General features: G+C 55.0%; 98 protein-coding genes, 1 tRNA gene and 1 pseudogene (1 of these 100 running past the window's edge). 30 read left to right on the top strand and 70 right to left on the bottom strand.

Annotation, left to right across the window (positions count from 1 at the left end; all coding sequences use genetic code 11):
- Nucleotides 1-852 carry the 5' portion of a discoidin domain-containing protein gene (locus tag ACZF99_RS14010; RefSeq protein WP_483605681.1) on the bottom strand. Its footprint begins 4122 nt before the window's first position, so 852 of the gene's 4974 nt are visible here — the first part of the coding sequence; its start codon is at nt 850-852; its stop codon lies off the left edge, out of view.
- A 372-nt stretch (nt 853-1224) separates the two neighbouring features.
- Between ACZF99_RS14010 and ACZF99_RS14015 the strand changes: the two genes are divergently transcribed.
- Nucleotides 1225-2106 carry an ATP-binding cassette domain-containing protein gene (locus ACZF99_RS14015; protein WP_483605683.1) on the top strand — a complete coding sequence of 294 codons (882 nt, stop codon included), beginning with the start codon at nt 1225-1227 and terminating at the stop codon, nt 2104-2106.
- Nucleotides 2103-2891, top strand: coding sequence for an ABC transporter permease (locus ACZF99_RS14020; RefSeq protein ID WP_483605684.1), 789 nt, complete (start codon nt 2103-2105; stop codon nt 2889-2891). The genes ACZF99_RS14015 and ACZF99_RS14020 overlap by 4 nt, the downstream gene beginning before the upstream one ends.
- 65 nt (nt 2892-2956) lie before the next feature.
- On the opposite strand, the gene ACZF99_RS14025 is transcribed toward ACZF99_RS14020, so the two are convergent.
- Nucleotides 2957-3751 carry a TetR/AcrR family transcriptional regulator gene (locus tag ACZF99_RS14025; protein WP_483605685.1) on the bottom strand — a complete coding sequence of 265 codons (795 nt, stop codon included), beginning with the start codon at nt 3749-3751 and terminating at the stop codon, nt 2957-2959.
- A gap of 209 nt (nt 3752-3960) precedes the next feature.
- The gene (locus tag ACZF99_RS14030) at nt 3961-4278 is read right to left on the bottom strand and encodes a thioredoxin family protein (protein ID WP_483605686.1); all 318 of its coding nucleotides are present in this window, start codon (nt 4276-4278) and stop codon (nt 3961-3963) included.
- 169 nt (nt 4279-4447) lie between these two features.
- Here ACZF99_RS14030 and ACZF99_RS14035 point away from each other — a divergent pair, with 169 nt between their 5' ends.
- Nucleotides 4448-4774 (top strand): YnfA family protein, encoded by a 327-nt coding sequence (locus ACZF99_RS14035; RefSeq protein WP_483605687.1) that lies wholly within the window; start codon nt 4448-4450, stop codon nt 4772-4774.
- Nucleotides 4775-4790: 16 nt separating this feature from the next.
- The gene (locus ACZF99_RS14040; protein ID WP_483605688.1) at nt 4791-5717 is read left to right on the top strand and encodes a serine hydrolase domain-containing protein; all 927 of its coding nucleotides are present in this window, start codon (nt 4791-4793) and stop codon (nt 5715-5717) included.
- Between the two features lie 59 nt (nt 5718-5776).
- Here the strand turns inward: ACZF99_RS14040 and ACZF99_RS14045 are convergent, their stop codons facing one another.
- From ACZF99_RS14045 to ACZF99_RS14075, 7 genes are all read right to left on the bottom strand, one after another.
- Complete coding sequence (locus ACZF99_RS14045) at nt 5777-6406, bottom strand: YfbR-like 5'-deoxynucleotidase (protein WP_483612725.1); 630 nt, start codon at nt 6404-6406, stop codon at nt 5777-5779.
- A 146-nt stretch (nt 6407-6552) separates the two neighbouring features.
- Nucleotides 6553-9795: an S-layer homology domain-containing protein gene (locus tag ACZF99_RS14050; protein WP_483605689.1), complete on the bottom strand. Its 3243-nt coding sequence runs from the start codon at nt 9793-9795 to the stop codon at nt 6553-6555.
- Between the two features lie 127 nt (nt 9796-9922).
- Entirely contained in the window at nt 9923-11257 is a 1335-nt protein-coding gene (locus ACZF99_RS14055) for an ABC transporter substrate-binding protein (RefSeq protein ID WP_483605690.1), read from the bottom strand.
- A gap of 6 nt (nt 11258-11263) precedes the next feature.
- Nucleotides 11264-11386 carry a hypothetical protein gene (locus ACZF99_RS14060; RefSeq protein ID WP_483605691.1) on the bottom strand — a complete coding sequence of 41 codons (123 nt, stop codon included), beginning with the start codon at nt 11384-11386 and terminating at the stop codon, nt 11264-11266.
- Nucleotides 11387-11400: 14 nt separating this feature from the next.
- On the bottom strand, nt 11401-12384 hold the full coding sequence (locus ACZF99_RS14065; RefSeq protein WP_483605692.1) for an efflux RND transporter periplasmic adaptor subunit: 984 nt from the start codon (nt 12382-12384) through the stop codon (nt 11401-11403).
- Nucleotides 12385-12471: 87 nt separating this feature from the next.
- Nucleotides 12472-13332 carry a carbohydrate ABC transporter permease gene (locus ACZF99_RS14070; RefSeq protein WP_483605693.1) on the bottom strand — a complete coding sequence of 287 codons (861 nt, stop codon included), beginning with the start codon at nt 13330-13332 and terminating at the stop codon, nt 12472-12474.
- 72 nt (nt 13333-13404) lie between these two features.
- Nucleotides 13405-14277, bottom strand: a complete 873-nt coding sequence (locus tag ACZF99_RS14075) for a carbohydrate ABC transporter permease (RefSeq protein ID WP_483605695.1) — start codon at nt 14275-14277, stop codon at nt 13405-13407.
- Between the two features lie 181 nt (nt 14278-14458).
- Here ACZF99_RS14075 and ACZF99_RS14080 point away from each other — a divergent pair, with 181 nt between their 5' ends.
- From ACZF99_RS14080 to ACZF99_RS14090, 3 genes and pseudogenes are all read left to right on the top strand, one after another.
- On the top strand, nt 14459-15175 hold the full coding sequence (locus ACZF99_RS14080) for a response regulator transcription factor (protein WP_483605696.1): 717 nt from the start codon (nt 14459-14461) through the stop codon (nt 15173-15175).
- The gene (locus ACZF99_RS14085) at nt 15172-16542 is read left to right on the top strand and encodes a sensor histidine kinase (protein ID WP_483605697.1); all 1371 of its coding nucleotides are present in this window, start codon (nt 15172-15174) and stop codon (nt 16540-16542) included. Before ACZF99_RS14080 ends, ACZF99_RS14085 begins: the two co-directional genes overlap by 4 nt.
- 1001 nt (nt 16543-17543) lie before the next feature.
- Nucleotides 17544-17741 (top strand): annotated as a pseudogene (locus ACZF99_RS14090) (hypothetical protein); the annotation flags it as partial.
- Here ACZF99_RS14090 and ybaK read toward each other — a convergent pair.
- The gene (gene ybaK, locus ACZF99_RS14095) at nt 17701-18204 is read right to left on the bottom strand and encodes a Cys-tRNA(Pro) deacylase (protein ID WP_483605698.1); all 504 of its coding nucleotides are present in this window, start codon (nt 18202-18204) and stop codon (nt 17701-17703) included. The pseudogene ACZF99_RS14090 and the gene ybaK overlap by 41 nt on opposite strands.
- Nucleotides 18205-18451: 247 nt before the next feature.
- Between ybaK and ACZF99_RS14100 the strand changes: the two genes are divergently transcribed.
- The 4 genes from ACZF99_RS14100 (at nt 18452) to ACZF99_RS14115 (ending at nt 21876) form a co-directional block, all read left to right on the top strand.
- Nucleotides 18452-18892, top strand: a complete 441-nt coding sequence (locus ACZF99_RS14100) for an Lrp/AsnC family transcriptional regulator (RefSeq protein WP_483605699.1) — start codon at nt 18452-18454, stop codon at nt 18890-18892.
- Between the two features lie 15 nt (nt 18893-18907).
- On the top strand, nt 18908-19522 hold the full coding sequence (locus ACZF99_RS14105) for a LysE family translocator (RefSeq protein WP_483605700.1): 615 nt from the start codon (nt 18908-18910) through the stop codon (nt 19520-19522).
- Nucleotides 19523-19629: 107 nt separating this feature from the next.
- Nucleotides 19630-20622 (top strand): zinc dependent phospholipase C family protein, encoded by a 993-nt coding sequence (locus tag ACZF99_RS14110; protein ID WP_483605701.1) that lies wholly within the window; start codon nt 19630-19632, stop codon nt 20620-20622.
- Nucleotides 20623-20763: 141 nt separating this feature from the next.
- Nucleotides 20764-21876, top strand: coding sequence for a DNA alkylation repair protein (locus tag ACZF99_RS14115; protein WP_483612727.1), 1113 nt, complete (start codon nt 20764-20766; stop codon nt 21874-21876).
- 502 nt (nt 21877-22378) lie between these two features.
- On the opposite strand, the gene ACZF99_RS14120 is transcribed toward ACZF99_RS14115, so the two are convergent.
- A complete protein-coding gene (locus ACZF99_RS14120) occupies nt 22379-23080 on the bottom strand; it encodes a FadR/GntR family transcriptional regulator (RefSeq protein ID WP_483605703.1) in 702 nt (233 codons plus the stop codon).
- 157 nt (nt 23081-23237) lie between these two features.
- On the opposite strand from ACZF99_RS14120, the gene ACZF99_RS14125 reads away from it, so the two are divergent.
- The 3 genes from ACZF99_RS14125 (at nt 23238) to ACZF99_RS14135 (ending at nt 28090) form a co-directional block, all read left to right on the top strand.
- A complete protein-coding gene (locus ACZF99_RS14125) occupies nt 23238-24650 on the top strand; it encodes an FAD-binding oxidoreductase (RefSeq protein WP_483605705.1) in 1413 nt (470 codons plus the stop codon).
- Nucleotides 24651-24769: 119 nt separating this feature from the next.
- Nucleotides 24770-26011: a (Fe-S)-binding protein gene (locus tag ACZF99_RS14130; RefSeq protein ID WP_483612729.1), complete on the top strand. Its 1242-nt coding sequence runs from the start codon at nt 24770-24772 to the stop codon at nt 26009-26011.
- A 918-nt stretch (nt 26012-26929) separates the two neighbouring features.
- Complete coding sequence (locus tag ACZF99_RS14135) at nt 26930-28090, top strand: IS4 family transposase (protein ID WP_483605706.1); 1161 nt, start codon at nt 26930-26932, stop codon at nt 28088-28090.
- Between the two features lie 1231 nt (nt 28091-29321).
- On the opposite strand, the gene ACZF99_RS14140 is transcribed toward ACZF99_RS14135, so the two are convergent.
- From ACZF99_RS14140 to ACZF99_RS14175, 8 genes are all read right to left on the bottom strand, one after another.
- Nucleotides 29322-30245 (bottom strand): N-acetylglucosamine kinase, encoded by a 924-nt coding sequence (locus tag ACZF99_RS14140; protein WP_483605707.1) that lies wholly within the window; start codon nt 30243-30245, stop codon nt 29322-29324.
- A 112-nt stretch (nt 30246-30357) separates the two neighbouring features.
- Entirely contained in the window at nt 30358-31500 is a 1143-nt protein-coding gene (locus ACZF99_RS14145) for an exo-beta-N-acetylmuramidase NamZ family protein (RefSeq protein ID WP_483612731.1), read from the bottom strand.
- Between the two features lie 7 nt (nt 31501-31507).
- Nucleotides 31508-32779 (bottom strand): anhydro-N-acetylmuramic acid kinase, encoded by a 1272-nt coding sequence (locus ACZF99_RS14150; RefSeq protein WP_483605709.1) that lies wholly within the window; start codon nt 32777-32779, stop codon nt 31508-31510.
- Nucleotides 32779-33639: a carbohydrate ABC transporter permease gene (locus tag ACZF99_RS14155; RefSeq protein WP_483605710.1), complete on the bottom strand. Its 861-nt coding sequence runs from the start codon at nt 33637-33639 to the stop codon at nt 32779-32781. The genes ACZF99_RS14150 and ACZF99_RS14155 overlap by 1 nt, the downstream gene beginning before the upstream one ends.
- Before the next feature lie 22 nt (nt 33640-33661).
- The gene (locus ACZF99_RS14160; protein ID WP_483612733.1) at nt 33662-34567 is read right to left on the bottom strand and encodes a carbohydrate ABC transporter permease; all 906 of its coding nucleotides are present in this window, start codon (nt 34565-34567) and stop codon (nt 33662-33664) included.
- Between the two features lie 102 nt (nt 34568-34669).
- Complete coding sequence (locus tag ACZF99_RS14165; RefSeq protein ID WP_483605711.1) at nt 34670-36124, bottom strand: ABC transporter substrate-binding protein; 1455 nt, start codon at nt 36122-36124, stop codon at nt 34670-34672.
- A gap of 27 nt (nt 36125-36151) precedes the next feature.
- On the bottom strand, nt 36152-37066 hold the full coding sequence (gene murQ / locus ACZF99_RS14170) for an N-acetylmuramic acid 6-phosphate etherase (protein WP_483605712.1): 915 nt from the start codon (nt 37064-37066) through the stop codon (nt 36152-36154).
- A gap of 202 nt (nt 37067-37268) precedes the next feature.
- Nucleotides 37269-38132, bottom strand: coding sequence for a MurR/RpiR family transcriptional regulator (locus tag ACZF99_RS14175; RefSeq protein WP_483605713.1), 864 nt, complete (start codon nt 38130-38132; stop codon nt 37269-37271).
- 410 nt (nt 38133-38542) lie between these two features.
- Between ACZF99_RS14175 and ACZF99_RS14180 the strand changes: the two genes are divergently transcribed.
- Complete coding sequence (locus tag ACZF99_RS14180; RefSeq protein ID WP_483605715.1) at nt 38543-38974, top strand: VOC family protein; 432 nt, start codon at nt 38543-38545, stop codon at nt 38972-38974.
- On the opposite strand, the gene ACZF99_RS14185 is transcribed toward ACZF99_RS14180, so the two are convergent.
- The 6 genes from ACZF99_RS14185 to ACZF99_RS14210 all read right to left on the bottom strand — a co-directional run bounded on the left by ACZF99_RS14185 (nt 38975) and on the right by ACZF99_RS14210 (nt 44791).
- Nucleotides 38975-39994: a nitroreductase family protein gene (locus ACZF99_RS14185; RefSeq protein WP_483605716.1), complete on the bottom strand. Its 1020-nt coding sequence runs from the start codon at nt 39992-39994 to the stop codon at nt 38975-38977.
- A gap of 54 nt (nt 39995-40048) precedes the next feature.
- Nucleotides 40049-40537, bottom strand: coding sequence for a MarR family transcriptional regulator (locus ACZF99_RS14190; protein ID WP_483605717.1), 489 nt, complete (start codon nt 40535-40537; stop codon nt 40049-40051).
- A gap of 84 nt (nt 40538-40621) precedes the next feature.
- Nucleotides 40622-41323, bottom strand: a complete 702-nt coding sequence (locus ACZF99_RS14195; protein ID WP_483605718.1) for an N-acetylmuramoyl-L-alanine amidase family protein — start codon at nt 41321-41323, stop codon at nt 40622-40624.
- Nucleotides 41324-41473: 150 nt separating this feature from the next.
- Entirely contained in the window at nt 41474-42625 is a 1152-nt protein-coding gene (locus tag ACZF99_RS14200; RefSeq protein WP_483605720.1) for a WD40 repeat domain-containing protein, read from the bottom strand.
- Nucleotides 42622-44088: a sensor histidine kinase gene (locus ACZF99_RS14205; protein ID WP_483605721.1), complete on the bottom strand. Its 1467-nt coding sequence runs from the start codon at nt 44086-44088 to the stop codon at nt 42622-42624. Before ACZF99_RS14205 ends, ACZF99_RS14200 begins: the two co-directional genes overlap by 4 nt.
- A 4-nt stretch (nt 44089-44092) precedes the next feature.
- Complete coding sequence (locus ACZF99_RS14210) at nt 44093-44791, bottom strand: response regulator transcription factor (RefSeq protein ID WP_483605722.1); 699 nt, start codon at nt 44789-44791, stop codon at nt 44093-44095.
- Nucleotides 44792-44962: 171 nt separating this feature from the next.
- Between ACZF99_RS14210 and ACZF99_RS14215 the strand changes: the two genes are divergently transcribed.
- Nucleotides 44963-45673: a L,D-transpeptidase family protein gene (locus tag ACZF99_RS14215; RefSeq protein ID WP_483605723.1), complete on the top strand. Its 711-nt coding sequence runs from the start codon at nt 44963-44965 to the stop codon at nt 45671-45673.
- A 71-nt stretch (nt 45674-45744) separates the two neighbouring features.
- Here the strand turns inward: ACZF99_RS14215 and ACZF99_RS14220 are convergent, their stop codons facing one another.
- The 4 genes from ACZF99_RS14220 to ACZF99_RS14235 form a co-directional block, all read right to left on the bottom strand.
- A complete protein-coding gene (locus ACZF99_RS14220; RefSeq protein WP_483605724.1) occupies nt 45745-46791 on the bottom strand; it encodes an HD-GYP domain-containing protein in 1047 nt (348 codons plus the stop codon).
- A gap of 319 nt (nt 46792-47110) precedes the next feature.
- Nucleotides 47111-48280, bottom strand: coding sequence for a Ger(x)C family spore germination protein (locus ACZF99_RS14225; RefSeq protein ID WP_483605725.1), 1170 nt, complete (start codon nt 48278-48280; stop codon nt 47111-47113).
- Entirely contained in the window at nt 48273-49379 is a 1107-nt protein-coding gene (locus tag ACZF99_RS14230; protein ID WP_483605726.1) for a GerAB/ArcD/ProY family transporter, read from the bottom strand. Before ACZF99_RS14230 ends, ACZF99_RS14225 begins: the two co-directional genes overlap by 8 nt.
- Nucleotides 49376-50956 carry a spore germination protein gene (locus ACZF99_RS14235; protein WP_483605727.1) on the bottom strand — a complete coding sequence of 527 codons (1581 nt, stop codon included), beginning with the start codon at nt 50954-50956 and terminating at the stop codon, nt 49376-49378. Before ACZF99_RS14235 ends, ACZF99_RS14230 begins: the two co-directional genes overlap by 4 nt.
- A gap of 180 nt (nt 50957-51136) precedes the next feature.
- Between ACZF99_RS14235 and ACZF99_RS14240 the strand changes: the two genes are divergently transcribed.
- From ACZF99_RS14240 to ACZF99_RS14255, 4 genes are read left to right on the top strand one after another with little or no spacing between them, the layout of a single operon-like run.
- Entirely contained in the window at nt 51137-52732 is a 1596-nt protein-coding gene (locus ACZF99_RS14240; protein WP_483605728.1) for a spore germination protein, read from the top strand.
- A gap of 5 nt (nt 52733-52737) precedes the next feature.
- Entirely contained in the window at nt 52738-53922 is a 1185-nt protein-coding gene (locus ACZF99_RS14245; RefSeq protein WP_483605729.1) for a Ger(x)C family spore germination protein, read from the top strand.
- Nucleotides 53923-53934: 12 nt separating this feature from the next.
- Entirely contained in the window at nt 53935-54141 is a 207-nt protein-coding gene (locus ACZF99_RS14250) for a hypothetical protein (RefSeq protein ID WP_483605730.1), read from the top strand.
- Between the two features lie 32 nt (nt 54142-54173).
- Entirely contained in the window at nt 54174-55277 is a 1104-nt protein-coding gene (locus ACZF99_RS14255) for a GerAB/ArcD/ProY family transporter (protein WP_483605731.1), read from the top strand.
- A 2-nt stretch (nt 55278-55279) separates the two neighbouring features.
- Here ACZF99_RS14255 and ACZF99_RS14260 read toward each other — a convergent pair whose 3' ends face one another.
- Nucleotides 55280-56056 carry an ABC transporter ATP-binding protein gene (locus tag ACZF99_RS14260; protein ID WP_483605732.1) on the bottom strand — a complete coding sequence of 259 codons (777 nt, stop codon included), beginning with the start codon at nt 56054-56056 and terminating at the stop codon, nt 55280-55282.
- A gap of 149 nt (nt 56057-56205) precedes the next feature.
- Between ACZF99_RS14260 and ACZF99_RS14265 the strand changes: the two genes are divergently transcribed.
- A complete protein-coding gene (locus ACZF99_RS14265; protein WP_483605733.1) occupies nt 56206-57045 on the top strand; it encodes a GNAT family N-acetyltransferase in 840 nt (279 codons plus the stop codon).
- Between the two features lie 68 nt (nt 57046-57113).
- Here ACZF99_RS14265 and ACZF99_RS14270 read toward each other — a convergent pair whose 3' ends face one another.
- Nucleotides 57114-58838 carry an ABC transporter ATP-binding protein gene (locus ACZF99_RS14270; protein ID WP_483605735.1) on the bottom strand — a complete coding sequence of 575 codons (1725 nt, stop codon included), beginning with the start codon at nt 58836-58838 and terminating at the stop codon, nt 57114-57116.
- A 210-nt stretch (nt 58839-59048) separates the two neighbouring features.
- On the opposite strand from ACZF99_RS14270, the gene ACZF99_RS14275 reads away from it, so the two are divergent.
- Together ACZF99_RS14275 and ACZF99_RS14280 are read left to right on the top strand one after the other, a co-directional pair.
- A complete protein-coding gene (locus ACZF99_RS14275) occupies nt 59049-59912 on the top strand; it encodes a class I SAM-dependent methyltransferase (RefSeq protein WP_483605736.1) in 864 nt (287 codons plus the stop codon).
- Nucleotides 59913-59915: 3 nt separating this feature from the next.
- The gene (locus ACZF99_RS14280; protein ID WP_483605737.1) at nt 59916-60686 is read left to right on the top strand and encodes an RluA family pseudouridine synthase; all 771 of its coding nucleotides are present in this window, start codon (nt 59916-59918) and stop codon (nt 60684-60686) included.
- Nucleotides 60687-60750: 64 nt separating this feature from the next.
- Here the strand turns inward: ACZF99_RS14280 and ACZF99_RS14285 are convergent, their stop codons facing one another.
- Together ACZF99_RS14285 and ACZF99_RS14290 are read right to left on the bottom strand one after the other, a co-directional pair.
- A complete protein-coding gene (locus ACZF99_RS14285; protein WP_483605738.1) occupies nt 60751-61161 on the bottom strand; it encodes a MarR family winged helix-turn-helix transcriptional regulator in 411 nt (136 codons plus the stop codon).
- A gap of 119 nt (nt 61162-61280) precedes the next feature.
- Nucleotides 61281-62348, bottom strand: a complete 1068-nt coding sequence (locus ACZF99_RS14290) for a branched-chain amino acid aminotransferase (protein WP_483605739.1) — start codon at nt 62346-62348, stop codon at nt 61281-61283.
- Between the two features lie 156 nt (nt 62349-62504).
- Between ACZF99_RS14290 and ACZF99_RS14295 the strand changes: the two genes are divergently transcribed.
- Nucleotides 62505-63380 carry a LysR family transcriptional regulator gene (locus ACZF99_RS14295; RefSeq protein WP_483605740.1) on the top strand — a complete coding sequence of 292 codons (876 nt, stop codon included), beginning with the start codon at nt 62505-62507 and terminating at the stop codon, nt 63378-63380.
- A 16-nt stretch (nt 63381-63396) separates the two neighbouring features.
- Here the strand turns inward: ACZF99_RS14295 and ACZF99_RS14300 are convergent, their stop codons facing one another.
- The 3 genes from ACZF99_RS14300 to ACZF99_RS14310 are packed head-to-tail and all read right to left on the bottom strand — an operon-like array spanning nt 63397 to nt 65707.
- Nucleotides 63397-64161, bottom strand: coding sequence for an ABC transporter permease (locus ACZF99_RS14300; protein WP_483605741.1), 765 nt, complete (start codon nt 64159-64161; stop codon nt 63397-63399).
- Nucleotides 64162-64172: 11 nt separating this feature from the next.
- Nucleotides 64173-64898: an ABC transporter permease gene (locus ACZF99_RS14305; RefSeq protein WP_483605742.1), complete on the bottom strand. Its 726-nt coding sequence runs from the start codon at nt 64896-64898 to the stop codon at nt 64173-64175.
- Nucleotides 64895-65707, bottom strand: a complete 813-nt coding sequence (locus ACZF99_RS14310) for an ABC transporter ATP-binding protein (RefSeq protein ID WP_483605743.1) — start codon at nt 65705-65707, stop codon at nt 64895-64897. Before ACZF99_RS14310 ends, ACZF99_RS14305 begins: the two co-directional genes overlap by 4 nt.
- 171 nt (nt 65708-65878) lie before the next feature.
- Between ACZF99_RS14310 and ACZF99_RS14315 the strand changes: the two genes are divergently transcribed.
- A complete protein-coding gene (locus ACZF99_RS14315; protein ID WP_483612735.1) occupies nt 65879-66514 on the top strand; it encodes a response regulator transcription factor in 636 nt (211 codons plus the stop codon).
- A 4-nt stretch (nt 66515-66518) separates the two neighbouring features.
- Nucleotides 66519-67883, top strand: coding sequence for a sensor histidine kinase (locus tag ACZF99_RS14320; RefSeq protein WP_483605744.1), 1365 nt, complete (start codon nt 66519-66521; stop codon nt 67881-67883).
- On the opposite strand, the gene ACZF99_RS14325 is transcribed toward ACZF99_RS14320, so the two are convergent.
- From ACZF99_RS14325 to ACZF99_RS14350, 6 genes are all read right to left on the bottom strand, one after another.
- On the bottom strand, nt 67880-68173 hold the full coding sequence (locus tag ACZF99_RS14325; RefSeq protein ID WP_483605745.1) for an RNA polymerase alpha subunit C-terminal domain-containing protein: 294 nt from the start codon (nt 68171-68173) through the stop codon (nt 67880-67882). The two genes, ACZF99_RS14320 and ACZF99_RS14325, sit on opposite strands and share 4 nt — an antisense overlap.
- 439 nt (nt 68174-68612) lie before the next feature.
- On the bottom strand, nt 68613-71051 hold the full coding sequence (gyrA, locus tag ACZF99_RS14330; protein ID WP_483605746.1) for a DNA gyrase subunit A: 2439 nt from the start codon (nt 71049-71051) through the stop codon (nt 68613-68615).
- 13 nt (nt 71052-71064) lie between these two features.
- Nucleotides 71065-73050 (bottom strand): DNA topoisomerase IV subunit B, encoded by a 1986-nt coding sequence (gene parE / locus ACZF99_RS14335; RefSeq protein WP_483605747.1) that lies wholly within the window; start codon nt 73048-73050, stop codon nt 71065-71067.
- Between the two features lie 74 nt (nt 73051-73124).
- Complete coding sequence (locus ACZF99_RS14340) at nt 73125-74114, bottom strand: ABC transporter permease (RefSeq protein WP_483612737.1); 990 nt, start codon at nt 74112-74114, stop codon at nt 73125-73127.
- Complete coding sequence (locus ACZF99_RS14345) at nt 74107-75093, bottom strand: ABC transporter ATP-binding protein (RefSeq protein WP_483605748.1); 987 nt, start codon at nt 75091-75093, stop codon at nt 74107-74109. The genes ACZF99_RS14340 and ACZF99_RS14345 overlap by 8 nt, the downstream gene beginning before the upstream one ends.
- A 45-nt stretch (nt 75094-75138) precedes the next feature.
- Complete coding sequence (locus ACZF99_RS14350; protein ID WP_483605750.1) at nt 75139-75945, bottom strand: GDSL-type esterase/lipase family protein; 807 nt, start codon at nt 75943-75945, stop codon at nt 75139-75141.
- A gap of 179 nt (nt 75946-76124) precedes the next feature.
- Between ACZF99_RS14350 and ACZF99_RS14355 the strand changes: the two genes are divergently transcribed.
- Nucleotides 76125-76197, top strand: a tRNA-Lys gene (locus ACZF99_RS14355).
- Between the two features lie 137 nt (nt 76198-76334).
- Here the strand turns inward: ACZF99_RS14355 and ACZF99_RS14360 are convergent.
- The 9 genes from ACZF99_RS14360 to ACZF99_RS14400 form a co-directional block, all read right to left on the bottom strand.
- Nucleotides 76335-76841 carry a DUF4178 domain-containing protein gene (locus tag ACZF99_RS14360; protein WP_483605752.1) on the bottom strand — a complete coding sequence of 169 codons (507 nt, stop codon included), beginning with the start codon at nt 76839-76841 and terminating at the stop codon, nt 76335-76337.
- 33 nt (nt 76842-76874) lie between these two features.
- The gene (locus ACZF99_RS14365) at nt 76875-77546 is read right to left on the bottom strand and encodes a PspA/IM30 family protein (protein WP_483605753.1); all 672 of its coding nucleotides are present in this window, start codon (nt 77544-77546) and stop codon (nt 76875-76877) included.
- Nucleotides 77547-78261: 715 nt separating this feature from the next.
- Nucleotides 78262-78867: a CAP domain-containing protein gene (locus tag ACZF99_RS14370; protein WP_483605754.1), complete on the bottom strand. Its 606-nt coding sequence runs from the start codon at nt 78865-78867 to the stop codon at nt 78262-78264.
- A 135-nt stretch (nt 78868-79002) separates the two neighbouring features.
- Complete coding sequence (mglC, locus tag ACZF99_RS14375; protein ID WP_483605755.1) at nt 79003-80013, bottom strand: galactose/methyl galactoside ABC transporter permease MglC; 1011 nt, start codon at nt 80011-80013, stop codon at nt 79003-79005.
- A 23-nt stretch (nt 80014-80036) separates the two neighbouring features.
- A complete protein-coding gene (locus tag ACZF99_RS14380; RefSeq protein WP_483605757.1) occupies nt 80037-81542 on the bottom strand; it encodes a sugar ABC transporter ATP-binding protein in 1506 nt (501 codons plus the stop codon).
- 169 nt (nt 81543-81711) lie between these two features.
- Entirely contained in the window at nt 81712-82746 is a 1035-nt protein-coding gene (locus ACZF99_RS14385; RefSeq protein WP_483605758.1) for a galactose ABC transporter substrate-binding protein, read from the bottom strand.
- 261 nt (nt 82747-83007) lie between these two features.
- Nucleotides 83008-83997, bottom strand: a complete 990-nt coding sequence (locus ACZF99_RS14390) for a substrate-binding domain-containing protein (protein WP_483605759.1) — start codon at nt 83995-83997, stop codon at nt 83008-83010.
- Nucleotides 83994-85784, bottom strand: coding sequence for a sensor histidine kinase (locus tag ACZF99_RS14395; RefSeq protein ID WP_483605760.1), 1791 nt, complete (start codon nt 85782-85784; stop codon nt 83994-83996). The genes ACZF99_RS14390 and ACZF99_RS14395 overlap by 4 nt, the downstream gene beginning before the upstream one ends.
- Nucleotides 85781-87448, bottom strand: coding sequence for a response regulator (locus ACZF99_RS14400; protein ID WP_483605761.1), 1668 nt, complete (start codon nt 87446-87448; stop codon nt 85781-85783). The genes ACZF99_RS14395 and ACZF99_RS14400 overlap by 4 nt, the downstream gene beginning before the upstream one ends.
- A 213-nt stretch (nt 87449-87661) precedes the next feature.
- Between ACZF99_RS14400 and ACZF99_RS14405 the strand changes: the two genes are divergently transcribed.
- On the top strand, nt 87662-88252 hold the full coding sequence (locus ACZF99_RS14405; protein ID WP_483605762.1) for a hypothetical protein: 591 nt from the start codon (nt 87662-87664) through the stop codon (nt 88250-88252).
- Between the two features lie 246 nt (nt 88253-88498).
- Here the strand turns inward: ACZF99_RS14405 and ACZF99_RS14410 are convergent, their stop codons facing one another.
- From ACZF99_RS14410 to ACZF99_RS14460, 11 genes are all read right to left on the bottom strand, one after another.
- Nucleotides 88499-89440: an alpha/beta hydrolase family protein gene (locus tag ACZF99_RS14410; RefSeq protein ID WP_483605763.1), complete on the bottom strand. Its 942-nt coding sequence runs from the start codon at nt 89438-89440 to the stop codon at nt 88499-88501.
- A 402-nt stretch (nt 89441-89842) separates the two neighbouring features.
- Nucleotides 89843-90547, bottom strand: coding sequence for an ABC transporter ATP-binding protein (locus tag ACZF99_RS14415; protein ID WP_483605764.1), 705 nt, complete (start codon nt 90545-90547; stop codon nt 89843-89845).
- Nucleotides 90544-91347: an ABC transporter ATP-binding protein gene (locus ACZF99_RS14420; protein WP_483605765.1), complete on the bottom strand. Its 804-nt coding sequence runs from the start codon at nt 91345-91347 to the stop codon at nt 90544-90546. Before ACZF99_RS14420 ends, ACZF99_RS14415 begins: the two co-directional genes overlap by 4 nt.
- A 4-nt stretch (nt 91348-91351) precedes the next feature.
- On the bottom strand, nt 91352-92647 hold the full coding sequence (locus ACZF99_RS14425) for a branched-chain amino acid ABC transporter permease (protein WP_483605766.1): 1296 nt from the start codon (nt 92645-92647) through the stop codon (nt 91352-91354).
- A gap of 10 nt (nt 92648-92657) precedes the next feature.
- Complete coding sequence (locus tag ACZF99_RS14430; RefSeq protein ID WP_483605768.1) at nt 92658-93641, bottom strand: branched-chain amino acid ABC transporter permease; 984 nt, start codon at nt 93639-93641, stop codon at nt 92658-92660.
- Nucleotides 93642-93680: 39 nt separating this feature from the next.
- Complete coding sequence (locus ACZF99_RS14435; RefSeq protein ID WP_483605769.1) at nt 93681-94898, bottom strand: branched-chain amino acid ABC transporter substrate-binding protein; 1218 nt, start codon at nt 94896-94898, stop codon at nt 93681-93683.
- A 286-nt stretch (nt 94899-95184) separates the two neighbouring features.
- Nucleotides 95185-95646 carry an N-acetyltransferase family protein gene (locus ACZF99_RS14440; RefSeq protein WP_483605770.1) on the bottom strand — a complete coding sequence of 154 codons (462 nt, stop codon included), beginning with the start codon at nt 95644-95646 and terminating at the stop codon, nt 95185-95187.
- Nucleotides 95647-95761: 115 nt separating this feature from the next.
- A complete protein-coding gene (locus ACZF99_RS14445) occupies nt 95762-97618 on the bottom strand; it encodes an ABC transporter ATP-binding protein (protein WP_483605771.1) in 1857 nt (618 codons plus the stop codon).
- The gene (locus tag ACZF99_RS14450) at nt 97615-99384 is read right to left on the bottom strand and encodes an ABC transporter ATP-binding protein (protein WP_483605772.1); all 1770 of its coding nucleotides are present in this window, start codon (nt 99382-99384) and stop codon (nt 97615-97617) included. Before ACZF99_RS14450 ends, ACZF99_RS14445 begins: the two co-directional genes overlap by 4 nt.
- 250 nt (nt 99385-99634) lie before the next feature.
- A complete protein-coding gene (locus ACZF99_RS14455; protein ID WP_483605773.1) occupies nt 99635-103312 on the bottom strand; it encodes a dynamin family protein in 3678 nt (1225 codons plus the stop codon).
- Nucleotides 103313-103914: 602 nt separating this feature from the next.
- Nucleotides 103915-104901: a substrate-binding domain-containing protein gene (locus ACZF99_RS14460; protein WP_483612739.1), complete on the bottom strand. Its 987-nt coding sequence runs from the start codon at nt 104899-104901 to the stop codon at nt 103915-103917.
- A gap of 157 nt (nt 104902-105058) precedes the next feature.
- Between ACZF99_RS14460 and modA the strand changes: the two genes are divergently transcribed.
- Together modA and modB are read left to right on the top strand one after the other, a co-directional pair.
- The gene (modA, locus tag ACZF99_RS14465; RefSeq protein ID WP_483605775.1) at nt 105059-105886 is read left to right on the top strand and encodes a molybdate ABC transporter substrate-binding protein; all 828 of its coding nucleotides are present in this window, start codon (nt 105059-105061) and stop codon (nt 105884-105886) included.
- Nucleotides 105887-105893: 7 nt separating this feature from the next.
- Nucleotides 105894-106568, top strand: coding sequence for a molybdate ABC transporter permease subunit (modB, locus tag ACZF99_RS14470; RefSeq protein ID WP_483605776.1), 675 nt, complete (start codon nt 105894-105896; stop codon nt 106566-106568).
- Between the two features lie 140 nt (nt 106569-106708).
- Here the strand turns inward: modB and ACZF99_RS14475 are convergent, their stop codons facing one another.
- The 7 genes from ACZF99_RS14475 to ACZF99_RS14505 all read right to left on the bottom strand — a co-directional run bounded on the left by ACZF99_RS14475 (nt 106709) and on the right by ACZF99_RS14505 (nt 115343).
- The gene (locus tag ACZF99_RS14475) at nt 106709-106984 is read right to left on the bottom strand and encodes an NAD/NADP transhydrogenase alpha subunit (RefSeq protein ID WP_483605777.1); all 276 of its coding nucleotides are present in this window, start codon (nt 106982-106984) and stop codon (nt 106709-106711) included.
- Between the two features lie 18 nt (nt 106985-107002).
- On the bottom strand, nt 107003-107692 hold the full coding sequence (gene nth, locus ACZF99_RS14480) for an endonuclease III (protein WP_483605778.1): 690 nt from the start codon (nt 107690-107692) through the stop codon (nt 107003-107005).
- Nucleotides 107693-107791: 99 nt separating this feature from the next.
- Nucleotides 107792-110515 (bottom strand): S-layer homology domain-containing protein, encoded by a 2724-nt coding sequence (locus ACZF99_RS14485; protein ID WP_483605779.1) that lies wholly within the window; start codon nt 110513-110515, stop codon nt 107792-107794.
- A gap of 76 nt (nt 110516-110591) precedes the next feature.
- On the bottom strand, nt 110592-111185 hold the full coding sequence (locus ACZF99_RS14490; protein WP_483605780.1) for a GerMN domain-containing protein: 594 nt from the start codon (nt 111183-111185) through the stop codon (nt 110592-110594).
- Nucleotides 111186-111210: 25 nt separating this feature from the next.
- The gene (locus ACZF99_RS14495; protein ID WP_483605781.1) at nt 111211-112665 is read right to left on the bottom strand and encodes an N-acetylmuramoyl-L-alanine amidase family protein; all 1455 of its coding nucleotides are present in this window, start codon (nt 112663-112665) and stop codon (nt 111211-111213) included.
- Between the two features lie 571 nt (nt 112666-113236).
- A complete protein-coding gene (locus ACZF99_RS14500; RefSeq protein ID WP_483605783.1) occupies nt 113237-113782 on the bottom strand; it encodes a GerMN domain-containing protein in 546 nt (181 codons plus the stop codon).
- Nucleotides 113783-113816: 34 nt separating this feature from the next.
- Nucleotides 113817-115343, bottom strand: a complete 1527-nt coding sequence (locus ACZF99_RS14505) for an N-acetylmuramoyl-L-alanine amidase family protein (RefSeq protein WP_483605784.1) — start codon at nt 115341-115343, stop codon at nt 113817-113819.

The following is a 115343-nucleotide window of genomic DNA, read 5'->3' on the forward strand; positions in this document are numbered from 1 at the left end:
GTTAAACTGGCGATAAACGGTCGTCCAATGGCCGGCATCCTCGGACACTTGAATATCATAGGCGCGTCCATAAGCCGCTTCCCAGTTGAAGGATACACTGCCGATTTCCCGAGTTTCGCCCAAGTCGACGTAAATCCACTCGTTATCCTTATAAACTGAAGACCAGCGGGTATCGTTGCTGCCATCGGTCGCGTTGATCGCCAAATAGTTCTTTTCTTCCATCTTGGCTTTATCTTCGGCCGATTTGCTGGGCTCGTCGATTTCCAGCGAAGAGGCCGTTACCGGCTTGCCAAGCGCCAAATTTACTGCTGCCGGCTTGGGAGGCTGGCTGGCACCACCGGTACCGTATACGTTAAACTCGTAAATCGACACGCCATAGGCTTCCTGTGCCCGCTTCGTGCTAATCACACGAACATATCGAGCATTGGCGGCTACCTCAACTTCGGTCCATCCGCCTTTACCTTCCGTCGTGGAGTATACGGGTTCCCAGTGAACTTCGTCGTCGGACACCTCAAACGCAAAAGCGCTGGCATAAGCGTTTTCCCATTTAACCGAAACCTTCGAGATGTTGGCGTTGGCGCCCAAATCGACGTACATCCATTGCGGATCCTTTTTCCATACGCTTTCCCAGCGGGTGTTCTCGTTACCGTCAACCGCCATATCCGGCGTATTGCCGCCCAACGAGGAAGAACTGTAGACCGGTCTATATAGAGATAGCAAATAATCACCCTCAGCCGCTCTGGCCGCCGGGGCAGGTAATACTTGCACACTGTTGATCATTAAAATGATAGCGGTCAATAAATGCGCCCATACGACACGGGACTTTCGCTTGCTCACGAACGCTCTCTTCATGATCTCTCTCCTTTATTCACTTGCATTTGTGAAGCGTCCAACCAGTCTCTTAACTTTGTTTTTATCTCTTTCTCCTGTCCATCGCATGTCTCCTCACTGTTCGAGATTTCCCTGCCGAGCGGCCCATATATGGTAAAATGTACCACCCCACCATGAATTATCGTCCGATCCCTCACCATTATGTAGAGACAACTCCCTCGATCTCAAAAAACAGGAAAATAGCACTATACCCAAGCAACACAGTATTTCGAAAGTCGCACAACCAAAAAACGAAGCAACGCATTTAATATTTCGGATTGACTTATCATATGTTTACGACATATACTGTTTATTATATATACAGTTATTAATGAAATGGAGGGAGCTAATAAAATGAATCATGCCATCGAAGTCAGCGGATTGCGCAAAAGCATCGGCAGCCAAACGATACTGAACGGGGTTGATCTCGTTGTGCCTTCAGGCACGGTCTATGCCCTGCTTGGGCCCAATGGCGCCGGTAAAACTACACTGATCCGCATCCTTTCTACGCTTTCCGCGCCTGATGCGGGGACGGTACGGGTGGCCGGGTACGATGTTGTCGCCCAGAAATACGAGGTCAAACGCTCCATCAGTTTAACCGGACAATTTACCGCCGTCGACGAGGTGCTAACCGGCGAGGAAAATTTGGTGATGATGGGCCGCCTCTCAGGCCTATCCTCCAAGGCAGCCCGTTTGCGCGCCGCGGAGCTGTTGGAACAATTCGACTTGACCGATGCGGCGCGCAAGCGGGTAAAGACGTATTCCGGCGGCATGCGCCGACGCCTCGATCTTGCGATCAGCCTGATCGTCAAGCGCCCGGTGTTGTTCTTGGACGAACCGACAACCGGTCTTGACACTCTGAGCCGCCGCGTACTGTGGGACGGCATCACGGAACTGGCCCGTCAGGGCCATACGATATTTCTGACCACGCAATATTTGGAGGAAGCCGATCAATTGGCCGATAAAGTTGCGGTCCTCAAGGACGGACACATCGTTGCGACCGGCACCGCGGAACAGCTAAAGGCACAAGTCCGCAGCGATCGGGTTGAGCTCCGTGACGCGGAAGACCGTCTCGTTTCCCGGGTGCCGACGGACGGCACGATCCTTGATTTGCTTGGCATCCTAAATAGTCTAAACTCCCAGGTGCCGGCAGATGCACGAGTCAGCATCCAGCGTCCGACGATGGATGATGTCTTTATAGCCCTGACCTCCGGCGAAAGGGAGGTTTCGGCATGATGCAAGCCCACAGCCCGGCAAAACAGCCCTCGTCGTGGACCACGAATTGGGTTTTTATCGGTCGAGGGATTCGCCATAGTCTGAGAGATGTGGACGCCATGGTCATGGCCATCGTGCTTCCGGTTATGCTCATGCTGCTGTTCACCTACGTATTCGGCGGTGCCCTTGACCCCTCCGGGAATTACGTCAAATACGTGGTTCCCGGGATCATCCTGCTTTGCGCCGGGTTTGGCGCCTCGGGGACAGCGGTGAAAGTCGCCGAGGATATTTCAAACGGCGTGATCGAGCGATTCCGCACCCTGCCGATCCAAAGCCTTGGCGTGATTACCGGACACGTCGTCGCCAGCCTGGCCCGGAACCTTGTCGCCACCGCGGTCGTCATTGGCGTTGCCATGCTCGTCGGCTTCCGTCCTGCCGCCGGCATCGGCGAGTGGCTTGGGGCTGCAGGCGTCATCGTCCTGTTCATCCTCGCCATCACCTGGTTATTCGCCGCGATCGGCCTGGTTGCCGGGAGCCCCTCCGCCGCGAGCGGTTACGGGTTCATCCTGCTGTTCCTGCCCTACCTGTCCAGCGCCTTCGTCCCCACGCAGTCGATGCCGCAGTGGCTCCAGGGCTTCGCGGCCCATCAGCCGATCACTCCGGCGATCGAAACGATCCGCGGTTTACTGACCGGCACCGCCATCGGCGACAACGCCTGGTGGGCCGCAGGCTGGTGCCTGCTCCTCATCGGCGGGGCATTCATATGGTGCCGCGTGGTCTTTCATCGCCGGTCGGGACAACGTTAGAACCTATAAAAACAGGGAAATCGAATCGCTTCGATTTCCCTGTTTTACATTTCTCGCCTAACATTTCACTTTGCCTTCGCGGTGCTAATCAAGTAATGCTCCACCCCGTCCAAAATCCGCTCCAGACCAAATTCGATGTCATTCCCTACATCGTTGTCGGCCTCATTTTCCCCGGTGTATTCTCCCGACATCACAAGCGGATGCAGATACGGAAACCGCTCCGCAGTAACGAGCTCCTTCAGCGCCGCACTGTAGCTGAACCCGCTAAATTCGCCCGGGCTGGTGCCCGAACTTATGGCCCGGTCCATGTCCCGTTGCAGGATCCCGCATGCCCGCGCATAGCTGCTTAAGAGCAGGATGATCGACATTTTCGCGTAGCCGCTGATGGGGAAGTTTTGCAATCCCCGCAACGCCCAATCGACGAACCGCAAACTGTTCGGCGTGATCGGCGCGCCGTAAATCGGGAGATCGGCAAACCAGGGATGTTCCTTATATACTTTCACCGTGCTCCAAACGAAGGTCCGCATCATGCCCCGCCAGTCGTCCGGATCCTGTTCCTCAGGGAGGGGGATGTCACAGATCGCCTCCTGCATGAGCAGCAGCAAATCGTCCTTGCTAGGAATATATCGATACAGCGACATGGCCGTATATCCCAGCGCTCCGGCGACCCGGCTCATGGAAACGGCAGCCAACCCGTCCTGATCCGCAAGCGCAACCGCGGCGTTAACAATCTCCGAGATGCTCATCTCCCGCTTGGGTCCCCGTTTCGGTTCCGGGATCAATCCCCAGGTTAATGCCACCCCATGAGGAAGGCCCTTGGTATAGTTGTGATCTTCCGCCTTGTTTCCATGTTCGTTCATATCTCTTGTCTCCTCGATTTGTATATGGTCATGATATAAACTGCTTATTATATAAGCAATATACCATAATTCCAGGAGCAACATCCATGAACGAGTGCACTAAGAATACCGCCCCCCGTCCGAGGGACTTCCGAAAAAAAGGCCTGCGCTCGAAACTTCAAATGTCCGATGCCGGCTGCGGTCAGTTCCACCGGGTAGAAACGCGCAAATTAAGCCAAGCTCTCCAGGTATTCACGGATTTGGCCCGGGGTTTTGGCGAATTTGCTGTGCAGATGGGCGATTTTCTCCCCGTTTTTAAAGACGAGCAGGCTCGGGATCCCCCGCACTTCGTTGGCTTCGGCCAGTGGCTGGAATTCCTCGGCATCCATCGCGTAGAACTCTTTGTCCTTGTGCTCCGCAATAATATCTCCAATGAATCGGTCCAGGTTTTTGCAATCCGGGCACCAGGTCGTATCGAATTTGATGACCGTATACCGGTCTCTTTGAATCAATTGTTCGAATTGCGTTTCCGCTTGGACTCTTTCCATCCGGATCCACTCCTTTTTAATTGTAGAATTGATAGTTTAAATTTGAATATTTGCCTTAGCTAGATTATAGCGCATCTGCGCGAAGACGCCATAGTCTTCATCAAGGTTTCATCTTCATGGATTCATGGTACAATCTTTGGTAAAAATAACGTGAAAGGAATCCCTCATCATGCTCTTCGCGATCCTCTTGTTTCTCGTTGCCGGACTTGCCGAAATTGGCGGAGGTTATTTAATCTGGCTTTGGCTCCGCGAATCCAGGCCGTTGTGGTACGGGATCACGGGCGGACTGATCCTGATCGTCTACGGCATCGTCCCAACCTTGCAGAACTTTCCTTCCTTCGGCCGCGTATATGCCGCCTACGGCGGCGTGTTCATCGCCTTGGCCGTGTTATGGGGCTGGTGGGTAGACAAAAAAACGCCCGACGTCTACGATTGGCTTGGCGCCGCCATCTGTCTGGTCGGCGTCTCGATCATGCTGTGGGCGCCACGACACTAGAAAGGACACCTAAGCGATGAATCTCTCTTCCATCACCGCGGCCATTGCACCGCTTGATTTGCGAAGCTGTTTAATCCACCGGGAAGGCCGGCTTGTTCTCGAGCATTACCGGAACGGGCAAATTGCGGATCGGATCGCCAAAACCAACTCCTGTACGAAAAGCTTCCTGTCGGCCTTGATCTGCATCGCGTTCGATCACGGCTTGCTGCCGCCTCCGGATACGCCGATCCGCACGTTTTTCCCGATGTTGGACGAAGACCCCGACGAACGGAAACGGGAGATTACTTTGCGGCATCTGCTTACCATGTCCGGCGGTTGGAATTGGACGGAATTCGGCGGGCACAACTCGTTTCCGCGGATGACCCGCTCGCAGGATTGGGTGCGCTTCGCGCTGGAGCAGCCGATGGCCGATCGGCCCGGCGACCGAATGGAATATAACTCCGGCGGCTCGCAGCTGTTATCGGCAATCTTGGTTCAAGCTGCCGGAATGCCGGCGGCACGTTTTGCCGAGGAGCAGTTGTTCGGCTCGCTCGGCATCGATACCTACCGTTGGGAGCAAGACCCGCAGGGGATTCACACCGGCGGGTTTGGCCTGTGGCTGCGGCCGGCCGACATGCTGAAGTTCGGGTTGCTTTATTTGCGGCATGGCGTTTGGAACGGCCGACAGCTGATTAGCCGGGAACGCCTGGCGGAATCCGTCCGGCCTGCGGTCGGCGTCGAAGCGCCGAGGCGCGGCTGCTATGCCTGGCATTGGTGGACGGACGTTTACCAAGAGGAAGGGGCCCCGTCCTTTGATTTCTTCTACGCCCGCGGCTATGGAGGGCAATTCATTTACGTCATCCCAAGCCTCGAGACCGTCTGTGTCCTGACCGATGATAAGCGCAAACGAGACCGCCCTCCGGCCGAAGTATTCCGCTTATGCATCGCGCCTTTTTTGCGATGAATTCTTGTCGCTCAAAAAAAAGGATCTCACTCCGCCGCAAAGGGGAATGAGGTCCTCTTCTAATGCTCCAACGCTTCCTGCGTGATCCGCTTGATGTCGATCGGCGACGTCGTTCCTTCATTGACCATGTCCGTCAAGATTTCGCGGAGGAAATAATCGACGCAATGAAGGTCGATGTTTTTGATTTTCACGAGGGCGTCGCGGTACATTTTGACGAACTCCTTCTCCGTGTTGCCCCGCTGCAGTTCGGCAAACGCTTCATAGACCTGGTCCAGCTTGTCGGCAACCTCCAGGATCAGGCCCTCGACGGTGTGGTCCTTCCCTTCGCGCAGTTGGTTGCGAAAGATCGCTTTGAACTCCTCGGGGATATGTTCATCGATGAAATTGTGAACCATGCCCTCTTCAACCTGCTGAATCAAATTCCGCAGCTCGATCGAAGCGTGTTTGACCGGCGTTTTGATGTCCCCGATAAAAATTTCGCCGTAATCGTGGCTGCTCGTAATCTCGTATAATTTCTTCCAGTCGATGGCGACGCCATGCTGTTCTTCGATATCGGCCAAGGTTTTGGCGTACTGCACGACCTTCCAGGAGTGCGCCGCCACGCTATGTTCTTCGAATTTGAACCTTCCGGGACAGCGATAGATGCGTTCTAACTCGTTTAAGGAGCGAAAGTAAGCATGAATGCCCATCGGATCAGCCATCTTTCTGTATGGTTTTTTAACCCCAGTATAAACGGCGATTGTTAACGAGGCGTCAAAACCGGCGTTTTCACCGAAAAGGGCTATTCCCCGAAATGCAAACATGCCGGGAAATAACCCCTTGTTCGTTTATTCGATTAAGGTTCCTGCCAGCGCAAAATCGGATAGCTGCCATCGGAAAGCGCCCAGACTCCGGTACTCCAGCCAGCGAAGGTGCCCGCCTGCTTCATCTCCGCCGTTGTTTTCGGCATGCCGTTGCCGGTGTCGGATTGCTTTGTAGCGGTCGAGTCGTAATAGGCATCCGTGACCGTGCCGACATTCTGGCCGATGAGGCCGCCGCGGATCAAGGAACTCGTATCCATCGGTCCCGCCGCGTAGGAATGGACGACTTGCCCGGAGGAGTAACCCGCAAGTCCTCCGACTTCCGTGCTGCCGCCGAGGACGTAAACCATCGCATACGAGTCTTCAATGGTTCCGTAGTTCGATCCAACTAACCCGCCTAAAGCGGAGGCGTTGTTGCTAACGAAGCCTTTGGCGTAAGATTCCGAGATTTTGGCGCTGGCCCCCAGCGAACCGACCAAACCTCCAACGCTGCGGTTCCCTTCGACAATAATGTCGAACGACGCCTGCCCCGCCGACGACTGGCGAACCTCCCCGGCATCCAGTCGGCCGAGCAATCCGCCTGCATTAAACACATTTGCGCCCGTGACCTTCACCTGACCGGAAACCGTCACCCGCGAGATTTCGGCCGAGACGGCAGACCCGGCCAGAGCCCCGACGTTCATTTCTCCGATCACCGAAACCTCGGGCAGCACCAGGTTGCTGATCCGTCCGCCGTCCAGAAATCCGAACAGCCCGATTCCGTTCCCGTGTTCATGCCGGGATGTCAAGTGGAGGATCGAATGGCCTTGCCCATCCAGTTCGCCCGTAAACGGGCGAGCGAAAACATCGCCGATCGGGGTCCAGTTATAGCCGGCCAAATCGATATCTCCGCCCAAAACAAAATGGCCGTCGAGATGATTCCGCATATTGTCCAATTGCGCCGCCGAGGTAATGACGTAAGGCGCGCCGGACGTCCCGTCACCTGAGGCAAACGGGTTCAAGGAGACAGTCCGGCTGATCGCGGGCGGCAGCGAATCCGCGCTGAAGCGCAGCGTGACATCGGAGCCGCTTCCGCTTAACGCGAGGTCGGTAAAGACGGCCACCCCGTTCATCGCCGCAACGGTCGTCGTTCCCGATACCGATGCCGAGCCGCTGCCCAAATCGGCCGTTACGGACAACGTCGACGCCGTCAAGTTGCCATAGGCGTCCAGCACGTGGATTACGGGCTGCACCGCGAGCGTCTCCCCGCTGATGACCGAAGCGGAGGGCTCCGTCGCAACGACGAGTTTTGTAGCCGTTGAGGCAGCCGGAATCAGCGTCAGATGTGCCTCAGGCTGAACTAAGCCCTCTACGGCAAAGGTCAGCGACTGCATATCCGCCTTATTGAGGGAGAGGGACACGGTCGCTTTACCGCCGACAAACGGCACGTCGGCTTCCCCCGATGGGCCGGTCAGACCGCTGCCGCCCAACCGGCCAACCGTTCCGTCCGGCGCACTTTCCAGGCCTTCAACCATGAGCTTCTTCGACCCGGAAAAACCGGTGTCGAGGGTCCCGTCCGATTTTTCCACGCGGATGTCAAGTTCGACGGATTCCCCTGCAGCCGGATGCGAATTTTCGACGTTCAGCGTTACCCGATAGGCCGGGATCGCTTCGGGGACCACCGTCACTTTCACCGGGATACGCACCGTCCGTCCGCCGTAGGCCGCTCCGATCCAGGTTTCGCCTTCGCCCTGCGAAGTGACGACGCCGCCGGCGACGATGGCGACCTTCTCATCCTCGGAGGACCATGCGGCTTCCGCGGTGACGTTCGCGGTTTTCCCGTCGCTCCAGGCCGCCGTCAACGTGATGTTCGAAGCGACGCGCAGGGCCGCGAATTCCAACTCATCCGGACTGTAAGTCAGGCTCGTGACGGTAGGGGGATTGGCTGGCGGGGAGGCCGGCGGACTCGAACCGCCGCCGCCATTCGAAGGGGCATTGCTGTTGGCCGGCACCGCGTAATTCAGTTGCTTTTGCAGAACCGTTCCCTGTCCTTCCATCGTGACCGGGCCGTAAAGAATAGCTGTTCTCACGGTCGTGCCCGGGGCCAGATAAACGGTATTGCCCACAGCGTCACGGCTGATTTCCAACTGCCCGATTTCACCGGACAGCAGCTCGAAACGAACGCCCGATGCGGCGATCCGTACGCGATGGACTTGACCGCGCAGTTGAACGAGCGATGCCTTTGGGGTCCCGGAAGCGATGTCGATCTCTTCGAAACCGTTCCCGCCATTCGCCAATTCTCGCTCCTCAAGGATCGCGCCCGACAGTAAGCTCGTCTCCCCAATCGTCGTGGAGCCGGAAGCAACGATCCGGACTCTACCGTCCGGTCTTCCAACGATCAACTTCTTGGCGTGCGTATTCGTCAAATATACGCTGTGTTCGCCTCCGCCATTGACGCGGAGTTCGCCTTGAATCGTGACGCCCGATAAATGAACGTCGCCGGAATCGATGGCCTCCGATAGCGTCAAATTCCCCTGGATCACCAGGTTTTGCAGCATAACCCCATCCGCCGAGATCACCGCATCGCCGGCGATATCCGCCGATTTACCGGACGGGCCGTAAATGCCGGAACGGTCAAACGAGCCCTTCTGCCATTCGGTTTCCCTTGCGTTTTGCAGTGCTTCAAACGCCCGATCCAGCGCCACGATCGCCTCCGCCCGGGTGAGTGCGCCCGACCCGCGAAACGTACCGTCTGGATAACCGTTCATCCATCCGGCGGCCACGACCGCGGCAACGGCCCCCTTGCTCCAAGCGGGGACCGCGTCCGTAAAAGAAGGCTCCTGCGCCGCAGGACCAAGCTGGCCCAAACGGCCAAGCATCACGGCGGCTTCCGCCCGGGTCACCGCCTGATTCGGCCGGAGCGTCCCATCGGCGTAACCTGCGATGTACCCTTGCCGGACGGCGGCAGCGGCGTCAGCGGCATACCATGTCTCCCGATTTACATCGGTGAAGGACACCGATTCTCCGGTTGCGGCATAACCGAACCGCCCGTTCGCCATCGCCATCCATTCGGCCCGCGTAACCGGTCGATCGGGCAGGAGTTTCCCGTTTTCATCGCCGACAAGGAGCCCTTGATCCAGCCAACGGGACAACGCCTCCCCGGCCCAGTGCCCTTCGGCATCCGCCGAAACTCCGGAGGCGGGAACGGCCGATGCCGATAAGTCCGGTGTACTTGCCGGCAGGATGAACGACAGGGCGAGCAAGGCCAGCCCTGCCTTTTGCTTTAAGCCACTTCTCATCATGTCTCTCCTCTAAGAAAATTAAATAAATTCAAAGTATACAGAAGAGAGTATAAGAAAAAGAGGTCGGTCATGTAAACCAACCTCTTAAAAATTGAAACATTTTTGAATCAATCGCCCCAAGGTCTTACTCGTTCAAATACGTCGTCACCCGGTTCTGGATCAGCTTGCTGATTTCATCCGCGTTTTTTTGGCCGCTCATGAACGCATCAAACTCTTCTTCAATGATCGATATGACTTTGATGTCGCCGTTACTTTTGCTTCTCGCTTGCTCCAGAAAGGAATTCAACGTTTGTTTATGCTTCTCGAAAACTTCCGGTTCGGGGACGTCCCCCGGGAGGTCGCCCCTCTCCAGGCTCGCCAGGGCATCGGCAAGCTTGTTGTCCACCGCTTTTTTCTGGATTGGATAAGCTTGCAGCTCCGGGGACGACTGCATTTCTTCCGACAGCATCAACTTCAGGAACTCCCACGCTTCGGATTGAACCTGTGATTTGCTGTTGATTCCGAACGAGCTGTAAGCCATAAAGGACACCCCACCCGTTTGTCCGTCTACCGTAGGCTTCATCATAAATTGTACGTTCGGCTTCGCCATCTCCATTACGGCCGACTGCGGGCTCGCCAGCGCATAGGGAGTAAACAGCGTTTTGCTGAAATCCTGTGTCGGCGAGGAGCTTAACAAGCCTTCATCGTACAGTGATTTGATCTGACGCATCATATCCCGAAATAGATCCGAATCGAAGTTCGCCGTTTTTCCTTGCACAAGTTGATCGTAATTTGCTTCGATGACTTCATACATCAACTGGAATGACATCATATTGGCAAATGCCAAATAATCGCTGCCGACCTGCTCTTTCAGCTCTTTGGAAATCTCCTTGAACTCATCCCAAGTCCAGTGCCGGTCGTCGATCGATAGATTGGCCTGCTGCAGCAAGTCGGTGTTCGCGGAGATGACCCCCTCCAAATAAAATCCGAGCGGCAAATGATACAATCCATCCCCGCTACTCATGGAATTCAGGATGCCTTCATAGTACTGGCTTGGATCAAAGGATACATCCTTGTCCATCCATTCCCGCAAATCGACCAGCACGTTTTTTTCCACGAATTGCTCCAAGGGCAAGCCGTTCATGGAGATGATATCCGTACCTTTGCCGGACAGGGCCTGCGTCGTAATGGTCTGCACATACTTTTCGAAATCCGCCTGCGAGGGCGCTACCTGTCCCTGTCCCTCCCCCGCTTTCGGCAATGACATGTATTCCTGGATCACGATATCCACATCGGGGTGTTTCGCTTCAAATTGCCGCTCCGCCTCTTCCAAAAACCGGTTGCTGCTAATCACGGCGACGACGACGCTTTTGGGCCCTCCTTCGGCATCCCCGCCGTTATCCGTTCCCGCGCCTCCGCCGGAACAGGCCGTGACCGCAACCATCATACCCAGCATCAGAATCAAATTCTTTATTTTCATCCCAACTCATCCTTTCCTATCCATTTCTCCATTCCAAGCCACCCGATCTCCTTCCTGGAGCGGGGCGCTCGATTCGGCGACGACTTCCTCCGCCTCCGATAAACCTCGGAGGATAACGATTTCATCCAACACCTCTTCCCCTGTCACGACATAGGCCTTTCGCACCGTGTAAGTGTTCCCCAGGGCGCTCCGCCGCTCAAGAATGACCAGCACGTAACTCCCGTTCGCATCCTGCCGAAGCCATTTCTTGCTGATGACCAGGCCTTGCTCCAAAGCCGGCCTTTCGATATCGACCGAGACCTTCTCCCCCCTTCGAGGCCGAGGTCCGATACGGTTACGATCACGGTTCGCTGTTCCGGGGCCGGTTCGTTTCCCTCTGTACCCGAACCTTGGCCGGAGGGGCCGTTTCCCCCGAAAGCGTTTTTGATCTCGGCAATGGTTCCGTTCAGCTTCTTCTCCTGTTCTCCGTGCAGAATGACGGGGATTTCTTCGTTCATGCCAAGCCGTTCCGCCGATCCCGCGGGAATGGTGAAGGAAAACTCGAAACCCTCGCTGCTTTTGATTAAGGTAAGCAGCCTTTGGCCCGGCGGCGCGGACAGGCCTTCTTCGGCCTCGATCTTCCCGATTTGTCCCTCGTAGGGGGCAGTTAACGTGCGTTTTGTCGCGATATCCTTACGCAACTGTTCCAATTTCCGCCGCGCCGCTTCCAACTCCAAACGTCCGGTTTTCAAGTCGCGGTTCGCCTTGCGGATCGCCTCGTCATCCCCGTTATGCTGCGCCGATATGTACGTTTCCTGCAGCACCTCCATATTCAACTCCAGACGGCTTACGTTCAATTCCGCATCCTGCCGTTGTTCCTCGCCTTCCGATGTGTCAAACGTCACCAGAATCTGGCCCTTCTTGACGCGATCCTTTTCTTTTACATGAAGCTTGCGGATGTTCCAGCCGCTGTCGCTGGTCAGGTCGATTTGCCGCTTCGGGACGAGGAAGCCGCTTTCTTTTATGGAATACACCAGGTTTTTCCTCCACGGCATTTCCGTCGTCACTTTCGGCAGCATAACCGTTTGGATCGTATTGCTGAATAAGGTCAGTAGGGCAATGACGATCAAGAACAAAGCTAAAGCCATTCGAATCCAACGTTGATTTCCCAGTGTGCTCCCCCTCCCCAATAAGTGTCTTTGCTCGCGTTCGGTCGGCCAAGATTTTCCGCAAGCTCAGCCCTTGATGCCGGATAACTCGATTCCTTCGATGAAATACGGTTCCGCGCTGAGGAATAACAGGACCATCGGCACCATATAAACCATCGAAGCCGCAAAGGATACGCCCAGCATTTCCTGCTGGATTCTGGACAAAAAAATCGACAACGGCTGCAGCTCCGCATCCTGCAAGAAAATCAGCGGTTGTTCCACCATGTTCCAGTAATCGGTAAACAACAGCACGATCAAGGCGGCGATCCCCGGCTTGACCATCGGCAGCGCGACAGACAGGAATATCCTCCCGTAGCCTGCTCCGTCCATCTTTGCGGCCTCGATGTAGGCCGAGGGAATATGCAGCATATATTGACGGAGCAAAAATACGCCGAACACGCCAAAAATGCCGGGCAAGATGATGGAACTATGAGTGTTCAACAAACCGAGCCGATCGGCCATGAGGTAGTTGGGGACGAGCGTGACTTGATACGGCAGCAGCATCGTAAGCAAATAGACAAGAAATCCTGCTTCTCTGCCGCGAAAACGCAGTTTCCCCAGCGCAAACGAAGCCGGGAGCGCCACGGCCGTTTGCCCGGCAACGATCGGCACCACCAGCCAAACCGAGTTCCAAAACAGCCGTAAATACATCGAGGTGGCCACCAGCACCTTTTCGTACTGTTCAAAGCTCACCCGATCCGGAATCCATTTCATGTTGACCGGGATACTGACGTCCTGTTTTCCCAGCATGCCGTAATTCGCCGCAATTTCACGTTCCGTCATCAATGAATTGACCCCTGTCAACACGACGGGCAGCAGGAACAACGCGACGATCGACAGCAGCGTTCCCGTGCGCAAGATGGACTGCAGCCCATGTTTGCTTACCAAACGCGTTCCCCCCTTTCCTCTTGGACCTGCGGCTCCGTGCATCCGTTGCCCTTCTCTCGCTTGCGTACCGGGCTACTCCATAAAGGAACGGAACTTCCGCTCCGTCCGCTGGAACGCAATGACCAGGCCGAAAATGCCGGTCGCCGTCAACACCGCAGCGGCGGACAGCTTCTGATCATCCAGTGCCAGAAACATGTTGTTCATGTAATGCTGCATCATATAAATGGAATCGTGCGGATACGCCCCGGCAAGCAAATACGTTTCGCGAAAAGCTTTGAACGAATTGAGGATCGACATCAGCGTGACCAGGAAGGTCGTAGGCGTCAAATAAGTCAGTGTGACGGTAAACCCTTTGCGGATCGGCCCGGCCCCTTCCAATTCGGCGATTTCGTAATATGATGCGGGGATATTTTGCAGCCCGGCCAGATAAAGAACCACATTATACCCAACGTATTTCCATACATAGATGGAAAGAATGACAAGCCTCGCCCACTCCGATTTGAACCAGTCCGTATGCGGGTAGCCCCACCCCGCCAAAACCGCATTGATCGTCCCGTTCCAATCGAACAGAATCTGCCAGACCAGCCCGATCGATGCGGCCGGGATGACCAGCGGCAGGACGAACCCGGCGCGCAGCCACTTGCGGAGTACGACTTGCCGGTTGAGCAGCAGCGCCAGCCCCAACGAAACGAACACCAGAAGCGGCACGCTGATCGCGGTGAACCAAAACGTATTGACTGCGGCATTTTGAAAAGAAGGGCTGCCCAGCACCTCGGCGTAATACTTTAGCGTCAGACCTCCGAAATTCGGCGTATTGCGGAGCGAAATGCCGATGCTTTGCATGAACGGAATGAGATAAAAGATTGAAAACCCTGCCGCACTGGGAAAAAGAAAGCAGCAAGCGGCAATCCACTCCCTTCTGGCTGTGAGCGACCTCAATTTCATGAATAAGCCTCCAGGTGGCTGCCGGCTCTCGGCGCCTCTCATTTTGCCCCCCGGTTTCCCAGTATAGGGACCGCCCTTGGCAAAACTTCGGAAGAAGTGTGGAAAAAGTATGGAATGGCCCGGTTTCGGGCGTTTCTTTGCTACAATAAGGTCAGATCAATCGGTTGGAGGAATTAGCGGCATGAAGTCTTATCAGATCGCCATCGTCGATGACGACGTACAAATACGCAACATCGTGGAAGCCTATTTGCAAAAAGAAGGTTACCGGACTCTCCCGCTGGCCTCGGCGGAAGAAGCATGGGATTTGTGGAAAAACGATCCCCCCGATATGTGGATTCTCGACATCATGCTTCCGGGGATGAGCGGATTCGAATTATGCCGGAAGATCCGCAAGGAGGCCGAGGTGCCGATTATCATGATCTCGGCCCGCGATGAGGAAGTGGACAAAATCCTGGGCCTGGAGCTCGGCAGTGATGATTACCTGACCAAACCGTTCAGCCCCCGGGAATTAGTGGCGCGGGTAAACCGCTTATTTCAGCGATCCAGCTCGATTCGGCAGCGGATGGAGGCGCACCCCTTCCCGGCGATGCAGCCGGCGCATACCGAAATCGGCGATCTCAAGCTCGCTCTCGAGGAAAGAAGGGTGTTTTGGCGCGAGGCGGAAATCGAAATGACGCTGAAGGAATTTCAACTATTGAAGACGTTGGCGGACCAGCCGAACCGGGCATTTACGCGAAACGAACTGCTGACTTTGGTCTGGGGGGAAGATTACTTCGGGAGCGACAGGGCCATCGACGATCTGGTCAAACGCCTGCGGCGAAAAATAAAAGAGCTGCCGATTGAAACCGTCTGGGGTTACGGTTACCGGTTGCGGCTGGAAAGGGAGGAGACGCCATGAAATTGATCTACCGGTTAAACCTGTCATTCGGGCTGCTGCTGCTCTGCGTGTTGGGCATCACCGCCGCCGTCATGTATCCGTTGCTGCTGAATTCCCTGATCGACAATGAACGCAAAGAACTGCGGGATACGGGCAGTCAACTGATCAGCGTAGCCGAGCGCGGCATGCCGGTCGGCGGCAACCCTTACCCCGGCCTGAGAACAAAGGCGATTCCGGCCACCCCCGTCATACCTGCCTCCGAAGTGACCTTAATCGCTTACCAGGACCAAATCGTATACAGCACGCTACCGGAAGATACGGCAGGCGAATGGATGGAGTTATCGAAGACGCCGGGATTCCGCAACGGGGTCTGGGAGAAACCAAGCGGCGCGTACATCGTCGAAACGCTCACCGGCACGACCGGCACGCTCAGTTCGGCGGGGTCGCAGGTGTCCGCCATTGTCGCCACCCCTTTAAATAAAATCAAGGAGATACAAAGCGCGTTGTTTCTCCGCATGCTGATCGTTTTGGCCGGCGGCGGAATCCTGGCTTTTTTGCTCAGCTTGTACATTACCAAACGGCTGGTAACGCCCCTGTCCCAACTGCGGCAGGAGCTAAAAAAAGTGGAAACCCGCCGTTTTTCCGAAGTCCGGCCGGTTGAATCGGGCGGAGAGATTGGCGAAGTTTCGCAAAGCGTCTGCCAATTGGCTTCCGAACTGGAGAGGTTCCAGCGCACGCAACGGGAATTTTTCCAAAATGCCTCCCATGAGCTGAAGACACCGCTGATGTCGATCCAAGGTTATGCGGAAGGCATCAAAGACGGTGTTTTCGCCGGGCATCAAGCGGATCATGGCCTGCAAGTCATCATCAGCGAATGCTCCCGGTTAAAGAAAATCGTATCGGAGCTGGTGCTCCTGGCAAAACTCGAAAGCGAGGAAGGCATTTTCCATCCGGACAAGGTCCCCGTTCGCGAGTTGATCGAAAGCACCGTCGAACGGATCAATCCGCTTCTTCTGAAAAACCGGCTCCAGCTCAAGCTTGACGACGCCCTGCCTGCGGCGGACCTCCAAATTTATGCCGACCGGGAAAAATTGCTGCAAGCCCTGATTAACGTAGCCGGCAACGCAGCCCGTTATGCCAAGCGGGAAATTCTCATCCGAACGGCTCTTCAGGGAGACGACCTGGTCATCGAAATCGCCGACGACGGCGAAGGCATCCCCGAGCAGTTGCTGCCCCGCTTGTTTCAACGCTTTACCAAAGGCAAGGACGGCGAAACCGGGCTGGGCCTGGCGATCACTCGGGCGATCGTGGAGCGGTGCAAGGGCCGAATCACAGCGAGCAACCGGCAAGAAGGCGGTGCGCGGTTTACGATGGCTTTTCCGTTATAAGAGGGAACTCCGGCAGGCGGTAGCCCCTGCCCACACGCGCTCCCTCTTCCGCCCGAAATATGTTCGACTAAAACAACAAGTCCCCCCTCCTGCTGAGGCAACAGGAACAACACGACATTTGAGTAACGCCTGCTGCAGGAACACAGGCTCTAAACGCTTTTGAGTAACTCCGGCTACAAGAAACAACACGGGTTCTAAATGCTTGCGAGTAACGCTATGTGAGCTGAAACGGGGGCCTTCAAGATGTAACGTTTACGGGAGAGCTTATTTCCCAATTTCTCCTGACAAAAGGGGCGGCTTAGCCCCTTTAAGCACGCTGGTGGAGTAACCCCGGAGTTTGGGCGAAATGCGGGCACTTGGAGTCACATAAGGTGATAGATTCACTCTATTTCGCTCAAATAGGGGCGAAGGTGAGGAAATAAGGTGAAAAAGTAACGCTATTGCTCGGTGTTTAGGCGAAATGCGGGCAGTTGGAGTAACATAAGGTGATAGATTCACTCTATTTCGCTCAAATCCGGCGAAGGTGAGGAAATAGGGTGAAAATGTAACGCTATTGCTCGGTGTTTGGGCGAAATGCGGGCAGTTGGAGTAACATAAGGTGATAGATTCACTCTATTTCGCTCAAATCCGGCGAAGGTGAGGAAATAGGGTGAAAATGTAACGCTATTGCTCGGTGTTTGGGCGAAATGCGGGCAGTTGGAGTCGCTTAAGGTGATAGAATCACTCTATTTCGCTCAAATTGGGCGATGGTGAGGAAATAAGGTGAAAATGTAATGCTATTGCTCGGAGTTTTGGGCGAAATGCGGGCAGTTGGAGTAACATAAGGTGATACATTCACTCTATTTCGCTCAAATCCGGCGAAGGTGAGGAAATAAGGTGAAAAAGTAACGCTATTGCTCGGTGTTTGGGCGAAATGCGGGCAGTTGGAGTAACATAAGGTGATAGATTCACTCTATTTCGCTCAAATCCGGCGAAGTTGAGGAAATAGGGTGAAAATGTAACGCTATTGCTCGGTGTTTGGGCGAAATGCGGGCTGCGGAAGCAGCAACTCGGCGATCGAGCTGACCTGCGAGGAAAATTACCGTTACGCCGGGGCCCAAGGTTGGGTCGACGTCTGCAAAGGTTGGGTGCCGAATACGGAAGGGGAAGAGGAAAACGTCAGCTCCCCCCTTCCCCCTCAGCCCCGTCTTCGCGGATGAGCGGCGCAAATTTCCCCTTGACCTGCTCCGCCAGCCGCTGCGGCACGATCTCCATCTGCATGCCGATTTTGCCGGCGGAGACGAGGATGGCGTCCATGCTCTCCGCACGGCTGTCGATAAAAGTGGGAAACAGCTTCTTCATCCCGACCGGCGAGCAGCCGCCACGGATGTATCCCGTCTGCTGCTGCAAATCCTTCATCGGCAGCATTTCGATCTTTTTGACGCCGGCGGCTTTGGCCGCCTTCTTCAGGTCCAGCTCCTCGGCGACCGGGATGATGAACACGAAGTTCGCCGCCCCCTGATGCGCTACCAACGTTTTGTATACCTTCTCCGCCGGTTTGCCGATTTTCTCCGCCACCGCGGTTCCGTGAATTTGCCCGTCCTCCGCATCGTACGCATAAATCCGGTATTCCGTCTTGGACTTGTCCAGCATCCGCATGGCATTCGTTTTGACCTCCGCCATTGCTGCCACTCCTTTTCCATCCCTTAATTTCTTCTAGGATTATCCTAGCACTTCCGTCAAACGGAGGACAGACCGGGTTTGGTTAAAATCATTTTGCCTGGCCCCCGAACGGGGATTTCATCCGTAATATAATTTAGTCTATTTCATCATATGACCTAAATTAATTTTGCATTTTCGATATAGGATTTACATTATTTAAACTATTTTCTATGATATATTTAAAACATACCAATAAGAAGGTGTTCCCTTGGACGTTACCGATCAGCGGATCTTGAACGCTCTTAAACAAAACAGCCGCATAACCGCTTCCGACATTGGCAGGCGGGTTGGCCTCTCCGTTCCCGCCGTTTCCGAACGCATCCGCAAGTTGGAAGAAGCCGGCGTCATCGAAGCCTACACGGTCAAAATCAACCGGGCGAAAACGGGGCATAAGCTGCTGGCCTTTATTTTCGTCGGCATCGAGCACACCAAACACGTCGAACCGTTCCGCGAAGCGATCGTGGCCTGCGAACCGGTCCTCGAGTGCCACCATATCGCCGGCGAATACGATTATTTGCTGAAGGTGCTGGTCGAAGATACGGTGCAGCTGGAAGCTTTTTTAACCGGAACCTTGAAGAAAATCCCGGGCGTGCAGAAAAGCAACACGATGATCTCCCTCTCCTCGCTTAAAGAAAACATGAACCTTTGAGAGGAGGCTTAAAAGATGCTGATTCGCGGGTTCAAGTTCGGGATGCTGCTGCAATTGGCCGTTGGCCCGGTCTGCTTGTTTATATTTCAAACCGCCTCCATCCACGGCTTTTTTGCAGCGGAAGCCGGCGTACTTGGGGTCACGCTCGTCGACGGGCTGTATATGCTGGCGGCGATGCTGGGCCTTACCTCCCTACTGAACCGCAAACGGATCCGTCCCCTGCTCCATGGGCTCGGCGCGGCCGTGCTGGGGCTGTTCGGCGTAGGCGCGATACTGGGCGTTTTTCAGATTGCGATTCTGCCGAGCTTACCCCTGTCGGCCTGGGGCGGCGGAGAGAACGTCTGGGCGTACGCTACGCTGTTGACAGCCTCCAACCCGCTCACGATCCTGTTCTGGGCGGGCGTGTTTACCTCCAAAATCACCGAGGGGGGCGTTGGGCGCACCGATTTGCCCCGTTTTGCGCTGGGGGCTTTGCTGGCGACCTTCGCTTTCCTCACCTTGATCGCGCTGCTTGGCAGCTTGGCGAACACGTACCTTCCGCCGCGGCTGTCGCAGGTTTTGAACATTCTCGTCGGCCTCGCCCTGCTCGTTTTCGCACTACGCATGGCCGGAAAGGGGCGCAAATCTTAACAGGAAGCCCGAACGCTTTTCACGCTCCCTTAACATCCGTTCCTTATGCTGAACGTAAGAACTTCGCCCTCCGTCCGGCGGGCGAACCACCAGCAGGAGGGAATCCCATGCCGGCTTTATGGATGCATTTGGAGTACGGTCAACGGCTTGCGGCCGAATTTCGGGACCGTTTGCCCTTTTTAAGCGAGCTTCCGGCAAAACGCAATCTCTACCACGTCGGTTGCCAGGGACCGGATGTTTTGCTTTTTCACGGATTTTTATCTTTGCGCGGCCCCAGTCCGGCGGTACAACTCGGTAATCTGCTGCACAGCCGCAGTTGCGGACCGGTATTGGTCGATGTTTTTGCCCGAAGCCTCACGCACCCCATGCCCGGTCGCTCGGATGCCTTGTTGTATTTCCTCGGCTTTCTCACCCACCACCTGCTTGATCGCAATCTGCACCCCTATATCAACTGGAACGCCGGCTATAAAAGGCTGGACCACCAGCGCTTCGAAATCGCCTTGGACGCCGTATTCCTGCAACGGATAAAACAAGTTGACGTTTCGCGCCTGCCCGGATGGAAAGAAATCGACCTGAGAGCGGGGCTGCCGCTGCCCATCCGTCGGATTCTCCATGAGACGTCTATGGTTCATTACCCGGAAATGGACGGCTTTCCTTTGGCAAGCTGGCAAGCGGCTTACCGCGACATGCGGTTGGCTTTTCGCCTGTTGTTCGATCCCAAGGGTTGGAAGAAGTCGCTGGCGGTAGGCCCGGTTCGCGGATTGTTTTATCCGTCCGTCCCTTCCCTCACCGGCACCGGGACCGGCTTCCCGGACTACCTGAACGAACGGCAAGCCGAATGGCGGCATTCGGCCCTCCTTTCCGAAGTCCGAACGGAAAGCGTATGGGAGCTTTGGGAGCAGGCGCTCGCGGACGGCAGACGAGTACTTGAAACGCTGGCAGATTGGCTGAATGAAGAAAATCCCGAAGCGTTCACGCGGAAACGGGAACAGTTCCGGCAGACGTTAGGGGATCGCTCGTACGATACGGGAAAAGAATGCGTCAGCAATCTAGTTAATCTTTACGCGGAGCCGATTTGGAGCCGCAGGCAAACCGGTTAGTCGTCGACTTGAAAGCCGCCAGCGGGTCAGCGGATCAACACGGCTTGCGTGGGGGGTTGGGGTTTGCGCCGGATCAAACCTCCATAGTAAAATGGAACTCTGAATCAACAATCCCAGTTTGGCATGAAACGGAGAATGGACATGGCTGATACGTTAAAATCGATGTATAACGAGGCATTTCTGCGCGACTTCGGCGGCAAAGTGAATGGCGCCTACGCGCGCTTTGACGCGGAACGGTTCGTTGCCGACACGATGGACGATACGTGGGACGGACTGGAACTGAAGGCACGGATGCGGCAAATTACGCTAAAGCTGGGGGCGCAGTTGCCGGAGGCATTTTCGGAGGCGGTGGCCGTTCTGTTCACCATCGACGAATCCTGCGTCGGGTTTCCGTACCTGTTCTTTCCCGACTTCGTCGAGGTGTTCGGCAGCGCCGAAGCCGACTGGCCGCTCGCCATGCGGGCGCTGGAGCGGTTTACGTCGAAGTCGTCCGCCGAGTTTGCCGTCCGTTCGTTTATCGAGCGCGATCCCGCGCGGATGATGCGGCAGATGGCGGCATGGGCGGAACACGAGAACGAGCACGTGCGCCGCTTGGCGAGCGAGGGCTGCCGGCCGCGCCTTCCCTGGGGCCAAGCGCTGCCGATGTTCAAGCGAGACCCGGCGCCGATTCTGCCGATCCTTGAACGGTTGAAGGCCGATCCCAGCTTGTATGTCCGCAAGAGCGTAGCCAACAATTTGAACGACATCGCCAAGGACCATCCAGCGCTGGTGCTTGAGCTTGCGCGCCGTTGGAAAGACGCGCATCCGCACACCGACTGGATCGTGCGCCACGGCTGCCGCACCTTGATTCGCAAGGGCGGGCCGGAAGCGCTGGAGCTGTTCGGCTACGCCGCGGCCGGCGAAGGCGAGCCGTTGGTTACGTCGGCGGCGCTCTCGACCGAAGCGGCCGTGCTGCGCATCGGCGACAGCGGCGAGCTCCGCTACGAGCTGACGATTCGCGAGGGCGAACCGGCCAAGGTGCGCGTCGAATACGGCATCGACTTCGTCAAAGCGGGCGGCCGCACCTCGCGCAAGCTGTTCCTGCTGACGGACAAAACCGTTCCCGGGGGCGCCCGGATCGGCGGAACGCGCCGGCACGCTTGGGCCGATCTCACGACCCGCCGGCACTACCCCGGCGAGCACCGCATCGTGCTGCTGGTCAACGGCGTGGAAGCGGCCGAAACCGTATTAACGCTGCAAGCCGGCGGCGAATAGAGAAAAACCTGGCTCGTTGGCCAGGTCTTTCTGTTTTTTTTCGCGACTACTGGGTTCAAGTGCAAAAGTGCAGGCGATTTCGACCAAATCGCCCGTTGCGGACCCATTCAAGTGCGAAAGCGCATCTCATTTGCGCTCAAAAGCCCGTAACCCGCCTAACCTTCGTCAAACAGATGCACTTTTGCACTTCATCGCTTGAATATGGGGTTACACATCGCTACGAAATGCACATTTGCAGTTGAAGACTAGACATAGAGCGAGAAGGGGGCACCGTTTACCGTGAACTTGCCGGTTCCGAGTATCGATTAGCTGTTACTGACTACTGTTACCGAATGCTGCTACCGACTGCCGTGACCGATTATGTGACTGACTACTGCTACCGACTGCCATGACTGACTACTGTGACTGACTACGGTTACCGACTGCCGTGACCGACTAATGCTACTGACTACTGTGGATCGGTCACAGCTCCCGATGGCCGTCCCCGGAGCCGCCGCCTCACTCAATCGGCTTCAAGTTGTTCGTTTGTCCCCATCAAGGCTTTCCCCACCTTTGCCAGGTGCGATTTCATGGTTTCGGCCGCCCTGCGCGGATTCCGATCGCGAATCGCCTCCAGCATTTGCCGATGCTCCTGGAACAGGCGATGGGCCGATTCCTGCTCGCTGAACAGCCACAGGCTGCGGCTGTCCCGGATCGTGCGCATCATCATCGCCGAGATGCTCTCCATCATTTGCCGGAGCAGCGGGTTTTGCGTCGCTTTGGCGACGGCAAGATGGAAATTGACGTCGTGCACCTGACTGATTTCCTCGTTGCCGATCGCTTCCTCCATGAGGCTGACGATCCCCGCCAGCTCGTCCAAATCGGCTTCGCTCCGGTGGGCCGCCGCCAGCTCGATGCTCCCCACCTCCAGGATGCCCCGCACCTCCAGCAGCCGCCGCAAATCCTCACGATCCTTGATCTGCCGGGAAGCCATCGATTCCAGCGCCTGCGCCCGGACGTACGTTCCTCCGCCCTGCTTCGTCTCCAGCAATCCCCGCGCTTTCAAATGGCTGATCGCCTCACGGACGGTAGAGCGGCCGACGCGATAGCGCTTGGCCATGTTCTCGATCGTGTCGAGCTTTTCGCCCGGCTTGACCTTCCCCGTCTCGATGATCCGCTGCAGCTCTTCGGTGATGATCTCGTAGTTTTTTTTGCCCAAATCCATGATTGATCCCTCTTCCGACCGTAACGCTTCCGTAATAATAATTCCTAAATTACAGTCTATACAATCCCAGATCGTTATGGTAGATTTATTTCAAATTCAAAATTCATCTGATGACCTGACTAATTCAGATTATACCATGGGAACGGAGGAATGTGGATTGATCAGCCCCGAATTGAAAGAACAATTGAAAGACATCGTCGGCGACAAATGGGTTTTGGACCGTCCCGCCGAGCTGTACGCTTATTCCTACGACGCCACCCCGATGTATCAAGCCTTGCCCGACGCCGTCGTGTTGCCCGCATCGGCCCGCGAGGTATCTGCCGTTTTGCGGTTGGCCGATGCACACCGGATTCCGGTCATCCCCCGAGGCTCCGGCACCAATCTGGCAGCCAGCACGATTCCCGTGCACGGCGGGATCGTGCTGAACCTGAACCGGATGAATCAAATCCATGAAATCGATCCGCGTAACATGACGACCACGGTAGGTCCCGGCGTCGTGACCGCGAGCCTGCATCAAGCCGTGGAAACGCTGGGGTTGTTCTACCCGCCGGACCCCGGAAGCATGCGAATCTCCACGATCGGCGGCAATGTATCACAAGGAGCCGGCGGCATGCGCGGGCTCAAATACGGTGTGACCAAGGATTACGTCATGGGGCTCGAGTACGTGTTGCCCTCGGGCGACATCCTGCGATGTGGCGGCAAAAATGTGAAGGACGTCGCCGGATACGACATGACCCGGCTGCTCGTCGGTTCCGAGGGAACGCTGGCGATCATCACGGAGATTACGCTCAAGCTGCTCCCGCTGCCGGAGTCGAAGCGGACGCTGGTCGCTTTTTATCGCAATCTGGTCGATGCGGCCAGAACCGTGGAAGCCATCATCGCGGCCAAAATCATCCCCGCCACCATCGAATTCATGGACCAGGGCACGATGAAGGTCGTCGACGCGTTCGCGCATCTTGGCCTCCCGCTGGAAATGAAATCGATGCTGCTGATCGAGCAGGACGGTCCCGCGCCGGTCGTCGCTTCCGATATCGAGCGCATCGCGCAGATCGCCAAGGCCAACGGCGCCGCCGGCGTCGAAGTTGCCGGATCCCCGGAAGAGGGAGCCAAATTGCTGACCGCACGCAGGGCGGCCTTGTCCGCTCTATCCCGGTTAAAGCCGACCACGATCATGGAGGATGCCACGGTCCCCCGCTCCCGCCTGGCGGAAATGGTCGAAGAAATCGAACGGATCGCCGAGCGATATGAGCTGCAAATCTGCACGTTTGGCCATGCCGGCGACGGAAACCTTCACCCGACCTGCATGACGGACGAACGGAACCGGGAGGAAATCGAACGTGTCGAGCGGGCGTTTGAGGATATTTTTCATACAGCTATCCGCTTAGGCGGGACGATCACCGGTGAACACGGCGTCGGCTTGGCCAAGAAAGATTTCCTGCACCTGAAGGTCGGCGAATCCGGCCTGGAGCTGATGCGGCATATCAAAGCGGCATTTGATCCGCACGGAATCCTGAATCCGGGCAAAATATTCGCGGCCTCCGAGCGCCGGAGATGGGTGGTGCAGCAATGAGCGGAAACGGGCAAGCGCCGAAGGAAGATTTCAATCCGGCACCATGCGCCGCCGACGTCCCCGGTTCGGGACACCGCAGCAAGACCGGCTTACTGCAGCCGTTCGATCTGGATGAAATTATGAATTGCATGCACTGCGGTTTTTGCTTGCCGACCTGTCCAACCTACGTGCAAACGGGGCTGGAAACGTACAGCCCGAGAGGCCGGATCGCGCTGATGAAAGGCGTCGCCACGGGACAGCTCCCGGTGGATGCCGAGTTCGAGCACCATATGAACGCCTGCCTCGGTTGCCGCGCTTGCGAAACAGCTTGTCCGGCCGGCGTGCCGTACGGCGGGTTGCTGGAGACGGCGCGAGAGGTCGTGCAGGAAACGAAAAAGATCGCGGAACGCCCCTCCGCTGTACGCCATTTGATTTTCAAGCGGATTTTTCCGCATCCCAAACGGGTCCGGCGGCTGGGCCACCTCCTCTGGGCAGTCCAAACACTGGGTCTGCAATCATTGGCCAACCGAACCGGCCTTGTCCGGATCCTGCCTAAAGCGTTGGCCGAGATGCAAAAGTCGGTTGGCACCGTCGCTTCCCCCCGCAAACGCCGCACGCGGGTATCGCGGATGAAGGCGGAAGGCGAAACGCGACTGACGGTTGGAATGTTCACCGGCTGCATTATGGATGTGATGTTCTTCGAGACGAACCAGGCAACGGCGCGGCTGTTGACGAAAGCCGGTTGCGACGTGGTTTTTGTGGAAGCGCAAAACTGCTGCGGGGCGATGCACGCCCACTCCGGGGAGATGAGCGGGGCGAAGGAACTGGCCCAACGGAATATCGAGGCGTTTGAGCGGGCCGGCGTCGACTTCGTCGTCAACAATGCCGGCGGATGCGGAGCGGCGCTGAAGGAGTACGGGCATTGGTTCAAGGACGACCCCGTCTGGGAGGAACGCGCCCGGCGGTTTGCTTCCCGGAACCGCGACGCGAATGAACTTTTGGCGGAGCTCCCTCCCCTGCGGTTCAGCAAGCCGCTGCCGTATACTGTCACGTATCAGGACTCCTGCCACCTTGCGCACGGCCAAGGGGTCCGAAACCAGCCCCGCGAGCTGCTTCGCCGCATCCCTGGCCTGAAGCTCGTCGAAATGCGCCAGCCCGACGGCTGCTGCGGCTCTGCCGGCACGTACAATCTCACGCAGTTCGACATGTCGATGCAGATCCTGGATGGCAAGATGGAGCAGGTAGGGGATACGCAAGCCCGCCTGATTGTCACCTCCAACCCCGGCTGCCTGCTGCAAATGAAGCAAGGCATTCGGCGCGCTGGCCTGGAGGGGCAAATGGAAGCCGTCCACATTATCGATTTGCTGGACCGGGCCCTGTAAGGGGTCCGGTTTTCGCTTCTGGTTTTGGCTTCCGGTTTTGCTGCATCGGCAGGGGGAATCGCGCCATGCCAGGGTTCCGCGTTTTACGCCCCCCCCACTTGCCTAGCCTCCATCATGCTAAGATTTCCACCTAGTTGTCAAAAAAGCGGCAATACCGCTCGAAAGAAGTGGAGGTATTCACCTTATTTCCTCAACTTCGCCGGATTTGAGCGAAATAGAGTGATTCTATCACCTTAAGTGACTCCAACTGCCCGCATTGCGCCCAAACTCCGAGCAATAGCGTTACATTTTCACCCTATTTCCTCACTATCGTCCAATTTGAGCAAAATAGAGTGAATCTATCACCTTATGTTACTCCAAGTGCCTGCATTTCGCCCAATCGCCAAGCAATAGCGTTACATTTTCACCCTATTTCCTCACTATCGCCGAATTTGAGCGAAATAGAGTGATTCTATCACCTTATGTTACTCCAAGTGCCTGCATTTCGCCCAATCACCAAGCAATAGCGTTACTTTTTCACCCTATTCCCTCACCTTCGCTGAATTTGAGCAAAATAGAGTGAATCTATCACCTTATGTTACTCCAAGTGCCTGCATTTCGCCCAATCACCAAGCAATAGCGTTACTTTTTCACCTTATTTCCTCTCCATCGCCCGAATTGAGCGAAATAGAGTGATTCTATCACCTTATGTGACTCCAACTGCCCGCATTTCGCACTAGCCTTGCACCAAACCTGACATAAGAAAAATAATATTCTCACAAATTCCTAAATATTGAAGAAATTGATGGAATCACTCTGGAAATCCATAAAAAAACTCCTAATGTTGAAGGATAGGCATGTTACCCATTCCTCTCACAAAAGGAGCTCACCATGGGTAATGTACCAGATCAGACCGTCATTTGTAAATGCCTAGATTACATGGATTTATCCGACGATCATTTTCCGTTGTTTAATTATCGTCGCAAGTTCACTTTCGTCAAAGCGGTTAAGCTGTTGATCGAAGCCCAATTAAGCCAACGTAGCGATTTGGAGGCCATTAGCCTTCATCTCGATGCGAATCCGCAGTTACAACAAGATATTGGTCTTGTCCGCATCAGCGCTTCTCAGATTGACCGGACCTTAAACGCACTTCCATTAGTGGAACTGCAAGAGCTTTGGTTCCAATTGATCTCTAAGCAAAATCAGGTTTGTTCAGCGCAAAAAGGGGCTCATCTCGGAAAGCTGCGCATCATCGATTCGACGGTGTTGTCTCTTCCAGAGATGGCGGGTAAATGGGCTTATAATTCACAGACAAGCAATGGCATTAAGATTCATACGAGTGTCGTATTAGCCCGCCCAGGCCTCTGCTATTGCGATCAGATGGTCTGTTCCACTCGAGGCGTCGCAGACTCGGAAGTCGCGCTGGATCTCGTCGTCGATCCCAAGGCGATTCATGTGATGGACCGCGGTTACATTGTGTATAGCCAATTCAAGCATTGGTTAGAAAACAATATTCGCTTCGTCGCACGTATCCAGAAAAACAGCCGAACCGTTGTGAAGGAAGAACGCGATGTTTCCGAGTTCCCTTCGATCCTTCGCGATGCCGATGTCACCGTATCCTACACGGATAAAGAAACGAAAGAACAAGTGGAGGTTTCTTTGCGATTGGTGGAATACATCGATGACAAAGAACGTCTGTACCGGGTTCTGACAAACGTATGGGATCGAGCAGCTGTACAGATCAGTGACATCTATCGTGGGCGCTGGGCCATCGAGCTGTTTTTCAAATGGATGAAACAACATGTAAGTCTTGTTCATCTATACAGCTACAAGCCAGAGGCGGTGTGGAACCAAATCTATTTGGCGATGATTGCTCATGCCTTACTGCAGTTGATTCATCAAGAGTCCGCACCCCCTCAGCGCTTGTGGTCCTTTTTGAAGATGCTGCGAGCGTATATAACATCCTCATGGACTGCATTTGTGGAGCGATTGAACCGCAAGCCGACCAAGCATTCACTTGGTAGGCGTAAGAAAAAGAAGCTCGGTCGCCCTCGAAAGCATCCTAAGGTGCACAAGACCGTAAAATTGATCAAGAAATAGTTACACAAGGGCATATATACAATAATTGGTAACATGATCCTATGCTTACAGGGAGATCGACTTTTTGGCGATGAGCCTGGATAACTAACTGCAAAATATTTGATCTAGATACATTTCATGTATACTTTTGATTCTTAATCCAATCCATGTCAGCTTCTATGCAAGGCTAGTGCGCATTTCGCCCAATCACCAAGCAATAGCGTTACTTTTTCACCTTATTTCCTCACTATCGCCTAATTTGAGCAAAATAGAGTGAATTTATCACCTTAAGTGACTCCAACTGCCCGCATTTCGCCCAATCACCGAGCAATAGCGTTACCTTTTCACCTTATTTCCTCACCTTCGCCCAATTTGAGCGTAATAGAGTGAATCTATCACCTTAAGTGACTCCAACTGTCCGCATTTCCCCCAACCCCCGAGCAATAGCGTTACTTTTTCACCCTATTTCCTCACTATCGCCCGATTTGAGCGAAATAGAGTGATTCTATCACCTTATGTGACTCCAACTGCCCGCATTGCGCCCAATCTCCGAGCAATAGCGTTACTTTTTCACCCTATTTCCTCACCTTCGCCGGATTTGAGCGAAATAGAGTGATTCTATCACCTTAAGTGACTCCAACTGCCCGCATTGCGCCCAAACTCCGAGCAATAGCGTTACATTTTCACCCTATTTCCTCACTATCGTCCAATTTGAGCAAAATAGAGTGAATGTATCACCTTATGTTACTCCAACTGCCTGCATTTCGCCCAATCACCGAGCAATAGCGTTACTTTTTCACCCTATTTCCTCACCTTCGCCGGATTTGAGCAAAATAGAGTGAATCTATCACCTTATGTTACTCCAAGTGCCTGCATTTCACCCAATCACCAAGCAATAGCGTTACTTTTTCACCTTATTTCCTCTCCATCGCCCGAATTGAGCGAAATAGAGTGATTCTATCACCTTAAGTGACTCCAACTGTCCGCATTTCGCCCAATCACCGAGCAATAGCGTTACTTTTTCACCCTATTTCCTCACTATCGCCTAATTTGAGCGAAATAGAGTGAATTTTTCACCTTAAGTGACTCCAACTGTCCGCATTTCTCCCAATCTCCGAGCAATAGCGTTACTTTTTCACTTCCGCTTCGCTCCGGAAAGAGAACATCCGATATCAGCGGCTTAGCCACGCTATTTCGACAAAAAAACGGCGTTTTCCAAAGCGGGAAACGCCGTCGTTTTCGGCCGGGCGGCTTAGCCGCGCCCGGCCTCCAGCGCGCGCAGCGCCAGCATGACCGCGCCGTAGGCCGCGTCATGCTGGCGCTGCGCGCAGGTGAGCGCCGGGAAGCGCTGGTTCAGCGCCTCCCGGAAGCCCGCCTGCACGTGCGCGCTGCGGAGCAGCACGCTCCCGGCCATGGCCAGCTCGCCCGCTTGCAGGGCGAGCCGTTCGGCCACGGGAGCGGCCAGATCCGCCAAGGCGATCGCGCTGCGCCGCGCGATCGCCAGCGCCGCCGCATCGCCAAGCTCGCAGGCGTGCGACAATAACGGGGCCAATGCGGCGATGTCCTTCTTGTTCGTGCGTTTGTCGTACACGAACCCGATCAATTGCCGCACCGAGCCCAGCTGCAGCTGCGCGAAGACCAGCTCCGTGATCGCGGTGGGGGCGATCCGGCCGTCCGCCGCCCGGACGACCGCGCCGAGCAGCTCACGGCCGATGGAGTAGCCGCTGCCTTCGTCATCGATCAGGTGGCCGCAGCCCCCCGTCCGATGCGTATCGCCGCGCGCATTCCGGCCGAAGCAGATCGACCCGGTGCCGGCGATCAGGACGATCCCGTACGGGCGCTCCAAAGCGCCGCACAGCGCGGTTTCGTGATCGCCGACCAGCGTCAAACCGCCGGCATGCCCGTTCGTGCGGACGAGCGACGTCAGCCGCTCCGACACCGCCGGGTTGCTGATCCCGGCGGCGCCGAGACTAATATGTTCCAACCGCTTCGGATCGCCGACAATCCTTACCGCGTTCTCCAGAATGTCCTTCATCGTGCGTTCCACCGCATCCGCATCCTGGCCGTTAAGATTCAAGGGGCCCGCCTCGAAGCTTTGCACCACTTTTCCGTTCTCGTCGGCCACCGTCACGGCCGTCTTGGTGCCGCCGCCGTCGATGCCTGCCACATACCTCATCCTCATCTTCCTTCCTTCAGCAAGATGGCAATCCGCCCGCCCGGCACCGCTTAGCGTTTGAACCAGCGACGCCAACGCCGTCGGCGTAGATCAAACGATCCCTGCGTTCCCCTCATGAATAAAGATGATACTGCCGTTTCATCTCTGCGAACGCGGCGCTTTCCGCCCGGAACTGCTCCAGCAAGTCCGGCAGCGGCACCGCAGCTTCCCGGTACAGCTTGTCGCCGCTCAGCAAATCGATGAACGGCTTGCCGTTCTCCTGACCCGGCGGCAGGAAAGCGAATGCCTCATAGTTCCGCCGAATCGTCTCCAGCAGCGTAAAGCCGGTTTCCACCGCCTTCAGCGCCCGCGGATCCGTCACGTACAGCTGAACGCCGCCGCAAAGCTCGCCGACATGCTTGGACGTCGTCGGCTTGAAATAGACCGGCCGGAACCGCACGCCCGGCAGGCGTTTGCCGTTCATTTCCGCGGCCAGCGCCTCCGGCTCGATGTACGGCGCGCCGATCATTTCGAACGGAAAACTGGTCCCCCGTCCCTCCGACAGGTTCGTCCCTTCGAACAGGCAGGTGCCGCCGTACAAGAGCGCGGTTTCGAACCGCGGCATGTTCAGCGACGGGTGCACCCAAATCCGCCTCGTTTCCGGAAACAGCATGCTCCGTTCCCAGCCTTGGCACGGAACGACATGCAGCTCCGCATGCCAGCCCATCTGATCGTTCGCCATCGTTGCCACTTCCCCGGCGGTCAGACCGTACCGGACGCATAACGGGTAATTGCCGACGAACGATTCGAACCCCGGCTTCAGCACATTGCCTTCCACCGTGATGCCGTCCAGCGGATTGACCCGGTCCAGCACGATAAACGGTTTGCCCGCCTTGGCGCAATCCTCCAGGGCGTACAGCATCGTATAGATGTACGTATAATAACGAATGCCTACGTCCTGAATGTCGTACACGACCGCATCGACCGCATCCAGCATTTCCGGCGTCATCCGCTTGGAATCCCGGCGGTACAAACTGTGCACCGGCACGCCCGTCAACGGGTCGACATAAGCGTCGACCCGGGCGCCGGCCGCCGCATCCCCGCGAACGCCGTGCTCCGGCGAAAACAAAGCCGCAAGATGGAACCGTTCATGCAGCAGTTGAATCGTAGAGACGAAGTCGGAGGTCAGTCCCGTCGGCGACGTAATCAACCCGAGCCTTTGGCCTTGCAGCAGTTTGGTATGCGCAGCAAGCTGATCAATCCCGTTTTTCACCACAATGCACTCATCCCCTCTCTTCAATTGACGCCGGCCAACGTTCGCACTCGCACCCCTGAAACGGATAACTGATCTTTCCCATCACCACGGGACGGGACGCCCCGGTCACGCCCGGGAGATTGTTCGGACGCCCGGCCAGCGTGCAGCCGGCCAGCAGCGCAAACGCCACCGCTTCCTTGGCGTCGCTGCTGTGCCCGAGATCCTCCTGCGTCAGCACGGCGACGCCCATCGCATTCATCTCGTCCCGAAGCATGTTCATCAGCACGGGGTTATAGCTCCCGCCTCCCCCAACGATCAAGGCGTCGGCAGCGTGCCGGTCCCGGACAAACCGCCGGTAACCTTCGCCGATCGTCCACGCGGTCAGCCGTGTCACCGTCGCCGCGAGGTCCTCGGCCGTCAGGCCGTGCCGCGCCCGGTAGTCCAGCAACCGGTCGACGTAAGACGCGCCGAAGAGCTCCCTGCCGGTCGACTTGGGAAGCGGCTGGCGGTAATAGGGCTCGCCCTTCAATTCCTCGAGCAGCCCGGCATGAACCCGGCCGCGTCCGGCCAGCCTTCCGCCGGCGTCCATCCTCTCTTTGCCTCCCGTCAACCGGGCGACTACGCCGTCGATCAGCAAATTTCCGGGACCGGTGTCGAACGCGTACACCTCATACGCCCGGCAGCCTTTGGGAAGGACCGTCATATTGCCGATGCCTCCGATGTTCTGCAACAGCAGGGTTCGCTTCTCCTCCCGATACAGCATATATTCCGTGAAAGGAACGAGCGGCGCGCCCTGACCGCCTACGGCCAGATCGGCGACGCGGAAATCGGAAACGCAAGGGATGCCGGTCCGTACCGCAATGACCGCTCCTTCACCGATCTGCACCGTAAATCGCAAATCCAAACCGTCCGCCGCCTGCCTCTCCGGCGCATGATAAATCGTCTGCCCGTGCGAGCCGATCCAGGCGATGTCGCCGGGGGTTAAGCCCGCTTGGCGAATCACGGTAAGCGCCGCTTGCGCGAACAGCTCGCCGAGCCATACGTTGAGCCGTCCGACCCGATCGACCGTCGCTTGCCGGGGATCGAACATCGCAAAGATTTCCGCCCTCGCGCCATCCGGATAAGGCAGATTCTCGAACGCCACCAGTCGCGCTTCCGGTTTGCCGATACCGCTAAGATCCCCCCGAATCTCCACCACGGCCGCATCGATGCCGTCGACGGAAGTCCCGGACATCAGCCCTACCGCAAAACGACGGGTTTCGGCTACCGCCCCCATTCCCTCCAAACCCACCTTCGCCATCAACCCTTCACCGCCCCCACGGTCACGCCTTCCAGGAAGTATTTCTGCAGGCTAAAGAACAAGACGAACATCGGCAGCGCCGAAATCGTCGCACCCGCCATCATTGGCGCGAAATACGTCGTGTTGGCGAACCGGAAATTTTTGAGGCCGACCTGAATCGTTTGCATGTCCATCGTGTTCGTCACCAGAAACGGCCAGAAGAACGTATTCCAACTGTCCATGAAAGTCAATATCGCCATTACCGCCATCACGGTTTTGGACAGCGGCAGGACGACCTTAGTGAAGATTTGGAATTGATTGCAGCCCTCCACTTTGGCGCACTCCAGAATTTCCGAAGGGATCGAAGTCATGAACTGCTTGGCGAGAAAAATATTAAAGACGGTGACCAGCCCCGGCAAAATCAAGGCTCCGTACGTATTTTCAATCTGAAACACATTGACGATCAAAATGTAAAGCGGCACCTGCGTCACTTGATACGGGATCATCATCGCGCACAGCAAAATCGAAAACAACACCGATCTGCCGCGGAAGCGGATTTTGGAGAAGGCGTAACCCGCCAAAGTGGCAAAAGCGACGTTAAACACCATGACGCTGGTCGCCACGATCAACGAGTTGAGCAGCCAGCGGTATGAATGCTCGCTATAATCGAAGAAAAAACGGTAGGACTCCAAAGAGACCTTGCCCGGCCATAAGGAATAGCTGAGCGCCCCCGCTTCCACGGGATCGCCGAAGGACGAGATGATCATGAAATAAATCGGGAAAAGCGTCGCGAGCGCGAAAAGCAAAAGAACGAGCATCAGCCCCGCGTTCCGGATCAGCTTGACTTGTTTGTGCCCTGTGTGGGTGCTGTATAACGCCATGGGGTCCTCCTCCTCTCACGCGCTAATATTCGACGTCGCCAGCCATAGACTTGAATTGGATCAGCGAGATGCCGGCGATAATCACCGTCAGGACCAGGGATTGCGCCGCCGCTTCGCCGAATTCGAAATATTTGAACGCATTGTTGAAAATCAGCAGCCCCACCATCGTGGTCGCGTTGTCCGGCCCGCCGCCGGTCATCAGGTAGGCGTTCTGGAACACCTGGAACGAACCGATGACCCCGGTCACAAGCAAAAACAACGTCGTCGGCTTGAGGCAAGGGATCACGATATGCCACAGCTTCTGAGTGAACGAAGCCCCATCCAGCTCCGCCGCTTCATAATAACTGTTGTCGATTCCGAGCAACGCCGCCAAATAAATGATGATGCTCGTGCCGTGGCTGGACAACCAGGCCATGAGCACCAGCGAAAACATCGCCGTCGTGCTGGACCCCAGCCAGTTCTGGTTCGCAATACCGAACAGGCTAAGCAGCCGGTTCAAAATCCCGCTCGTCATCGGGTCGAAGATCCACAGCCAGACAACCGATAAGGCCACGCCGGAAGCGACCGCCGGCAAATAATATATCGCTTTGAACGTCGTTTGCAGCCCTTTCCGCAGCGGAAGGATCATGATCGCGACGGCGAAGGACAGGAATAAGGACACCGGAACGGTGAGAATCGTGTAGACGACCGTATTTTTGATCGATTTCCAAAACAGGGAATCCGTGAAGGTGTTTGCGTAATTTTCGAACCCGACGAAACTGGAACCCAGCGGTTTATATTCCTGAAAACTGATGATCAAGGCGCTGACAACCGGGTAGGCCGTAAAAATCGCGTAGACGACCAGCGCCACGGCGATAAAGGCATACGCCCAGGCAGCGTCTCCCTTAAGCCGCAAGATCTTCGTTGTCGTCGTCTTTGCCGTTTGCATTTTTGCAGGCTGGGCCATAACGTCCAAACTCCTTTGCGTTAGAGTAACGAACGGTTCGGATCACCGCGCAATCTCTCGCGCGATGATCCGTTAGCCTTGAGGCTAGTCGATCACGACGCCGTCTTCGCCGAACAGCTTGATCGCTTCGCTTTTCACCGCTTCATACATGTCCTCCGGCGTAATTTCATCGGCCAGCAAGGCTTGCAGCTTCGGGATGATGACCTCGTCCTCCAGCTTGATCGCTTGCGCCCCAAGCTCCACCGGGATGTCCGGACGGGCCGGGTTGGCATGCGACAGCAGCGTTTCGACCGCAGCCACGTTATCCGGATTCCGGTTTACCGTCATGTCTTTGGCGGCTTCTCTCGCGCTCTTCGTGATATGGGCCGCAAACAAGTCGTTGTTCGTCGTGGCCGCCACCTTGCCGCTGGCCAGGAAATAGGCGGCCTTCACAACGTTCGCTTTATGCTCGGCGGTCGGCTCCTTCTTGCCGCGGAAGGTGACGTAACCGTCCACGACCGTGCTGGAGATCGGCGCTTGCCCGAGGAACGTCGGCACCGGAAGCACGATGTACTCGACCGGAATGCTGCCGGCTACGGCGCTGCCGTCGTTGGCCTTCAGCTTCTCGTTGTTCTGGTTTGCCGAATTTTCGAAGGTCGCCAGACCTTTCCCGGTGATCATCGTTTGCCCGGTGAGGAACATGTTCCAGCGTTTGCCGGCATCCACGGAGCTCAGTTCCTTCGGCATCGAGCCGTCGTCGATCAGTTGGCGGACCGCCTTCAGCACCTCCAGATAATTTTTGCTCGTATAGGCAAATTTCAAATCCTTCGTAAACGCCGCCGGCATGCCCGCATTTTTGATCAGAATGTTCAAATAGTCCTTCGCCGTCACGCCGGAAGTCGCAAATACGAATCCGTAGCGTTTGGTCGTATCGCCTTCCTTGACGACTCCCTTTTTGATCGCTTCGCGGAACTCTTCGTACGTCCAGCCGTTTTGCTGCACGTCTTTCCAGTCGATCCCCGCTTCCTCGAGAAATTGCTTGTTCCCGCCGAGCGCGTGAACTTCCATGTAGGCCGGGAATCCGTAAAGTCCCTCGCCTTTCTTCATGTATTCGAGCGGGGTCGGATCATAGTCCGCGATCATCTCCGGCGTGACCGTGTCCGTGATGTCCATGAGCATGCCCTGCTGCACGTATTTGGAAATGCCGTCCGAGCCGATGAAGGCGATGTCCGGAGGACTGCCGGCATTCACTTGCGTATCCAGCTTTTGCGTCATGTCCTCCCAACTGGCCGGTTCGATTTTCAAGGTTAAATGGGGGTAAAGAGCGCTGAAGTCTTGTTCCATTTGCTCAAAATGACTTTGAAAATTGCCGGAAACCGGCGGAAGCAGCGCGGTGATCGTGTCTTTGGCCTCGGCCGGCGCGTTTGCGGACCCACCGGAATTGTTCGGGGCCGCGGTATTGCCGCCATTTGCGGCATTGTTCCCGGAGCCGCATGCCGTCAATAAGGCGATGGATAGGGTAAAAGCCAATACGGATATCAGTACATGCCTTTTTCTCATGGATAATCCTCCCCCTGGATGATCGTGCTAGACGATTTCATTATGCGTGCGGATGGCCCGCTTCAGATTGCCTTCGCACTCGTTCAGTACGCGCTCGGCCTGCCCGGTATCCATTCCCGTCTTGATCATGAGAATGGCCAGCTTGCAGTTGAGCGACGCTTTCTTCAGGACCTCGGCTGCGGTCTCGCCGTCTACCCCGGTGGCGATTTTGATGATGCGGATGGAACGGTCGTACAGCTTCTTGTTGCTGGCTTTCAAGTCGACCATCAGGTTGTTGTACGTTTTCCCCAGCTTCACCATCGTGCAGGTCGTGAGCATGTTGAGCACCAGTTTTTGCGCCGTTCCCGCCTTAAGCCGGGTAGAGCCCATAATGACTTCCGGTCCGACGACGGGTGCGATGCAAATGTCGCAAATCTCCTCAAGCTTCGAGCGTTTGTTGTTCACGATGCCGATGGTAGTTGCCCGAAGCTCGGCGGCTTTCTTCAGTCCGGCGATGACGAAGCTGGCGCTGCCGCTGGCGGAAATGCCGATGACGGCATCCTTGTCCGACACCCCCAGCCGTTCGATTAACGCGATCCCCTCCTCTTCACTGTCCTCATACCCTTCGACGGCCACTCTTAAAGCGAGATCTCCTCCGGCGATATGACCTTGCACCATTGCAGGATCGATGCCGAAGGTGGGCGGACATTCCGAAGCGTCGAGCACTCCCAGTCTTCCGGAGGTCCCCGCCCCTATATAAAACATTCTTCCACCCTGCTTGAGCAGATGGTGCAGAATATCCACCGCCTTGGTGATCTGCGGAATTTCCGCGGCTACGGAGGCGGGCACCGTGGCATCCTCCCGATTGAGCAGACGCAGCATTTCTTCGGTCGAGCATTCATCAATCATTTGCGTGTTCCGGTTGATGGCCTCCGTCGTCAGCCCGGCAAAATATTGTTCCATGGCGCTCTCCTTCTCCTCACTGATGATCTGGTCTGATTCATGCGTTTCTTGAGTCATATATTAAAGTGGAAAACTTTGTATCGTCAATAGATTCTGAAATAAAATTTTATAATGCAATTTAATTTTGATTTTTTATTCTATTTTTCAACAAAAAAAGACATCGGATCGCAGGACCCCATGTCTTCGGACGTTTCGTTGATGGTTATCTCTTGTGCTTGCCGGCTAATATATTGTGCGTTTTGGACAAATATTTCTTCACGTTCTGGTATTCCGCGCTGGCCACCCCGGCGAACAGCATATCGATCACCGTCAGCATCGCGATGCGCGAACCCATCGCTCCGCTGCGCATCGTTACCTCGGGCGTGGAAATACCAAGCAGGATATCCGCTTTATCGGCGAGCTCGCTCTTGTTGTATTTCGTAATGGCGATGGTTGTAGCGCTGCTCTTCTTGGCGATATCGAGCGTTTCCAGAATCTCCACCGTATCGCCGGAATTGGAGACGAAGATCGCGACGTCCCCTTTGCCGAGCAGCGTCACCGCTGTCAGTTGACTGTGGCCGTCGGTGTACGCATGGCACATCTTGTTGATTCTTGAAAATTTCTGCTCCCCGTCCCGGCACACCAACCCGGATGCGCCAATCCCGAAGAAGACGATACGGTTCGATGCTCGCAGCGCTTTGACGGCTCGGGCAACCTCGACGCGGTCCAGCACGCTGAGCGTGTCCTCGATGGACTTCATGTTGTTGCGCGAGATGTTGGCGATAATCGTGTTCAGATCATCGCCCGGCTGGATATCGGTATATTGGTCCTTGCGCTCATCCTCCATCGAACCGAGTGCCGCCGATATGCTGACGATAAAGCTGCGGTAGCCGCTATACCCCATCGTTTTGCAGAAGCGGAGTACGGAAGCGTCACTCGTCTTGCTGAGCTTGGCCAAGCTCTTGATCGACAGGTGGGGGATCTCCTCCATATTGGCCAGAATATATTCCGCCACCATTCGCTCTACCGGCGTCAGGCTCTCCTTCATATCGCGGATTTTAATCAGAATATTATCGTTAATCGCCATATACATTACCTACTCACTCTGGTTATGATGACTAGACTCGCATTCATATATTAAGCGCAAACCTGACAAAAAACAAGCAAACGATGTGAATTTTTTTGGAAATTCGTTTGCAAGGTTTGGCAATTTATTTTAAAGTTAATATGACTTTATGAGTTTAATTTGCGAATATTATTATCGCAATTTAAAAGACAAACCCAGATTCTTCCCAGTGTTGGCTTGAAATCATACAGACGGATATCCTACCGGGTGTCGGTTTGAATGTTTAAGGTAATTATTCCCATGTTTGGATGATGCGCTAACGTATCATGTCTGGACTTTCAGACTTGCAAGGGAAGGGGTTGGGGGCGAACCATTCTGGAAATGATGGAGTAGGAATCGCAAAAATAAAGAATATGAGGAGGAAAAGAACCATGCCTATTGACGCTTATTTGTACTTCGACGGCAACTGCCGCGAAGCGGTCGAGTTTTATGCCAAAGCGTTTGGCGTCGAGCAACCGCAGATCATGACCTTCGGCGAAGCGCATTCCGCCGAGCCGAATCATACGCTTCCCGAAGAAGCGAAAGACCGGGTCATGCACGCCAACCTGAAGGTCAGCGGCAGCAACCTGATGTTCTCCGACGTGTTCCCGGGTTCACCCTATACCGTCGGAACCAATATCAGTTTGGCGCTCGTCAGCCAAAACCGCGAAGAAATCACTTCCGCCTTCGAACGGCTGAAAGAAGGCGGCTCGGTCCGCATGGAGCTGCAGGAAACGTTCTGGAGCCCCTGCTACGGCAACGTTACGGACCGATACGGCATCGAATGGCAGCTTAGTTACGACGACGGAAGAAACGTCATGTGATTAAAATTCGAACCAGTTCACGCGGGGAGCGGCTAATTTTGCTGTCGGATGGGCTTTCCGGGCTCCCAGTTCCAGCACCGCCGCGATCCGCTCTCCCGGTTCGACGCCATAAAGCCGACACGACTTGGGATCGTAAATCCATTCGGGTCTGGTCCGGCGCACGCCCCAAGGCTTGGATTTGGCCAATAGCTCAACGTTCTGGATCAGGCAGCATACCGCCGCGAAATCCTCCTCCCGCTTGTGCGGATCCGACTCTTCCTTCGCCACGACGAGGAGACGTGCCTTCGCACCTTCCGGAATGGCCTCTTGAACATTACCGCCCGTTTCCCCGCCGGTCGCGAAAATAAATCGCCACGGTTCCCTCATCCCGTCATTCGGTGCCCAAACGGCGGCGTTCAGCATATCGAGAATGCTGCGCTCGGATAGCGCCCCGGCATCGGACGGCATTCCCGGAAGCTCTCCGCTCCCATGTAGGACCGTCCATTTTTGCTCCGCCGGCGTTCTTTTCCGCCCTTTCGGCGCTTTATCGAAATAACCCATATGCAAAATGCCGACAAATCTCTCACCCTCCCGCACACCGATTCTCGTAAAAAACGACTCGCTCTGCAGGAAAGGCTCCGTATCCCATAACGCGCCCAAGCCACGCTCCCAAGCCAGCAATTGCAACGTCTGCATGATGCTGCAGGCAGCGGCGTAATTTTCATCGCTTTGGCGCGGGTCGGCGCCGGATTCCGCCACGACGATCAGGTGCGCAGGAATATCCGTTACCCTCTTGGCGATCAGTTTGGCGGGGATCAGTTTGCCCAGCTTGCTGTCCAGCATCTTGGCCATCATGTAGTCCGCGAGCCGCTCTCTCGATTCCGGCGTACCGGCATAGATGCAGCGCCACCGCGGCGTTCCTTCGCATTCATATAATTCCGCCGCCTCGTTGATAAGAGCCGCGACCAGTTCCCGAGATACCGGCGAAGCGTTAAATTTCCGGATCGTTCTGCGCTCCAGAATCGTTTGGGAAAAATCCATCCTCATACCCCTCTCACTCATTTTGTTTACTAGTAAACTATCAACGTAAAAAAATTACGTCTTCCGCTCATGGATCTGTTTAGCCATCCCTCGAAGAAAACGCAAAATCGTCTGGAGCTCGCGATCGGAATAGTCGTTTAAAAACCGCATAAACCGCCGCTCTTCTTCTTGATGCAGAGCTTCGTGCAGCTTGTACAGTTCGTTCCCCTGAGGCGTAAGCCGGAAATACACTTCCTTGCGGTTGTCGTTAAGCTGGATTCGCTCGATATATCCGAGCGACAACAGCTTCGTGCTGATCTTCGTAATGCTCGCTTTCGACAAATTCATTTTCTCCGCAACCGCCGAATGGTTGATCGGTTCGTGATCGCCGATGCACTCCAGGACGTGGATGGTCGACAAGTTGCCCGGCAATCCCGGCAGATCCTTGACCTCGCCCCACGCCTTCAGTTCCGAGAGCTCCAACTCCAGAGCCTGTTCGTATAAATGAGAGTAATGCAGAACCTGCTCGTAAATCAACGCCTTAATCCGATCGGAAGAATCCATCCCTTCGCCTCACGCTCCATTTCGTTTACTTGTAAACTAAAATACCATAAATGAAATCCCCGATCAAGGGATGGCCGCCAAATCTCAGCGGCCGTCACTTCCCGCGGAAAAGTACTGCTTCAACGCGTCCGCAATCGCCCTGGCGGCTTTTTCCTGCCCCGCCTCGCTTAGCAATACGGTCTCGTTGCCGGGATTCGTCAAAAACCCAATCTCCGCCAAAACCGCCGGTACCTCGCTCGTCCGCAGCACCTTCCAGTCTTCTTGGCGAATTCCCCGGTCCTTAAAACCCAAAGCATCGATCAAGTGCCGGTGAATGATTTGCGCCAGATCGCTGCTGCCATCCCCTTCAGCGAAATAATAGGTTTCCGTACCGGAAACCGCCTCCGGCCCCTCATACGTATTCCCGTGCAACGATATCAATGCGTCGGCCTGCATCTCGTTGGCGAGCCTGGCCCGTTCCTCCAAAGCTATGAAACTATCATGATTCCGCGTTAAATAAGGTTCGAACATCGAATCGAGCTGAAGCAACTCATAGACGCGCTGCGCGAGCGAAAGCGTAAAATCCTTCTCCTCCACGCCGCTGACGCTGGTCGCTCCCGGATCCTTTCCCCCGTGGCCGGGATCGATGACGATCCGGTACGCCCCTTCCGTCTTGCCCGGAACGACGGTTTCCTGCCCGGCCGATGGCGCAGAGGACAAAAGACTACGCCCGTTACCAGCGTCGGTTCGACCGTCACCGATCGCAAATACGCCGCCTAAGAACAGCAAAACAAATACAATGATCATAACCGCGATAGAATAAAAGATTTTAGCCGTTCTCCCCATTTTGTCGGTCTCCCCTCAATTTCTGCTCCTTCTTAATGTAAAGGAGAGATGTCATCAAGGTTTGGACGAGTTGTAAACAAAATGTCTCCAAAATAGGGATTGATGATAGATCTATTTAAATTCGATAACAAACGGCAAATAGTCGAAAGGGACCGGCCCGGACACGACTTCTCCCTCTCTTGCTTCTTGCTTGACCGGCAATCTCGCGTAGGATTTTTGTCCTTGAACCAGCAGCTCGCCGTTGTCCGGGCTCCATGCCATTTGCCAGGGAATCACGCCTTGATAGAGTAATTTTTGATTTAGAATGTTATTCCCTTGCAGCTTTCCGGCATAGATCGTATCTTGATCTTTCGTATAAGCGATATATTTCCGATCCGGGGATAACTGAAACGTATCCGCGCGTTCCAGCAAAACGGCGACCGCATCGTTTCGGGGATCATACGCGTACAACGTGCCGTCCCGGCCGATAAATGCCGCCTGGTCGCTATTGATCCAGGCCGCCGATGTTCCCAAGGCAAGCTCATGTTGATAAAGAGCGCTAAACTTATCGCCTTTCCATGTCCCGATCGTTAATTCGGGGCGGTCCGAATATCCGTTGATGATCAGGGCGGTTTTCCCGTCATCCGAGAACTTGACGGTCGCGTTGAAATTCTCTTTGATTCCTCCCGGCACAGTATAATGCCGAAGCTCCCCGCTTTCCGAATCGTATACGTTAACGGTTGTACTTTTCATGCGATCGTCGGAAGTTACATAGGAGAGATAGCGGCTATTATCGGACCACATGAACCATTTGGACAGGAATTCACTTGAAGCGGTCTTGTCGACGACTTTCTCCGATTGATTCGCGAGCGAGATCAGCTGCAACGTGAAGGACCCGTCGCTTCCCGCCCCGGAGGATACGGCATAACGTCCATCCGGGGACAAGCCCAGAATGGCGGCCTTCTTGTCAAGCGCAAACCGCGGCATCCCGGCCTCAAAAGGAGCGGCAAGGCTTTCCATGGTTTGCCCGGAGTCCCTGTCCTGAGCGAGCCTTAACAGCTCGTCCGGCCCGTACCACCCCAAAACGCTGCCGTCTCTCCATATTTCCTCCGGAAGCCGGTATATCGTTTTGACCTCGAATAACCCGTTGGTTTGGCTTTGCTCGCGATCTTCCTCCGCGTCGGGAATGATGATGGTTTGGGTACGCCGATCCTTCATGCATCCGGACAATAAGCAGCCGACCAGCACAATAGAAGCCAATAGGAACATTATTTTTTTGCTCATAGCCGCTCCCTCTCCAGTTCCATGGCCGGTATTTCAACGATGACGCAGATTTGCTCGTCCTTGCTGGTCATGCGGATGGCTCCTCCGTGGTGTTCGACAACCGTCTTCGCGATCGACAGCCCCAACCCCACGCTGCCCGCTTCCTTCTTCGCCCGGCCGGCCAGGTAAAACGGCTCGAACAGGCTGGCCAAGTGCTCGGGTTCGATCGGATCCCCCCGATTGACGATCGTAAATCGCACGACGTCGGCGTCCCGCTTGGCCGTGGCCGATATCTCCGATGAGGCATAGCTGTATTTCACCGCATTGTCCAACAGGTTAATAAACAGCTGTCTCAAACGATCTCCTTGTCCCCATACGAACAACCCCGCTTCAATGTCGCAGCGGATAGTTTTATGATACCGCGCCGCTTTAAAGGCCATCGCCTCGCAGACGTCTTTAAGAATCCGGCCCGCCTCCACGGTTTCGAATTCCTCCGGGAGCGAGCTTTCCTGCGACATTTCCAGCAGCTTCAGCACCATGCCGTGCAGACGTTCGCTTTCCCGTACGATATGATTGATGCCTTTCTCGAAAAAGGCCCGGTCCGATTCGCCCTGCTGGCGGATCATTTCCGCGTAGCCCAGGATCGAAGTCAGCGGGGTTTTCAGCTCATGGGTGACGTTGTCGAAAAAACGCTTACGCTGCCGGTTCAGTTGCTGCAAACGGTCGCGATCCCGTTCGATTCTGGCGATCTGCTGCTTGATTCGGCCGATCATTTCCTTGAAGTTTGCCGCGAGCCGGCCAATTTCATCCCGCCGCGTCGGCTTGATGTCGATAGGCGCGTCGAGATTCCCGTCCATCACTTCCGTGGAGGTTTGGCTTAACTTAACCAGAGGAACGGTAATGTTGCGCGACAGAATATACGAAAACAGAAACGCCGCGGCGAAAATCGCCAATGCCAGATAAGTGATCGTGTTCAAAATCGTCCCGGTCTGCTCGTAGAGCAGGGTAAAATCTTTGGCAAAGCGCAAAATTCCGACCTTTGTGCCGTCGATGATCACCGGATACGCATAATGCACGGAAGCGGTTCCCTGCTCATAGGAGATCGTATAGGCGGTTTTCCCCGCCAGCGCCTGCTTCAAGTCATCGTCGGACGCGCCGGCAAACGCCGCGCTGGAAGTGGAATAGAGCAGGACTCCATCGATCGTATACGCGCCGACTTCGCTCAAGGTGGCCCGGTTTAAATCCGTGGTCATCTCCTCGGCCATTTGGCCGAAATAGAGGTCGTCATTGGTAAAGTGATTGATCAGAAACGCCTGTCGGACGTAGATATTGCTGTTCTTTTTCAGCCCAATCAGATCGTCGGTGATGATCTTCTGGTTGCTGGTTTGGATCACATGGGCAACGATTTGGTTGAGCAGCAGAAAGGACAAGGCGAAGATCAGAAAAAAGCCGACGAGAAACTTCCCCCGTATAGTGCGGATCATGGCCCTAATCCACCTGCTTTTCGAATTTGTAACCGATCCCGAACACGGTCGTGATCCAATCGCCGGCGTCCAGCTTTTTGCGCAGCCGTTGAATATGGGTATCCACCGTACGCGTATCCCCGGCAAAATCGTAGCCCCAAACGAGGTCCAGCAGTTCGGCGCGCGTATAGATTTTGCCTCGGTTATGGTACATCCGTAGCAGCAGATCGTATTCCTTTGGCGTCAGATCCACAATTTCGCCTTCCTTGCGGACCAACCGTTCGCTTTCCAAGATCTCGATGTTTCGGAAACGGATCCGCTCCTCTTCGCGCTCGTCCTCTCGGCTTCGGCCTTGCGGCTGCACTCGGCGGAGGATCGTCCGGATCCGGGCAAGCACTTCTCGTAAGTCAAACGGCTTCGTAATATAGTCGTCGGCGCCGAATTCGAGGCCGAGGATTTTGTCGGTGATATCGGACTTCGCCGTAATCATCAAGATGGGAATGTTGTAGGTTGCCGTCACTTTTTTGCAAAGATCCAGCCCGCTTTGATCCGGCAGCATCCAGTCCAGCAGCAGCAAGTCCGGCCGGAAGGTCTTCATAATTTCAAGGCCGTCTTCCCCGGTTCCCGACGTCCGGGTGTCGAAACCTTCTTTGGACAACCCGTAAGCGAGCAGATCGGCGATGGCTTCTTCGTCGTCGATGATGAGAATCTTCGTTTTCTCCATGTGCGCCTCCAAACGTTCTTTCCTCGTCCTTATTGTACCCGTCCACGGCCGATCGGGAAAGGTTAGCGATTCAAAGATGCGCATAATCGGCGCAGCGCGGGAGACACTACAAGCGGAAAATGACAAACGTTTAACGATTTCAATCCATGAAATAGGCAGAACGGTGAATCCATGAACAATAAAGACAACTTTTTGGGGCCTTTTGCTCGTTGCCTGGCGGTAATCACGCTGCTACACAGCTTCCTAACCGCCGTCCTATCCCCCGATGCGGGAGCTTCCCCTTCGTTGCCCATCGTTTCGGAGGAGAGCATTTATTCCATTGAAGTCTTTCCAAGGCAGCACCGGCTGACCGTTAAAATTCAAGGGCAACTCTATAAATCCTACCCCGTCGCGGTAGGCAACCCCTCAACCCCTACTCCCGTCGGAGATTACGTCATTACGTATAAGGGCAAGGATTGGGGGCCCTCCTTTGGCCCGAGATGGCTAGGCCTTAACGTCCCTTGGGGATACTATGGGATTCATGGCACCAACCGTCCCGATTCGATCGGCCGGCACCTGAGCCACGGCTGCATCCGCATGCTCAACCGCGATGTCATGGAGTTGTATGAGCTGATTCCTTTGGGTACTAAAGTCACGATTTATGGCCATATTTTAGGAGACGCCGATCACGATCCACGGGATTTGGCCGAAGGCGATGTGGGCGGAGACGTGCAGCTGATTCAATCGCGGCTCAAGAGCGCGGGTTACTATGAAGGCGTATGCGACGGCAGATTCAATCGGGCAACCGCTGAAGCCCTGTCCCGGTTTCAACGCGATCGGGGATTGATCCCGAACGGCGTCGTCAACCATCGGGCCTACCAGGCGCTAGGCTTGTCGGAATAGCGGTAAACCAAAGAAACAACCCCTTTCTCATGAAAACGAGAATAGGGGTTGTTTCTTTCGTGACGGGGGGCCTATACAAAAACCTGCACCAACTCGATATGCCGTTCCCTGGCCAAATCCCGGAACTGCCACTCGTCGATTTGCACCAGCGGTTTAAAGATGTCGGTCGGGTTGTTCCACACGATCGTCGCGATTTCGCCGTTGCTAAGCTTGACTCTCTTTCCGATGAAATTCGGCAGAAGATTGGCGGTGAGTGCCTGAACCGCCTTTTCGTTTAACTTGCCGAAACCCAATTCGTATATGTTTTTTAGCACGGTCAAGAGATCTTGCCGCGTTCCCGAAGCGTCGGGAGAAGTCAAAGCTATGTATTCGTTGGCCACCGCTACGATTTCCGCGTAGGGATGGATTTTTTCTTTCCGCAAGCCGGCCGGATACCCCGATCCGTCCTCCCGCTCATGATGCTGAAGCGCAACGAGGGCCGTGACTTCTTCGTCCATGGATTTGCGAATGATTTCGTAGCCATAGGAGGTGTGGCGGTTCATTTCTTCCCGTTCTTCCCCGACCAACTCATGCTCGCGGTTACGAAGCGATTGGCGGACCCGGCTTTTTCCGATGTCGTGCAAATAACCTGCCTTGCTGATTTCATAACATTCGTTAGGCGGATGTCCAAGCCAAGTCGCAATATAATAGGATAATAGACCCACCTCCAGTGAATGGTTATAAATATTGACATCATCTTCGGAGAAGGCAATCAGAAGCGATACGACATCTTTATTGCGGTCAAGCACTTCGAGCATGGGCACCAAATGCTGGTCAACCATCGCTTGGTTGAATTTGCCCGTCGTAAGTGCCTCCAAAAAAATCGACTGGTAACCCTTTATCGTGAAATAAAAGTTATCGCGTAAACGCTGCATAAAGCTGGGTTTCATCCCGGATTGCGCAGCGTCTTCCCCTTCGCGCAGCTCAATATCGACATAATCGATACTTTGCCGAATCAACAGGGCGATTTCCTCCGTATAAATGCTTGTCCCCTTCGGAAGAACGTGTAAACCGGCCCGGTTAAACACATCGGTTCTCAAACGGTCCCCTTCCTGAAGCTCCATGACATGAGTCTTCATATGACCCCTCCCTTCTTCTACTGCGGAAACCGCCGTATTCGTCTCTATACCTATAAATATCGCTCAAATACGGCCTGCCCTGAATAGTCCTAAAGGCGTGTTTTGGGGGAAATGGCAACCGTCATCCGCTCCGTTTCATACAGGTCAAAAGCCCCTACCTTCCATTTCGCTTCCAAGGAGGATCTCCGTATCGATGCAGCGCCCGATTGATCGAATAGATCATCCAGGGGATGACAGCCGAAAGCGTCGCGCAGATCCATGTCTTAGCGGTGGGAAGACGGTCCAACAACAAATCCCACATCGGCAAGCACCTCCTGCATTAATTGGTATCCACCGTCGAACCGACAATCCGCACCTTGGTACGGGCCTCCACAACGATGTCGCACCGGGTAAAATACCGTTCGCCCTGCTCCCAATCATTCTTAATCTCCTCCCAGACCGCATGATGATTGCGTCTCAGATACTCTCCCAAACCGATGACATCCACCCCGAATTCCTGCTGGACCTTCGATAGGGTCTTCGCAGTCAAACGGCTTAATCGCTCCGCGGTTTTCTCCTCGATTTCCGCAAGCTGACCGGAATCCAGCAGCTCGGTTCCCTCCTGGGATTCCCCGATGTTTCCTTCCATGTCGAGGCGGATGCTGAACCGGATACGTTCCGGATCGGACACATCCGCTTGAATACTGCGCCGTAAACCTTTGATTTCATAGGCAACGTATCGATCATTCAGAAGAAACTCCATGACCCCGTCCTGGGCGGTCCCCCGCAAAATGTTAAGACCCGATGTTTCGTCGTCGTTCAGGAACCCCTTGAGCTTCTGGGAACCGTCGAAAAGAGCCGCTCCGGAAACGGATACCTCCCCGTTAATTCGACGGATTTTCGGGAGCGCGAAGCTGCTTTGGGACAAAATATAGGCTTGAACGTCACCGATGCTGGTCGGCGGATAAATTCTAGAACTCTCGGTCGGATTTAGAGCCGCAGATTCGAAATACATGACGGGAAGCTTCTCGTTTTTCGGATTCGTCTCGAGCAAATCGCCCGCCTTCCCCTCGGTAACCATGATTTTGGTGGCTCTCCGCATTTCGTGGTCACGGAGAAACAGATCCAGCGAAGTGGCGAGGTCGCCGCTCGCGGCCAGCTCCGCGGAAATCAGGATCAAGCGCAAATGCTGCAAATAAGGGCTTCGGCTCGTTAAGAAGGACATATCGCGAGCCGCCGTGAACATCGTATTGGCTGACGAAGACAGGTTAAAGAAAGCGGCGTTCTTGCTCTCGCTTTTGCTTCCGCCTTCTTTGGCCTGCAATCCCCCCGGGATAACAAATTGAAACGTCAAGACATATTTGCTGTGGTCGGCTTCTTCTCCTTCGGCGAGGTCGATTCCGGCCCCGACCACAAATCCTCTTTCTTCGATTTCAACCCGGTCCCAACAGCCGGTCGTAAAAATGGCCAGGACTGCCGCGATCAACCATCCGCAGCGAATCTTATGCACGCCCCTTCACCCCCCGCAGCACGGACAATAGAAGCAAAAGCGCCGGGAATATCATGCCAAGCCCGATGCCCACATAGCTGATCCATTCGCCGAATTGTTGAATTTCGATCAGATTTTGCGGCTGCATCACGAGCAGGAAAACGACGGGCCCCAGCCAAAAAGCCAAGGTTGTGCGCTTGGCTTTTTTAAAGACGGCTTCCAGCGCCTGTAAGGATACATCAAATGCCATCACCGCCGTGCTGAACAGGGTGAGCACCCATACCGAAAAAAAGATCGACTCAAACCGCTCGAAAAACCCACCGGGAACCTCGACCTGCTTGGCCAGCTCGGCGGTTGGGTATAGCGTGCTGGCCGTTACGTCGAGGCCAAAGACGCCAAGGGTGAAAAAAAACACGAGCAAATATAACACAAGCGGGATCAACAGGCCGAACATCGAGGCCTTGACGATTTTCTTAGGCTGGTTGACTACCGCATTATAGAACAACAAAATCTCGAACCCGATAAATGAAAAGGCCGACTCCTTGGAGGCCATTACCGCATCCCGCCAATCGGTAACAAAAAACGGCATGAGATTTTGGAACTCAAAGAAACTGATGTTCATTACAAATAAGACGAACAACAGCAAAACCACGATTGGTAAAAATAAAGTGTTCAGCCGAAACAGCGCCACGCTGGGCCCCGCTACGCCATAGATCAGCACCAGCAGAAAAACCAGGCAGATCACTTCCACCGGAGTCCGGTCGAACAAGTAGATTCTGGAGATGCTGGCCACGCCCCGCGTTTCGTAAGCCACAAATGCCAGCATATAACCCGAAAACATCAACGAAAAGAGGACGGCCACGGGTTTCCCGATCACCGCGCCCGCAATGTCATGCAGGTTCCGTTTCGGAAACCGGGTTAATAATTTGGCAACGAGCCAAGTAAACACCAAAGCGCCCAGTCCTCCGACGAGAATAGATATCCACCCGTCGACCGAACGCGTTGTTTCCACAATCGAACGGGGCAGGGTGAGCACGCCGAAGCCGATGACCATATTGGCGACCGAGGCAAAGACTTCATAGGTTCCTACTTCCTTGTCCCCATACTCGAAAGCCTTCATGGCCTCCCCTCCCGATTTCCCGTCCTGGAGTCGTCTTTAGTTTGCATGAATTTAGGCCGTTTCGTAAGCATTGTATAAGGCGCCCGGATCACCATATCCCGCCAATCGCGATAGAAACCGGGGGACAATGGCGTCAAATAAGGGACCCCGAAGCTTTGCAGCCTCGACAGGTGAATGCAGATCATCACCATCGTCAGAATGATGCCGTATAGACCAAACATGGCGGCGGCGATCATCGTAAGGAACCGCAAAATCCGAAAGGCGATTCCCGCGCTATAGGAAGGGATCGCAAAGGAGGAAACCGCCGTTACCGCCACCACAATCACCATGATCGGACTGACGATTCCCGCCTGCACGGCGGCTTCGCCGATGACCAGACCGCCTACGATCCCGATCGTTTGTCCGATGGGCTTCGGCAAGCGAAGCCCGGCCTCGCGCAGCAGCTCCAACGTAAATTCCATTAAAAACGCCTCGACCACCGCCGGAAACGGGACTCCTTCCCGGGCAGCCGCGATTGAGAAAGCAAGCTTGGAAGGGATCATCCCCTGATGAAAGGAGACGAGCGCAATATAAAGCGACGGAAACGTCAAGGAAATGACCACTGCGGTATAGCGTAGGATGCGAATGAGGGTTCCGATATGCCAACGCTCGTAGTAATCCTCCGGCGACTGGATCAAGGAGACAAAAGTGGTCGGCATGATTAACGCAAACGGAGTTCCCTCCAGCAAGATTACGGCCTTGCCCTGCAGCAACGCGGAAGCGACTTTATCGGGGCGCTCGGTATGCAGAATCAGAGGAAACGGCGACAAAAAGCTGTCCTGGATCATTTGCTCGATGGTCCCGCTCTCCGGCGCATCGTCAATGTTGATCGTCTCCACTCTCCGCTTAACCTCTTGAATCAGATCCGGGTGCGCAATGTCATCGATATAGGCAATGACCAGTTCCTTTTTCCCCCTTTCCCCGACCCGGTAAGTGTCAAATCGCAGCTTCGGATCGCGGATCGAACGCCGCAAAAGAATAATGTTCGTCCGAATGCTTTCGTTGAAACCTTCGCGCGGACCGCGAACCAACGCTTCCGTTTCCGGTTCCTCCACGTTCCGTCCCGTCCATTTTTTGCTGCCGATCAACAGCGCCTGATTGAAGCCTTCGATAAACAGCACGGTATCTCCCGACAGCAAGGATACGAGAATATCGTCGAGCGATGGCGTCGTCGTATATTTTTGAACCGATAGAAATTGCTCGTCCAAGCGGCGAAACAGTTCCTGTCCGGACATCGGCCCGTCCTGGCCTATGGCGGAAAATGTCCGCTGCAAGGAGGTAACGATCTGTTCGTTGATCATATTTAAATCCGATAACCCGGCGATGCAAAGAATGGCGCATTTCGGACTTTCGCCTCCGCCGCTGACAAATCGCGTAACCAAATCGTCTGGAGCATCCAGGATACGGACGATCCGGGCTACCGACTCATGGACGCTGCCGCCGATTTCGGCCGGCGAGAAATCTCCCCCTTGCGGTGATCCGGGCTTACGGATCAGGCTTTGTTTGTATCGATGATTTCGGAACAACAATCTTGGCATAAGGCCTCATCCCCACTAGTCTGATCTTCTCTGAAGTTGTTACCCTGTATTACCAACTTCACTCGAAAATAACCCCATTCCGCTTTTTCACGGGCCTCTCGCCAAGTCCGCAAAAGAATAATTTTCCTGTATATCGCGCATCTTAACCTGGAATCATCGGTTGAGGAAGGAGGAGGTTCCGTGTCGTACGTTAGAAAGCTGTTGCGTCGAAAGCGTTCCGGAGGAGAGACATCGAACAAACACACTGGAAATCACCCGAATCAGACGGATTCTTCCGGCCCGGCATCCGACGATCGTCTGTCGCCCCGGCTGGAGTGGCTTAAGCAAGAGTTTAAGGACAGCTCGGACATAATCTATCGGGAATTTACGATTAGCTCCGGTCAGCGCTGCGCCTTGATTTACGTACGAGGCATGATTTCGCAGGAAACGGTCCAGCAATTCATCGTACGCAGCTTGCAGCGGGAATCCGCGCAATTGAAAGAGAAAGACATCTATCAATTCCTGTTCGAGGACGAAGCTTTGAGCGTATCGCAAGCGTCTATCACGGATGACCTGAATCAAGCGGTTCAGGCCGTGCTAAATGCCGGGGCATTGCTGCTGATTGACGGGGACGCGCGGATGATGACCTTCTCGATCTCGTCTTACCCAACGCGCGGAATCGACGAAGCGCCCAACGAATCGGTTATCCGCGGATCGAGAGAAGCGTTTATCGAAGACTTGGAGAAGAACCTGACCATGCTTCGCCGCCGTATCAAAAGCAAGCATTTCAAAACGCCGGCGATCACCAAAGGCCGCGAGACGCGAACCAGTGCCGTGCTGGCTTATGTCGAGGACGTATGCAAGCCGGAGCTGCTAAAGGAAATGAAACGGCGATTGTCATACATCGATATGGACAGTGTGCTCGGCTCGACTTACTTGGAAGAAACCATCGAAGATAACCCTTATTCTCCTTTTCCGCAAATCCAGTACACGGAACGCCCCGATGTCGTTAGCGCGGCGCTCTTGGAAGGAAGAATTGCGATTCTCGTGGACGGTTCGCCGATCGTGCTGCTCGCTCCCGTAACGCTGCCCATGCTGCTGCAATCGGCTGAGGATTATTATCAGCGTTATATCGCGGCGAACTGGATTCGCTGGATTCGTTACTTTTTCGTATTCGCATCGCTAACGCTTCCGTCGATCTATATCGCAGTCACCACGTTTCATCCGGAGATGATCCCGTCGCAGTTGCTCATTACGATCGCGGCTTCCCGGGAAATCGTCCCGTTTCCGGCGTTATGGGAGGCTTTTGCCATGGAGTTGGCCTTTGAAGCGCTCCGCGAAGCATCGATTCGGATACCGAAATCGATCGGGCAAGCCGTGTCCATTATCGGAGCTTTGATTATCGGCACCGCTGCCGTCCAGGCGGGGATCGTCTCGGCGGCCATGGTCATCATCGTGTCTTTAACGGGGATCGCCTCGTTCATCATCCCCCATTTCGATCTGGGATTGGCCTTTCGGCTGCTGCGTTTTCCGATCATGATTTTAGCTTCGATGTTCGGATTGTACGGCGTGACCTGCGGGCTGATTTTAATTTACATTCATTTAGTGAACATGAGATCCTTCGGGGTTCCTTACTTGTCCCCGATCGCCCCGCTGGTGACCGAGGATTTGGGCGATACGCTCCTTAGAGCGCCGTGGTGGAAAATGCACAAGCGCCCCGTGCAGCTCACGAACAACAAAGTGCGTCAAAGCGACGATCCGCGGGCCTGGGTAAAAGAGAAAGGTGAATTGGAGTGAGTAACATGCAAAGAGCGATCGGAACGGCAACGTTGGTCTTTTTGCTCTTGATCGGCGTTGGCGGATGCTGGTCCGCCGAGGAACTAAATAACCGAGCGTTCGTGAACACCGTGCTGATCGATCTGACGGAGGACGGTCAGACGGAGCTGACCCTCGGAGTTCCGCTGCCTAACCGCATGATTCCGGGTCAGGCTGGCGGCACGGGACAACCTCAGGGCGACCCCTTCAGCTTCGTTTCCAAACGTGCAGAGAACCTGAGTCTGGCGTTAAACAAGATTCAAGTTGACCTCTCCCGAAACATTTCGTTCGGCCAAACCCGGATCATCGTGGTTGGCCGAAGACTGGCGGAACAAGGGCTGGACAAGGTCCTCGAATTCGTCTTCCGCCAGCCCTCGTTTCGGCTGAGCGCTAGTCTGTTCGTCACCCCCGGCAACGTCAAAGAGATTACGCGGTCTCCGATGGTGTTCGAGCGGATTCTCAGCGACATTTTGCGCAAATATGTCAACAACCACTTTGCCCTGGATACCACGGTCAAGGATTACAAGCTGGCTTTGTACCATGGCGGAGATATTCTGATCCCCTTGCTGAATTTCGGAGTACTACCGGGGGTTGCGCAGGAGGATCCCAAGAAGGATCGCTGGATGGGTTCCGGAGGTGCGGCGATCTTCAGCGGCGGAAGGATGGCCAAGACGGAGCTTACACCCCAAGAGCATCAAGTTGCGCTTTGGATCAGCTCCCAGCTCAAAAATACGACCGTCACCATCCCTTCTCCCACCGACGGGGAAGAAGTGAGCTTTTTTATCGAGGGAATCAAGACGGACATCATTCCGGTCGTGAAGGGCGACAACGTCTCTTTTCAGATCAAGAGCAACGCCAAGGCGTACGTGGAAACTTCCCTGTCGCACATCGATCTGAAGAAACCGCAAGTCCTTCAGCAATTGGAGGAAATCCTTAGTAAAAAAATGGAGAAGGAATTTCTGGATGTGCTGACGAAAACCCGTCAAGCCCGTTCCGACGCTTTTATCATGAGCCAATATCTGGAATGGAGATATCCCGGAATTTGGAACAAGGTGCAAGAACATTGGAAGCATATTTACGCCAAAGAGCTGCCGATTGAAGTTGACGTTGAGGTTCAACTGAACCGTACCGGCGGCGTTTACCGTTCGGTGGTTCAAGAAACCAATAGATAGCGAGGGAAAAGCGTGTACTGGATAGGGACTCTATTTGCGCTGATTATGCTGGTGGACTGGCTCATTCAGAAAAAAGAGGGTGCCAAGCTGAAAACCCGAATGACGGTATTGCTGATCACTGTCGTTTTTTTCATTACCTCGGAGGTCGTTTACAAACTGAAGGACCGCTGGAATCTACCTGTCCTGTTCCGCTATATGCGCGAGTCGGTGCTGGGCTGATCCTTAGATTCCGTCGCTAGGAGGCGAAAAGCATGCTCAAAAACGTTACATCGAACCAAATTTTCTCGTTGTTCAGCTTGCAGATGTTCACCACCGTCATCGCCTTCTATTCGGGGATACTGATCGGGGGCAGTAAATACTCCACGCCGGTGGCAACGTTGGTGGGCGGCTTGCTTGGTCTGCTGTTGATCTACCCGGCTTACAAGGTGGGGGCTTCCCGCCCCGACGAGTTCTTCGTCCAATACGGGAGCAAATTGGTGGGGCGCCCTCTCCATTACATTTTCGTGTTCTATATCTTGCTGATCCATCTCTTTCTCGCCGCCCTCAATTTACGGGAACTCACCGACTTCTTGGTGTCGGAGTATTTGATCGGAACGCCGGGTTGGGCCGTCGTGGCCATCTTCGGAACATGCGTCGCCTACGCCGTACGATGCGGCATCTCGACGATATTCCGAACGGCCGAAGGATTCTTTCTCCTATTCGCGGTTGCCTTCTTCTTTATTCCGTTTATCGGGCTTCAGGAGATGGAGGGGGATATGTTCATCGCCTTGTTGACCCACTTGTCCGCGAGACAGATGTGGTCCACCATCTTTGAGACGATGGCTATTTTTGGAGAAATGGCCTTTCTGTTTCTGCTGTTCCCCTATTTGAAATCGCCCAAGAAGGTATACCGCTCCCTCATCTGGGCAACGGGAACTTCGCTTCTGTTCATCCTGATGCATCTCATTCCGATTCTTTTGACATTTGGGTCGAGACTGGGAGCCAATCTGATGTACCCCGACATGGAGCTCGTTCGTTTCGTCCGGGTCGGCTCGTTTATCGAAACGATGGATCCGATCTTGATTATCTTATGGTTGACCAGCATCTTTGTGAAAATTTCGTTTATTGTGTTTACGGCGCTCCTGTGCCTCGCCCAACTGTCAGGGGTCAAAGACCATAAGACCTTCACTTTGCCGGTCATCGCCTTTGTTTCCGTGTTTTCCTTGTCCATCGTCAGAACCCCGCCGGAGTTGAACCAATTTCTGACCGGCGATTGCGTCCCGCTGTTGTACATCGCCGAATTTCTGATTCCGGCGATCTACTGGCTGATGAGCGCAATCCGCAACAAACCCGCCGAGAGAACCCCGGCGGGGTAAGACTATTTCGTCGACAGCCAAGCCCGCTCTTGATTCCATCGTAAGGCGACCGGGGTTTCGAAAAAGTCGGACAACGCCGACTCATTCAGAACCTCGGCCGTTTTCCCTTGCGCATACACCTCGCCTCGCCGAAGCAGCAGGGTTTGGCTGAACATCGGCAGAACCTCCTCGGTATGATGCGTCACATACAGCATGTGCGGCGTTTCGGGTTCGACGGCAAGCTGCGCGATGCTCGCAAGCAGGCCTTCTCGGGAGATAAAATCAAGCCCGTTGGTCGCCTCATCCAAAATCAGCAGCTTCGGGGACGCCATCAAAGCTCTGGCGATCAACAGCTTTTGCTGCTCGCCTTGGGAACAGGTCTGATACGTGCGGCCGTGCAGATGGTTGCAGCGCAATTGGTTCATCAAGGCGGCGGCCCGTTCGTAATCCTCGGCGGATGGCTTCTCGTAGAGTCCGATGGAAGCGAATTTGCCGCTCACGACGAGATCCTCGGCCTTCTGCCCGCCGTGCAGCTTGGACTGCATCGAGGAGCTGACCCACCCGATCGATTTGCGCAGCTCCCGTAAATCCACTTCGCCAAACCGGTTTCCCAGTACGCTGATTTGGCCGGACGACGGCCAAAGGTAACCGCACAGCATATTAAGCATCGTTGTTTTGCCGGAGCCGTTCAAGCCCAACAATGCCCAGTGCTCGCCTTCCCGGACCGTCCAATCGATGCCGTTCAAAACCGGTTTGCCTTCCCGGAGCCAAGTTACCTGGTTCATCTCAATGACGTTCATCACAATTACCTCCGAAAATAAGTGGATTTGCTTCACTTTTAATCAAGCTACCCCCGTGTCTGCGGTTTGTCAAGCGCAGAACGGCGGTAATTTCGCATGCCAATTCGCTGCCGATCCGCTAGAATACTAGTGAAAGGAAGTGAGGCATCATGAATCCAACATGGACCTGGGCAGCCGTGGAAACCCTCCAACACCTCGTCGAGCGGCATGACGGCATTGCCTTGAAGCTGAATTGGGACACGCTGCTCTCCCGTCCGGAAGATAGCGCGGCGGACCTGGTGGAGTTCCGGGACGGGCAGTTGGTCGCTTTCTTAGGTTTGTACCCGTTCGGAAACACCCTGGAGGTCTGCGGCATGGTTCACCCGGATTACCGCAGGCTGGGCATTTTCTCTTCGCTGCTTCGACGCGGGTTGAATTCGGATACTTTGGCTTCGTATTCGACTATTTTGCTGAATGCTCCCGGCAACTCGGAAACGGGCAGAAAATGCCTGGCGACCTTCCCTTGCCGTTTCGACTTCAGTGAATACCAGATGAGATACAACGGTGAATCGGTTTTGGCGGGTTTGCCGCCGAGCGGCTCCCTCGTTGCGCTCCGTCAAGCCGGGGAGGCGGATCGCCCCCTGCTCTCCCGCCTCGATCAGGAAGGATTCGGCCTCACTGCGGAGGAAACGCGGCACTTCTATGCAGCGTTGAACGCGGAAGAGATCGGCAGGAACGATCTGATTGTACATGAAGGCGAGCTCGTCGGAAAAATTTGCGTTTCCCGTCGCGAGAGAGAAGCTTGGATTTACGGATTTGTCGTATCGGCTTTGCGGCGGGGGCAAGGGATCGGCAGCGCCGCCTTGCGGCAGGTCATTAACCGCGAACGGACCGGCGGCTTCGAGGTTTGGCTTGAAGTGGCGCTGAATAACCCCGGGGCCAAAAAACTGTACGAACAAGCGGGCTTTCAGGTATACCGGTCCCAGGACTACTACGCTTTTATGAGATAATGGGTTTGTAGGACCAAGACCGCAGGTTTCCCCTTCCAGGGAGCCTGCGGTCTTGGTGGTTCATGGGTTCATGCGTTCAAAGAGCCGAACTGTGCCTGGTGCAATCGGCTGTAATGGCCTCCGGCCGCAACCAGCTCCTGATGGCGGCCTTGCTCGGTGATGCCGTCCTCCGTCACTACGACGATCCGGTCGGCGTTTTTGATCGTAGCCAGCCGGTGGGCGATCACGAGCGTCGTACGTCCGGCTGATAGCTCGGCCAGCGACTGCTGGATCGCCAGTTCGGTTTCGGTGTCCAGCGCCGACGTCGCTTCGTCCAGAATCAGGATCGGCGGATTTTTCAGGAACATCCTTGCGATCGCCAGACGCTGCTTTTGCCCGCCGGACAGCTTGACGCCACGCTCCCCGATCACCGTCTCCAGCCCTTCCGGCTGCGAGCGGATGAACTCCTCCAGTTGCGCACGCCGCGCCGCCTCCCAAATCTCCGCTTCCGTCGCCTCCAGCTTGCCGTAGGCGATATTCTCCCGGATCGTTCCGGAGAAGAGATAGACGTCCTGCTGCACGATCCCGATATTGCGCCGCAGCGACGAAAGGGTCAAGCTGCGGATATCCCGCCCGTCAATCGTAATCCTTCCGCCGTCCACGTCATAGAAACGCGGCAGCAGGCTGCACAGCGTCGTTTTACCGGCGCCCGACGGACCGACGAAAGCGACCGTCTCCCCGGCCCGAATCTTCAGGCTGACGTCCTCAAGCACCCGGGAGGAATCTTCATAACCGAAGGCGACCCGGTCGAAATGAATGTCGCCCCTAAGCTTTCCGGCGTCGACCGCATCCGGGGCATCGGCCACGTCCGGCTCCGTATCCATGATTTCCAGGTACCGCTTGAACCCGGCAATCCCCTTCGGATAGCTTTCGATAATCGCATTGATTTTCTCGATCGGCCGAATAAATACGTTCGCCAGCAGCAGGAACCCGACGAATTCCCCGTACGTCAACTCGCCGCCGATGACGAACCAGGTTCCGCAGACCATCACGAACAACGAGACGAGGCGCATCAGCATATAGTTGATTGACAGACTGCCGGCCATAATTTTGTATGCCCCCAATTTGGTGGACCGGTAGGCGTTATTGTTATCCTCGAACAGCTTCTTCTCGTGCTCTTCGTTCGCGAATGCCTGCACTACGCGGATGCCGCCGATGTTCTGCTCGACCCGGGAGTTGAAATCGGCCAGCGCGGAGAACAGGCCGCGGTACGTTTTGGTCATTTTCCCATTGAAATAAAGTGCCGTCCAGACCAGCAGCGGTACGACGAGGAACGTTAGCACGGCCAACTTCCAGTTAATCGCCAGCATCAGCAGAAACGAACCGATCAGCGTCATCCCGGCGATGAAGATATCCTCCGGCCCGTGGTGCGCCACTTCGCCGATGTTGTCGAGATCGTTGGAAATCCGCGACATCAAATGCCCGGTCTTATGGTTGTCAAAGAATCGGAACGACAGCTTCTGCAGGTGATCGAACATCTTTTTGCGCATATTCGTTTCGATGTTGACGCCCAGCATATGACCCCAATACGTCACGATATAGTTCAACACCGTGTTGAGGACGTAGACGCCCAACAGCGCGGCGGAAGCCCACAGGATCAGCGTCCAATCGCGGCCGGGCAGCAGCTTGTCCACGAACTGGTTGACGGCGATCGGAAATCCGAGCTCCAGCAACCCCGCCACCACGGCACAGCCGAAATCGAGAATAAACAGGTGTTTATAAGGGCGGTAATATGAGAAAAAACGGCGTAACATGTCCAGCACTCTCTCCTATCTGTCTAACAGTCCAAAGACGTTGCGGTTTGCTGAAAAGACTACCACAATTTCGGAAGGAATTGAAGAAGTTTTCGCCAAGAAGCTGGCATGCGGATAGAAAAATAAGGTACAATAACTACCGAATCAACAGAACTTATGGAAATGCCATATGGGCAGGCCGCTTGAGGCGGCGGAAGGAAGGATCAACGCATGTACGTAGCAAACGATTGGCAGGATTATGAAGTCATGGATACCGGAAATGGGGAAAAGTTGGAGCGCTGGGGAGACGTCGTATTGCGCCGCCCCGACCCGCAGATCATCTGGCCGATTGCCGATGAGGACCGCAAGTGGCGCGAGGTACACGGCCACTACCACCGCAGCTCCTCCGGCGGCGGACAGTGGGAAATGAAGAAGCAATTGCCCGACCGCTGGACGATTTCCTATGACCGGTTGAAATTTTATATTCGCCCGACCAATTTCAAGCATACCGGATTGTTTCCGGAACAAGCGGCCAATTGGCGCTGGATGATGGACAAAATCGCCGCTGCCGGACGGCCCGTTCAAGTGCTGAACCTGTTCGCATATACCGGCGGCGCGACCGTAGCCGCGGCTTCGGCCGGCGCTTCGGTCGTTCACGTCGACGCTGCCAAGGGAATGGTCCAATGGGCCAAGGAGAACCTTGCGCTCTCCGGATTGGCCGACCGCCCCGTGCGCTTCATTACGGACGACGTGTTCAAATTCGTGCAGCGCGAGCAGCGGCGCGGCAACCGCTACGATGCGATCATCATGGACCCGCCGTCGTACGGGCGCGGCCCTGGCGGTGAGATGTGGAAGCTGGAATCGAGCCTTTACCCGTTTGTGGAGTCGTGTTTGTCGATTCTGTCGGACAAGCCGCTTTTTTTCCTGATCAACTCGTATACGACCGGCATATCCCCGACCGTGCTGAACAACATCTTATCCATGACGGTCAAGCAGCGGTATGGCGGACGGATCTCAGCCGGCGAACTGGGTCTGCCGATCACCCGCTCGGGGCTTCATCTCCCCTGCGGCATTCTCGGACGCTGGGAGGAATAACGAATGGATTCCGGAGCCAAGCGGACCTCGGGACAGCCGGCGATGGCGATCCTTTATGAGGATAACCACCTGCTCGGCATCGAGAAGCCGGTCAATGTCCCGATCCAAGAGGATGCCAGCGGCGACCCCGACCTGCTGAATCTGCTGAAGGCGGACATCAAGGAGCGATACGGCAAGCCCGGCAACGTCTATCTGGGGCTCGTGCATCGACTGGACCGCCCCGTCGGCGGCGCGATGATCTTCGCCAAGACATCGAAGGCCGCTTCGCGGCTGGCGGAAACGGTGCGCAGCCGCCGGTTCAGCAAAACGTATGTTGCCGTTGTGCACGGTACGCCGCCGCAGCGGCAGGGCCGATTGACCGATACGCTGCTCAAGGACGAACGCACCAACACGGTGTCCGTCGTTCCGGCCGGGACGCCGGGCGGCAAGGAGGCCCGGCTCGATTACCGGGTGCTCGGCGCTTCGGCAGCGGATCGGCTGAGCCTCGTGCAGGTGCAACTGCACACCGGCCGTCCGCACCAGATCCGGGTGCAAATGAACCGGATCGGCTGCCCGCTGTACGGCGACCAGAAATACGGCGCGGAGCTGAACAAGCCGGGCCAGCAAATCGCGCTTTGGTCGCTGTACGTCGGGTTTCCGCACCCGGTCACCAAGGAGCCGGTCGATCTGATCTCCCTCCCGCCGCAATCCTATCCTTGGAATCAGTGGGAGGACGGGATGTATGCCCGGCTCGCCGCTCTGCTGCAAGCCGGGGAGAACGGGATGGGAATATAAAGAGGCGGGATGCCTGGGGCTGTTGAAGAACCCCTAGCGTCCCGCCTTTTTTTGACAGCATTCCTTATTTCGTTCCGGAGATTTTGCCCAGCAAAAAAACCAGCAGTTGTTGATTATGGGTGGAGATACGGTCCAGCACGCCGTTCAAATAAGCGTTACGAACTGCGACGCCCCGCTGGACTTCGGTTTGTCCTTTATCTGTAATCGACACCCATACATTGCGGCGGTCGTGCTCGTCCCGGTCGCGGCGGATCAGCTCGCCCCGCTCCATCCGGTCAAGCAGCATCGTGACTGCGGCCGGCGTCGTGGAGAGAAACGGAATCAAGTCGGACGGCTTCAGATTGCCCTGCTGCTCCAGCAGCTCCAGAACGGTCAATTGCGACGTCGTCAGCGTCGGAGCCAGCTCCTCCTCCATGTGGGCCTGATAATCCTTCACGATGAGATCAAGCAATCTGGCAAATTCAGCGGTATGCAATCTTATCCCTCCCTGCCTTACATCACCACTTGGATAATTCGCTGCTTCCTTGGCAAATTCCTGCTGCTTTGCGCAATTATCCGGCGGTTAACGGGCGATGAGGCGAGACGGCCGCAAGTTTATCGGACGGGGTACCGCCAGCCAAACGGATCTTCACGTTCCCCGCGCTGAATCCCCGTCAGCGTATCGTACAGCTTGGCGGACAATTTCCCCGTTTGCCCGCCGGAAATTTCGGCGTCGCGGCCTTCCCACTGCAGCGACCCGATCGGAGAGATGACCGCCGCGGTGCCGGTCCCGAACGCTTCCTCCAGCTTGCCCGCCTGATGGGCCTCGAATAGGTCCTCGATGGCGATGCGCCGTTCCTTGACCTTCACGTCCCATTCGCGAAGCAGACGGATAACCGAATCGCGCGTGACGCCGGCAAGAATGCTGCCGTTCAGCTCCGGAGTGACGACTTCCCCGTCGATTTTAAAGAACACGTTCATGCTGCCGACTTCTTCGATATACCGTTTTTCGATTCCGTCGAGCCAAAGCACCTGTGAGAAGCCAAGCGATTTGACCTCTTCCTGCGCTTTGATCCCTGCCGCATAATTTCCGGAGGTTTTGGCCTCTCCGGTACCGCCGCGCACGGCCCGGACGTACCGGTCCTCCACGTAAATCCGCACCGGATGAATACCTTCCGGATAATAAGCCCCCACCGGCGACAAAATGACGATCAACCGGTACTCTTGGGCCGCCCGCACCCCAAGCCCCGCCTCGGTCGCGATGATAAAGGGACGGATGTACATGGAGTTGCCTTCGCCTTCCGGCATCCACTCTTCCTCCAGCACTAGCAGACGGCAAATCCCCTCCAGCACCTCCTGCCGATCAACCTGAGGAATGCCGATGCGCGAGCACGACTGGTTCAACCGGCGCAAATTCATGTCGGGCCGGAACAATACGATTTCTCCCTGCGGCGTCCGGTACGCCTTCATCCCTTCAAAGACCTCTTGCCCGTAATGAAACACCATAGCCGACGGATCCAGCGAAAGCGGCCCGTACGGAACGATCCGCGGATCGTGCCAGCCTTGATCTGCAGAATAATCCATCAGCAGCATATGATCGGTAAAAAATTTTCCGAAGCCCAGCCGATCGGCGGCCGGCTTCATTTTTTTGGCGGTTGTTAACGTGACGGGCCATTTTTCCATGGTTCATTTCCTCTTTTCCAAATATCGGTTATACGAATCGTACGAATCGCTTGATTCCCTGCCTTTCACTATACCGATTCTCGGTACATTGATCAATGATATAGTTTCGATTATAATCATTGACAATATCTATGAATTGAGGAGGAACAATCCGGGATGGAGCATCGTCTGCTGGAATATTTCATCGCGGTCGGAGAGGACCTGCATTTCACCAAAGCCGCCGAAAGACTGGGGATTACCCAGCCCACTCTAAGCCACCAGATTCGACTGCTGGAACAGGAGCTCGGGACAGAGCTGATCCGCCGCGTCGGCAAGAAAAACGATTTGACACAAGCGGGCGTCATCTTGCTGGAACACGCCCGCCGGGTCGTCTACGAAGTGGAGCAGGCCAAATTGGAAATCGGCCAGATCAGCGGCTTACAGCGGGGCCAGCTCCGCATCGGCTGCTCCGGCAACCACCTGCTGGAAAACAAGCTGATCACTTTCCATCGTCAATACCCCGGCATCGAGTTGACGGTGCTCGAGCTTGCTACCGAGGAAACGCGGGTCGGGCTGCTGGCGAATCAGTTGGACCTCGGCGTCGTGTTTCTGCCGCTTCTGGACGAACAAATCGTCAGCCGCCCGCTGTTCGACGAAGAACTGGTGCTGGCCGTGTCCAACCAGCATGCTTATGCCGAGCTGCCGGAGATCACGCTGGAGCAGTTGGCCCGGCTGCCGCTCGTCTTATTTCCGCCGAAGTTTTACGTCCGACAGTTGCTGGATACGGCCTGTGCCGAACAGGGCATCGAAATCCGGCCGGTCATGGAACTGTCGACGATGGAATCGCAGGTGCAGATGGTCCTGCATCACGTTGGGGGAACCGTGCTTCCCGGCTCCTATGCCCGCACGCTAACCGGTTCGAATCGCCGCATCGGAATTGCCGTCGTCCCGCTGGCGGAACCCGTTCCGCGCAAAAACGTCGGGTTGGTGTACCGCAACAGTACGTTTATGGACCCGACGCTTCAGGCGTTTATCCGCCATTTGACCGAATAAGCTTGCCTTTCCATAATCACCTCATTTCTTTTTTTCCGAATTGGGTGACGGCCAGCGCCAAAGCCAGCACAAAAGCCAAGGCAGCACAGGGAAGGAACGGCATCAGTGAAAATGCGGTATCTGAAGATGCTGTTGTAAAATCATGCAGAGAGCAGGATACCAAATAGCCGCTGTAACAGTACGGATAAGCAATCCAAAATGGTGTATTGGCAACCAAAACCCCGGGAATAACCAGCAGCAGATTCAAGCCGACCGAAAACAGCGGTTTTTCAAACAGCACGGTAATGGCCCACATCGTGGCCAAGCAGGGCAGCATCGTGAGAAACAACCCCACGCACCATTTGAGCAAATACAGGACAGGCAGCGTTTCTGTAATCCCCATTGTGCGGGTCGCAATAAGTCCGGCAATCACGAATACCAGCAAAAAGACCCCCAATTCCATGAGAAGGTAGAACATGAGTACACAGAACTTTGCTAACGAAAGTGCGTACCGGCTGACAGGCAAAGCGAGCATTTTGAAGACGCCATTGTTCTGTGTTTCCCGACCTGCAATCATGACACAAACCACAATCATACTAAGCGGAAGCAGATAGTAGGCATATACCAAGGCGCTCTGGATAAACATAGCGGGCCATGCGTTGGTATATTCCGGTGTAAAATAACTGCTCAAATTAGCAATTCCAGAAGCAACAACCAACAGCGGAGCGACAAAAATCAACGGAATGATTTTTGAGCGCTTTACTTTCATAAACTCGATTTTGATCAATCCAACAAAGTTCATAGTCCCCCTCCTCACTCATAGCGCAGGTGTTTGGCCATCCATAGCCCCGCAAGCAGAAAAAGGGCTGTTTCTGCAAGGGAAATGACAACGACCATCCCGTCCGGCCGTGCGCTCATGGCAACGGCGGGTTTTAACATCACAACAAAGGGGTGGACCATCAGCAGCCCAACATCCGATGGAGCCAGGGCCATTCCGCTTAAAAATCCGGCGACGCCCGTTCCAAGAGGAATCCACATATTCTCAAAACGGGACGAGATCAGAAGCATAAAGGATAGCACCGGCAACGAAGTGACAAAAGAATAGGCCGCAAAGGCTACCAGCGTATCCATTTCAAAGGTTCCCTGCGGCAAATCGGTCTTGCCGATGCGCAGCAATGCAAAGTTTTGAATGGTAATCGCCACCAGCAGCAACACGGTTAAAATCAGGAATTTGCAAAAGTACATTCCGGAAACGCTCATCGGCAGCGTATAGATTTTCTTGACGGCATTCCCTTTAAACTCCATGTTGTAGATCAAGCAGGCGGCTACGACAATACCGAACATATTTAAGACCATAATCATTCCATAGAGTTGAGTCAGCAGAACATCCATCGGGGCCAGTGCCAGATTGAGCAGCGTATCCTTCCGTACCAGGAAATTGACAAAGGCGTAGGCGGCCCCCAAAATGCCAACCGCCAGCAATACGGGAATGACGCCGGTTCGCTTTCCTTTCCGAAGTTCAATCGCAAGTGTCCTCATAGCTTTGCCCTCTGTTTGCTTGCTGAATTATCCTTTTCCACCATAGAGAGGAACACCTCTTCCAAATTGTCTGCGGCAAACCCAGCCTGGAACGCATTTTGACGCAACTCGTCTAAACTGCCCTCGAACAGCAGTCGGCCATGATTGAGGATGCCAATATCATCTGCGATCAGTTCGATTTCCGACAGCATATGGGACGAGATCAGAACGGTGCAATCGTAAAGATCGGGCAGCGCCTTTACCAAATTGCGGATTTCATGGATGCCTGAGGGATCAAGGCCATTGGTCGGTTCGTCCAAAATGAGGATCGGCGGTCTGCCTAGGAGCGCCCCGGCAAGTCCTAACCGCTGTTTCATCCCCAGTGAATACTTTTTAGCAAGCCGGTCGCCAAATTCCATAAGGCCAACCAGTTCCAGCGCATCCTCCACAGAGCCTTTCGGCAACCCCAGAATCCGGCGGATAATATCAAGATTTTCCCGGCCCGTCAGGTTTGCATAGAACGAGGGCGATTCGATGAAAGAGCCGATCTCTTTCAGAATGGCCAGCCGATCGTCGGGAAAGTGTTTTCCGTCAATCGTGAAGCTGCCTTTTGTGGGGGCGGTCAACCCCAGCAGCATCTTCATGGTGGTGGATTTTCCCGCTCCGTTGGGGCCAAGGAAACCGTAAATACTCCCTTTCCGAATATGAAGCGAAAGATTGTTGACGGAGGTGAACTTTTTGTATTTTTTCGTCAACTGTTCGGTCGTGATAATATAGTCCATAAAGGCATCTCCTTTCGATGCATTTAGGGTACGATACCCTCCTGACACCTGGATTCTCGCGTCCTTACTTTTACCTTACTTTTTCGCGGGAATAACCTCAACGCGAATAAATCTTTTATAATTTTTATAATGGCTTTGTTTGGAGGTGACGAATTGGACAATTCTTATTTACATACCAAAAAGCTTCTGCTTGTGGATGATGCACCCGACCTGCTCAAAATGGTATCCGCCATTCTCGCGGATGATGGGTTTGAAAATATTGTTGTGGCAAATTCTGTCAGAGAGGGCATTGCCGTCGCAAAAAGCGCAAAACCGGATTTGGCAATTCTGGATGTGATGATGCCCGACGGGGACGGCTTCTCACTTATGCAGCAGATCCGTACCTTTACAGATATGCCGATTATTTTTCTAACGGCAAAAGACGAGGCAACGGACAAACTGGCCGGTTTGGGGCTTGGCGCGGATGACTATATCGTAAAACCGTTCTTGCCGCAGGAACTCCTGCTCCGTGTCTATGTTGTCCTGCGGCGGTGTTACAAAGAGGAGCCTTCATTGGTACAATTGGAGGGATGTACGATTGACTTTAGCCGTGCCGAAGTAATAAAAAACAACGAAATGATCCCGTTAACGGCTAAGGAACACGCGCTGCTGGAAACGCTCGCGCGCAGCGAGGGAAAGATTGTAACGGTTGATGCATTATGCGAGGCTCTTTGGGGAGATAACCCTTTTGGATATGAAAATAGCTTAAATGCCCATATTCGCCGGATTCGGGAAAAAATCGAAACCGCCCCATCAAAGCCGGTTTCTCTCATTACGATTAAGGGATTAGGCTATAAACTGAATACACGGAAGTGATGCTATGCAATCATTCGGAAAATATATCACAAAATATTTGACTTCCTTTGTTGGCTTTGTCATCGTTTTGTTTCTCATTAACGCTGTCTCTTTTATCTGGACGTTTCAGCATGTCATTACCAACGATTACGGTGACACTTCTCCGCAAAATATGTTAGCGGAAATCGCCGCAGCCTCCAATTTCGAGGGCATATCGGACGATGCCCGCCAAAAGCTCCAAACCAATCACATTTGGGCTATGTTCCTGGACCCGCAGGGACAATGGATGTGGTCAGTTGATACGCCGGAGGATATTCCGGGCAGCTATACCGTTCAGGATGTGGCCGCTTTCTCCAGGGGATATCTTGCGGATTATCCCGTTTTCCTCCGGAATACAGAAGATGGCCTGCTGGTATTGGGATATCCCAAAGGCAGCTATACAAAGCTCACGAGCAATTACTTCTCCATGCGGGCAATCCGGACTATACCGCTGTATTTTGCGGGAATGCTGGCCCTTGATTTGCTGGTCTTGTTCCTCGCATATTATCTCTCAAAACAAAAAATCATTAAAAATACGGAACCGATCATCGCCTCAATTGAGACGCTCTCCGATGGGAAGCCGGTATCGCTTTCCGTACGCGGGGAACTGTCCGAGGTGGCCGACAGCGTTAATAAAGCGTCGCGGATTTTAAGCAGGCAAAATGAAGCGCGGGCTAACTGGATCAGCGGTGTCTCCCACGATATTCGCACCCCGCTTTCTATGATTATGGGCTACGCCGGCCGGATAGCCAATGATCGTACGGCAAGCGACTCCGCCCGGGAGCAAGCCGAAATTATCGGCAAACAAGGCGTCAAAATCAAAGAATTGGTGCAAGATTTGAACTTGGTGTCACAGCTGGAATATGAGATGCAGCCGCTTCATCAAGAGACTGTCCGTCTTTCTAAACTGCTGCGATCTTACGTTGCGGAATTACTGAATACAGGTATTCCAGATGCCTACTCGATTGATATTAAGATAACCCCTGACGCCGAAACAGCAACGATGGAGTGCGACGCTCGATTAATCTCGCGGGCTATTCACAATTTGGTCCAAAACAGCATCCGGCACAATCCCCAAGGCTGTAATATCCGGCTGCTGCTTGACCGCTTCGAAACGGGGCTGTCCTTAACCGTTTCAGATGATGGTATTGGCCTGACGCCTGAGAAACTGCATGAGCTGGAGGCAAGGCCGCACTATATGAAAAGTACAAATGAGCGGCTGGATTTGCGGCATGGTTTAGGACTTCTGCTGGTACGCCAAATTGTGGAGGCTCACAGCGGCATAATGCAAATCGAAAGTGAAGCCCAACACGGTTATAAAACAGTCCTAACCTTCTCAAGAACCCGCTAGCTTCTGAACGTTAACCCCTCCGCATGCAGGGCCTCCCTAAGCTTGGGTAGGGAAGCCGGCCCCATGCCGTGGAGCTGCAGCACCTCTTGTTCGCTCAGCTCGCACAGCTTCTCCAAGGAGGTTATCCCGTTCGATTCCAGCGCCCTCCTGGCCGGCGCCGAAAGTTTCGCAAGAAATCCTTCTTCCGGTTTGCGTTCCTGCTCGCACGTCGGGCAAGTCGGACAATCGCTGCTTTTTGCATATCGGTGTCCTTTGTCGCAGGTCCGCATTTGTTTGGGCTTAACCGCCATTTGAAACACTCCTTTGTTCGAGATGGTTCCTTTCTTTGGTTCGGGTTAAACAGGTGGAAAGCCTCCAACTCAATTCCCGCCGAGGCAACTCGGCGGCGGACCTTAGCGAACTCCGGCAAAGTGCTAAGTGGAAAAAGCACATCTATTTCGAGCTAAAAGTGAAGTTTTGAGGAAGTTAGTTGGAAAACCTCCACTTGTTTCGCCCGGTATCGCCGTTTTTGAGCAAATCTCCACAATTTAGTTGCATAAAATCCACTTAGCATCTGCTGATTGTTGAAATGGGACAGATTTAAGTGGAAGATTTCCAACTAGCTTGGCCATTTCCAACTAGTCCAAGGCCAATGTACCTCCCGAGCGGGTAGGTTTTCTTCACCCTATCCCTAAAAAAGTCCCGCCAATACGCAACCGCGCGTTTTGCGGGACTTCATACTTAACTCGATTAGGCTTTGAGCAGCAGCTCGGTGATTTCGTCGTTTTTCTCCAGATGCGCCAGCGCCTTGCCGATCGATTTCCGGTCGGCCAGCGGCGCCTCTTCCGAACTGAAGCCGTGTATCCGGCCTTCCTTCGTCACCGCCTGCAACAGGACAGGCTCCTTGCAATGAACGCCGCCGATCAAGCGGCTGCCGTTCGGCTTGACGCGTTTGCCTTCTTTGAATTCGAACGTCTGAACGCCTTTGCCTCCCCGGCTTTGGAGCGGATAATCGAGCAGCAGGCTGCGCTTGCCGTAACCCAGCTCCGACACAACCAGAACTTCGCCTTCCTCGCCTTCCACCCAGATCGAGGCCACGACTTCGTCGCCATCCTTCAGATTGATCCCGCGCACCCCGGCGGATACGCGGCCCATCGGATTCACTTCGCTTTCCGCGAATCGGATCGCCATCCCCTGCTTCGTCAGCAGCAAGACCTCTTGATTGTTCCGGCTGACGGTGACGCTCAGCACTTCATCGCCGTCTCCTACTTTGCAGGCGGCGATCGCGCCGGAGCGCTTCGTCTCGTATTCTTTCAATTCCGTCCGCTTCACCTGGCCGTTCTTCGTGACGAACACCAGACTAAGCTCCGGATTCTCGTCAAACCCTCTTACCGGAACGACGCTGATAATACGGTCTTCCTTGGCCAGCGGAATCACGTTGACGATCGCGGTCCCGTTGTCCTTCCACTTAAACTCCGGAATCTGGTGGACCGGCAAAAGAAAATATTGGCCTCGCTGCGTAAAGATCAGCAGGTTCTGCAGCGTGTCCAGCTCAAGCAAATGCTTGATGTAGTCGCCTTCCTTGACCCCGGAGCCGTCCCGCTCCCCGCCGGACCGGGTAAACGACAGCATGCTGGTACGCTTAATGTAACCCTCATGCGAAATCGTGACCAGCACGTCCTCCTGGGCAACCAGCACTTCAAGGTTGACCTTCAGCTCCTCTACCTCGTCCTGAATGTGCGAGCGGCGGTCGATCCCGTATTTGTCGCGAATCTCGATCAGCTCTTTCTTGATCAAAGCGATCAGCTTCTTATCGCTTTCCAGAATGCCGCGCAGAACCGTGATTTTCTTCTGGATGTCCTCCAGCTCTTTTTGCAGCGTCGTAATTTCAAGATTCGTCAAACGATACAGCTGCAACGTCAAAATCGCATCCGCCTGGCGTTCGGTGAACCCGAACATCCATTGCAGGTTGTTCTGCGCATCCTGACGGTTCTTCGAAGCTTTGATCGCCGCGATGACCTCATCCAAAATGTTGAGCGCCTTGACCAGGCCCTCCAATACGTGGGCGCGGTCCTCCAGCTTCTCCAGCTCGTATTGCGTCCGGTACGTGACCACCTCGCGCTGATGGGCGATGTAGGCTTCGAGCATTGCCTTGAGGCCCAACTGGCGCGGCGCCTTGTTGACGATGGCTACCATGTTGAAGTTGTAAGTGACTTGTAGGTCGGTTTTTTTCAACAAATACGCCAAAATCCCCTGCGCATCCGCATCCTTCTTCAGCTCAACGACGATGCGCAGCCCGTTCCGGCCGCTTTCGTCGCGGACCTCGGCAATACCGTCCACCTTTTTCTCCAAGCGGATATTCTCCATCGCCGTGACGAGCCGGGATTTAACCACCTGATAAGGAATTTCGGTGATGACGATCTGCTGCTTCCCGCCGCGAAGCGTCTCGATTTCCGTTTTGGAGCGCAGATAAATCCGGCCTTTGCCGGTCTGATAAGCTTCTTGGATCCCTTCTTCGCCCATGATGATGCCGCCCGTCGGAAAATCCGGTCCTTTGACGAACAAACGGATTTCCTCCAGCGTCATTTCGGGTTTCTCCATCAAGGCGATGCAGGCGTCGATCACCTCGCGCAGGTTATGCGGCGGAATTTCCGTCGCAAACCCTGACGAAATCCCGCTGGCTCCGTTGACCAGCAGGTTCGGAAAACGCGCCGGCAGCACGACCGGCTCCTTCGCCGTGTTGTCGAAGTTGTCCTTGAACGGCACGGTACGTTTCTCGATGTCGCGAAGCAGCTCCATGGCGATCGCCGACAAGCGCGCCTCGGTATACCGCATCGCCGCTGCCGGGTCATCGTCCTGCGAGCCCCAGTTGCCATGGCCGTCGATGAGCGTATGGCCCATTTTCCACGGCTGAGCCATCCGCACCATACCCTCGTAAATCGAAGAGTCCCCGTGCGGATGATAGTTGCCCATCACGTCCCCGACCGTTTTGGCCGATTTGCGGTACGGCTTGTCCGGCGTATTGCCGGAATCGTACATCGCGTACAAAATTCGTCGTTGCACCGGCTTCAACCCGTCGCGAATATCGGGAATCGCCCGGTCCTGGATAATGTATTTGGAATACCGGCCAAAGCGGTCGCCTACAACCTCTTCGAGAAACGCCGGCAAAAAGTTTTCAAGCATGCTCACATCAATTCACCTTCTATTCCTCAAACTCCGTGAAATCCACGTTTTCCACGATCCAGCGCTTGCGCGGATCGACCTTGTCCCCCATCAGCGTAGACACGCGGCGTTCCGCTTTGGCGGCATCTTCGATCTGCACCTGCAGCATGGTCCGCGTTTCCGGATTCATCGTCGTTTCCCATAGCTGCTCGGGGTTCATTTCCCCCAAACCTTTGTAGCGCTGCAGCTCGAAATTTTTGCCGAATTCCTTCAGGTAGTTCTGCAGTTGCTCGTCGCTCCACGCATATCTTACCGTTTCCAGCTTACCGGAACGGCGGGTGATTTTATACAGAGGCGGCTGGGCGATGTAGACCCGTCCCGTATCGATCAGCGGCTTCATGTAACGGTAAAAGAACGTCAGCAGCAGCACTTGAATGTGCGCGCCGTCCGTATCGGCGTCGGTCATGATGATGATTTTGGAAAAATTGCTGTCCTCCACGGCGAATTCCGGCCCGATGCCGGCGCCGATGGCCGAAATGATGGCCCGGTACTCGTCGTTCTTGAGGATATCGGCAAGCTTCGCCTTCTCCGGATTCATCGGCTTGCCCTTCAGCGGCAAAATCGCCTGAATTTTCGAATCGCGTCCCTGCTTCGCCGAACCTCCGGCGGAGTCCCCTTCCACGATAAACAGTTCGGTACGCGAATAATCCTTTGATTGCGCCGGCGTCAGCTTGCCGCCGAGGTTCGAGCTTTCGCTCCGCTTCTTGCCCGAACGCATTTCGTCGCGGGCTTTGCGGGCCGCTTCACGCGCTTTGGAGGCTTGTACCGCCTTCTTGATCAACGTTTGGGCGACTTGCGGGTTCTCTTCCAGAAACACCGCCATCTTCTCGCCAACGACGGATTCCACGGCGCTGCGCGCGGACGCGCTGCCGAGCTGGTCCTTCGTTTGACCGACAAACTCCACCTCGGACATCTTGACGCTGATGACGGCCATCATCCCTTCGCGCAAATCGTTGCCTTCGAGGTTCTTCTCCTTCTCCTTCAACATGCCGTTCTTCCGGGCATATTCGTTCATCACCCGGGTATAGGCCGTTTTGAAGCCGGTTTCATGCGTCCCCCCGCCCCGAGTCGGAATGGAATTGACGAAAGACACCAGCGTTTCGGTATACCCTGCATTGTACTGCAGCGCAACCTCCACCTCGATATCTTCCCGTTCCGCATAGAAATGGACGACGTCATGCAGCACGTCTTTCCCGTCATTGAGGAATTGAACGAACTGGCTGGCTCCGCCCTCGTAAAAAAACTCGTCGAAACGGTCGGACCGCTCGTCCTTCAAGGTCACCTTCAGGCCCGAATTCAGAAAAGCGATCTCCTGTAAACGTTCCGCGAGCGTATCATAGTTTAATCCGATGCCGGCGGTGAATACGCGAATATCCGGCTTAAACGTCACTTTTGTACCGGTCTTGTTCGTATTGCCGAGAATCTCCAGCCCCGTGACCGGTTCGCCGACGTGTTCGATGCCTTGATCGTCAACCCAATATTCGAAGCGCATCCGGTGGATTTTCCCGTCCTTGTAAATGTGCACCTCCAGCCATTCGGACAAGGCGTTGGTAACCGAGGCACCAACCCCGTGCAGACCGCCGGATTTCTTGTAGCCCCCTCCGCCGAATTTGCCGCCGGCGTGCAAAATCGTAAAAACGACCTGCGGCGTCGGAATACCGGTTTTGTGCATGCCGGTCGGAATCCCCCGGCCGTTATCGATCACAGTGACCGATCCGTCTTTATTCAGCGTGATGTCGATTTTGGAGCAGTACTTTGCCAGATGCTCGTCGACGGCATTATCGACGATCTCCCATACCAGATGATGAAGTCCCGACGAGCTCGTACTGCCAATATACATCCCTGGCCGTTTGCGTACCGCGACAAGCCCTTCGAGCACTTGAATGTCGTCCGCGTCGTATCCCGAAGACGCGCTTCCGGAACTTGTGCCGGGTACGTCCTCGAACAAATCGATTTGTTCGGCCATTCATGCTCCCCCTTTATTTCTTGTAGTAAACCTCTGTATGTAGTCGAACAGATGTTTTGGTGCCTTCGTCCATTTTAATTCAAAATATCTTGTTTCGTAAAGACAAGGAATGAAACGGCTAGGGAGCAAACGCCCCAAACCGCCAGTACGGCTAGCGAAAACCCCAACGTCATCCCCTCGATCGGCGCCGGCGTGCCCGCCAAATAATTCGTCAAGCCGAGATTGACCATGAACAGGTATTTGGCACTCGTCCAAGAGGAAGCCATATTCGTCAAAATATTGCCGGCGATCAGCGCCGCCATCATGATCACGATACTCGCCGATGTGCTTCGCACAAGCACGGATACCATGAACGCCAGAGCGGCCACGACCATGCTGGCAAACCAGATCAGCCCGGCCTGCATGAAGATATATTGCCATTGCGGCACCGCGTGCACGCCCGAGATGTCCACCTCGGCCCCCCGCAGCTGAAACCCGGTAAATACCGGCAGGTTCCATCCGCGGTAACCGAAAAACAACCCCGAGATCAAATAGCAAATCAAACAGGTTGAGACGATGATCAAGGACACGAACATCATCAAGGTCAACAGCTTGCTCAGCAGAATTTTCCAACGCCTTACCGGCCGGGTCAGCAGCATTTTGACCGTTCCGCCCGTTCGTTCCGAAGACACGATATCCGAGCCCACGCCCATGATTAACAGCGGAATGAACAGCGTGGCCGCGTTATCCAGGAACTCCCGGGTAAACGAAACGCCGCCCGGCTCCCTCGGGTTCACGTCATGCTCCAAATAATATTTCATCTGCTGAATATAAATTTGACGGTATTTCTTCCACTCCTCCGGCACCCGGTCGCTGCCCAGCGAATTCTGGTTGTCGGTGATCGCTTGCTGCACCTCCCGGCGCCAGTCGGTCCCGAACTTCTCCCGTTTGTCCTCGGCCTGCCGCAACTGCGCGTAGGCAAACATCGGAACCAGCACGATCAGCACGAGCAAGATGACGTAAAACCGTTTCTTTTTGATCATCTTGATCGTTTCATTTTTTACTAAAGGAAGAATGTTATTCAATGCTTTCACCTTCCGTCAACTCCAGGAACAACTGCTCGAGCGTCGGATTGACCTTCTGGACGGCTTCCACCCGGACTCCCTCCTGCACCAGCCGATGCACGAGACCCGGGATCAATTCCGGCTGCATTTGGGTTACGATCGCCTGTCCCCGGATCCCCGCCATGATCGTATCGTCCAATACGTTTCCGACTTCGTTCACCAGGCCGACCCCGGCCGCCGATCGGAGCAGCCGCTCTCCGGGCTCCCGCGGTTCCAACTCCCATACCACATAACTCGTATTCGCTTGAATCAGCTCGTCGACTTTGCCGACGGCCAATACGCGCCCGCGCCCGATAATCGCCACCCGGTCGCACAGCAGTTGAATTTCGCTGAGCAGGTGGCTCGATACGAATACGGCCATGCCTTCTTCCGCCAATCGCCGGATAAACCCGCGCATCTCTTTGATGCCCTTGGGATCGAGGCCGTTCGTCGGTTCGTCCAGAATCAGAAGCCTCGGCCGCCCTAACAGCGCTTGGGCAATTCCCAGCCGCTGCCGCATACCCAGCGAATAGGTTTTGACTTTGTCGTCAATCCGGCCCGTTAAGCCGACCATTCGAACGACCTCTTCGATCCGCTTGGCATCGATGCCCGGGATCATGCGGGCGAAGTGCTCAAGGTTTTCCCGTCCGGTCAAATACCCGTATACCTCGGGGTTTTCCACGATCGAACCGACGCAGCGCAGGGCACGCTCCGGTTCCCGCTGCACATCGTATCCGCAAATGGCCACTTGGCCTTCGGTCGGCCGGATCAAATCGACGAGCATGCGGATCGTTGTCGTTTTGCCGGCCCCGTTGGGACCGAGGAACCCGAAGATCTCCCCGGCATACACTTCGAAGTTCACATCGCGTACGATCCATTTTCGGCCGATTTTCTTCTTTAGCCCCTGTACCTTCAATACCGGCAGGCGCTCATCGGCTTCGATCGGCTGCCTTGTTCCCATCGCCGTCCGCTCCTTTCTCTCTACTCCGGGACCCATCCGTTTCCGTTATTGGCGCGCGATGCCCTGAATCATCCGCTCCGCAATCGCCTGATAACCGTCGCCGTTCGGGTGAAAATGATCACTCGACAGGTAACGTGAAGCATTTTGCGTAAACAGGTCATACGTTGGCACCGCCAGCGTGCCTTCATATTCCCCGAGCGCTTTCATCGCCATCGCGTTCCACCGTGCAACCGCATCGTTGCCGATTTCCCGCATGCCTTCCAGGTCGCTGAATGGATTGTATAACCCGACATAGACGAGGAGAGCCTGCATGTTGATTTTCTTGATTTGCGCAACGGCTTGCGCGAAATTCGCCGAATTTTTGTCGATCGCCGCGTCGATTTCCGCTTGGGTCGGCACATGCTGTCCGGCGGTTAACGTCTCCGTGCCATCGAACAAATCGTTGCCCCCAATGGACAACATGATAATCCCCGCCTGCTGCAGGGCATACTTCACGCCCGGATCATCCAGCATTTGCAGCAATTCCTCCGTCGTTAATCCGTTGATGCCAAGGTTATTGACCAGTTTGGAGGATGCGCCTCCCTCATTCCATAAATCCACTGCGCGGCGGGCAAATCCGCGGCCCGTATCGTCCCCGGTCCCTTTGGCCAGGGAATCCCCGATGGCTGTCACATCCCAAGCGCCGGCCTTGGCGGTCTGTTCCGCTCGCGACGGGGACGCCTCCTGCTTTCCGGCATGGGCCGACGGATTGGCAATATCCGATACCGCATAGACAAAGCCGACCAGCAACAGCAAGCTCGAAACCGCGGAAGCGATCCCCGCCCATCTCCAGATTCGGGACGTCCTGTTCATGCCACTTCCCCCTGTTCCGTCGTAGTCCCTTAGTAACGCTCACTTCAATAAACTCTCCAACTTATGTAAATAACATAAAACTTCTCGCTTTCAGATGCAAATTTTCTCGAAAAAAGGACTAGATTTTTGTAAGCTCCGGAGTTATAATAATTCATGTTCTCGAAAAAACTTAACATTACGGGTTATTAGCTTAGCTGGTAGAGCAGCCGACTCTTAATCGGCAGGTCGCAGGTTCGACCCCTGCATAACCCATTCATAGCATCCTCCGCTGCAACGGCAGTTCGGGGGATGTTATTTTTTGTCCGCTTATGGCGAAAAAAAGCGCGGGATTCGAGGCTGCCGCCCCCCTCTCGCGCTTCTCTCCATCGGTTCCGCCAACGATGCCACCCTTAGTTGGCACGGATGACTTTGACGTCGGCCGGGATCACCTTGACGCCGTCGTACAACATAAAGCGCCCGTTCTGCCACTCGATGCGCAGCAACTTGCCGTCGTCCGCCTGGTATTGCCAGACATGCTGCTCCCCGCCTTGGAGAAACGGCGTTTTGCCGACCACGGACACGTACCCTCCGTACTCTTCCTCCAGAAAATATAGGGTCCCGTCCAGCTCCATTTGCGACGGCACTTCGCTCGGATCGTTCAGCCGCCCATCAATCGGCTGATACAGCTGATATTGCAGCGTCTCGCGCTCTTCAACCAGCAGATAACTGATTCGGCTGCCGTCCTGCAGCGTCAGCACGACCGCGTTGCGGCTGCGATTGCCGACCCGGCCGGTCACCTCGTAGGAAACGAGCGATACCTCGCAGATGTCCCCGGGACCCAGCGCAAGCATGCTTTTCTCTGCGATCGGCGGTTCCGGTTTGGCAAACAGGTTGCCGATTCTTTTCCATACGCTCATGTTAGGTCAAGCCTCACTTTAGGATCGATTCGCCTATTTTTTGTCCTCGTATTGCTTCAACAACTCGGCCAACTCCGCCTCCACTGCAGCGTCCTTGCTCATGTTTTCGAATTCGTCATCCAGGGATTTGTCCTTGGAGCTTAACTCATTGCTGGCTTCGGCCTGGGCTTCCATCTGCAGCATTTTTTCTTCCATCCGCTTCAGACCGCTCGCTGCCGTATCGGAGCCAAACCCGGTCATCGCCTTGTTGATTTCGTTCTGTGCCTTCGCCGCATTGTAACGGGCTACCAGTGTTTCGCGTTTGTTTTTCATCTCCGTCAGTTGCTTGCGCATTTCATCGAGCTTAGCGCGAAGATTGTCGGCCGCCGCTTTGTTTTGGTCATAGCTGGCTTTGTACTCTGCCATTTTGGTCTCTGCCGCTTTCTTCTCCTCCAGGGCTCGGCGGGCCAGGTCAACATTTTGCGCTTGGGCCGCCTGATGCGCCTGCTGCGTGCGCCGCTCGACCAGGGCTTCCTGCTCTTCGTACAGTCCCTTGAACTTCTTCTCAATGGCGATCTGGGCGGCTACCGCCTTTTCCGCGTCTTCGAGATCTTCCTGCATATCCCGAATATATTGGTCCGTCAGCTTGATCGGATCCTCCGCTTTGTCGATCAAAGCATTGATATTGGACATCGTCAAATCGCGCAATCTTTTAAAAATGGACATTTGTTTTTTCCTCCCGATTGAAAGATCAGATTATGCTTATGTTTACGCTGCAGAATTCAGGAGGTTTCATAAATTTCAAACGATTAGACTACCGTTCGAAAAATAATTCGTGGGAGTCTGAGGCGACCGTGTGAAATGTTCTTACGAGCGCTATTGCTTGCGGATGGATCATGGCCGGACCATAGGCCATTGAACTCTACCGTAAGACGTTCTTTTTCCCCGCGCTTCTTTCTAACGGAACGTAAAGCCGCTATTCGACCATTTCCCGGGTATTTCCCAGTTTAACGGAACCAACAGCCGTTATTCGCCTAAAAATGAAGCCGCCGAAGCTAATATCGCTCCAATAAGGCCTCCTCGTTCCGTTAGAGTTCACATTCCTGCATCTTGCAGCCCAATAGCGTCTCTCGGTTCCGTTACAGCTCAAACATCCCCATGGAATCGCGCTTTACCGGTCATTCACCAGTTCAAACACACCATTCGCTTCCTTGTCCCCGCAAACAACACAAAGATCCCGGCGAACCGCCGGGCTCTTCTACAACTCCCACCTGCGATGTCCTATTGCTTGAAGAAAAAGAATAACGAACCTAAGGGAGTTTACGTCCGCATTTGGGAGCCGCTTGTCTTCCTTTTATCTCATCATTGGACAAGCGGCGGACAAGAGCGGCCCGTGGTCGTTATCTTTTTCGTTGGTCAGCAATAGGACGAAGGAGACTTCTCATTTCCCGATAAACTCCTGCACCCAATACCCATTATAATAGCCGACGCCGATCAGCTTGTATTGGGGGTTAAGGATATTGGCCTTGTGGCCGGGGCTGTCCATCCAATCCTTGACCACTTCCTCGGCGGAGCGCTGGCCCTTGCCGATGTTTTCGCCCGCGTAGAGATACGTGATATTGGACGCATCCATCATATCGAAGGGAGAGCCGTATTTCGGCGACGTATGGCTGAAATACCCGGTTTTGAACATGTCGACGGCTTTGGTCTTGGCCATTTTCGTTAAATTGGTATGTACCACCAGCGGCTTCAGACCGGCGTTCTTCCGCTCTTCGTTCACAAGGGCGACAACCTTGAACGCGTTTTGTGTCTGAATTTGCGCGTATACCGCCGCAAGCGCCTTCGATGTGCTGATGCTGCCGGACTTCGATGCACCACTGGCTTTCGATGTGCTAGCGCCACTGGACTTCGATGCGCTAGCGGACTTTGCCGCTGCCTGCGCAGTGCTCATGCCCATGCCCCCGCCTCCCTGCGCCGTCGTCAAAACCAATGCCAAGGCCGCAGCCAGAAGCCCGGCCGTCCCGATTTTTTTGCTCCATTTCTTCATGATGGTTTGCTCCTCCCAGCCGTTTTCCCATATTGCCGTTTCTTGTCACATTTTAACATATTTTTTAGCTTGCCGCTGAAGAAAAAAGTGGAAAAAGGACGGCTCTTCAGCCGTCCTTCCGCCACCCCGCAGGGCTTATTTTTTGTTTGCGTATTTGCGCATATCGAACGCTACCGCCGCCACGATGATCGCGCCTTTGATGATTTGCTGCCAGTAAGGCCCTACGCCGACGAAGGTCAAACCGTAGTTGATGACCGTAAAGATCAGCACGCCGGCCATAATCCCCGGCACAGTACCGATCCCGCCGGTAGTGGAGACGCCGCCCACGACGCATGCCGCGATCGCGTCAAGCTCGTACATGTTGCCGTAGTTGTTCGTTGCGCCGCCGGTTCTGGCCGCTTCCAGCACGCCGGCCAAACCGTAGAGAGCGCCGGCAATCGAATAGATCAGAATCAAATTTTTGGAGACGTTAATCCCCGATACCTTCGCTGCTTGCTGATTCCCGCCGATGGCGTACATATTTTTGCCAAGCCGCGTTTTGTTGAACATGACCCAAACGATCGCACAGACGACAATGGCGATGATTACGATATAAGGAATGGAGAAGTCCCAGTTCTTGAACAAAGCTCCCGAACCTAACGTTGTGAAGTCGCCGCGCAATCCGCCGATCGGCTGGGATTGGTTGGGCTCCGTGTCGAAATACAGGGAGTTAATCCCGTAGATGGCAACCATCGTGCCCAGCGTGGCGATGAACGGAGGTACCTTGAACTTGGATACGATAACCCCGTTAATCAGGCCGAAGAGCAGACCGACGGCAATGGCGATCAAGATCGGCACGAACAGCGGAAGCTCCGGCAAATTCGGGAAGAAACGGCGAGCATAGTCGGCCTCTTGCAGCATGGAAGCGGAGACGACCGCCGTTAACCCGACCATCCGTCCGGCGGACAAGTCGGTACCGCCCGTGATCAGGATAAACGCTACCCCGAGAGCGATAATGACCCGGGTAGACGATTGAATCAAAATATCGCGCAACGTATTTAGTCCGATAAAGCTTGGATCATAAACGGCGATGCCGATAAGCAGCACGGCCAAAACGATATAAATGGCATTTTCGGTCACAAAACCTTGAATTCTTTTGGTAGTCATGATTTTCTCCTCCTTCGCAATCCCTAGTGCTGGGCTGCCAGACGCATAATTTCTTCTTCCGTAGCCTTGTCTCCATCCACGATTCCCGTAAGTCGGCCTTCGGACATTACCATGACACGGTCGGACATCCCAAGCAGTTCAGGCATCTCGGATGAAATCATGATGATGCTCTTGCCTTGCTGTGCCAAATCCGCAATGATGGAATAAATCTCGTATTTTGCCCCGACGTCGATCCCGCGCGTCGGTTCGTCCAGCAACAAAATCTCCGGTTCGGTGAGCAGCCAGCGGGCCAGCAGCACCTTCTGCTGATTTCCGCCCGAAAGGTTCATGATCAGCGTTTTCGGCGACGGCGTTTTCGTCCGCAGCTTTTCGACCATCTGATTGACTTCGCTTTTTTTCTTCCGTTCATTCAACAGGCCATAAGGCGTTACATATCGATCCAAGTTGGCGATGGCCGCATTTTCGTGCACGGACAAGACAGGGAAAATACCGGTTGTTCGCCGTTCCTCCGTCAGCAGCGCCAATCCGTGCTTTTTGGCTTCGCCGGCACTTCGGATCTTCACCTCTTTGCCGTTAATCGAGATCGTGCCCGACTGGATTTCGCGAAGGCCGAACAAGGCTTCGATCAGCTCGGTGCGCTGGGCTCCGACCAGGCCGCCAACGCCAAGGATTTCCCCTTTGCGCAGCTCGAACGACACATTCTTAAACGAATTCGGATTGCTGGACGTCAATTTCTCCACCTTCATAATGACGCCGTTCGGCACGTTATGCCGGTCCGGGAACCGCTGCGTCAAATCGCGGCCGACCATCTTGGAGATAATGAGGTCGGTGGTCATTTCCGCTGCTGGCCAGGTGCCGATCTTCTTGCCATCGCGCATGATCGTGACGTCGTCGGAAATCCGCAGGATTTCCTCCATTTTGTGCGAGATGTAAATAATCGACACCCCGCGTTTTTTCAAGTCACCAATGATCCGGAACAGATGCTCGACCTCGACGCTGGTCAAGGAGGAGGTGGGTTCGTCCATGACGATAATCCGCGAGTTGAACGATACCGCTTTGGCGATCTCGATCGACTGGATTTTCGAAACGGACAGTTTGCCGACAATCGTATCCGGATCCAAATCGATATCTAATTGCTTAAACAGCTCTTCCGTGTCCTTATACATCTTCTTGTGGTCAACGAAGCGAAGAGGACCCCAACCTTTCATCGGGAAACGGCCGAGCCATATATTTTCCATCACATTGCGGAAAGGCACCGGATGCAGCTCCTGGTGAATCATCGAAACTCCAAGCTTCAGCGCATCGCTGGAATTGTTGATTTCCGCTTTCTGACCATTCAGAACCATTTCGCCGCCGTCCGGCTTATAGATCCCGAATAGACATTTCATCAGCGTTGATTTGCCGGCCCCGTTTTCGCCCATCAACGCATGAACGGTACCGGGTCTCACCTGCAGCGTTACGCCATCCAGCGCTTTAACGCCGGGAAATTCCTTGGTGATGCCCTTCATCTCGAGCATAAATTCAGACATGGTTTTCGCCCCCTGATCATTTCTTTCGCTTTAGAGGCACAGCATTGTTTCCTCCGGCATTTCCTATCCCTCTCGAAAAAACCGGGAGGTCCGCACCCTTCGGCATCGAACCTCCCATTTTGTCCTTGCGAATATGAGAAGTCCTGCTGATTACCTGCTTGCCGCGCGCTTATTTAAAGTCAGCAGCGTTTTCCTTCGTTACTTTTTGGTAAGGAATCCACACATATTGGTTGTCGGTAATATCGAAACCTACGCTGTCTTTGCTGATCGCCTCGCCTTTTGCCAGCAAGGAAGCCAGCGTGACCGCCGCTTTCCCTTGGTTTTCGGCGTCGTTCAGTACCGTGCCGAGCATCGTGCCTTGTTCCAGCGCTTGGATGGCCGGCGCTGTTGCGTCTACGCCGACAACCGGCATGTATTTGTCGCCCGTGAAGTATCCGGCTGCTTTCAGAGCTTCGATTGCGCCGAGAGCCATGTCATCGTTATTGGCAAGCACGGCTTCGATTTTGTCGCCGTTTGCGGCCAGGAAGGCCGCCATTTTCTCTTGACCTTTTACGCGATCCCACATGGCTGTGTCTTCAGCCACTTTTTCAACCTTGATGCCGGCATCTTCAATCGCTTGAACCGAATATTGCGTGCGCAGCTCGGCGTCTTGGTGACCGGGTTCGCCTTTCAGCATGACGTATTGCAGAACGCCGTCGCCGTTTTTGTCGGCTTCCGGATGCGCTTTCCAGTAGTCAACCACGATTTGCCCGGACAACGTCCCGGATTCTTCGGCTTTCGCCCCTACGTAGTAAACTTTGTCCCATTTCTTCATATCTTCCGGCAAAGGCTCGCGGTTCAAGAATACGACCGGCGTCTCTTTCGCCTTCGCTTTGTCGATAATCACGCCTGCCGCCGTCCGGTCAACCGGGTTCACGATCAGCGCATTCGTTTTCTTTGTCAAGAACAAGTCGATTTTATCGTTTTGAGTCGGCTGGGAGTTTTGGCTGTCCACGATGTCGACTTTCGCGATTCCGTCCGCGTTCTTCTCGATCGAGTTCCGAACGCCCGTCATGAACGTATCGTCGAATTTGTAAATCGCTACGCCAACATTAGGAGTCGATACGCCGTCGCCGCCGCTTTCTTTGCCGCCCCCGTTGGAGCATCCTACCATCGTCGCCCCGAGCATAGCCGCAGCCAGCATGACTGTCGTAATCTTTTTCATCTCTTTGACCTCCTGAAAAGTGTATTTCTGTGAGTCATCCTCTTGGATACGTTTTCATTATGCATGGTTTTGGACGGCTTGCGAATCCAAAATTCTAAGGTGTTTCTATCAAAATTCTGATGCTGTCCATTTGAGCATGTCTAGCTCCATTGTCGGCGGAACGACAAAACGGCAAACCGCAAGCCCTCCGATCTTTTTTCGGAAAACACTTGCGGTATGCCGTTTAAGCTTCATATAGGGGAACCCGGGCTGCCGCCGGTCTTACTTCACGAACGGGAACAGCAGCTTCTGGTTTTCGGGCCACAGCATATTGTTCAGATCGATCAGCTTCGTATCCGTCGGGATGCGATCTTCCAGCTTCTCGCCGCGGGCGGCCTGGACGGCGGCGGCAACCGCCATATACCCGTTGTTGAACGGATTTTGCACGACCATGGCCTGCACCTTCTCCTCCTGCAGCAGCTCGAGCATTTCCGGCGGATTGTCGAAGGCGATCATCTTCACCTTGCCGCCGTAGCCGAGCTCGTCGACGGCCCGGCCCGCGCCGATCGAAGATTCGGCGCTAAGCGACACGATGCCCTCCAGATCCGGGAACCGCTTCAGCATATCCGCCGTTAACTTATATGCGAGATTCTCGTCCGAACCGCAGTACTGAATATCAACGACGTGGACGTCGGGAAACCGGGCGACGTAGTCCAGGAACCCTTCCTCGCGTTGGTTCGCGTTCCGAGCCCCTTTGACAAAGTTGATGATCCCGATTTCGCTTTCCGGCCCCGTTAGCTCGACCAGCCGTTCGGCCGCTTTCTGGCCGGCTTCGTAGTTGTTCGTGCCGACGAAGGTTTGCACCTTGGTCGAGGCGACCTCCGAATCCATGGATATGACCGGAATGTCGTAATAGGAAGTTCGGTCCGTCACCTGGCCCAGCGCTTCATAATCGGATGCGGCCAAAATGATGGCATCGGGACGCCGTTCGATGGACTCCTCCATCAGGCGGATTTGGCCTTCGACGTCGTTCTCGTTCTCCGGTGCGAGAAAGTTCAACCGTACGTTATATTCCTTGGCCGCCACCTCCGCTCCCAGCTTGGTTGTCTTCCAATAATCGCCGCGGTCCATCTTGACGATCATATCCACGTCGGTTTCCTGCTTATCGTTCCCTCCACTTCCGGGGCGGCCGCAGGAGGTTATCGGCAACATCAGCAAAGCCGACAGCAGCAGCAAACAAACCCGATTCGCGTACTTCGCCGATCGCTTCATGGCTCCATCCCGCCTTGTTCCAGACTTTCCGGCCATACGGCCGGGATCGTTATCGTTACTGTCGTTCCTTCCTCCGGTTCACTATCAAAATGCAGCCCGTAGCCGGCGCCGTAATACAGCGCAATGCGCTCCTGCACGTTTCGTACGCCGACGCCCGATCCGCTTTCGCTGCGCACGGCCCCGCTGAATAGCTTCTCGACCGTTTCCGGCGACATCCCGATTCCGTTATCGCGGATACGGAATACGAGATTATCTCCTTCCAACCGGGCCTCGATGTGGATAAACCCTTCCTCGGCCAATTTTTCGATCCCGTGATGAATCGCATTCTCGACGAGCGGCTGCAAAATCAGCTTCAAGGTCGAACATTTTAGCGCAGCTTCCTCGGCCTGGATGTCATAACGAAACTTATTTTTGAACCGGATCGTTTGAATGATCAAATAATGGCGTACATGCTCCAACTCGTCCTGCACGCTGATGATGTGGTTCCCCTTGCTTAAACTGATCCGGAAAAAGCGCGACAGCGACGTAATCGTCGTGACGACCTCCTCGTTCCTCCCCAACTCGGCCAGCCTGGTGACCGAATTCAACGTATTATAGAGGAAATGCGGATTGATCTGCGACTGCAGCACGTTCAGCTCGCTTTTGCGTTTGGCTTCCTGCTCCTGGATGATTTGATCCATCAATTCGCGGATCCGGCGCAGCATCAGATTAAACCGTTTGGACAGCTGCTCGACTTCATAGGCGCCGCTAACGTAAACGTTCGTTCCGAAATCCCCGCGTTCCACCATTTGCACGGATCGTTCGAGCTTGCGGATCGGCTGCGAGATTCGGGCCGACACATAAATACTGATGACCAGGATGATGGCGATCACGAGAGGCAAAAACCAGGTAAGAAAATCGCCGACCTCCCTTTTGGTCGTCAAAAACTCATCCGCGTAGGCCACCCCGACGATTTTCCACTCGGCAGGCTTAACCGTCTGGATCGTGATGATCCGCTGCTCCCCGTCCGACTCGTCGAAATAACGGCCATAGGCGTAATTGAGCACCGGCTCCAGATTTTCGTATTTCAATCCGGCATAAATCAGCTGTTGCTGCGGGTGATAAACGATGTTCCCCACGGCGTCGATGATGTACACGTACCCTTTTTTGCCCAAGCTGATGCGTCCGCTTAACTCGTCGATGGTGCGAAAGTTGATGTCGATCACCAACACGCCCTGCTCCGACTTTCCTTGATCCTGGTAAGTCACGGTTTTGCTCATCGAGACCACCCAGCGGTATTGCCACTTGAACAGGTTCTGAATATGGGGCGGGGTAAATTGCAGTTTGCCGGGGTTTTCCATCGCCGATTCGAACCATAATTGCTCCTGCAGCCGCGTGTTTTGCCGCATCGGAATCGACGGCATATTGCGCACCAGCTTCCCGTCTTCGGTAAACAGCGCCATGGACACCAGGTCTTCGCGCGTGCCGAGCACGGTTCCCAGTTGCTCCCCCAGTTGATCGTTGGAGGTCAGGTCGGGAACGGCGGCGATCTTTTGCTCCACCAGGTCAAAAATGTCCTGCATTCCGCTGACATACAACTCAAGGTTCGAATGAACCTGCTCAACGATTTGCTCCAAGCTTAAGTAGGCATTGTCCTCAGCCGCCCGGGAAAATCGGTTGTACAGCAAGGTGCTGACCAGCACGACCGCCAGTACGGTAACGGCAATCGACGATAACGAGATCAGCATCTGGATATTGCGCACATGGAAGCCTTGAAGCAATCGTTTGACATAACGCCGCAGCTTCATGAACTTCTCGCCCCGGTGCGATATTCTTTCGGGGAGACGCCGAATTTTTTGCGGAAGCAGAAGCTGAAATAATTCGGGTCCGCAAACCCGACGCGCTCGGCGATTTCAAAAGCTTTCAGGTCGGTTGTGGCGAGCAGATCCTGCGCCGCTTCCATTCGCACGCCCATCAAATAGTTGACGAAGGTGGTTTTGGTCTCCTTCTTAAAAATGTTGCTGAAATACCCGGTACTGATATGAAGGTGCTGGCATACCTTGGCGATGGAGATCTCATTGTCGCCGTAATGCTCCAAAATGTATTCCTTCGCTTCATCTACCAGTTTGTTGTAGCTCGATTGCCGGTCGGAGGCGATGGAATGCTTCAGCTTCATGCAGACGTCGAGGAACCAGGCCTTCGCTTCATCGGCATGCGAGAACTTGGCGAACTGCCCCAGGAATCCGGCTCCCTCCCCGAACAATTTATCGAGGTCAACGTGAAGGTCTTTGGCCACCTTGATCACCGACGTCAACATCTCCAGCAGATACACCTGAAAATCCTGATACGACACCTTGCTGTCGGCTATTGCCGAGAACAGTTCTTCCAGCAAGTGCGTCAGTTCTTGGTCGCTGCCGACCTTCAGGCAACGGACCAGTTCCTTCTCTTTCAGCTCGTCCAACGATAACGGCACGAATTGCCGCGATTCCACGTCTTCGATCCAGATCACTTTATTGCCGCCAAGAATCACGCGGTAATCCAGCGCCTTGGCCGCTTCCTCATAGGAGCCGGCAAGCGCGCTGAGCCGCTCCACCTCCGAGCCGGCGCCAATCGTCACCGTCAGCTTCAGGAACCGCTCCACGCTAAAGCGGATTTCTTCCAATAACTGCAGCGTTCGGTCGACCAGACGATCCTTCATGCCGGATTCCGCGATGCTGATCACCACGACTTCGTCATGATGAATAAACACTCGGTCTTTCGGTTGAAGCCGGACGATCTCCTCGGCGATGTTGAAGACGGCAAACAGCTGCAATTGAGTGTCGTTCGTCTCCTTCAGGGAGACCGACGCCTGCCCCTTGCCGGGTTCGCCGCCGCTCTCGGCAGATTCCCGCCGGGCCGCCGCGGAATCGATCCGGACGGCGGAAACCAGATAACGGTCGCCGCTCAGGTCCAGATCATAATGCTCGCATTTCTCGCGGATTTCCGTTTCCTGCAGCCGGCGGGACACTAGAGAAGACAAGAACAGGCTTTGCAGAATCGGCAGATTCTTGCGATAGTGCTCGGTCAGCAGTTGAACGTTTTCCTTCGCCGCCATCTCTTCGTCGAGCTGCGCCTTCACCTTGCTTAAAATCTCGGCCAATTCTCCTGCCGAAAACGGTTTCAACACATACTCGTCGATGCCAAGGCGGATGGCTTTCTGCGCATATTCGAACTCCTCGTAACCGGTCAAAATAATGATTTTCGTTGCGGGGTAGTGTTCGCGAATCCACTCGGAGAGCTGCAGGCCGTTCATGAACGGCATCTGAATGTCCGTCACGACGACATCCGGGGTATGCTTCTCCACCAGCTCGGCCGCTTCCTTGCCGTTCTCTGCCGTCTCCATGACGGCGTAACCGAGACGATCCCAATCGATCAGGCCTAACAAGCCCTCCCGTACGTCCTCTTCGTCATCGGCCAATATCAATTTATACATCGATGGACCATCCTCTTCTATGCCCTGATTTCCCCCCGATTTTATCCTATCGGTTCGCAAAAGTAAATTGCCCGATCATACGGTGAGGCCGGATGAAACCAAGACCTTAGTCCAGTTCGTTTTCCGCCTTCGGTCCGTTTTGGGATTCCCATAAACCAAGTACCATGATATTATCCTAAGGAACTATCATCAACTCAAATGGTGGTCGAAATGATGAACAATGAGATGAAAATTTATGTCCTGTTAAGCAATCCAAAAACATGGGTCGCCAAAATGATCGGCTTATATACCCGTGCGCCTTACAATCACGCATCCGTCGCATTTGATTCCGAACTGCGCGAGGTATATAGCTTCGGACGCAAACACCCTTTGATTCCGATCTTCGGAGGCTTCGTCAAGGAGGACATTCACTGCGGCGTGTTCGAAAAAGCGAACTGCGCCGTATACAGCTACAGGGTTAGCGCGGAGAACTACTGGCGCATGAGAAATTTCGTTAAAAACTTCGAGGATCACGACGAACTTTACACTTATAACTTTCTGGGTTTGTTGGGCGTTGTTCTAAACATGGAGCTTGGCGGGGAGAACTCCTACTTCTGTTCCGAGTTCGTGAGCCACGTGTTTCAAGAAGCCGGAGTCAAGCTGTTGGATAAGTCCGCGGGATTAACGACCCCGTCCGATCTCTGCGACTGCTCGCAGCTCCAGCTCGAGTTCCGCGGGCGCCTCGCAACGTACCGCGAGCTGTACTGCTACTCGCGTCGAACCGCATTGGCGTATGAGCAAAGCCGGTATTATGCGGCGAATTAATGAAGTTCGGTTCAATAGTTAGGACAGCCAGACCGATCACGTCCAGATAGCGTTATTTCTTAACCTTATTCGGTGGAAATGGCGCTATTTGGGGTTAATAGAGTGATTCAATCACCTTATTTCCTCCTAAAGTGCCTGGACAGGCTGATTTAATATGGAATAAGAATAAAAAATCACCCTATTTTGCCGATATTCGAAATTCCCAGGCAAATAAGGTGATTATATATCGCTATATTTTAAGTTGGACTACTCATCGACGATAAAAGGTTTCGGCGCACCATACTGTTGCAGCCATTGATTCAATTCTTGATTTCTCTGGTCGATGTACTGATCCGTTAAATCATGCATACCACCCGGGTATACAACCAGCTTTACGGTTTTACCCGCCTTCTCCATTTCATCCGCAAATAATTGAACGGTTTGCCAAATTAGGCTCGTATCTCCAGTACCTTGCAGCAGAAGAACAGGGGCCTCGATGTCGGGAATTCGATCCAGAATCGCATAGTCTCCTTTGGATTCCTCATTACCATTAATATATCTAAATCTTACATAATACGACAGTTCCCTCTGCTCCTCTACAATCTCCGGGGAGGTCACGTCCGGATGCTCATCTAACCAGCGTAATGTCGCATCCCAGCCCACAAAAGGGCTGATCGCGACCACCGCTTTGATATCCTGCCGTTCAGAAGCTAATCTTAAAGCCACACCGCCTCCCATCGATGAACCGATCAGGTAGATCGAGTTCGGTTTTACTCTTCCAGTGGATATCGCCGCTTTAATCGCATTTTCCGTATCCCGTGTATTCTCCGCAATTCCCTGCACATGGCCATCGCTTTCCATATATCCGCGATAGAGGGGGAATATGCCTACCGCTTGGTCGCTCATAGATTTAAACCCGAGCGTAAAGCCGTAGTTGTAATGAGATAATTCTTTGCGTTCAAGCGCGAATCCCCCATGGTTAAGAACAATCAAAGGATATTTTCCGCGCGCTTTGGGGACCGTCAGGTATGCTAATACTTTGATATCGTCACTCCTATAAAATATTTTGTAGATATGGATATTCGGATTTTGACCGGGGATTTCTATCAATTCTTTAGAGATGATCTCTATATCGCTATCAGATGAATCACCTGCTTGGCAGCCCGATAATGCGGTTGTAATGAATAACATCAAGGTGATCATAATCATAAAAATACACTGATTCCGACTTTTCCCTATACTTGCCATTTTTCAGTCCCCCAATTATCCCATGTACTCGTCATGATCAATATATTGTCTTTTAATATTATTTTATAGGTATATGATTAGGTTCGGTATGAAATTGAAGCATTTAATTTAGAGCCAATTAACATTGAGGTGGTCCCGTTCGCAAAGAGATTTTAAAAAAAGTACAGAAATAAAACACAAACCACGTAGTACCTCCCGCGTGGTCTGTGTTTCCTCGGTGTGCATCTATAGGTTCCGGTTCTCTGTGTTCCTTTGCACCATTATCCCTTTTGATAAGGAGAATAAGGAGGAGATAACCGGGATCATCGCGCAAAGCTCCGAAAAACGATGGTGATCCTACGTACGGGACGTTTCCGCATACGGTTATGCCAGATAAGCTTCTTTAACCTGCTCGTTGGCGAGCAGCATATCGGCCTCGTCCTCCATCAAGATTTCCCCGGTTTGCATCACGTAGCCGCGGTGGGCGATATGCAAAGCCTGAAAAGCGTTTTGCTCGACGAGCAGCACGGTCATCCCTTCGCGATTAAGCTGCTGGATGATCTCAAAGATTTGCTCGACGATGATCGGGGCAAGCCCCATCGACGGTTCGTCCAGCAGCAATATTCTCGGCTGCATCATCATCGCCCGGCCGATAGCCAGCATTTGCTGCTCCCCGCCGCTCATCGTTCCGCCGGTTTGCGTCAGCCTCTCCAGGAGCCGGGGAAAATGGTCGAACACCCTCTCCATCCGCTGCTTGATCGTCTTTTTGTCCCTCACGGAAAAAGCACCCATCTCCAGGTTTTCCTTCACCGTCAGCCGCGGGAAAATCCGCCGGCCCTCCGGCACGTGCGCGATGCCTTTCAACGCCGTCCGATGCGGCGGCAAGGTTGACATCTCGGTGCCGTTAAAGCGGATGGTGCCGGTCGTATTCACTTGGCCGCAAATCGCCTTGAGCGTGGTGGACTTTCCGGCCCCGTTCGAGCCGATCAGCGAAACGATCTCCCCCTCTTCCACGGTCAAGCTGACCCCTTTTAGCGCTTCGATCGCCCCGTAATAGGCATGAACCCCTCTCAGCTCCAGCAAGCTCATGAAATCACCTCGAATCGTACGCTGGTATCGCCTTGAACCTTGCTCTTGCCGAGGTAGGCTTCGATCACCTTCGGGTGCGAGCGAATATGATCCGGCCCGCCTTCGGCAATTTTCGTTCCGTAATCCAAGACGAGGATGTGCTCGGCTAACTCCATCACCAGCTTCATGTCATGTTCGATCAGGATGACCGTCATTCCGGTATCCTCCTGAATCCGCCGGATCAACCCGATCAGCTCGGCCGTCTCGCGCGGATTCATGCCGGCTGCCGGTTCGTCCAGCAACAGCACCTTCGGCTTCGCCGCCAGCGCCCGGGCGATCTCCAGCCGCCGCTGAGCGCCGTACGGCAGGTTGGCCGCCTGCTCGTTCAGCAGCTCCTGCAAGCCGACGAATTCCAGCAGACGGTAGGCCTCCCTGTGCACCGCTTCCTCCTCATGCCGGGCGGTCGGCAGCGAGAGCAGCGTGCCGATGACTCCCGCCTTCAGATGGATATGCATGCCGACCATGACGTTTTCCAACACGGTCATACTGCCGAACAGGCGGATGTTCTGGAACGTCCGGGCGATTCCCCGGCTGACGATCTGATGGGGTTTGACCCCCACGATAGACGTTCCGTCCAGTTCGATCGTGCCTTCATCCGGCGTATAGATGCCGGTAATCATATTGAAGAACGTCGTTTTCCCGGCCCCATTGGGACCGATCACGGCGGAAATTTTGCCGCGGGGGAACGCAAAGTCGACGCCTCCGACCGCCGTTAATCCGCCGAAGCGCTTGACCAGCTTGCTGACCTTCAGAATCGTCATGGACCTACACCTCCGCTTTTCCGCTTTGGGGATTGGCCGACGGCCTGACGGACAACGCCTTGTCGGATCGCAGCGCCTTCAACCGCACGGGATCCACCTGCTTGTTCTTGGCGGTGATCAGGCCGTTCGGCCTGAAGATGGCGACGAGCACCAGGATGGCGCCGAAGATCAAGCGCTGCATCTTGGACGGCGAGATCGAGGCGGGAAGCTGAATGATCCCCTGCAGCGATAACTGGTTTAACCAATTGGTCAGTTCCGTAAGCACCTGCAAATTCAGGATCGTCACCAAAGCCGCCCCGAGAATGACGCCGGGCACGCTGCCCATGCCGCCCAGCAGCACCATGACCAGAATCGTGATCGATTCAATCAGCGTGAAGCTGGTCGGATCGATAAAGGTCTGCTTGGCCGCAAATACCACGCCCATCATGCCGGAAAAAGAAGCGCCGATGGCAAAGGCGGTCAGTTTGGTGCGGATGAGCGGAATGCCCATCGATTGCGCGGCGATCTCGTTCTCCCGAATCGCCTTCCACGCCCGCCCGAGCCGGGAATGCTCCAAACGTTTGACGCTGAAAATCACGATCGCCAAAATAAAGACGACGATAAAGTAAAACTGGTTCGGAAACGTGAACGAAAGGCCAAATAAGCTCGGCGGTTGAATCGAAGACAGCCCCATCGCCCCGTTCGTGATGTTCACCGGTTTATCCAGATTGTTGAAGATGATCCGGATAATTTCCCCGAATCCCAGCGTCACGATCGCCAGATAATCGCCCTTGACCCGCAGTACCGGCAAACCGAGCAGCAGCCCGAACAGCGCGGCCATAAATCCGCCAAGCACAATGAAGATCCAGAAAGCGCCCCCGGGCAGCGGAAACAGGTTGCCGGAGATCAACTCGTTCGCCTGCGGCGTGGCAAAGATGGCGTACGTATAGGCTCCAACCGCAAAGAAAGCCACAAAGCCGAGATCGAGCAGTCCGGCGAACCCGACCACGATGTTAAGCCCTAACGCCATAGCGATGTAAATGCCGCACTGTGTAGCCACTTCCATATATGACTGATGCGCCGGGCCACCGGAGGTCGCAAGCGGAATCACCCCCAGCAGCAGCACCGCGCCGGTCAACCATTTCACGGAGGGTCGGAAGGTCGTCAAATACAGCAGCAATAAAGAACCGAGCAGCAACAGAAAAGCAATCACTGATTTATTCGAGAAATATACGCTGGCCGCCGTGATAAGGACAAACAACGTCAATAACAAAGCTTGCGCGGGTTTGCTGCGCTCCAACCAGAGCTTAAGTTGATTCATAGCGGATCACCTACACTTTCTCTTTCACGGCTTTGCCGAACAACCCTTCCGGCTTGAAGATCAACACCGCGATCAGGATCAGAAAAGCGACGACGTCCTTATACTCCCCGCCAAGCGCGCCGCTGGTCAAGACCGACAGGTTGGCCGACGAGAACATTTCCAGCACGCCGATGAACAACCCGCCGAACATAGCACCCCGGATATTGCCGATCCCGCCGAGAACCGCCGCGGTGAAAGCCTTCATTCCGAGGATAAACCCGATATAAGGATCGATGGTTCCGTACTGCTGGGCAAACAGGACGCCGGTCCCGCCGCCAAGCGCCGATCCGATAAAGAAAGTCAACGCGATCACCTTGTTCACGTTAATGGACATCAGCGACGCCGTTTCCCGGTCCTGAGCTACGGCCCGCATGGCGGTGCCCCATTTGGTGCGATTTACGAAAAAATCGAGCCCCACCATTAAAACGACCGCCACAACCACGACGATGATCGTATTCATCTTCAGAAACGCATCGTCAAACCCGCTCCACAAGGAAGAGGCGCCTAACTTCAAGTTCTCGCCGTACAATGAAATGCCGGTGACGATAAAATTCCCCGTCCGGATATCCGCGATAAATCGGACGATATCCTGCAGCAGGAAGGACACCCCGATCGCCGAGATCAGCGAGATGAGCTTCGGAGCCCGGCGGAGCGGCCGGTAGGCCACCCGCTCAATTCCGATCCCGAGCAGTCCGGTTGACAGCATCGCCGTCGCCAGGATGAGGAAGTAAGCAAGTCCGGCGGGCAGCCCGGTCAACCACCCTGCCGAATTCATCGTCAGCAGGGCGGCGGTGCCCACAAACGCGCCGGTCATAAAGATTTCCCCATGCGCAAAATTGATGAATTCGAGGATGCCGTATACCATCGTATAGCCGATGGCCACCACCGCGTAGACCGCGCCCAAGGTTAATCCGTCCACCAAAACCTGGGGGAGTGTTTGCAGGATCATATCCATAAGTCCTAACCCCTTCTGCGTTATTGCCGAAACCCAAGATCACTTCGGCTGCTCAATTTCCGATACCATCGTGCCAGGGTAGGTTGACGTTTCGAATTTATAGATGAAAACCTTGGCGAACTCGTTATCGCCTTTGTCGTCGAAGCTGACCTTGGTCGCGATGCCCTCGAAATCGGTCGTGGCCCGGACCGCGTCGCGAACCTGCCCGCGGGTTGGCAGCTTGCCGCCATTCGCTTCAATCGCTTTCTTCACCGCGTTCAGAATCACATTCATCGAATCATACGCATAGGCGGAATAGTTCTCGACGGATTTGCCGAACTTTGCTTGATATTGGTCCGCCCATTCCTTATTGGACTTCGTGACGTCCGTCGACACGGAGCTGTAAGCGACTTCGGTCAACTTGTCGCCGGCGATGTCCACCATCCCCGACGAATCCAGTGCGTCTCCACCCATGATCGGCACCGTGATGCCCTTCTCGCGGGCCTGTTTGACGATCAGTCCGGCCTCCGCATACATCCCGCCGAAGAAAATAAAGTCCGGCTTCTTGCTAAGCACCTGGTTCAGCACCCCGTTAAAATCCTTTTCCCCGACCGTGATGCCCTCATAACCGGCGATCGTGGCTCCGAGTTCTTCGGCCGCGCTGCGGAAAGCGTCGGCCAATCCTTGCCCGTAAGCCGTTTTATCCTGGATGACGAAAATATGTTTCGCTCCGACCGTTTTCACGGCATATTCGGCGCCCGCCGGTCCCTGAAAATCGTCGCGGGCGACGATGCGGTTGGCCACCTGGAGTTTGCGGTCGGTGAAGTCGGTCGCCGTGCTGGCCGGGGAGACCATCGGAATCCCGTATTTCTCGTACACGACCGAGCTCGGAATCGAGACTCCGGAGTTCAAATGCCCGAGCACCGCCAATACCGCCTGATCGGCACCGATCAATTCGGAATTGGCAACCCCTTTCTTCGAATCGCCCTGGTCGTCGTAAGGCACGAACCGCAAGTCAAATCCGAGTTCCTTAAATTCCGCTTGGCGTTCCTCCAGCGCCATCTGCCCCCCGAGCTTGATCGATTCCCCTTGGATGGCCGAGCCCCCGGATAACGGGGATTGCGAAGCGATTTTGATAACCGGAAGTTCGCCTCCGGCGGCGGTATTCCCATCCGCCGGTTTCGTTTCGTTGCCGGACGAATTGCACGCCGAAAGCAACCCGATCATTAAACAAGTACTGACTAGCCATGCCCATCTTTTTTTCCCCTTCATACGCATCCTCCTAAAATGGTTCTTCTTTCTAGGGGTTAGCCCCAATTTGCGTTACTTTCACGTCACGTATACTAACAATAAATCATTCCATTCCCATAAATATGTTAGTATTCGTCACATTTGAAATCACATTAATCCCGCACCTACGCAAAACTACATTTTCCCACTTCAACTATAAAACGGAAATGTTAATTTATTTTACGCGCGATTTTCTTCTTCCTCGCCGAGCACAAAAAAGCCCCGCCCTTCGAATAGGGCGGAGCTTGAATCGCAGTTTGTCTTTAGGATATTTTTAGGCTTGACTTAACGGCTTATTCATCCGGTATCCGTTGCAGCTGAAGCCGCAATGCTCATAGAATGCTTTGGCGGACAGATGGTTTTCCCGGGCTGTGGATAACACCAAATCCGTGCTCCCCCGCTCGCGGGCCCACTTCTCCGCTTCCTCGATCAATCGTCTCCCGACGCCCGTACCACGGTGCTTCTCATCCACAACCAATGCCGTAATCCGGGTGACCGGTTTACTCATATCATGCGTCTGATGCTGCTTGAGAAAAGCCGTCCCTACGACCACACCGTCGAGTTCCGCCACCAGGTTGCCCAGCAGCAGCTGGCCTTCCAGCATCCCTAGACGTTCCTTCAGCACACTCGCCGTCATCGGATAACGCAACTGACGCATTAAAGGAAGCATGTGTTGAACATCGTCGCAACATCCGTTGCGAATGACCAAAGCCGGAGCTAACGCCTCAATACTCAATTGGACCAAACCACCTTTATTTAATTTGCCGATAACAATCCTATTTTATTTTCCGGCTTTGCGGGCAAGATTGCAATAGTTATAATTAAAAATGTAAATATTTTTCGATAAAAAGTTACAAATAGCGAAATTGGGCTTCGACCAAGCCGTAATAGATTCCCTTTTTCTCCATCAATTCCCGGTGCGTGCCCGATTCTTTGATCTCGCCGTGATCCAAAACGACGATTTGGTCGGCGCTGCGGATGGTCGAGAGCCGGTGGGCGACGATAAAAGAGGTCCTCCCTTTGAGCAGCACCTTAAGCGCCTCCTGGATCTTCAGCTCGGTCTCCGTATCGATACTGGCCGTCGCCTCGTCGAGGATGAGAATCCGCGGATTCGCCAGCAGCGCCCGGGCAAACGACAATAGCTGGCGCTGCCCCATTGACAGCACGTTGCCGCGCTCCTCCACCTCGGTATCGTAGCCGGCCGGCAGCTTCATGATGAAATCGTGGGCGTCCACCGCCCTGGCCGCGGCTTCCACATCCGCGTCCGTCGCATCCAGCCGCCCGAATCGGATGTTGTCCCGAATCGTTCCCGAGAAGATGAACGTATCCTGCAGCACAACACCGATTTGACTGCGCAGGCTCTGAACGGTGACATCACGAATGTCATGACCATCGATCACCAACGAACCTTCGCTTGGATCATAAAATCGGCTGAGCAGGTTGATGATCGTGCTTTTTCCCGAGCCCGTATGGCCAACGAGCGCAATCGACTGACCGGCGTGAACGTCCAGATCGATGCCTTTTAAGGCCGGACGTCCTTTTTCATATTCAAAGACAACCCGGTTAAAGCGGATCTCGCCCGTAATGGCCGGCAGCGGCTTCGCCCCCGGTTTATCGGCAATCATCGGCTCCTCGTCGATAAATTCGAAGATCCGTTCGGAGGAAGCCATCGCCACGAGCAATTGGTTATACATTTGTCCCAGGCGATTGATCGGGTCCCAGAAGTTGCCCACATAGTTGCTGAACGCGACCAGCAGGCCAATCGTCAGTTCTCCGGACTGAATCAGATAAACGCCCAGCACAAACAAAACGAACGTGCCGATGCCCCCGGTGATTTCAATTAATGGCCCAAACGCCTGGTTCATGGCCGACGCTTTATCCCACGATTTTTTGCTGCTCAGGTTCATCGAATCGAAGTAACGCATGTTCTCCCGCTCTTGGGTGTAGGCTTGGGTGACGCGGATGCCCTGAATCGACTCGTTCAAATGGGAATTGATCCGCGAATTCTTCATACGGACTTCCTGCCAGGCCATCCGGATTTTTTGCCGCAGCTTGGTGGAGATCAGGAACATAATCGGTACGGTAATCATCACCGCAAGCCCCAGCTTCCAGTTGATCAGCAGCAGAATCACGACGATTCCGGCCAGTTGTACGCAGTCGATCATCAGGTTAACGACCCCGTTGGTGAACAGCTCCTGCAAAGAATTGACGTCATTGGTCACCCGCACCAGCACCGAACCGGCCGGACGTTTATCGAAGAAGTTAAACGACAGCTTCTGGATATGCTTAAACAAATGGGCGCGCAAATCATAGATAACCTTCTGCCCAATCATGTTCGTATATTTGATCCGGTATACGCCGGAAGCCCATTGGATCAGGTATAACGCCAGAACGGCGGCGGTGATGCCGTACAGCAGCGATAAGCTGGTTTGGCCGTTCTCCGGCGCGATCGCCCGGTCGATGGCCAAACTCGTCAAATAAGGCACGGCCAGCTTCGTCAACGTACCGAGCACCGTCATCAGGATGATCAAGGGCAGCATCTGTTTGGCATAGGGAATCATGTAAGCGAAGAGCCGGCGAAATTGCTGCCAATCAAACGCCTTATCCATCACCTCGTCATCTTGATAGACAAACCGTTCCTCGATTTTGCCGCGTGCCGATTCCTTGCCCGGCCCTCGCTTATGCTCGGTGACCGTTTGCGTATTCATGCCATCTCCCCCCCTTCACCAAGGGCCGTTCCAGCCAAATGGTCCGCGTATTGGATACGGTACACGTCCCGGTACGGACCGGGCGATTCGATCAGCTCCTCATGTTTCCCGCGCTGGACGACCCGCCCTTCGTTCAAGACGAGGATTTCATCGGCATGCCGCAGCGACGAGATCCGGTGGGCGATAATAAACGTCGTTCGCCCCCGCATAACCTCTTGAAAGCCGGATTGGATCTCCTGCTCGGTCTCCATGTCCACCGCGCTGGTGGCATCGTCCAGAATGAGGATTTTCGGATTTTTGAGCAGGGCACGGGCGATGGCGATCCGCTGCTTCTGTCCGCCGGACAATCCCAGCCCTCGTTCCCCTACCACCGTATCGTAACCATCCGGCAGCTCCATGATAAACTCGTGCGCCTTAGCCAATTGGGCGGCGCGGATGATCTCCTCCATGGACACGTTGGTCATGCCGTAGGCGATATTCCCTTTGATGGTCGAGGAGAATAGGAACGTCTCCTGGAACACCGTGGCGATTTGGTTGCGCAAACTGCGCACGCTGAGCTCCCGGATGTCTTTGCCATCCAGACGGATATGGCCTTTGTTCACGTCGTAAGCGCGCATCAGCAATTGAATAATCGTCGATTTGCCGGAACCGGTGCCGCCGAGAAAACCGATCACGGAGCCGGGCGGCGCATGGAAATCGATGTCGACCACGGCAGGCATTTTATTTCCGTAAGCAAACGTAACCCCCTCAAACCGAACATCGCCGCGAACCTGCTCCGAGTCGAGCTCCATCGCCTGCGCTTCATCTTTGACGTCGATCGGTTGATTCAAAATTTCCAGCACCCGTTCCCCGGACGCCTTGGATTGCGTATAGTTGTTAATATGGAAGCCAAGCCCCCACATCGGTCCGATAATAAACCAGATTAAGCTGAAGAAGGCGACCAGATCGCCGAGCGACAGCTGCCCCTTGATCACCAGCGTTCCTCCGACCGACAGGAGCACCGCCACACTGATCGAAGCCAGCAACTCCATCACCGGAAAGAACTTGCTCCATAAAGTAGCCGCGAAAATCTGGTTATTCTTATAGCGCTCGTTCCGGTGCGAGAATTTCTCCACTTCGTGCGGCTCCCGGGCGAACGATTTGACGGTGCGCACGCCGGTTACGTTTTCCTGCACCGCGGTCGTCAAGGAACTGAGCGCCTGGCGCATTTCCTGGAACGCCGGATGGATTTTCGACTCGAATTTGAGCGCCACGCCGGCCAGAAACGGAATCGTGATCATCGTCAGCAAGGTCAACTGCCAATGAATGGACAGCATGACCGCCGATCCGAACGTCACCATCAGAATGAGATTGAGCAGTTGGGCAAAGCCGAACCCGACGAAGTTGCGGATTGCTTCCAAATCCCCCGTCAAGCGCGACATTAAGTCCCCCGTCCTGGCCGTATCGTAATAGCGGAACGACAAAAACTGCAGCTTCTCGTAGCATGCGTTACGCAGGCGATAGGCAAGATAGTTCCCCAATCGCCCGCCGAAAAAACCGTGCAGAAATTGCAGGAGCGCCTTAACGGCCACGACGGAAACCGCCGTTGCGGCAATCCATACAACTTCCCCGTAATTTCCCGGACGTATCACATCGTCAATCAACTTGCGCAGCAGCATCGGATAGACTAAACCCAGTCCGGTCGCGGCCGCCAAACATAATATCGACAACACCAAGTAATTCAACCTTGCCTGATAATAGCCCCGCAGTTGCCTGAGAACCTCCATGTCTCTCCTCCTACACACCGTTTCTTGGAATGCCTTGCAAAAAGCCCGTCTACCAAGGGTTCCGGACGTCTTGGTGCGATATCCGAGAGAGCCGTCAGAACGCGCAAAACCTCTCACAGCCTGAGAGCATGCGCTTACATGGCCTTGGCTCCTTGCAGTTTATCATCAGGATTTTCCCGCGGCAAAACGAAGAAAAGCCTAATATCCCTTATATTTGGAATATTAGGCCTCTATCCCGGGCAAATCCGGCTTATCTTTCATAAAAAGCTTCCATTTCCTCCACATCCCGCCCAATTTGCTCAAGAATGCTCTTCCAATGGGCGATCTCCTCCGAAGGGGCTTGGGAGCCTTGGATGCTCTGCTCCCATTCCTCCCACAAACCGCGGAAGGTTGCGGCGGTTTGCTCCTTGCGGACCGCGATTTCACGTTCATAATGCTCCCGGAACTTCATCTCCATCCCCTCGACGATCTCCTTCAGCTTGGCAAGCAGCGGTTCCTCAAGTTTGGCCCGCAGTTGCATGCGGCCGCCACCTTCAAAGAAGGACTTCGGATTTTTGAAGAACGGCCAATACGTCTCCGGCAGCAAGGTTCCGCTGTCCAACAAACCTTCCGGGATCACCGGCGTATTCCAGTTTGCTTCGCTCTGCGAATAACTGAGCGGCATTTCCAGAGCAGCTTCATGCCGACGGCACCATGCTTCCGCTTCACGATTCAGCAGCGTTTCGGCTTTGCGCTCCAGGCGCAGCGTTGTGGCGAGCAGCTCTCGCTCCAACTCGCCCGAAACCTGACCCAGCCAGCCATGCATCGCAACGGTAAAGTTGCGTTTCAGCGGACCGTTGCGCTCCTGCAGAAGCGAAGGGTGGAAAAATTCGGCGAACAGCTCCAACGCCTGCAGCCGCACCCGCTGCACGACGTGGAACAGCAGCTCGGCATTCTCCTGCCCCCACTCCCGGCCGATATCGACCTGGACGAACTCCGCAACCGCCTGCTCGAAGACATCCCGGCGTTCATGCAGAGCGGCGAGCTGCTGTTCCGCGCTTTTCGTGGTTTGCCCGGCCGCCTCGGTCCATTTAAACAACCGTTCGTGCAACTGCTTCAGCAGCGCGGCCGCGGACGAAACGGCCAGGTTGCCCAGATCTTGCTCCAGGAAAGCCGAGAACCGCTGCCGGAAAAGAGCGAAACCCGGATCGTCCGCGGCGTTCTCCCGGCTTGCGGCCATGGCGCGCATGCTGGATACGGCATACACGCTTGGCTGTTGAATACCAGCCGCTCGCAAGCCGTCCCGTACATGCTCCACGACGGCGGTCAACTCCTCCTCCGAGGCCGCAAGATCGGCCGCATTAACGACAAAGAACATTTTATCGAGAGCAAAGCTGCCCTTAATTCGGCCCAGTTGGCTCAGCAGCTGCTTGTCGGCGCGCGAAAACGCATGATTGTAGTACGTTACGAAAATGATCGCGTCGGAGTCTTTCATATATTGGAACGTGACCCCCGTGTGGCGGGCATGAATCGAATCCGCCCCCGGCGTGTCCACCAATACGATGCCCTGTTCGGTTAACGGGCAGCTGTAGTAAAAATCGATTTCGGCCACGAAGCACGCTTTCGCTTCGTTAGCCGCGTAGCTGCGGAACAATTCCGCCTCCACGACCTCGACCTGCCCGAGCCGTTCGGCAACCGCATCCCATCCGGCGGCCGCCGCCTTCAGGAAGCTGTAATGAGCCCGGCCGGCCGCCGGAATGTCTTCGGGTTTCAAGCGCCGAACCGCCTCCAGCCAGGCCGTTTCGGACCAAGCCCCCAAGCCGAGAGCTTGGAAGGAATAAGCCAAATCCTCGCGGATCGCCTCAGCGCTCTTGAATTTGACGGCTGCCGTTTGATGGCGCTGGCCGTCGGCCGGCGCCATCACGCGGATGATCGCCGCGGTGGTCGGATGCGGCGAGACGGGCAGCACGGCTTCGCCCAGCAAAGCGCTGGCGAAGGACGATTTCCCGGCGCTGAACGCCCCGAACAGCGCCACAGTGAAGACGCCGCCGCGCAGCTCGGCGGCGCGCCGGGTCAGCTCCCTCACCCCGGTCCCGAAGGCCGGGTGGGGAGCCAGCCGCTCCGCGGCGGCCGTCAGGCGCGCGGCGGCGGCGAGCGCGCGCCCGCGCGCCGGCGCGGGCACCGTTGCCGCCGGGGCACCGCCCCCGGCGGCTTGCGCCTGCGGCGGCCGAGCGGCAGCGGCGGTGCCCGCCGCCTTCGCCGCCGCAGGCGCTCCCGCGCCGCTGCCCGCAGCGCGCGGCGCGGCCACCCCCGCCCTCACCTCCGGCAGTAGGCCGGGGGTGAGGGGCACGGGCGCGCCCAGCAGCGCGGCACAGCGCGCCGCGCGCGCTTCGGCGGCCGCGTCCAGCTGCGCCAGGGCGCGGGCCGCAGGCAGGCGCGCCGCCAGCTCGGCGCGCCTAGCGAGCGCCGCCGCAGCTTCGGCGGCGCGGCGCGGCGACGGCGCGGCGAGCAGCGCGTCGATCACGCCCGCGGCCGCGCGACGGTAGCGCACGGCGATGCCGGCGCCCACCGCCGCCGCGTAGTGCAGCGTCGACTCGCCGGACAGCGTCGCTCCGCCCGGCAGCGGCTCCGTGATCCACGCCGCCTCCGGCTTCGGCATCCGCTCGTCGAGCTGCCGCTCCCAGGCTTCGCCCCACAGCTCCAGCTCCTGACCGATCGCCCGCAGCTCCTGGCGCACATGCCAATCCAGCTGCGCTTGGGCTTGCTCCCCCAGCGCCTGCAGAAACGCGGTTTGGCGCGCCAGTTTCTCCGCTTCCGTCCTCCCGCCGGCGAACCAGCCCTTCGCTTTAAAGCCCGGCGCCCGGCTCTCCAGGAAACGCCCGGCGAGCTCCCGCAGCGGCGGCGTCATCAACTGCGCCGTCTCCAGCAGGCTGCCGATGCGGCGCAGCCACTCCTGCTTCCGCAGCTCCCACGCCGGCTCTCCCGACGGGCCAGCGGCCTCCAGCATCCGCAGCTCTTCCTCCATCGCCGATACGTCCGTTTCTCCGCCCGCTTCCTGCTCAAGCCGCTCGCGCCGGTCCCGCTCCGCCTCGGCCGCCCGGGCCAAATGGGCTTCGACCGACTGGGCGGCCGAGGCATAAGCGCCGTATTCCAGCAACCCGTCGCCCCGGTCAAACAAGGCGCGGACCGCTTCACGCAACTGCGGCAGCATATTGCCGGGAGCATCGTCCCGTTTCAAAGAGATATAGAAAATTCCCTTCGCCGCGATATTCCAAGCACCAAACGCCCCGCGGACCGAGTTCCGATAAGCTTCAAAAGCCAGTTCCTCTTCCCGGTGCTTATCGATTTGATTCACAACCATAAAAACCGGCTTCCCGTAATCGCACAGCGATTTGGCGAAGCTTAAATTCGTCTCCGAAGAAACGTGGTTATAATCCATCACGTAAAAAACGACATCCGCCAAGTGCAAAGCGGAGTGCGTAGCCATCGCATGGCCGGCGTCATTGGAATCGACCCCCGGCGTATCGAGCAACACGCCGCCGCGCGGCGGCAGCTTCACCTGATCCCAGAGCTCGATGCGGGCGTATTCTTCCCCGTTAAGGCAATATGCCGCCACTTCATCCACCGGCACTTTCGCCTTGGCTTTGGCCGGATCGGCCGGCGTCAGCAGCGCATGCGGCTCCCCTGCCCGAATGAGCACCACGTTAGCGCTGGTCGGGAGAGGACTGGACGGCATCACGGCTTTCCCGCATAACGCATTGATCAAACTCGACTTTCCCGCCGAAAAATGGCCGCAAAACGCCGCAACCAGCTCCCGCCGGCCCAGCTTATCGCCAACCTCGCGCAGTTCCGCCGCCGCAGTCAGATCCCCTTCTCTCTCCAGCAGGTCCCGCAGCCGATGCAGCCGCTCCTGCAGGGTGTACTCCGTCTTCGTTATCGTCCGATCCATCTAAGCCCCTCCGTTTTCCACGCTGCGAAATCAAGTTTCATTTTGATTTTGATTATTCATATTTTAACATTTCCCTGTGCGCTTGGAAACGCTCCTCGCTGCGGATCTTCCTCTTCTCGCCGCACGTCCAGCCCGTCAACTTAGGTACCCAAGCGTTGCTAAGCTTGTGCGAAAGCGAAAGTCATATCTATCAGCTTCAGCTTGGCAGATGGAATCATGCCTATTCCCTTACCTCACTAGCAAGCAGGAGCCGAATGGCATGACATCATCATAATAAGTGCGCAGATGCAGTTATTTTCCCACATCTTCATCTAATCCGCTAAATAGCTGCACTCCTGCCGTTAATTTCCCCGCCGCCCCAGCATCCACTGCTTTCTTTGTGGATTCGTATGAATCTTCATGCAACGCTAATGGAAATAGAGGAGGTTTATAGCGCTATTTTCGAATATTCTTTCCGGATCGTTCTCCTAGGTCCTGCACAGCGCACAATCCCCCTTTCTTAGTTAGGCAAGTTACTCGCGCTCAACCGGCTGAAGCCATTAAAAAAACCGTCTCCCGGGAGAGGCGGTTCGGCCCGCTTGCGGCCTGTGTTCCTTACAATACTAATACAACCCCGACTCCCGATCCGCCAGCACCTGCCCGGTGAGCGACAGGTCGTAATCGCCCAAAGACGCCAGCACCTCGCGCAGCTCGGACGATTCCAGCGCCTCGCGGAGCTTGGCGATCCACTCGCGGTTTTCCGGTTTGTTCAGCACGACGAGATCCACTCGCTCAAGGGTAAGCGGAACAAAATCGAGACCGGCGATCCGGGCCGGCCGTTCGCTGCCGACGCCGACGTCCGCCTGGCCCAAGGCAATCCGCCCCCCGAGCCCCATATGCGAGGTTTCCTCCTGGGCATACCCGCTGATGGAAGCGGGGGCAATCCCATGCTTGCGCAATTGTTCGTCAAGCAGCACTCGGGCGCCCGAGCCTTTCTCGCGGTTGATCAACCGAATCCCGGGCCGCGCCAGATCCTCCCAGGACCGAATGCCCAGCGGATTGCCCTGCTTGACGTAAAAACCGGCCCTGCGCGCCGCAAAATTCAGCACCATATAAGGGAGAGAAATGAACAGTTTGCGGATATACGGCAAATTGTATTCCCCCGAGTCCCCGTCATACAGATGCGTGCTGACGATATCGGCCGCGCCGTTGTACATCGCTACCAAGCTGTCCATGCTGCTGGCGAAGGAACGCAGCGGCCGGTACGAGCGGCCCTGGGATTCCAACGCTTTGGCCAAAAGGTCGAGCCCCGGGTCCTGGCCGGTAATCACCAGCGTCCTTGCGCCTTCCCTCGTTTCACCTCCGTCGCCATCCGGACGAGCCGGCACGGCATAAGGGACCTGGAATACCGGCATTCCGGCGGCGGAAGGCTTAGTTCCGCCTTTGGCCTTTTGCTTATAGGCTTCCAGGTCGGTGGAGTCCACCCTCATCTGTTTGCCGACCCGGTAAGCGGGAAGTTCCCCTTTTTTGATCAGATCGTAGACGGTTAACTTGGATACCTTCAACAGCTTGGCGATTTCCTCCGCCGTATAAGAGATCGGTTCGGTCATGTCTCTCTCCTTCATCCGTTTCGCCATAGTTCATGCAACTAGACTCATCTTACCGGGGATTTCCCTTTTTTTCAATGGAATGTCCCTTACGCATCTATGCAAGTCGTTATGTTTCGTATAATCTAGTTATAATTAGATATATCCAGGAGGATTACCCATGCCGAAAAATCGAAAACGGCCCATATGGACGGCTTTATTCGCCTTCATCCTGCTCCTCTCCGCCGGATGCGGCAGCAAGGAGACGGGAACCAGCCCTTCATCGGCAACGGCCGGAAATGAACCCGAAGCGGCGGAGCAAGTCGAACTGCTGGTCTCCGCCGCCGCCAGCTTGACCGAAAGTTTGGATGAGCTTAAGAGCCTGTACGAAGCCGAACACGGCAATATCAAGCTGACCTTCAACTACGCCGCCTCCGGCACGCTCCAACAGCAAATCGAACAAGGCGCCCCGGCCGACCTGTTCCTGTCCGCCGGGACCAAACAAATGGAGGCCTTGATCGACAAGGGACTCGTGGACAACCAGTTGACGGCAAACCTGCTCACTAACGAACTGGTGCTGGTCGTTCCGCAAGACGGTTCAATAGAGATTGACAAGATCGAGGATCTGGCAAATCTCGGCGACATCGCCATCGGCACGCCCGAATCCGTACCGGCCGGGAAATACGCGCAGCAAACCCTTGCTTTCCATAAGCTGTGGGACAGCCTGCAGTCCAAGCTGGTGCTGACAAAAGACGTCAAGCAGGTGCTGTCCTACGTCGAAACCGGAAACGTCGACGCCGGGTTCGTGTACAAAACCGACGCCGCCCTTTCCGATAAGGTCGAAGTGGCCTTGAGTGCGGAACCCGGAAGCCATGATCCGATCGAATATCCGGTCGGCGTCTTGAAGAACAGCGCCCATCCGCGCGAAGCCAAGGCTTTCTATGATTTCTTGTGGAGCGACCAGGCCCGGCAGGTGTTCAGCAAATACGGATTCACCCCGGCGGAGTGAAGGGCTTATGAGCGGACAAATGATTCCGGACCCATTCTGGGAGCCGGTCGTATTGTCAATGCAGGTGTCCATCGCCGCTACCGTCATCGCTTTTATGGCGGGACTGCTGGCGGCATGGCGGGTGTCCGCCGCTTCCTTCTACGGAAAAACGCTGGTGGAGACGGTCTTTCTCCTGCCGCTCGTGCTGCCGCCAAGCGTAGTTGGTTTTGTTTTGCTTGTGGTGCTGGGAAAGAACGGCTGGATCGGACAAGCCGCAGAAACCCTGTTTCACCTAAGCTTCGTGTTCCGGCCGCTCGGCGCGGTGGTTGCCGCGGCCGTCGTCAGCTTCCCGCTGATCTATCAAACGCTGAAGTCCGGCTTTTATGCGGTGGATCCGGAGCTGAAAGACGCGGCCCGCTCGCAAGGCGCCGGCGAATGGCAGGTGCTGCGGTATATTGTGCTGCCCCTCGCCTCCCGCTCCCTGCAAGCGGCGTTTATTCTTGGTTTCGCCCGTGCGCTCGGCGAATTCGGGGCGACAATGATGATTGCCGGCAACATCCCCGGCCGAACGCAAACGATCCCGACGGCGATTTATTTTGCCGTCGACGCCGGAAACCTGCCGCTGGCCTGGGCGCTGACGGGCTGCACCATTCTGCTGTCCTTTGGTCTGCTGTTGATCTCCTCCCGCTTGAAAAACGACTAAACTCCCCGTCAGGCAAGACGCTTGGCGGGGAGTTTTAATCGTACTCTAACGCAAAAAACCCCCTCCGGGGAGGCGTGCAAATCTGCACAAATCCTTGGAGGGGATTCTATTTCGCATATGCTTATGGGATTTCGCCCCGCTTAACCGACCACTTCCGCCGTTTCCGCCGGCAGCAAAATTTCAAAAACTTTGCCATGCTGCAAAATCGTAATGCCTCTGGTTTTGTCCTTCATCACAACGACCTCCGGTTTTGCGGACATCCGCTCCAGATAATGCTCGGGCACCTCGCCGGAGTTGCTGACGACCAAACCTTCGACTTCGCGCTCGTCGTTTTCGCCCAGTTGCAGGCCGATCACTTGCTCAAACACATCCGAAAATTGTTCAAAATTATCGGTATACACAGAAATGCATCTCATGGGGTCTCTCATCCTCACCTATTCATTATCTTTTTTTGCCGCACTTCTCTTATTTTTTCTGACTTGCGGCGTTTTCATACGTTTTTTGCCTTCGCGGCATACGTCGAGCAGCGGGCAAACCTCACATTGCGGATTTTGCGCCTTGCAGTGGTACCTTCCGAAAAAAATGAGGCGATGATGCGTTAATGTCCACTCTTCTTTCGGAACCCGCTTCATGAGCTTCTTCTCCACCTCAAGCACGGAATCGTTCCATCCGGCCAACCCCAGTCGTTTGCTGACGCGCTCCACATGCGTGTCCACCGCGATGGCCGGCACGCCGAAGGCGTTCGAAACTACGACGTTTGCCGTTTTGCGCCCGACGCCGGGAAGCTCGACCAGACGCTCATGTTCCCGAGGCACCTCGCCGCCGTACCGCTCCAGCAAAATCCGGCATAAATTTTGAATATGCTTCGCTTTGCTGCGAAACAAACCGATTTTGCGGATATCCTGTTCCAGTTCCTCCAGCGGCACCGAAACGTAATCTTCGGGAGTTTTGTACTTCCGGAACAAGTCGGCCGTGACTTTATTCACGGTCGCGTCGGTGCACTGTGCGGACAGGAGCACGGCAATCGTAAGTTCGAAGGCGTTCTCGTGGTTCAACTCGCAGCGCGCATCCGGAAACATGGCACCGATGGTATCCAAAATATGGCGGGCCTCTGCTGCCTTCATGTCTCCACCCCTTTCTCTGGAGATCGGTTTTATCCGCGAAAAAACCGTCCTGATCCGGGAAACATCCCGCATCAAGACGGTTGATCTCACGAAAAATGATTATTGCTTTTCGATTTCAACCAGCTTGTCCCCGTTGAAATACAAAACAATTTTATCATTAATCTGGAGCGATTGCACGGATATTGTCGTGTCGCCTTGGTGAATATATGTGTCCGCCGTTACCGCAAATCGGTAATTGGTATCCGACGTACTGGACCGATATACGATAATCTCTTTGCTTACCCCGTCGTACCGGGATAACTTGCGCTCCTGCGAGGTCAGCACTTTGACGACGACCGTTCCTCCGGTATCCTTGCGAACTTCAACGCGATCGCTTGTCGTCAGCGAAGCGGTGCTCGTGCTGACTTCGGTTCCCCGCTGTACCTTCACGCCGCTTGCCAGCGAAAAAGTCTCCTCGGTACCGGTGAAGGATTTCACCGTTAATATCGTTCCGTCTACGCTTTGAATCTTACCCAACGTCAGCTTCACGACTTGCAGCGAGACGGCCGTTTGCCCGTTGAACGTAACGTTGATCGTCTGTCCGGCCTTCAGGTCGCCGACTTTGATCGCTCCGCCGTTTTCGCCGAACAATAATGCCTGGTCAACATAGAAGTCTCTAGAAACTCCGTCTGCCGTTGCCCGAATCCGACTTCTGGACGTATCTACCGACACGATTTCGAACTGGATGGAAGTCTTCACCGCCAACGTTTGCAGTGCGTCCTGATTCGCCGTCAGCATGGCGGTCACCGGATCTCCGGCTTTGATATCAGACAGCGAGGCGCTAGCTTTCCCATAGATGCTAATCGATGGGGTAATTCCTTGATAAGGGATTTCCACGGTTTTGCCGTTGCCCAGCAGGATCGTGACTTTCTTCGTCGTGGTATTCGTCGACACGTAAGTACCTTCATACTTGTAAGTCACTTCCAAATTGACCACGCGCGAGCCTACCACCGTCAGATCGACTCTGCGTCCTTTGGACAGCAGCGCCTCCAGACCGGACAGAGTTGGCGCCGTCGTGTTATAGGTGTATTTCGTCTTTTCGTCGATGACGAATACATACGGTTTTTCAGCGGCATCGATTACGGTGAGCGCCTTGGTTTTGGCGTCATAGTTGAGCACGGTAGCGCTCGCCAACTGCTCGGACTGCCGTCCGGTGACAACGATTTTCGTTACTTCGTCGTCGGGGTTTAATGTCAACTCGACCTTGTCCCCGCCGTTTTCGTCGGTGATCAAATCCTCCAGGTGCGCCTCGGCGATGCCGTTGATTTGTACGACAACATCTTTGGCCAATCGTTTGATTTCATCGCGTCCGCTGGCGTTCGTATAGCTGAGCAGCGTGTCGCCCGTGAGACTCAGCAGCGTACCGGTCACCGTGCGCTCCGTTGCTTGAGTGACTTCCAGGGAAGCCAGGACACCGTTCTTGACCGAATAGTTTACGGAAGCCCCGGTATTCACTTCACCCATTTGATTTAACCGTTGATTTTGATACAGCAAAATCGTCTTATCATCAAACTTGAATGTTTCTTCACTGCCGTTGGCGACTTTGATCGTGACGGTTTTCCCGGTGAGGTCCACTTTGGAAACCGTACCGCTGCCGGATACATTCCCCACGGATTGCAGTTGTACGATCACCGGCTTTTTCTCGGCAGTAAACGTTTCGCGCTGGATCACTACCGTACTATCCGGCGTAAGATCGCCGACCTTGATGGCATTCCCGTACTGATCGACAAAAGATGTGTTACTATCATAGTTCAAGGTCACCGGAGTGTTATTTACTAACACCAGCAATTGATTATTTCCCGGGTTCCATAGTATCGTTCCTTCCGAACGTTCCAACTGCTGATTCGGATCGGTCACTTCCACATAAGCGGCCGAGCCTACCTTATCCACGGCCAGCACTTTCGTATACAGCTTCAAAGCGCTCTTTGAGGCTCTCGATTCGGAATCCTTCGTAAAATAGACGGACCGATTGTCCAACGTAAAGCTCTTCATCTGGCCGTTCGTATACAACGTCAGCTTGTTGTCCGTCAGCTCGGTCACGATCCCCTCGTAGACGTTGGCGTAACCCGGATTTACGTATTCGCCGCCGCGGCTTAAGAAGGTAGCCATCTGGGCCCGCGTTACTTTGCCGAGCGGATCAAAGCGATTGCCTTCAACCCCTTTGGTCAGGTTCAGCTGAACCGCGACATTTACATAACCGCGCGCATTCGCCGAAATGCTCGATTGATCGGCAAACCCGGTCGACATGGAGGCCGAGGCTTTGGCTTCCGCATCTTTGCCAAGGGAACGCACGAGAATTTTGGCGACCCATTCCCGCGAAGCCTTCTTCTCGCCCCACGCTTCCCCTTCCTTCGTGGCGGCGATCTCTTCATTCTTGTCGATCAATTTCTTCGACAGCGCCAGTTCCAAATAAGGTTTAAAATAATTGCCGACCTTGAGATCCGCCGGAGCGTCGGAACCGCTGCCCAACTGGGAATCCAGGTTCATGAACCGGATGGCCATCGTAATCGCTTCCTGCTGGGTCACACTATCGCCCGGCCGGAATTTTCCTGCATCGCCGAGGATAATCCCTTCGGCCGCCAGTTTGTAGATATGTTTCTCCGCCCAAAATCCGTTCTGTACATCACTGAACAAAGCTACCGTCGCGACATTTTGCGAGGGGTTTACGTTCGGCGTTTCCTCGGCGAATGCCGCCGTTGTTCCGCCCAAACACATGGCCGTAACCAGCATGGCGGATACCGCTCTTTGGGTACTGCGTTTAAACGTGCGTTTATAGGATGCCATCCAATTCTTCCTTTCTACTATAAAAGATCTCCATATATCCTTTCGACGGCGGACGGTCGAGTTCCTCCCCGATTCCTTAATTTCTTGACAACGGATGCGTCAGTTCGACATGCCCCATCAAGGTATCGACGGGAGTTCCATCGACCCGCAACTCGATCGCTTGCACCTCGTCGAATTGGAACAGGGTGTTTTTCAAAGCATCGAGAGCCAGCGCTTCCCCGCCTGCGCCAAGGCGCGCTTCATCGGGGAGCGACAAGTCGACGGTGACCGTTCCGTCCTTCAAATCGGCGGAACGAAACTCGGCTTTGCCCCACAGGGAGAACTGCTTGGCGCTACTTGGGGTTTGCAGCGCTTTAAGGGCCGCCAAATATTTGTCCTCCTCCGCTTGATAAGTGATCCCGCGGCTTGCTTTGGTTAACTCCAACATCTGATCGTCGGTATAATACGTCTCGATCGTTTCCGTAATCTGCGGCGGCGGATTCATCTCTCCCGCTCCTTGCGACGAATCCTCCTCCTGCGGCGAAGCCGCGTTCGGAGGCAGCACGTTCTCCTGGTTTGCCTCGGCGTTCTCCGCTCCGGCGTCCGGAGCGGTCTGCGGTTTTTGCCCGCAGCCGCTGCTCAAGGCGAGCAGAAGAACCAAAACTCCCAAGATATAGCTTTTTCTGTTCACGGTTTCTTCCTCCTTCGCCCGGCAATCACTGAAGGCCGAAATATTCTTTGATGCCGTCAACGATGCCTTGGGCAACTTTGCTGCGGTACTCGTCGGTTGCCAGCAGCGCATCGTCGCTCTTGTTGCTTAAGTACCCGCATTCCAGCAGCACGGCCGGCATGGTCGTTTCCCGGGTCACGTGCAGACTTTGCGTGCGAACATTGCGATCGGGCAAGCCGGAGGCTTGGACCATATGCTTATGCATCACCTTGGCCAGATCCAAGCTGGCCGCCCGAGTGTAATAGGTTTCCACGCCGCTGGCGGTGGCGGAACCGGAGTTCGCGTGGACGGAAATAAAGATGTCCGCGCCCGCATTTTCGGCGATTTTCACCCGCTCCGGCAATGTTGGATAAGTATCGCTATCCCGCGTCAGCACCAAATTGATGTTGGGATCGTTCTGCAACAGCTCCTGAACTTTCAGAACCACCGCAAGGTTGAAGTCTTTTTCCTTGTTCTTCGTTACGCTGATCGCGCCCGGATCGCTGCCTCCATGACCGGCGTCCAGCACGACCGTTTTCGTTCCGTCGCCGCCGGAGGTTCCGCCCTGGCCCCCATCCACGTTCAAAGTAACGATGATCAGCCCGTCGTTTTCGTTGACCAACTGATAATTGACCTTATAATTCAAATCCAACACGACCCGTACGGTCGATGGATTGCTGCTGAACAGCGCATATCTGACTTTGGAGACATCGGGATAATCCGTTACTTCAATGGCTCCGCTCTTGTTGGCGTCGAGCGGCGCTCCACCCGCCAACATGTCGGCAAATTGCGCTTGCGGAAGATCGATCACGAGCCGTTCCGGACCGCTCATCGTAAAAATGTTCGGTGTCACGCTCTTATCGATCGCAATCATTAGGCTGTTGTTGCTAAACGCGATCCCGGTAACTTTGGCCAAGTCGGCGGTATCCGCTGGCGGCACAACCGTTCCCGGTTGCGGTCCTTCCGTACCTGTGCCGGATCCAACATTGCCAGCATTGCCGGCATTGCCGCTTCCGCTGCCGGAGTTTGGCGTCGTCAAATAAGCAGCTTTAGCCGGATTGTCCCAAGACACCTGCAACCCCATCTGTTCCCCGACGAAACGCATCGGCACGAGCGTCGTGTCCTCGGCAAGCCTCGGCGCGATCGGCAGTTTGACCTCGCTGCCGTTTACGGAAGCGGTCGTTTTATTGACGTTGAGAATAAGCGTTGTATCCGATTGCTTTATGGTTACCGTGCCCGTCTTTTTCTCCCAGTTGACGTCAAAACCCAGCTCCTCCGCGACGACACGAATTGGAATCATCACATTTCCGTTCACATTCTGGACTTGTCCATTTTTGGGCAAAGCGAGCGCTTTCCCGTCCAAATAAATACTCGTACTGCCCGGCGCAGCGTGTCCTGTTTGCGCCATCACGATCAGCAGCATCCAGGCGAACATGAGCGCCGCCAAACCTTTTTTCTTCATCCGTCACCCCTACCATCCTAGAATTTTGCCTCATGATGACCGATGAGTTTTCACACCTGCATTTCGACATCACCAGACGACATATTAGACGCCAGAAGCCCTGGAAAGTTGCGAAATTATGGCATTTTTCTGCTTAACTTTTGCCAGAGCTTCCTACGACAATCCTGGGTTCCCTGAAAACGGAAAAGGCACACCCTAGCGGGGTGCACCTTCTCGATTTCGAGCAAAAAATAGCCCGGCAAATCTTCAAAGCTAGCAACGGACCTGAGCGACGTTAATCGCTGTAGCTTCCGGCAACCTATTCTGTAACGGACCGAGATGACCTTATCTGCTTCGATATTGCTCCGAATCCTGCTGACAGGGCTAAATAACGCCATTGGGGTCCGTAGCTTAGGGAAATACTCAGGAAATGACGGGATAACGGTTCTCCGGTCCGTTACAAATTCCGTCCTCACCGTTACATTTCCATTTCCCAGCGCTCTTTTGTTCATTATCCCGATGAATCAGCTTCAGCAATCTATCGTGTGGTCTCCCCCCCACGGCGGCCTCCCCGCGCTCTTCTATTCAACAGCTAACGGCTCATCGGATGCTCCAGGTCGACGTGGCCCATCAGCGATTCGACCTGCTCCCCATCCAAAGTCAGCTCGATTTGTTTGACCTCGTCAAATTGGAACATCGTTTTCTTCAGCGCTTCGATGGCCAACGATTCCCCGCCGGCGCCCAAGCGGGCTTCGTCCGGCAAGCTGATATCGATCGCCAGCTGTCCGTTCGCTTCGGAGAAGGAAACGCTGTTCAGCACAACGTTCTGCCACAGGGAAGCCAACCCGCTGTCCGCCGTTTGCAAAGCTTTGAACGCTCCTTCATATTTGGAATGCTCCGCGGAAACCTCGATCTCGCGCGTTTTCTCCTGCAGATCCATGACATCGTCATCCGTAAAATAGACCTTGATCGTCTGATTACTGGACTCGGGAGTATGCCGGACCTCTTCGGAACCGTTCCCGCCGCCTCCCGCTCCCTGAACCGCGCCGTCTTCCGGCGAAGATGCCGGTTTATCTCCGCAGCCTGCCGCGAGACCAAGCAGGGCGATCAACGTCAAAATATATCCTAATCTTCTCAAGCCGTCTCCCCCCTAAAGTTCGTCTCCATCTTCATTACAGCCCCAAATATTCCTTAATACCCGCGACGATGCCGCTGGCGACACGCTGCTGGAACTCTTCGGTCCACATGAGGGACTCGTCGTTCTTGTTGCTGAGATACCCTACCTCGAGAAGAACGGCCGGCATCTTGGTCTCCCGGGTGACGTGGTAGTTGCTTTGCCTTACTTCCCGGTCCTTGAGACCGGTTGCCGCCACAAGATGGCGGTGCATCACCTGGGCCAGCGCCAAGCTCTCCTTTCGGGTATAATGCGTCTCCGTCCCGGTCGGATTAAGCGGCGGATCGATGCTGTTGCCGTGAATGGACACAAAAATATCGGCGTTTGCGTCATTGGCGATTTGGGCCCGCTCCGCTAAAGACAATGTGGCGTCGTCCGTGCGGGTCATCACCAGTTCAATGCCCGGCTCCTGTTTCAGCAGCGCTTCCACTTTCAAGCCGACGGCAAGCGTAAAATCTTTCTCCGGCTTCTTCGTTACGCTGGTCGCTCCCGGGGCCGTGCCGCCATGGCCAGGATCGATGACGACGATCTTCTTGCCGCCGCTTCCCGCACTCCCCGTTTGGCCGTCTAGCGATGCCGCTCCCGGCGCCAAATCGACGGTCACCAGGCCGTCGTCAAGATTGGTTACCGTGAACTCCGCGTTCCGATTCAAGTCGATCACGATCCGCACGGTAGACGGTACCGTGCTGAATAGCGAATAACGGATCTGGGATACGTCCGGATAATCGCTTACCGCAAATTGACCCATCCGACTGGTATCCAGCGGATGAACCTCCCCAAAGGTCGGGGCAAAATCGGCGTTAGGAATATCGATGACGATCCGATCGGGACCGCTCATCTTAAATACGTTAGGCGTCACGCTGCCGGAAACGGCAAACATCAAGCGATTTTCGCTGAAGCTGATACCCTGGATCAGCGCATTGGGGGTCTCGGCTTGGTTCCCGGTCGTCGCGGACCCCGGCAAGTATGTATCGTCATTCCCCGCCGCCGGCTGCTCTTCCGGAACGGATACCGGGGTTTCCTGCCCGGGAGCCGGGCTTCCCGTTCCCGGAACGACACCGCCCGCGGAACCTCCCGCAGGGCTGGTTAAATACGCGGACTTGGTCGCATTGTCCCAACTGACCTGCATGCCCATCTGTTCTCCGACGAACCGAAGCGGCACGAGCGTTGAATCTCCCTGCAGAAATGGAGCGCCATTGAGCTTGACCGCCTGGTCACCGACGGAAGCCGTATTTTGACCGAGCGTCAGCTTAAGCTCCGTTCCCTCCTGCGAGATGGTGATCGTCCCGCCCTTCTTCTCCCATACGACCTGGTAACCCATCCCCTCGGCAACCACGCGCAGCGGCACCATGACATTGCCTCCTACAATTCCCGCCTGGACGCCGGCAGGCTGCTGCAACTCCTGACCGTCGAGTATAATATGCGTTCCGGAGGTTCCCGACGAGGCCGCGTAGGCATCTTTCGCCAATCCCGGAAAAATCAGCAAGCCAACCAACATAAACATCATCAAGCCGAGCTTCTTCAT

It is taken from the genome of Paenibacillus sp. JL3B1040, from assembly GCF_057063165.1.

Excerpts from the sequence above, each read along its gene's own strand:
- ACZF99_RS14475 (WP_483605777.1), bottom strand. The coding sequence starts at position 106,984 with ATGAGATGCATTTCTGTGTATACCGATAATTTTGAACAATTTTCGGAT.
- ACZF99_RS14195 (WP_483605718.1), bottom strand. The coding sequence starts at position 41,323 with ATGATCATTGTATTTGTTTTGCTGTTCTTAGGCGGCGTATTTGCGATC.
- ACZF99_RS14305 (WP_483605742.1), bottom strand. The coding sequence starts at position 64,898 with ATGAGGACACTTGCGATTGAACTTCGGAAAGGAAAGCGAACCGGCGTC.
- ACZF99_RS14065 (WP_483605692.1), bottom strand. The coding sequence starts at position 12,384 with ATGGCTTTAGCTTTGTTCTTGATCGTCATTGCCCTACTGACCTTATTC.
- ACZF99_RS14390 (WP_483605759.1), bottom strand. The coding sequence starts at position 83,997 with ATGAAGCGATCGGCGAAGTACGCGAATCGGGTTTGTTTGCTGCTGCTG.
- ACZF99_RS14020 (WP_483605684.1), top strand. The coding sequence starts at position 2,103 with ATGATGCAAGCCCACAGCCCGGCAAAACAGCCCTCGTCGTGGACCACG.
- ACZF99_RS14160 (WP_483612733.1), bottom strand. The coding sequence starts at position 34,567 with ATGCAAACGGCAAAGACGACGACAACGAAGATCTTGCGGCTTAAGGGA.
- ACZF99_RS14080 (WP_483605696.1), top strand. The coding sequence starts at position 14,459 with ATGAAGTCTTATCAGATCGCCATCGTCGATGACGACGTACAAATACGC.
- ACZF99_RS14085 (WP_483605697.1), top strand. The coding sequence starts at position 15,172 with ATGAAATTGATCTACCGGTTAAACCTGTCATTCGGGCTGCTGCTGCTC.
- ACZF99_RS14410 (WP_483605763.1), bottom strand. The coding sequence starts at position 89,440 with ATGATTATGATCACCTTGATGTTATTCATTACAACCGCATTATCGGGC.
- ACZF99_RS14245 (WP_483605729.1), top strand. The coding sequence starts at position 52,738 with ATGCAAAGAGCGATCGGAACGGCAACGTTGGTCTTTTTGCTCTTGATC.
- ACZF99_RS14360 (WP_483605752.1), bottom strand. The coding sequence starts at position 76,841 with ATGAGCGTATGGAAAAGAATCGGCAACCTGTTTGCCAAACCGGAACCG.
- ybaK (WP_483605698.1), bottom strand. The coding sequence starts at position 18,204 with ATGGCGGAGGTCAAAACGAATGCCATGCGGATGCTGGACAAGTCCAAG.
- ACZF99_RS14235 (WP_483605727.1), bottom strand. The coding sequence starts at position 50,956 with ATGCCAAGATTGTTGTTCCGAAATCATCGATACAAACAAAGCCTGATC.
- ACZF99_RS14075 (WP_483605695.1), bottom strand. The coding sequence starts at position 14,277 with ATGAAATTGAGGTCGCTCACAGCCAGAAGGGAGTGGATTGCCGCTTGC.
- parE (WP_483605747.1), bottom strand. The coding sequence starts at position 73,050 with ATGGCCGAACAAATCGATTTGTTCGAGGACGTACCCGGCACAAGTTCC.
- modB (WP_483605776.1), top strand. The coding sequence starts at position 105,894 with ATGAGCGGACAAATGATTCCGGACCCATTCTGGGAGCCGGTCGTATTG.
- ACZF99_RS14200 (WP_483605720.1), bottom strand. The coding sequence starts at position 42,625 with ATGAGCAAAAAAATAATGTTCCTATTGGCTTCTATTGTGCTGGTCGGC.
- ACZF99_RS14030 (WP_483605686.1), bottom strand. The coding sequence starts at position 4,278 with ATGGAAAGAGTCCAAGCGGAAACGCAATTCGAACAATTGATTCAAAGA.
- ACZF99_RS14370 (WP_483605754.1), bottom strand. The coding sequence starts at position 78,867 with ATGAAGAAATGGAGCAAAAAAATCGGGACGGCCGGGCTTCTGGCTGCG.
- ACZF99_RS14165 (WP_483605711.1), bottom strand. The coding sequence starts at position 36,124 with ATGAGAAAAAGGCATGTACTGATATCCGTATTGGCTTTTACCCTATCC.
- ACZF99_RS14185 (WP_483605716.1), bottom strand. The coding sequence starts at position 39,994 with ATGGATTTTTCCCAAACGATTCTGGAGCGCAGAACGATCCGGAAATTT.
- ACZF99_RS14040 (WP_483605688.1), top strand. The coding sequence starts at position 4,791 with ATGAATCTCTCTTCCATCACCGCGGCCATTGCACCGCTTGATTTGCGA.
- ACZF99_RS14425 (WP_483605766.1), bottom strand. The coding sequence starts at position 92,647 with ATGAATCAACTTAAGCTCTGGTTGGAGCGCAGCAAACCCGCGCAAGCT.
- ACZF99_RS14485 (WP_483605779.1), bottom strand. The coding sequence starts at position 110,515 with ATGGCATCCTATAAACGCACGTTTAAACGCAGTACCCAAAGAGCGGTA.
- ACZF99_RS14430 (WP_483605768.1), bottom strand. The coding sequence starts at position 93,641 with ATGGATATGATCCTGCAAACACTCCCCCAGGTTTTGGTGGACGGATTA.
- ACZF99_RS14325 (WP_483605745.1), bottom strand. The coding sequence starts at position 68,173 with ATGGCGGTTAAGCCCAAACAAATGCGGACCTGCGACAAAGGACACCGA.
- ACZF99_RS14175 (WP_483605713.1), bottom strand. The coding sequence starts at position 38,132 with ATGGCGATTAACGATAATATTCTGATTAAAATCCGCGATATGAAGGAG.
- ACZF99_RS14110 (WP_483605701.1), top strand. The coding sequence starts at position 19,630 with ATGCCGGCTTTATGGATGCATTTGGAGTACGGTCAACGGCTTGCGGCC.
- ACZF99_RS14215 (WP_483605723.1), top strand. The coding sequence starts at position 44,963 with ATGAACAATAAAGACAACTTTTTGGGGCCTTTTGCTCGTTGCCTGGCG.
- ACZF99_RS14150 (WP_483605709.1), bottom strand. The coding sequence starts at position 32,779 with ATGGCGAAGGTGGGTTTGGAGGGAATGGGGGCGGTAGCCGAAACCCGT.
- ACZF99_RS14130 (WP_483612729.1), top strand. The coding sequence starts at position 24,770 with ATGAATTGCATGCACTGCGGTTTTTGCTTGCCGACCTGTCCAACCTAC.
- ACZF99_RS14210 (WP_483605722.1), bottom strand. The coding sequence starts at position 44,791 with ATGGAGAAAACGAAGATTCTCATCATCGACGACGAAGAAGCCATCGCC.
- ACZF99_RS14445 (WP_483605771.1), bottom strand. The coding sequence starts at position 97,618 with ATGAATACGCAAACGGTCACCGAGCATAAGCGAGGGCCGGGCAAGGAA.
- ACZF99_RS14435 (WP_483605769.1), bottom strand. The coding sequence starts at position 94,898 with ATGCGTATGAAGGGGAAAAAAAGATGGGCATGGCTAGTCAGTACTTGT.
- ACZF99_RS14275 (WP_483605736.1), top strand. The coding sequence starts at position 59,049 with ATGTACGTAGCAAACGATTGGCAGGATTATGAAGTCATGGATACCGGA.
- ACZF99_RS14220 (WP_483605724.1), bottom strand. The coding sequence starts at position 46,791 with ATGAAGACTCATGTCATGGAGCTTCAGGAAGGGGACCGTTTGAGAACC.
- ACZF99_RS14115 (WP_483612727.1), top strand. The coding sequence starts at position 20,764 with ATGGCTGATACGTTAAAATCGATGTATAACGAGGCATTTCTGCGCGAC.
- ACZF99_RS14315 (WP_483612735.1), top strand. The coding sequence starts at position 65,879 with ATGGTATCCGCCATTCTCGCGGATGATGGGTTTGAAAATATTGTTGTG.
- ACZF99_RS14255 (WP_483605731.1), top strand. The coding sequence starts at position 54,174 with ATGCTCAAAAACGTTACATCGAACCAAATTTTCTCGTTGTTCAGCTTG.
- ACZF99_RS14050 (WP_483605689.1), bottom strand. The coding sequence starts at position 9,795 with ATGAGAAGTGGCTTAAAGCAAAAGGCAGGGCTGGCCTTGCTCGCCCTG.
- ACZF99_RS14260 (WP_483605732.1), bottom strand. The coding sequence starts at position 56,056 with ATGAACGTCATTGAGATGAACCAGGTAACTTGGCTCCGGGAAGGCAAA.
- murQ (WP_483605712.1), bottom strand. The coding sequence starts at position 37,066 with ATGGAACAATATTTTGCCGGGCTGACGACGGAGGCCATCAACCGGAAC.
- ACZF99_RS14270 (WP_483605735.1), bottom strand. The coding sequence starts at position 58,838 with ATGTTACGCCGTTTTTTCTCATATTACCGCCCTTATAAACACCTGTTT.
- ACZF99_RS14105 (WP_483605700.1), top strand. The coding sequence starts at position 18,908 with ATGCTGATTCGCGGGTTCAAGTTCGGGATGCTGCTGCAATTGGCCGTT.
- mglC (WP_483605755.1), bottom strand. The coding sequence starts at position 80,013 with ATGACTACCAAAAGAATTCAAGGTTTTGTGACCGAAAATGCCATTTAT.
- ACZF99_RS14205 (WP_483605721.1), bottom strand. The coding sequence starts at position 44,088 with ATGATCCGCACTATACGGGGGAAGTTTCTCGTCGGCTTTTTTCTGATC.
- ACZF99_RS14395 (WP_483605760.1), bottom strand. The coding sequence starts at position 85,784 with ATGAAGCTGCGGCGTTATGTCAAACGATTGCTTCAAGGCTTCCATGTG.
- ACZF99_RS14045 (WP_483612725.1), bottom strand. The coding sequence starts at position 6,406 with ATGGGCATTCATGCTTACTTTCGCTCCTTAAACGAGTTAGAACGCATC.
- ACZF99_RS14450 (WP_483605772.1), bottom strand. The coding sequence starts at position 99,384 with ATGGAGGTTCTCAGGCAACTGCGGGGCTATTATCAGGCAAGGTTGAAT.
- ACZF99_RS14380 (WP_483605757.1), bottom strand. The coding sequence starts at position 81,542 with ATGTCTGAATTTATGCTCGAGATGAAGGGCATCACCAAGGAATTTCCC.
- ACZF99_RS14505 (WP_483605784.1), bottom strand. The coding sequence starts at position 115,343 with ATGAAGAAGCTCGGCTTGATGATGTTTATGTTGGTTGGCTTGCTGATT.
- ACZF99_RS14415 (WP_483605764.1), bottom strand. The coding sequence starts at position 90,547 with ATGAGCTTGCTGGAGCTGAGAGGGGTTCATGCCTATTACGGGGCGATC.
- ACZF99_RS14035 (WP_483605687.1), top strand. The coding sequence starts at position 4,448 with ATGCTCTTCGCGATCCTCTTGTTTCTCGTTGCCGGACTTGCCGAAATT.
- ACZF99_RS14350 (WP_483605750.1), bottom strand. The coding sequence starts at position 75,945 with ATGAACAGGACGTCCCGAATCTGGAGATGGGCGGGGATCGCTTCCGCG.
- ACZF99_RS14190 (WP_483605717.1), bottom strand. The coding sequence starts at position 40,537 with ATGGATTCTTCCGATCGGATTAAGGCGTTGATTTACGAGCAGGTTCTG.
- ACZF99_RS14180 (WP_483605715.1), top strand. The coding sequence starts at position 38,543 with ATGCCTATTGACGCTTATTTGTACTTCGACGGCAACTGCCGCGAAGCG.
- ACZF99_RS14295 (WP_483605740.1), top strand. The coding sequence starts at position 62,505 with ATGGAGCATCGTCTGCTGGAATATTTCATCGCGGTCGGAGAGGACCTG.
- ACZF99_RS14455 (WP_483605773.1), bottom strand. The coding sequence starts at position 103,312 with ATGGATCGGACGATAACGAAGACGGAGTACACCCTGCAGGAGCGGCTG.
- ACZF99_RS14300 (WP_483605741.1), bottom strand. The coding sequence starts at position 64,161 with ATGAACTTTGTTGGATTGATCAAAATCGAGTTTATGAAAGTAAAGCGC.
- ACZF99_RS14265 (WP_483605733.1), top strand. The coding sequence starts at position 56,206 with ATGAATCCAACATGGACCTGGGCAGCCGTGGAAACCCTCCAACACCTC.
- ACZF99_RS14155 (WP_483605710.1), bottom strand. The coding sequence starts at position 33,639 with ATGGCGTTATACAGCACCCACACAGGGCACAAACAAGTCAAGCTGATC.
- ACZF99_RS14290 (WP_483605739.1), bottom strand. The coding sequence starts at position 62,348 with ATGGAAAAATGGCCCGTCACGTTAACAACCGCCAAAAAAATGAAGCCG.
- ACZF99_RS14420 (WP_483605765.1), bottom strand. The coding sequence starts at position 91,347 with ATGACGATTCTGAAGGTCAGCAAGCTGGTCAAGCGCTTCGGCGGATTA.
- ACZF99_RS14320 (WP_483605744.1), top strand. The coding sequence starts at position 66,519 with ATGCAATCATTCGGAAAATATATCACAAAATATTTGACTTCCTTTGTT.
- ACZF99_RS14280 (WP_483605737.1), top strand. The coding sequence starts at position 59,916 with ATGGATTCCGGAGCCAAGCGGACCTCGGGACAGCCGGCGATGGCGATC.
- ACZF99_RS14055 (WP_483605690.1), bottom strand. The coding sequence starts at position 11,257 with ATGAAAATAAAGAATTTGATTCTGATGCTGGGTATGATGGTTGCGGTC.
- ACZF99_RS14140 (WP_483605707.1), bottom strand. The coding sequence starts at position 30,245 with ATGAGGTATGTGGCAGGCATCGACGGCGGCGGCACCAAGACGGCCGTG.
- ACZF99_RS14405 (WP_483605762.1), top strand. The coding sequence starts at position 87,662 with ATGAACAATGAGATGAAAATTTATGTCCTGTTAAGCAATCCAAAAACA.
- ACZF99_RS14460 (WP_483612739.1), bottom strand. The coding sequence starts at position 104,901 with ATGACCGAACCGATCTCTTATACGGCGGAGGAAATCGCCAAGCTGTTG.
- modA (WP_483605775.1), top strand. The coding sequence starts at position 105,059 with ATGCCGAAAAATCGAAAACGGCCCATATGGACGGCTTTATTCGCCTTC.
- ACZF99_RS14365 (WP_483605753.1), bottom strand. The coding sequence starts at position 77,546 with ATGTCCATTTTTAAAAGATTGCGCGATTTGACGATGTCCAATATCAAT.
- ACZF99_RS14120 (WP_483605703.1), bottom strand. The coding sequence starts at position 23,080 with ATGGATTTGGGCAAAAAAAACTACGAGATCATCACCGAAGAGCTGCAG.
- ACZF99_RS14015 (WP_483605683.1), top strand. The coding sequence starts at position 1,225 with ATGAATCATGCCATCGAAGTCAGCGGATTGCGCAAAAGCATCGGCAGC.
- ACZF99_RS14025 (WP_483605685.1), bottom strand. The coding sequence starts at position 3,751 with ATGAACGAACATGGAAACAAGGCGGAAGATCACAACTATACCAAGGGC.
- ACZF99_RS14345 (WP_483605748.1), bottom strand. The coding sequence starts at position 75,093 with ATGGGAACAAGGCAGCCGATCGAAGCCGATGAGCGCCTGCCGGTATTG.
- ACZF99_RS14495 (WP_483605781.1), bottom strand. The coding sequence starts at position 112,665 with ATGAAGAAAAAAGGTTTGGCGGCGCTCATGTTCGCCTGGATGCTGCTG.
- nth (WP_483605778.1), bottom strand. The coding sequence starts at position 107,692 with ATGAAGGCAGCAGAGGCCCGCCATATTTTGGATACCATCGGTGCCATG.
- ACZF99_RS14385 (WP_483605758.1), bottom strand. The coding sequence starts at position 82,746 with ATGAAAAAGATTACGACAGTCATGCTGGCTGCGGCTATGCTCGGGGCG.
- ACZF99_RS14400 (WP_483605761.1), bottom strand. The coding sequence starts at position 87,448 with ATGTATAAATTGATATTGGCCGATGACGAAGAGGACGTACGGGAGGGC.
- ACZF99_RS14135 (WP_483605706.1), top strand. The coding sequence starts at position 26,930 with ATGGATTTATCCGACGATCATTTTCCGTTGTTTAATTATCGTCGCAAG.
- ACZF99_RS14230 (WP_483605726.1), bottom strand. The coding sequence starts at position 49,379 with ATGAAGGCTTTCGAGTATGGGGACAAGGAAGTAGGAACCTATGAAGTC.